At 72.1% G+C, this 115,343-nt stretch carries 97 protein-coding genes and 2 pseudogenes (2 of these 99 running past the window's edge); 53 read left to right on the forward strand and 46 right to left on the reverse strand.

Annotation, left to right across the window (positions count from 1 at the left end; translation table 11 throughout):
- Window positions 1–829: the 3' end of a serine/threonine-protein kinase gene (locus IE274_RS04320; RefSeq protein ID WP_190114231.1), read on the forward strand. It extends 1,784 nt beyond the left edge of the window; 829 of the gene's 2,613 nt are visible here — the last part of the coding sequence; its start codon lies beyond the left edge, outside the window; the stop codon is at window positions 827–829.
- 84 nt (window positions 830–913) lie between these two features.
- Complete coding sequence (locus IE274_RS04325) at window positions 914–3,226, forward strand: serine/threonine-protein kinase (RefSeq protein WP_190114232.1); 2,313 nt, start codon at window positions 914–916, stop codon at window positions 3,224–3,226.
- Window positions 3,227–3,236: 10 nt separating this feature from the next.
- On the opposite strand, the gene IE274_RS04330 is transcribed toward IE274_RS04325, so the two are convergent.
- A complete protein-coding gene (locus tag IE274_RS04330; protein WP_190114719.1) occupies window positions 3,237–3,617 on the reverse strand; it encodes a VOC family protein in 381 nt (126 codons plus the stop codon).
- A gap of 102 nt (window positions 3,618–3,719) precedes the next feature.
- Window positions 3,720–4,187: pseudogene (locus tag IE274_RS04335) on the reverse strand (hemerythrin domain-containing protein); the annotation flags it as partial.
- Window positions 4,188–4,903: 716 nt separating this feature from the next.
- Here IE274_RS04335 and IE274_RS04340 point away from each other — a divergent pair.
- The 5 genes from IE274_RS04340 to glgB all read left to right on the forward strand — a co-directional run bounded on the left by IE274_RS04340 (window position 4,904) and on the right by glgB (window position 14,502).
- Entirely contained in the window at window positions 4,904–6,103 is a 1,200-nt protein-coding gene (locus tag IE274_RS04340; RefSeq protein ID WP_190114233.1) for a S8 family peptidase, read from the forward strand.
- A 279-nt stretch (window positions 6,104–6,382) separates the two neighbouring features.
- Entirely contained in the window at window positions 6,383–8,512 is a 2,130-nt protein-coding gene (locus tag IE274_RS04345; RefSeq protein WP_190114234.1) for an alpha-1,4-glucan--maltose-1-phosphate maltosyltransferase, read from the forward strand.
- Complete coding sequence (gene treS, locus IE274_RS04350) at window positions 8,509–10,227, forward strand: maltose alpha-D-glucosyltransferase (protein ID WP_190114235.1); 1,719 nt, start codon at window positions 8,509–8,511, stop codon at window positions 10,225–10,227. Before IE274_RS04345 ends, treS begins: the two co-directional genes overlap by 4 nt.
- Before the next feature lie 203 nt (window positions 10,228–10,430).
- Window positions 10,431–11,969 carry a maltokinase N-terminal cap-like domain-containing protein gene (locus IE274_RS04355; protein ID WP_190114236.1) on the forward strand — a complete coding sequence of 513 codons (1,539 nt, stop codon included), beginning with the start codon at window positions 10,431–10,433 and terminating at the stop codon, window positions 11,967–11,969.
- A gap of 67 nt (window positions 11,970–12,036) precedes the next feature.
- Window positions 12,037–14,502: a 1,4-alpha-glucan branching enzyme gene (gene glgB / locus IE274_RS04360; protein ID WP_229909208.1), complete on the forward strand. Its 2,466-nt coding sequence runs from the start codon at window positions 12,037–12,039 to the stop codon at window positions 14,500–14,502.
- Here the strand turns inward: glgB and IE274_RS04365 are convergent.
- Window positions 14,499–15,023: a GtrA family protein gene (locus IE274_RS04365; protein ID WP_190114237.1), complete on the reverse strand. Its 525-nt coding sequence runs from the start codon at window positions 15,021–15,023 to the stop codon at window positions 14,499–14,501. The genes glgB and IE274_RS04365 overlap by 4 nt on opposite strands.
- A 422-nt stretch (window positions 15,024–15,445) precedes the next feature.
- Here IE274_RS04365 and IE274_RS04370 point away from each other — a divergent pair, with 422 nt between their 5' ends.
- Window positions 15,446–16,618: a serine hydrolase domain-containing protein gene (locus tag IE274_RS04370; RefSeq protein WP_190114238.1), complete on the forward strand. Its 1,173-nt coding sequence runs from the start codon at window positions 15,446–15,448 to the stop codon at window positions 16,616–16,618.
- 150 nt (window positions 16,619–16,768) lie between these two features.
- Here the strand turns inward: IE274_RS04370 and IE274_RS04375 are convergent, their stop codons facing one another.
- The 11 genes from IE274_RS04375 to IE274_RS04425 all read right to left on the reverse strand — a co-directional run bounded on the left by IE274_RS04375 (window position 16,769) and on the right by IE274_RS04425 (window position 29,771).
- Window positions 16,769–19,030, reverse strand: coding sequence for a HelD family protein (locus tag IE274_RS04375; RefSeq protein WP_190114239.1), 2,262 nt, complete (start codon window positions 19,028–19,030; stop codon window positions 16,769–16,771).
- 178 nt (window positions 19,031–19,208) lie between these two features.
- Window positions 19,209–19,553, reverse strand: coding sequence for a thioredoxin (trxA, locus tag IE274_RS04380; protein ID WP_190114240.1), 345 nt, complete (start codon window positions 19,551–19,553; stop codon window positions 19,209–19,211).
- Window positions 19,554–19,558: 5 nt separating this feature from the next.
- The gene (locus IE274_RS04385) at window positions 19,559–20,005 is read right to left on the reverse strand and encodes a MerR family transcriptional regulator (protein ID WP_190114241.1); all 447 of its coding nucleotides are present in this window, start codon (window positions 20,003–20,005) and stop codon (window positions 19,559–19,561) included.
- 66 nt (window positions 20,006–20,071) lie between these two features.
- Window positions 20,072–20,983 carry an NAD(P)-dependent oxidoreductase gene (locus IE274_RS04390; protein WP_190114242.1) on the reverse strand — a complete coding sequence of 304 codons (912 nt, stop codon included), beginning with the start codon at window positions 20,981–20,983 and terminating at the stop codon, window positions 20,072–20,074.
- Between the two features lie 42 nt (window positions 20,984–21,025).
- Window positions 21,026–21,967: a carbohydrate kinase family protein gene (locus IE274_RS04395; protein WP_190114721.1), complete on the reverse strand. Its 942-nt coding sequence runs from the start codon at window positions 21,965–21,967 to the stop codon at window positions 21,026–21,028.
- Between the two features lie 127 nt (window positions 21,968–22,094).
- Window positions 22,095–23,258 (reverse strand): methionine adenosyltransferase, encoded by a 1,164-nt coding sequence (gene metK, locus IE274_RS04400; RefSeq protein ID WP_190114243.1) that lies wholly within the window; start codon window positions 23,256–23,258, stop codon window positions 22,095–22,097.
- 73 nt (window positions 23,259–23,331) lie between these two features.
- Window positions 23,332–24,075: a CPBP family intramembrane glutamic endopeptidase gene (locus IE274_RS04405; RefSeq protein ID WP_229909210.1), complete on the reverse strand. Its 744-nt coding sequence runs from the start codon at window positions 24,073–24,075 to the stop codon at window positions 23,332–23,334.
- Window positions 24,072–26,651, reverse strand: a complete 2,580-nt coding sequence (locus IE274_RS04410; protein ID WP_229909212.1) for an MMPL family transporter — start codon at window positions 26,649–26,651, stop codon at window positions 24,072–24,074. Before IE274_RS04410 ends, IE274_RS04405 begins: the two co-directional genes overlap by 4 nt.
- Window positions 26,648–27,580, reverse strand: coding sequence for a class I SAM-dependent methyltransferase (locus tag IE274_RS04415; protein WP_190114244.1), 933 nt, complete (start codon window positions 27,578–27,580; stop codon window positions 26,648–26,650). Before IE274_RS04415 ends, IE274_RS04410 begins: the two co-directional genes overlap by 4 nt.
- A gap of 197 nt (window positions 27,581–27,777) precedes the next feature.
- Complete coding sequence (locus IE274_RS04420; RefSeq protein WP_190114245.1) at window positions 27,778–28,416, reverse strand: hypothetical protein; 639 nt, start codon at window positions 28,414–28,416, stop codon at window positions 27,778–27,780.
- Window positions 28,417–28,550: 134 nt separating this feature from the next.
- Window positions 28,551–29,771 carry an aminotransferase class I/II-fold pyridoxal phosphate-dependent enzyme gene (locus tag IE274_RS04425; RefSeq protein WP_190114246.1) on the reverse strand — a complete coding sequence of 407 codons (1,221 nt, stop codon included), beginning with the start codon at window positions 29,769–29,771 and terminating at the stop codon, window positions 28,551–28,553.
- Between the two features lie 639 nt (window positions 29,772–30,410).
- On the opposite strand from IE274_RS04425, the gene IE274_RS04430 reads away from it, so the two are divergent.
- Genes IE274_RS04430 through IE274_RS04440 form a run of 3 tightly spaced genes read left to right on the forward strand, consistent with a single transcriptional unit; the run spans window position 30,411 to window position 31,746 of the window.
- Complete coding sequence (locus IE274_RS04430) at window positions 30,411–30,941, forward strand: TetR/AcrR family transcriptional regulator (protein WP_190114247.1); 531 nt, start codon at window positions 30,411–30,413, stop codon at window positions 30,939–30,941.
- Window positions 30,941–31,267, forward strand: coding sequence for a DMT family transporter (locus IE274_RS04435; RefSeq protein ID WP_190114248.1), 327 nt, complete (start codon window positions 30,941–30,943; stop codon window positions 31,265–31,267). Before IE274_RS04430 ends, IE274_RS04435 begins: the two co-directional genes overlap by 1 nt.
- Window positions 31,267–31,746, forward strand: coding sequence for a DUF5360 family protein (locus IE274_RS04440; protein ID WP_190114249.1), 480 nt, complete (start codon window positions 31,267–31,269; stop codon window positions 31,744–31,746). Before IE274_RS04435 ends, IE274_RS04440 begins: the two co-directional genes overlap by 1 nt.
- A gap of 34 nt (window positions 31,747–31,780) precedes the next feature.
- Here the strand turns inward: IE274_RS04440 and IE274_RS04445 are convergent, their stop codons facing one another.
- Window positions 31,781–33,436 (reverse strand): AAA family ATPase, encoded by a 1,656-nt coding sequence (locus IE274_RS04445; protein ID WP_190114250.1) that lies wholly within the window; start codon window positions 33,434–33,436, stop codon window positions 31,781–31,783.
- A 302-nt stretch (window positions 33,437–33,738) separates the two neighbouring features.
- On the opposite strand from IE274_RS04445, the gene IE274_RS04450 reads away from it, so the two are divergent.
- Window positions 33,739–35,187, forward strand: a complete 1,449-nt coding sequence (locus tag IE274_RS04450) for a glycoside hydrolase family 16 protein (protein WP_190114251.1) — start codon at window positions 33,739–33,741, stop codon at window positions 35,185–35,187.
- Between the two features lie 72 nt (window positions 35,188–35,259).
- Here the strand turns inward: IE274_RS04450 and IE274_RS04455 are convergent, their stop codons facing one another.
- Entirely contained in the window at window positions 35,260–35,667 is a 408-nt protein-coding gene (locus IE274_RS04455; protein ID WP_190114252.1) for a hypothetical protein, read from the reverse strand.
- Window positions 35,668–35,829: 162 nt separating this feature from the next.
- Complete coding sequence (locus tag IE274_RS04460) at window positions 35,830–37,059, reverse strand: serine hydrolase domain-containing protein (protein ID WP_190114253.1); 1,230 nt, start codon at window positions 37,057–37,059, stop codon at window positions 35,830–35,832.
- Window positions 37,060–37,335: 276 nt separating this feature from the next.
- Between IE274_RS04460 and IE274_RS04465 the strand changes: the two genes are divergently transcribed.
- Both IE274_RS04465 and IE274_RS04470 read left to right on the forward strand, forming a co-directional pair.
- Entirely contained in the window at window positions 37,336–38,076 is a 741-nt protein-coding gene (locus IE274_RS04465; RefSeq protein WP_190114254.1) for a GbsR/MarR family transcriptional regulator, read from the forward strand.
- The gene (locus tag IE274_RS04470; RefSeq protein ID WP_190114255.1) at window positions 38,073–38,222 is read left to right on the forward strand and encodes a hypothetical protein; all 150 of its coding nucleotides are present in this window, start codon (window positions 38,073–38,075) and stop codon (window positions 38,220–38,222) included. Before IE274_RS04465 ends, IE274_RS04470 begins: the two co-directional genes overlap by 4 nt.
- On the opposite strand, the gene IE274_RS04475 is transcribed toward IE274_RS04470, so the two are convergent.
- Window positions 38,219–39,922: an MFS transporter gene (locus tag IE274_RS04475; RefSeq protein ID WP_190114256.1), complete on the reverse strand. Its 1,704-nt coding sequence runs from the start codon at window positions 39,920–39,922 to the stop codon at window positions 38,219–38,221. The genes IE274_RS04470 and IE274_RS04475 overlap by 4 nt on opposite strands.
- A gap of 181 nt (window positions 39,923–40,103) precedes the next feature.
- Here IE274_RS04475 and IE274_RS04480 point away from each other — a divergent pair, with 181 nt between their 5' ends.
- A complete protein-coding gene (locus IE274_RS04480; RefSeq protein ID WP_190114257.1) occupies window positions 40,104–40,871 on the forward strand; it encodes a TetR/AcrR family transcriptional regulator in 768 nt (255 codons plus the stop codon).
- 25 nt (window positions 40,872–40,896) lie between these two features.
- On the opposite strand, the gene IE274_RS04485 is transcribed toward IE274_RS04480, so the two are convergent.
- Window positions 40,897–41,637: a helix-turn-helix transcriptional regulator gene (locus IE274_RS04485; protein WP_372446977.1), complete on the reverse strand. Its 741-nt coding sequence runs from the start codon at window positions 41,635–41,637 to the stop codon at window positions 40,897–40,899.
- Window positions 41,638–41,698: 61 nt separating this feature from the next.
- Window positions 41,699–42,070, reverse strand: a complete 372-nt coding sequence (locus IE274_RS04490; protein WP_229909215.1) for an ATP-binding protein — start codon at window positions 42,068–42,070, stop codon at window positions 41,699–41,701.
- A 242-nt stretch (window positions 42,071–42,312) separates the two neighbouring features.
- Here IE274_RS04490 and IE274_RS04495 point away from each other — a divergent pair, with 242 nt between their 5' ends.
- Both IE274_RS04495 and IE274_RS04500 read left to right on the forward strand, forming a co-directional pair.
- Window positions 42,313–43,194: a helix-turn-helix domain-containing protein gene (locus IE274_RS04495; RefSeq protein ID WP_190114260.1), complete on the forward strand. Its 882-nt coding sequence runs from the start codon at window positions 42,313–42,315 to the stop codon at window positions 43,192–43,194.
- 4 nt (window positions 43,195–43,198) lie between these two features.
- Complete coding sequence (locus tag IE274_RS04500) at window positions 43,199–43,417, forward strand: DUF397 domain-containing protein (protein WP_190114261.1); 219 nt, start codon at window positions 43,199–43,201, stop codon at window positions 43,415–43,417.
- 7 nt (window positions 43,418–43,424) lie between these two features.
- On the opposite strand, the gene IE274_RS04505 is transcribed toward IE274_RS04500, so the two are convergent.
- Window positions 43,425–45,830, reverse strand: coding sequence for an NACHT domain-containing protein (locus IE274_RS04505; RefSeq protein ID WP_190114262.1), 2,406 nt, complete (start codon window positions 45,828–45,830; stop codon window positions 43,425–43,427).
- Between the two features lie 213 nt (window positions 45,831–46,043).
- On the opposite strand from IE274_RS04505, the gene IE274_RS04510 reads away from it, so the two are divergent.
- Genes IE274_RS04510 through IE274_RS04520 form a run of 3 tightly spaced genes read left to right on the forward strand, consistent with a single transcriptional unit; the run spans window position 46,044 to window position 48,860 of the window.
- Window positions 46,044–46,487: a hypothetical protein gene (locus IE274_RS04510; protein WP_190114263.1), complete on the forward strand. Its 444-nt coding sequence runs from the start codon at window positions 46,044–46,046 to the stop codon at window positions 46,485–46,487.
- Window positions 46,488–46,496: 9 nt separating this feature from the next.
- On the forward strand, window positions 46,497–48,314 hold the full coding sequence (locus IE274_RS04515) for an alpha/beta hydrolase (RefSeq protein WP_190114264.1): 1,818 nt from the start codon (window positions 46,497–46,499) through the stop codon (window positions 48,312–48,314).
- Window positions 48,315–48,326: 12 nt separating this feature from the next.
- Window positions 48,327–48,860, forward strand: coding sequence for a hypothetical protein (locus IE274_RS04520; RefSeq protein ID WP_190114265.1), 534 nt, complete (start codon window positions 48,327–48,329; stop codon window positions 48,858–48,860).
- A 60-nt stretch (window positions 48,861–48,920) separates the two neighbouring features.
- Here the strand turns inward: IE274_RS04520 and IE274_RS04525 are convergent, their stop codons facing one another.
- Complete coding sequence (locus IE274_RS04525) at window positions 48,921–50,693, reverse strand: helix-turn-helix domain-containing protein (protein ID WP_190114266.1); 1,773 nt, start codon at window positions 50,691–50,693, stop codon at window positions 48,921–48,923.
- 177 nt (window positions 50,694–50,870) lie between these two features.
- Between IE274_RS04525 and IE274_RS04530 the strand changes: the two genes are divergently transcribed.
- A complete protein-coding gene (locus IE274_RS04530; RefSeq protein ID WP_190114724.1) occupies window positions 50,871–51,875 on the forward strand; it encodes an ArsR/SmtB family transcription factor in 1,005 nt (334 codons plus the stop codon).
- A 53-nt stretch (window positions 51,876–51,928) separates the two neighbouring features.
- Here IE274_RS04530 and IE274_RS04535 read toward each other — a convergent pair whose 3' ends face one another.
- Window positions 51,929–53,368: a cation:dicarboxylate symporter family transporter gene (locus IE274_RS04535; protein WP_229909217.1), complete on the reverse strand. Its 1,440-nt coding sequence runs from the start codon at window positions 53,366–53,368 to the stop codon at window positions 51,929–51,931.
- 166 nt (window positions 53,369–53,534) lie between these two features.
- Between IE274_RS04535 and IE274_RS04540 the strand changes: the two genes are divergently transcribed.
- The 9 genes from IE274_RS04540 (at window position 53,535) to IE274_RS04580 (ending at window position 63,967) form a co-directional block, all read left to right on the forward strand.
- A complete protein-coding gene (locus IE274_RS04540) occupies window positions 53,535–55,211 on the forward strand; it encodes a sensor histidine kinase (RefSeq protein ID WP_229909219.1) in 1,677 nt (558 codons plus the stop codon).
- The gene (locus IE274_RS04545) at window positions 55,208–55,897 is read left to right on the forward strand and encodes a response regulator (protein WP_190114267.1); all 690 of its coding nucleotides are present in this window, start codon (window positions 55,208–55,210) and stop codon (window positions 55,895–55,897) included. Before IE274_RS04540 ends, IE274_RS04545 begins: the two co-directional genes overlap by 4 nt.
- 213 nt (window positions 55,898–56,110) lie before the next feature.
- Window positions 56,111–57,475: an extracellular solute-binding protein gene (locus IE274_RS04550; RefSeq protein WP_190114268.1), complete on the forward strand. Its 1,365-nt coding sequence runs from the start codon at window positions 56,111–56,113 to the stop codon at window positions 57,473–57,475.
- Between the two features lie 74 nt (window positions 57,476–57,549).
- Window positions 57,550–58,356: a carbohydrate ABC transporter permease gene (locus IE274_RS04555; protein WP_190114726.1), complete on the forward strand. Its 807-nt coding sequence runs from the start codon at window positions 57,550–57,552 to the stop codon at window positions 58,354–58,356.
- The gene (locus IE274_RS04560) at window positions 58,357–59,199 is read left to right on the forward strand and encodes a carbohydrate ABC transporter permease (protein ID WP_190114269.1); all 843 of its coding nucleotides are present in this window, start codon (window positions 58,357–58,359) and stop codon (window positions 59,197–59,199) included.
- Window positions 59,200–59,392: 193 nt separating this feature from the next.
- Window positions 59,393–60,022: a helix-turn-helix domain-containing protein gene (locus tag IE274_RS04565; protein ID WP_372446986.1), complete on the forward strand. Its 630-nt coding sequence runs from the start codon at window positions 59,393–59,395 to the stop codon at window positions 60,020–60,022.
- 693 nt (window positions 60,023–60,715) lie between these two features.
- On the forward strand, window positions 60,716–61,489 hold the full coding sequence (uppS, locus tag IE274_RS04570; protein ID WP_190114271.1) for a polyprenyl diphosphate synthase: 774 nt from the start codon (window positions 60,716–60,718) through the stop codon (window positions 61,487–61,489).
- A gap of 19 nt (window positions 61,490–61,508) precedes the next feature.
- Window positions 61,509–62,603, forward strand: a complete 1,095-nt coding sequence (locus IE274_RS04575) for a terpene synthase family protein (RefSeq protein ID WP_190114272.1) — start codon at window positions 61,509–61,511, stop codon at window positions 62,601–62,603.
- Window positions 62,600–63,967 (forward strand): cytochrome P450, encoded by a 1,368-nt coding sequence (locus tag IE274_RS04580; protein WP_190114273.1) that lies wholly within the window; start codon window positions 62,600–62,602, stop codon window positions 63,965–63,967. Before IE274_RS04575 ends, IE274_RS04580 begins: the two co-directional genes overlap by 4 nt.
- Here IE274_RS04580 and IE274_RS04585 read toward each other — a convergent pair.
- Window positions 63,964–64,989, reverse strand: a complete 1,026-nt coding sequence (locus IE274_RS04585; protein ID WP_190114274.1) for an ATP-dependent 6-phosphofructokinase — start codon at window positions 64,987–64,989, stop codon at window positions 63,964–63,966. The genes IE274_RS04580 and IE274_RS04585 overlap by 4 nt on opposite strands.
- Before the next feature lie 200 nt (window positions 64,990–65,189).
- Between IE274_RS04585 and pta the strand changes: the two genes are divergently transcribed.
- The 3 genes from pta to pyk all read left to right on the forward strand — a co-directional run bounded on the left by pta (window position 65,190) and on the right by pyk (window position 70,032).
- Window positions 65,190–67,295 (forward strand): phosphate acetyltransferase, encoded by a 2,106-nt coding sequence (pta, locus tag IE274_RS04590; protein WP_190114275.1) that lies wholly within the window; start codon window positions 65,190–65,192, stop codon window positions 67,293–67,295.
- Window positions 67,292–68,527, forward strand: coding sequence for an acetate kinase (locus IE274_RS04595; RefSeq protein ID WP_190114276.1), 1,236 nt, complete (start codon window positions 67,292–67,294; stop codon window positions 68,525–68,527). The genes pta and IE274_RS04595 overlap by 4 nt, the downstream gene beginning before the upstream one ends.
- 74 nt (window positions 68,528–68,601) lie before the next feature.
- Window positions 68,602–70,032, forward strand: a complete 1,431-nt coding sequence (gene pyk / locus IE274_RS04600; RefSeq protein WP_190114277.1) for a pyruvate kinase — start codon at window positions 68,602–68,604, stop codon at window positions 70,030–70,032.
- A gap of 162 nt (window positions 70,033–70,194) precedes the next feature.
- Here pyk and IE274_RS04605 read toward each other — a convergent pair whose 3' ends face one another.
- The 4 genes from IE274_RS04605 to IE274_RS04620 form a co-directional block, all read right to left on the reverse strand.
- Window positions 70,195–71,619, reverse strand: coding sequence for a hypothetical protein (locus IE274_RS04605; protein WP_229909223.1), 1,425 nt, complete (start codon window positions 71,617–71,619; stop codon window positions 70,195–70,197).
- A 37-nt stretch (window positions 71,620–71,656) separates the two neighbouring features.
- The gene (locus IE274_RS04610; RefSeq protein WP_190114279.1) at window positions 71,657–72,235 is read right to left on the reverse strand and encodes a DUF6114 domain-containing protein; all 579 of its coding nucleotides are present in this window, start codon (window positions 72,233–72,235) and stop codon (window positions 71,657–71,659) included.
- A 212-nt stretch (window positions 72,236–72,447) separates the two neighbouring features.
- Window positions 72,448–73,065 (reverse strand): DUF6230 family protein, encoded by a 618-nt coding sequence (locus IE274_RS04615; RefSeq protein WP_190114280.1) that lies wholly within the window; start codon window positions 73,063–73,065, stop codon window positions 72,448–72,450.
- Between the two features lie 711 nt (window positions 73,066–73,776).
- The gene (locus IE274_RS04620; RefSeq protein WP_190114281.1) at window positions 73,777–74,760 is read right to left on the reverse strand and encodes a tetratricopeptide repeat protein; all 984 of its coding nucleotides are present in this window, start codon (window positions 74,758–74,760) and stop codon (window positions 73,777–73,779) included.
- 357 nt (window positions 74,761–75,117) lie between these two features.
- Between IE274_RS04620 and IE274_RS04625 the strand changes: the two genes are divergently transcribed.
- Complete coding sequence (locus tag IE274_RS04625; RefSeq protein WP_190114282.1) at window positions 75,118–75,768, forward strand: TetR/AcrR family transcriptional regulator; 651 nt, start codon at window positions 75,118–75,120, stop codon at window positions 75,766–75,768.
- A 9-nt stretch (window positions 75,769–75,777) separates the two neighbouring features.
- Here the strand turns inward: IE274_RS04625 and IE274_RS04630 are convergent, their stop codons facing one another.
- A complete protein-coding gene (locus tag IE274_RS04630) occupies window positions 75,778–76,815 on the reverse strand; it encodes a GDP-mannose 4,6-dehydratase (protein ID WP_190114283.1) in 1,038 nt (345 codons plus the stop codon).
- Window positions 76,812–78,017, reverse strand: a complete 1,206-nt coding sequence (locus IE274_RS04635) for a UDP-N-acetylglucosamine--N-acetylmuramyl-(pentapeptide) pyrophosphoryl-undecaprenol N-acetylglucosamine transferase (protein WP_190114284.1) — start codon at window positions 78,015–78,017, stop codon at window positions 76,812–76,814. The genes IE274_RS04630 and IE274_RS04635 overlap by 4 nt, the downstream gene beginning before the upstream one ends.
- Window positions 78,018–78,149: 132 nt before the next feature.
- Here IE274_RS04635 and IE274_RS04640 point away from each other — a divergent pair, with 132 nt between their 5' ends.
- Both IE274_RS04640 and IE274_RS04645 read left to right on the forward strand, forming a co-directional pair.
- On the forward strand, window positions 78,150–78,917 hold the full coding sequence (locus IE274_RS04640) for a response regulator transcription factor (RefSeq protein WP_190114285.1): 768 nt from the start codon (window positions 78,150–78,152) through the stop codon (window positions 78,915–78,917).
- Window positions 78,914–80,347 carry a sensor histidine kinase gene (locus IE274_RS04645; protein ID WP_190114286.1) on the forward strand — a complete coding sequence of 478 codons (1,434 nt, stop codon included), beginning with the start codon at window positions 78,914–78,916 and terminating at the stop codon, window positions 80,345–80,347. Before IE274_RS04640 ends, IE274_RS04645 begins: the two co-directional genes overlap by 4 nt.
- Window positions 80,348–80,390: 43 nt before the next feature.
- Here IE274_RS04645 and icmA read toward each other — a convergent pair whose 3' ends face one another.
- The 4 genes from icmA to IE274_RS04665 all read right to left on the reverse strand — a co-directional run bounded on the left by icmA (window position 80,391) and on the right by IE274_RS04665 (window position 84,666).
- Window positions 80,391–82,091, reverse strand: a complete 1,701-nt coding sequence (icmA, locus tag IE274_RS04650) for a coenzyme B12-dependent isobutyryl-CoA mutase large subunit (protein ID WP_190114287.1) — start codon at window positions 82,089–82,091, stop codon at window positions 80,391–80,393.
- A gap of 84 nt (window positions 82,092–82,175) precedes the next feature.
- Window positions 82,176–82,508 (reverse strand): DUF3817 domain-containing protein, encoded by a 333-nt coding sequence (locus IE274_RS04655; protein WP_190114288.1) that lies wholly within the window; start codon window positions 82,506–82,508, stop codon window positions 82,176–82,178.
- Between the two features lie 135 nt (window positions 82,509–82,643).
- Entirely contained in the window at window positions 82,644–83,153 is a 510-nt protein-coding gene (locus IE274_RS04660; protein ID WP_190114289.1) for a MarR family winged helix-turn-helix transcriptional regulator, read from the reverse strand.
- Window positions 83,154–83,163: 10 nt separating this feature from the next.
- Window positions 83,164–84,666 (reverse strand): MFS transporter, encoded by a 1,503-nt coding sequence (locus IE274_RS04665; RefSeq protein WP_229909225.1) that lies wholly within the window; start codon window positions 84,664–84,666, stop codon window positions 83,164–83,166.
- A gap of 124 nt (window positions 84,667–84,790) precedes the next feature.
- Between IE274_RS04665 and IE274_RS04670 the strand changes: the two genes are divergently transcribed.
- From IE274_RS04670 to IE274_RS04680, 3 genes are all read left to right on the forward strand, one after another.
- Complete coding sequence (locus IE274_RS04670; protein WP_190114290.1) at window positions 84,791–85,771, forward strand: ArsR/SmtB family transcription factor; 981 nt, start codon at window positions 84,791–84,793, stop codon at window positions 85,769–85,771.
- 136 nt (window positions 85,772–85,907) lie between these two features.
- Window positions 85,908–86,930, forward strand: a complete 1,023-nt coding sequence (locus IE274_RS04675) for a glycoside hydrolase family 6 protein (RefSeq protein WP_190114291.1) — start codon at window positions 85,908–85,910, stop codon at window positions 86,928–86,930.
- Window positions 86,931–87,037: 107 nt separating this feature from the next.
- Window positions 87,038–87,796: a 2-phosphosulfolactate phosphatase gene (locus IE274_RS04680; protein ID WP_190114292.1), complete on the forward strand. Its 759-nt coding sequence runs from the start codon at window positions 87,038–87,040 to the stop codon at window positions 87,794–87,796.
- Between the two features lie 69 nt (window positions 87,797–87,865).
- On the opposite strand, the gene glxA is transcribed toward IE274_RS04680, so the two are convergent.
- The 5 genes from glxA to IE274_RS04705 form a co-directional block, all read right to left on the reverse strand.
- Entirely contained in the window at window positions 87,866–89,845 is a 1,980-nt protein-coding gene (gene glxA, locus IE274_RS04685; protein ID WP_190114293.1) for a radical copper oxidase GlxA, read from the reverse strand.
- A 4-nt stretch (window positions 89,846–89,849) separates the two neighbouring features.
- Window positions 89,850–91,667: a glycosyltransferase family 2 protein gene (locus tag IE274_RS04690; protein ID WP_190114728.1), complete on the reverse strand. Its 1,818-nt coding sequence runs from the start codon at window positions 91,665–91,667 to the stop codon at window positions 89,850–89,852.
- 435 nt (window positions 91,668–92,102) lie between these two features.
- Complete coding sequence (locus tag IE274_RS04695; protein WP_190114294.1) at window positions 92,103–92,747, reverse strand: TetR/AcrR family transcriptional regulator; 645 nt, start codon at window positions 92,745–92,747, stop codon at window positions 92,103–92,105.
- Entirely contained in the window at window positions 92,744–93,424 is a 681-nt protein-coding gene (locus IE274_RS04700) for a DUF4166 domain-containing protein (protein ID WP_190114295.1), read from the reverse strand. Before IE274_RS04700 ends, IE274_RS04695 begins: the two co-directional genes overlap by 4 nt.
- Entirely contained in the window at window positions 93,421–94,200 is a 780-nt protein-coding gene (locus IE274_RS04705) for a hypothetical protein (RefSeq protein WP_190114296.1), read from the reverse strand. Before IE274_RS04705 ends, IE274_RS04700 begins: the two co-directional genes overlap by 4 nt.
- Before the next feature lie 109 nt (window positions 94,201–94,309).
- Between IE274_RS04705 and IE274_RS40305 the strand changes: the two are divergent.
- Window positions 94,310–94,393, forward strand: a pseudogene (locus tag IE274_RS40305) (hypothetical protein); the annotation flags it as partial.
- Window positions 94,394–94,462: 69 nt separating this feature from the next.
- Here the strand turns inward: IE274_RS40305 and IE274_RS04715 are convergent.
- The gene (locus tag IE274_RS04715) at window positions 94,463–94,756 is read right to left on the reverse strand and encodes an MTH1187 family thiamine-binding protein (RefSeq protein ID WP_087885865.1); all 294 of its coding nucleotides are present in this window, start codon (window positions 94,754–94,756) and stop codon (window positions 94,463–94,465) included.
- A complete protein-coding gene (locus IE274_RS04720) occupies window positions 94,753–95,097 on the reverse strand; it encodes a DUF3817 domain-containing protein (protein ID WP_190114297.1) in 345 nt (114 codons plus the stop codon). Before IE274_RS04720 ends, IE274_RS04715 begins: the two co-directional genes overlap by 4 nt.
- Window positions 95,098–95,276: 179 nt before the next feature.
- Between IE274_RS04720 and IE274_RS04725 the strand changes: the two genes are divergently transcribed.
- The 4 genes from IE274_RS04725 (at window position 95,277) to IE274_RS04740 (ending at window position 97,976) form a co-directional block, all read left to right on the forward strand.
- Window positions 95,277–95,915, forward strand: a complete 639-nt coding sequence (locus IE274_RS04725; RefSeq protein ID WP_190114298.1) for an AIM24 family protein — start codon at window positions 95,277–95,279, stop codon at window positions 95,913–95,915.
- A 1-nt stretch (window position 95,916) separates the two neighbouring features.
- Window positions 95,917–96,567: an AIM24 family protein gene (locus IE274_RS04730; protein WP_190114299.1), complete on the forward strand. Its 651-nt coding sequence runs from the start codon at window positions 95,917–95,919 to the stop codon at window positions 96,565–96,567.
- On the forward strand, window positions 96,564–97,382 hold the full coding sequence (locus IE274_RS04735) for an AIM24 family protein (RefSeq protein ID WP_190114300.1): 819 nt from the start codon (window positions 96,564–96,566) through the stop codon (window positions 97,380–97,382). Before IE274_RS04730 ends, IE274_RS04735 begins: the two co-directional genes overlap by 4 nt.
- A gap of 117 nt (window positions 97,383–97,499) precedes the next feature.
- Entirely contained in the window at window positions 97,500–97,976 is a 477-nt protein-coding gene (locus tag IE274_RS04740) for a MarR family winged helix-turn-helix transcriptional regulator (protein WP_190114301.1), read from the forward strand.
- 60 nt (window positions 97,977–98,036) lie between these two features.
- On the opposite strand, the gene IE274_RS04745 is transcribed toward IE274_RS04740, so the two are convergent.
- Together IE274_RS04745 and IE274_RS04750 are read right to left on the reverse strand one after the other, a co-directional pair.
- Window positions 98,037–99,668, reverse strand: a complete 1,632-nt coding sequence (locus tag IE274_RS04745; RefSeq protein WP_190114302.1) for a sensor histidine kinase — start codon at window positions 99,666–99,668, stop codon at window positions 98,037–98,039.
- On the reverse strand, window positions 99,665–100,345 hold the full coding sequence (locus tag IE274_RS04750; protein ID WP_190114303.1) for a response regulator transcription factor: 681 nt from the start codon (window positions 100,343–100,345) through the stop codon (window positions 99,665–99,667). The genes IE274_RS04745 and IE274_RS04750 overlap by 4 nt, the downstream gene beginning before the upstream one ends.
- A gap of 134 nt (window positions 100,346–100,479) precedes the next feature.
- Here IE274_RS04750 and IE274_RS04755 point away from each other — a divergent pair, with 134 nt between their 5' ends.
- Window positions 100,480–101,286: a PepSY domain-containing protein gene (locus tag IE274_RS04755; protein ID WP_190114304.1), complete on the forward strand. Its 807-nt coding sequence runs from the start codon at window positions 100,480–100,482 to the stop codon at window positions 101,284–101,286.
- Window positions 101,287–101,869: 583 nt separating this feature from the next.
- On the opposite strand, the gene meaB is transcribed toward IE274_RS04755, so the two are convergent.
- Together meaB and IE274_RS04765 are read right to left on the reverse strand one after the other, a co-directional pair.
- Window positions 101,870–102,826, reverse strand: coding sequence for a methylmalonyl Co-A mutase-associated GTPase MeaB (meaB, locus tag IE274_RS04760; protein WP_190114305.1), 957 nt, complete (start codon window positions 102,824–102,826; stop codon window positions 101,870–101,872).
- A 119-nt stretch (window positions 102,827–102,945) separates the two neighbouring features.
- Window positions 102,946–104,148: an acetyl-CoA C-acetyltransferase gene (locus IE274_RS04765; RefSeq protein WP_190114306.1), complete on the reverse strand. Its 1,203-nt coding sequence runs from the start codon at window positions 104,146–104,148 to the stop codon at window positions 102,946–102,948.
- A 147-nt stretch (window positions 104,149–104,295) separates the two neighbouring features.
- Here IE274_RS04765 and mce point away from each other — a divergent pair, with 147 nt between their 5' ends.
- From mce to IE274_RS04800, 7 genes are all read left to right on the forward strand, one after another.
- Window positions 104,296–104,736 (forward strand): methylmalonyl-CoA epimerase, encoded by a 441-nt coding sequence (gene mce, locus IE274_RS04770; RefSeq protein ID WP_190114307.1) that lies wholly within the window; start codon window positions 104,296–104,298, stop codon window positions 104,734–104,736.
- Between the two features lie 248 nt (window positions 104,737–104,984).
- Window positions 104,985–108,869: a polarized growth protein Scy gene (scy, locus tag IE274_RS04775; RefSeq protein ID WP_190114308.1), complete on the forward strand. Its 3,885-nt coding sequence runs from the start codon at window positions 104,985–104,987 to the stop codon at window positions 108,867–108,869.
- 183 nt (window positions 108,870–109,052) lie between these two features.
- Window positions 109,053–109,988, forward strand: coding sequence for a coiled-coil domain-containing protein (locus tag IE274_RS04780; RefSeq protein WP_030361235.1), 936 nt, complete (start codon window positions 109,053–109,055; stop codon window positions 109,986–109,988).
- 88 nt (window positions 109,989–110,076) lie between these two features.
- A complete protein-coding gene (locus IE274_RS04785) occupies window positions 110,077–111,096 on the forward strand; it encodes an ABC transporter ATP-binding protein (RefSeq protein ID WP_190114309.1) in 1,020 nt (339 codons plus the stop codon).
- 3 nt (window positions 111,097–111,099) lie between these two features.
- A complete protein-coding gene (locus tag IE274_RS04790; RefSeq protein WP_190114310.1) occupies window positions 111,100–111,870 on the forward strand; it encodes an ABC transporter permease in 771 nt (256 codons plus the stop codon).
- A 114-nt stretch (window positions 111,871–111,984) separates the two neighbouring features.
- Window positions 111,985–113,160 (forward strand): ABC transporter ATP-binding protein, encoded by a 1,176-nt coding sequence (locus tag IE274_RS04795; protein ID WP_190114311.1) that lies wholly within the window; start codon window positions 111,985–111,987, stop codon window positions 113,158–113,160.
- 161 nt (window positions 113,161–113,321) lie between these two features.
- Window positions 113,322–114,170 (forward strand): ABC-2 transporter permease family protein, encoded by an 849-nt coding sequence (locus tag IE274_RS04800; protein ID WP_372446985.1) that lies wholly within the window; start codon window positions 113,322–113,324, stop codon window positions 114,168–114,170.
- 24 nt (window positions 114,171–114,194) lie between these two features.
- Here IE274_RS04800 and IE274_RS04805 read toward each other — a convergent pair whose 3' ends face one another.
- Window positions 114,195–114,536 carry an Rv1322 family protein gene (locus IE274_RS04805; protein ID WP_190114312.1) on the reverse strand — a complete coding sequence of 114 codons (342 nt, stop codon included), beginning with the start codon at window positions 114,534–114,536 and terminating at the stop codon, window positions 114,195–114,197.
- 258 nt (window positions 114,537–114,794) lie between these two features.
- Between IE274_RS04805 and IE274_RS04810 the strand changes: the two genes are divergently transcribed.
- Window positions 114,795–115,343: the 5' portion of an LLM class flavin-dependent oxidoreductase gene (locus IE274_RS04810; RefSeq protein ID WP_190114313.1), read on the forward strand. Its footprint extends 540 nt past the window's final position; the window shows 549 of its 1,089 coding nt (coding positions 1–549); it begins with the start codon at window positions 114,795–114,797; the stop codon falls past the right edge of the window.

Raw genomic sequence — 115,343 nt, forward strand, 5'->3', positions numbered from 1 at the left:
CCCGGCGCCCTTCCTCGACGACCACGTCGTGCTTGTCGTCGCCCAGGTGCCGTACGTCCAGGAGGACGACCCGGCGCCGTCCCTGTACGCGTACGACGCCGCCACCGGCCGCCGCCTCTGGGAGAAGCCGCTCGGCGAGGCCCCGCGAGCCAAGGTGGACCTCAATCTCTACGGGGTACGGGCCCTGCGCGACGGCGTCGTCTACGCCGACCAGAAGCAGGGCCTGGCCGCGTACGACGCCAGGACCGGTGACCTCCTCGGCCAGTCCGCCGACACCTGCGACGCGGTCCTCGCGACCGAGAAGGCGGTGCTGTGCGCGGCCTCCGACGAGGGCGGCGCCTCGGCGGCGCGCCCGCCGATGCTGCGGCTGACGCCACGCACCCTCAAGCGGATGGACGGCCCGCTGCCGTACCCGTCGTCGCGGGGCAGCGGCCCGGCGCCCGCGGTGGCCGCCGTGGACGACGCCGTGGCGGTGGCCACGGACGGCCGCGCGGGCCGGGTCCTCGTGCACGACGTGCGCACGGGGAAGCCCCTGTACGCCGAGCGGCGGCCCAAGGACAACGTCCCGCCCTCGGCGCCGCTCATCCTCGGCAACCGCGTCGTCTACGCCAGCAACGCGGCGCTGTACACGCTTCCGCTCGGCCCCGGCCACGGCAGGGCCACCCGCCGTCCGGTGCCGGGTGCGCCCGGCGACCGCCCCGAGCCGCCGCCGAACGCGGCCGCCACGGTCATCTCCGAGACGCTGCGCCCGCCGACCGTCCTGGCCCTCGGGGGCGTCGCGCACATCGTCTACGACGAGGGCAGGATCTCGTCGGTGGCCATCCCCTAGCAGGCCGCCTCCCCGGCGGCCCACCCCTTGGCGGGGCCCGTCCCCGCTGCCCTCAACCGCCCCCGAACCGACCCGAGGAGTCCCATGCTCGTCCCCCTCCCCCCGGGCGCCCCCCGCCGCATCGGCCCGCACACCCTGCTCGCCAGGATCGGTGCGGGCGGCATGGGCGAGGTGTTCCTGGCGCGCCGGGACGGGCAGGGCGCGGCCGCGCTGGTCGCGGTGAAGGTGGTGCGGCAGGACCTGGACCTCGACGACGCGTTCCGGACCCGGTTCCGGCGGGAGATCGCGGCGGCGCGCGCCGTCACGGGCCCGTTCACCGCCGCCCTGGTGGCCGCCGACGCGGACGCCGAACGCCCCTGGCTGGCCACGGAGTACATACCGGGCCCGTCCCTGGCCGACGTGGTGGAGCGCTGCGGCCCGCTGCCCGTGCCCGCGGTGCGCGCGCTGGGTGGAGCGCTCGCCCGCGCGCTCACGGCCGTGCACGGGGCGCGGGTGCTGCACCGGGACCTGAAGCCGGGCAACGTGCTGCTGGCGCCGGACGGGCCGCGCCTGATCGACTTCGGCATCGCCCAGGCCTTCGAGGCGACGGCCCTGACCATGACGGGTGTCCTGGTGGGCACGCCGGGCTTCCTCGCCCCGGAGCAGATCGAGGGCTCGCACGCGGTCGTGCCCGCGTCGGACGTGTTCTCGCTCGGCGCGGTCCTGTGCCACGCGGCGACCGGCCACGGCCCGTTCGACGACCCGGAGGCGGCCGCCGTCGTCTTCCGCATCGTGCGGGGCGACGCGGACCTGTCCGGCGTACCGCCCGAACTGCGCGACACCCTCGCCGCCTGCCTGCACCCGGCCCCCGGAAGCCGCCCCACCCCGACGGAACTCGCGGCCACCCTGTCCGGCCCGGCCGGTGCCGCCCCCGCCTTCCCCTGGCCCGCCGACGTCCTGTCGCTCCTCGCCGCGTACCGGGAGGCCGCCGCGACCGCCGAACACGCCCACGACCAGGGCGGGTTCGCCGACGCCGCGACCACGGCGGGCAGTTCGGGGCCCCGGCTGCGGGCCGAACCGTCCCCGACGCTGGGCGTGGCTCCGGCGCCACGGCCGGTCCCGCCGCCCACCGCCGCCGCGCCCCTGCGCGGCCGCCGTCGGCTGTGGGTCCTGGCGGCGGCGCTCACCACGGCCGGACTCGCGGTGGCCGCCGTGACGCTGCCGGACGCGCTGCGGGACCGCCCGGGCGACGGCCCGTCGAAGAAGGCGCCGAGCGCCCCCCGGGTCGCGGCCGACCGCGTGGTCACCCCGTACGGGAACCAGGACCACTCCGGCGAGTTCGGCCCGTCGGCGGCCGACCGTGCCGAGCGCCCCGGCGACTGGCGGTTCTGGTCCCGCGAGCGATCCGACGGCATGGACGGCATGGGGAAGGGCTGCGTCCTGACCGGGGACACCCTCGTGTGCCGGGACGGGCGCGGTGCCGCGCGGGCCCTGGACGCGGCCACGGGTGCCGACCGCTGGTCGACGCCCGGCTTCTCCGGCGCGCCGAGCGGCTTCCAGGAGGTGCCTCCCGAGGCCGACGCCGAGCGGGTCTTCGTCCCGGGCGAACGGGGCGTCAGCGCGCTCGGGGTGAAGCGGGGCGAGGTGGTCTGGCGGCACCGGACGCCCCGATACGCGGGTCTGATCTCGATGACGTACGCCCAAGGGGTGGTGTACACCGCCGAGTTCCACCTCGACGGCGCCCCCGACGCGTACACCACCACCGTGCGCGCCAGGAACGCCGTGACGGGCGGCCAGCTCTGGCGGACCACGATCAAGGGCAAGCCCCAGGGCACCCCGCTCGTCCGGGACGGTGTGCTGTACACCGCCCTGGAGAACGGCGGCGTGGTCGCGCTGTCCGCCAAGGACGGCGACCGGACCGCCCGCGTCGCGCAGCCGCGGTGCGACAGCCTCCTCGGCCACCGCGACGCGGTGGTGTGCTGGTCCCGGACGGAGGACGGGGTGCGGGTCCTCGACGGGGAGACCCTCGCCGTGCGCCGGACCATCGGGCGGGGCAAGCCGCTCGCCCCGCCGGTCGTGGGGACCGCCGACGTCCTGGTCATCGCCCGTTCCCCCGGCCCCCGGACCCCCAACCGCCTGACGGGCTACGCCTGGCGGTCGGGGAAGAGGCTGTGGGACCTGCCCTCGGGCGGCGACGCCACGGCGCTCGCGCTGTCCGAGGACCGGGTGTTCGTCGTGAACTCGCACGACGTCCGTGGCGTTCCGCTCGACGGTGCCGCGGAGCGGGTCACCACCTGGTCCATCCCCTACTCCGCCACGGGCCCGGAGCCCAAGACGCTGTACACGCCCCTCTTCCTGGGCGGCGCGGTGTTCGCCGAGTCCGGCAAGGGGCCGATCGTCTCGGGCCGGATCCTGTGAGCCCCCGCGCTCACCGGTCCTGCGGATACCAGCGCAGCTCCACGGAGTTCCCGTCCGGATCCTGTACGTAGACCGACTCCGCGCTCCCTCTCGCGCCGAACCGGCCGACCGGGCCCTCCAGGACGGTGAAGCGGCCGGAGTCGATGACCTGCTGCCAGTCCAGCGGCTCCACGACCAGGCAGATGTGGTCGACGTTGGACTCGCCGCGCTCCCCCACGACCAGGTCGATGATGGTCACCGCGCTGACCCGCGCGGAGGGGAACGGGACCTTCCCGGCGCGCCACTCCTCGACCCGGACCGGTTCGAGGCCGAGGGTGCCGCAGTAGAAGTCCAGGGCGCGCTCGACGTCCTGGACGTTCAGGACGAGGTGGTCGAAGTCCTTGACGCGCACGATGCTTCGCTCAGTGGTCACGGGTGTTCCTTCCGCAGAGGCGTGCGGTACCGGAGAGGCCCCCGGTACCGGCGGGAACGGTACCTCGGCGAGGACCGGGACCAGCCAGGTCTCCTCGTACACCAGGTGCTCCGTCAGGTCCGCGGCGAGCCGGTCGAAGTCCGTCAGGAACGCGTCGGGGTCGGCCGTGGCGAGGTCGGCGAGCAGCCCGACCAGGTTCTCCTTGAGCCGGGCGATGGCGCGGTGCTCCTCGCTCAGCCGGTCCAGGGTGGGCCGCAGGTGCGGGTGGAATGCGGCGATGCCCGGGAAGACGTGGTCGTCCTCGCTGGTGTGGTGGAAGGTCAGCGCGTCACAGAACTCCAGGCAGCGCTGCCGGATCTGCAGGCCGAGGCCGGGCGCGGGCGGCTGTCCGGGGCCCTGGTGGGCGGCGCGTTCGGCGAAGTGCGCGGCGGCCTCGGCGCGCAGCGCGACCAGCTGGTCGCGCAGCCAGTCGTGCACTTCGAGGAGCTTGTCGGCGAGGGTGTGGATCTCCCGGGGGGCGGGCCTGGGCGTACTGGTGGGCGTGGGCATGCGGGAGGGGTTCTCCAGACAGGTGTATGCGGCACGGAGTCCGCGAAAGGAAGAAAAAGGAAGAAAGCAGAGAGGGGTTGCCTGGGGGCGCGGGCGCGCTCAGGCCCGAGGGGTCCGGCGCGCGGGCACGGTCACGTCGAAGACGACGTGCCGACGCGCGGCGAGGTGAAGTGATCGGTACACAAGGTCATGTCCCTTGGTGCGGGTGCTCACCCGGTCACCGGCCTGCCCACTGCTCTGTGGCCGGTGCCACGCGGCACCCGCCCATTACAAACGCCGTTCCGGCGCCCTGTCAACGCGGAGCGGCGCACCCTGCCGACGCGGCAGGCGCCCCTGTTCGACGCGCGGCCCCGGCTCGCGGCCGCGCCGGACCAGGCCGGGGTCGGGTCGGCACCCGCCCGCTCCCCCGCCGGAGTCCGGACTGCGGCGGGGGTCCGGGACGGGTTGCCGCCCAGGGCCCTGCCGCGATCTTCCGACACCCCCAAACCCCAAGTCAATCCTCGCAATTGCTCGTACGAACCCAAGTCAAGGCTTGGATGCACAGCTCTTTGATCATGCTTCGTGGCGATACGAAACGTTCCACCCGCTGATGCGGCCTTGTCGCACTTCTCCCCGCACGAGACGCTGCGGGGGACGACGCCGCCGAGCACCGTGCCCGCGGACGCGCGCGCACGTCGGCGGAGGCTGCCGTCGGTCCCAGGGGAGGGAATCCAGTCATGGCTGAACCACGAGCAAGACACCTACGCCTCACAGGAGTTCTGGCGGCGGCCGTCACCGCCGCCGCGCTCTCGATCGTCCCGACCGCCGCACACGGCGCACCCGCCGCGGACGGCACGTCCGCCGGGCCCGGGGAGGCCCGCCGCGGCTACATCGTGACGCTCGCACCGGGCACGCACGCCGCGTCGGTCGCGGGCCGCGACCTCGCCGAGCGGTACGGGGCGAGCATCGACCGCACGTACAGCGCGGCGCTCAACGGCTTCGCCGTGCGGGCGGACGCCGCCGGGGCGGCCCGTCTGGCCGCCGACCCGGCGGTCGCCGCCGTCACCCCGGACACCCGCGTGCGCACCGGCGCACGGCAGCGGAACCCGCCGTCGTGGGGCCTCGACCGCATCGACCAGAAGAAGTTGCCGCTCGACAAGTCGTACACGGCGCCGACGCGGGCGGGCGCGGGTGTCACGGTGTACGTCATCGACACCGGCGTCCGCACCTCGCACCGCGACTTCGGCGGGCGCGCCCGCTCCGGCCGGGACTTCGTGCAGAACGACGGGGTCGCGCAGGACGGCAACGGCCACGGCACGCACGTGGCCGCGACCGTCGCGGGCACCAAGTACGGCGTCGCGAAGAAGGCGAAGATCGTGGCCGTGCGGGTGCTCGACGACGAGGGCTCCGGCACCCTCGCCCAGGTCCTCGCGGGCATCGACTGGGTGACCCGGCACGCCCACAAGCCCGCCGTCGCCAACCTGAGCCTCGGCGGCCCGCCCAACGCCCAGCTCGACGCGGCCGTCCGCGCGTCCCTCGCGAAGGGCGTGACGTACGCGGTGGCGGCGGGCAACAAGAACGAGCCCGTGAGCCGTTCCTCGCCCGCTCGCGTCAAGCAGGCCCTGACGGTCGGCGCCACCGACCGCCGGGACGCCCGCGCCGCGTTCTCCAACCGGGGCGCGGGCCTGGACCTGTTCGCGCCCGGCGTGGCCATCCGGTCCGCGTCGATCAGGAACGACACCGCGACCACCCTCTCGTCGGGTACGTCGATGGCGGCGCCGCACGTCGCGGGCGCGGCCGCGCTGTATCTGTCCGGCCATCCGTCGGCGCGGCCCGCCGACGTCGCCAAGGCGCTGCTCGCACGCTCCGTCAAGGGCCGGGTCACCGGTCCCGGGGCCGGCTCACCGAACAGGTTATTGCAGGTGAGCGGGTTGTAGGCGGTGGTCAGCGCCGGTGGCGCGCTGTGGTCGGGACCGGCTCCGTCCCTCCGGGCGGGGCCGGTCCCGTGCCTGCCGGACCGCGTTCGGGGAGCAGTTGGTCTTGTGCGTGCCGTTACGCGCGAGTAGTTAACAAGGCGCCGGATTGCCCACCCGAGAAGCGTGGGAAGGCTCCTCCGGTACGCACACGCACGCGCCTGAAGCGGGCCTCGTACGTGTGCGCAGCGGAACCCCTCCACGACTCATCTCCGCCCACTCGCACGCGGAACAGGAGCGGTCATGCCTCAACCCCGTAAGGCCCCCAGGGAGTTCGTCATCCGACCCCGCACCGGACGGGTCCCCGTCCTGGACGTGGCCCCGGTCGTGCACGGCGGGCGCGCCCCCGCCAAAGCCGTCGTCGGCGAGACGTTCCAGGTCACCGCCACCCTCTTCCGCGAAGGGCACGACGCGGTCGGCGGCAATGTCGTGCTGCGGGACCCAGCGGGGCATCCGGGTCCCTGGACGCCGATGCGGGAGCTGGCGCCGGGCACCGACCGGTGGGGCGCGCGGGTCACGCCCGACCGGGCGGGCGAGTGGACCTTCGCCGTAGAGGCGTGGGGCGACCCGGTGACGACCTGGCGGCAGCACGCGGGGATCAAGATACCCGCGGGCATCGACACCGAACTGGTCCTGGAGGAGGGCGCCCGGCTGTACGAACGGGCGGCGGCGGAGATCCCCGTACCTCCGGCCGCCGCACCCGTGCCCGCGACCCCCGCGGCCGTGGACGCGTCCCACACCCCCGCCCCCGCCACGGCCCGCGCCCCGTCCCCCGCCGCCGTCCTGCTCGCCGCGGCCGAGGCCTTGCGCGACCGCACCCGCCAGCCCGCCGCGAGACTCGCCGCCGCCTTCACCCCCGAGGTCGACGCGGTCCTGGCCCGCCATCCGCTGCGCGAACTCCTCACCGCCAGCGCGGAGTTCCCGCTGCGGGTGGACCGCGAGCGGGCGCTCTTCGGGGCCTGGTACGAGTTCTTCCCGCGCTCGGAGGGTGCCGTGGTGCGCGAGGGCGCCCCGCCGGTCACCGGCACCTTCCGCACGGCCGCCGGACGCCTGCCCGCCATCGCGGACATGGGCTTCGACATCGTGTACCTGCCGCCGATCCACCCCATCGGCTCCACCTTCCGCAAGGGCCCGGGCAACTCCCTGTCGGCCGGCCCCCACGACGTCGGCGTGCCCTGGGCCATCGGCTCGCCGGAGGGCGGCCACGACGCCGTCCACCCGGACCTCGGCACCCTGGACGACTTCGACGCGTTCGTGCGCGAGGCGGGACGGCTCGGCCTGGAGGTGGCCCTGGACTTCGCGCTGCAGTGCTCGCCGGACCACCCCTGGGTGGACAAGCACCCGGACTGGTTCGCCCACCGCGCCGACGGCACCATCGCGTACGCGGAGAACCCGCCGAAGAAGTACCAGGACATCTACCCGCTGGCCTTCGACCGGGACCTGCCGGGCCTGGTGGCCGAGACGGTCCGGCTGCTGCGGTTCTGGATCGGCCACGGCGTGCGGGTCTTCCGCGTCGACAACCCGCACACCAAACCCGTCGTGTTCTGGGAGGAGGTGCTCGCCGAGATCCATCACACCGACCCAGACGTGCTGTTCCTCGCGGAGGCCTTCACCCGCCCCGCGATGCTGCGCACCCTGGCGGCGATCGGCTTCCACCAGTCGTACACGTACTTCACCTGGCGCAACACGAAGGACGAACTCACCGACTATCTGCGGGAGTTGTCCGGTGAGACCGCGCACTATCTGCGGCCCAACTTCTTCGTGAACACCCCGGACATCCTGCACGCCTACCTGCAGGACGGCGGGCGGCCCGCGTTCGAGGCGCGCGCGGTGCTGGCCGCGACGCTCTCGCCCACCTGGGGCGTGTACAGCGGCTTCGAGCTGTGCGAGAACACCCCCGCGCGCCCCGGCAGCGAGGAGTACCTGGACTCGGAGAAGTACCAACTGCGCCCGCGCGACTGGGCGGCCGCCGAGCGCGCGGGCACCACCATCGCGCCCCTGATCGCCACGCTGAACCGGGTCCGGCGCGCCAACCGGGCCCTCGCCACCCTCCGCGACCTGCACTTCCACGACACCGACAACGACTCGGTGCTCGCCTACTCCAAGTCGGCGGCGGTCCCCGGCGGTTCGAACACGGTTCTGGTGGTCGTCAACCTCGACCCCCACCACACCCAGGAAGCTACCGTCTCGTTGAACATGCCGCAGCTCGGGCTCCCATGGCACGAGTCCGTGCCGGTGCGCGACGAGCTCACCGGCGAGACCTACCACTGGGGCAGGAACAACTACGTGCGCCTCGACCCGGGCCGGGCGCCCGCGCACGTACTCGTCCTGCGACCGTCCTCACCGCTGATCGGAGGGTCACCCACACCATGATCTTCAACGAGCCCGTCCAGGACACCTTCGAGGACACGCCCACCAAGGACCGCGACCCCGACTGGTTCAAACGCGCCGTCTTCTACGAGGTCCTGGTCCGCTCCTTCCAGGACAGCAACGGCGACGGCATCGGGGACCTCAAGGGCCTCACCGCCAAGCTGGACTACCTGCAGTGGCTGGGCGTGGACTGCCTGTGGCTGCCGCCGTTCTTCAAGTCGCCGCTGCGCGACGGCGGTTACGACGTCTCCGACTACACGGCGGTGCTTCCCGAGTTCGGGGACCTCGCGGACTTCGTGGAGTTCGTGGACTGCGCGCACCAGCGCGGCATGCGCGTGATCATCGACTTCGTGATGAACCACACCAGCGACCAGCACCCGTGGTTCCAGGCCTCGCGCTCCGACCCCGAGGGCCCCTACGGCGACTACTACGTCTGGGCGGACGACGACAAGCAGTACCAGGACGCCCGCATCATCTTCGTCGACACCGAGGCCTCCAACTGGACCTTCGACCCGGTCCGCAAGCAGTACTACTGGCACCGCTTCTTCTCCCACCAGCCGGACCTCAACTTCGAGAACCCGGCCGTCCAGGAGGAGATCGTCTCGGCCCTGCGCTTCTGGCTCGACCTCGGCATCGACGGCTTCCGCCTGGACGCCGTGCCCTACCTGTACGCGGAGGAGGGCACCAACTGCGAGAACCTGCCGCGCACCCACCACCTGCTCAAGCGGGTCCGCGCGGAGATCGACGCGCACTACCCCGACACAGTGCTGCTCGCCGAGGCCAACCAGTGGCCCGAGGACGTCGTCGACTACTTCGGTGACTTCGCGCACGGCGGCGACGAGTGCCACATGGCGTTCCACTTCCCGGTGATGCCCCGGATCTTCATGGCGGTGCGGCGCGAGTCCCGCTATCCGGTCTCGGAGATCCTCGCCAAGACCCCGGCCATCCCGTCCGGCTGCCAGTGGGGCATCTTCCTGCGCAACCACGACGAGCTGACCCTGGAAATGGTCACGGACGAAGAGCGCGACTACATGTACGCGGAGTACGCCAAGGACCCGCGCATGCGCGCCAATATCGGCATCCGCCGCCGCCTGGCCCCGCTCCTCGACAACGACCGCAACCAGATCGAGCTGTTCACCGCCCTGCTCCTGTCGCTGCCTGGATCACCGATCCTGTACTACGGCGACGAGATCGGCATGGGCGACAACATCTGGCTCGGCGACCGCGACGCGGTGCGCACCCCCATGCAGTGGACGCCCGACCGCAACGCGGGCTTCTCCTCCTGCGATCCGGGCCGCCTCTATCTGCCCACGATCATGGATCCGGTGTACGGCTACCAGGTCACCAACGTCGAGGCGTCCATGTCGTCCCCGGCGTCGCTCCTGCACTGGACCCGCCGGATGATCGAGATCCGCAAGCAGAACCCGGCCTTCGGCCTCGGCTCGTACACCGAACTCCCCTCGTCCAACCCGGCGGTGCTCGCCTTCCTGCGCGAGGCGCCCTCCACCGGTGAGGACGGCGACGACCTGGTGCTGTGCGTGCACAACTTCTCCCGCTTCGCCCAGCCCACCGAGCTCGACCTGCAGGCCTTCAACGGCCGCCACCCCGTCGAACTCATCGGCGGAGTGCGCTTTCCGGCCATCGGTGAACTGCCGTACCTGCTGACACTCGCGGGGCACGGGTTCTACTGGTTCCGGCTGCGCGACGACTCGGCGTAAGGTCGCCGTTACGGGCGGCGTGAGTCGGCCTCTCCCGGCGTGACCCACCCCGCACGGGGCACTCGTCCACGGCACGTTCCACCGCACGGCACGCTCCTCCGCACGGCCTGTTCCCGGTTCGGCATCTCCCCCGCACGGCACGTTCCTGCTCGGCACCTCCCTCGGTACCTGACTTGTCCGCGGCGCGGAAAGGACGGGACATCATGTCGGAAGCCGCCACCCGCCCCAGTGCCGACCCCGGCGCGCTCCTCGCGTCCCTCGATCCGCTGCTGCGCGGCTGGCTGCCGCGCCAGCGGTGGTTCGCGGGCAAGGGCCGCCCCGTCGCGGGCTTCGACCTGGTGGCGGCGACCGAACTCCTGCCGCCGGGCGCCGAGCAGGGACTGCTGCACCTGCTGATCCGCGTACGCCAGCCCCTGCCGGGGTCCGCTCCGACGGCCGACCACGAACTCCCCGCCGACTGCTACCAGTTGCTGCTCGGCATCCGCACCGAACTCCCGCCCCGGCTCGCCCCCGCCCTCATCGGCCACGTGACCGGCGGCGCGCTCGCCGGGCGTACGGTCTACGAGGCGCTGTACGACCCGCGTCTCGCGGCGCTGCTCCTGGAACGGCTGCGGCTGCCGGGGCGGCTCGGGGTGCTGCGGTTCCTGCGGGCCCGGGGGGCCGGGGGCGGCCAGGACTCCCCCGGCTCCCCCGACGGCCCCGGCTCGCTGGATTCGCGGGGCTCCGCGGGAGCGCCCGCCGCCGGGAACGCGCACGGCATCGACATACCGCCCGGCCTCGTGCCCCGCGCGCTCGGCGTGGAGCAGTCCAACTCCTCACTCGTCTACGGAGATACGTTCATCCTGAAGCTGTTCCGGCGGGTGGTGCCCGGCGTCAACCCCGACCTGGAACTGCCGCTCGCCCTCGCCGCGCAGGGCTGCCGCCGGGTGCCGCCGCCCGCCGCGTGGCTGACGGCCGACGGCGCCGACGAACCGCTGGTCCTCGGGGTCCTCCAGCCGTACGTGGCCGGGGCGAAGGACGGCTGGGAGCTGGCCCTCCAAAGCCTCGCCAAGGGCACGGACTTCAGCGCCGAGGCCCGCGCGCTCGGCCGCGCCACCGCCGAGGTGCACGCCGCCCTCGCCGCGGCCCTGCCCACGGTGACGCTCGGCCGCGCGCAGGTCGAGCTGCTCGCGCGGGGCATGACGGAGCGCCTGCGGGCCGCGGTCCGGGCCGTGCCCGCGCTGCGCCCCTACGCGCCCGCGCTGCGCACCGCCTACGACGCCCTCGCCGACCTCGCCGCCGAGGGCGAGACGCAGCTCATGGCCCAGCGCGTGCACGGCGATCTGCACCTGGGCCAGTGCCTGCGGGCGCCGTCCGGCACCTGGTCCCTCATCGACTTCGAGGGCGAGCCCGCGCGCCCGCTCGCCGAGCGTCGCATGCCCCAGCCGCCCGCCCGCGACGTCGCGGGCATGCTCCGCTCCTTCGACTACGCCGCCCGCAGCAACCACCCCTGGACCCCCGAGTGGGCCGACACCTGCCGCGCCGCGTACTGCTCCGGCTACGCCGACGTCTCCGGCCGCGACCCCCGCACCTCCCCCGTGCTCCTGCGCGCCCACGAGACGGACAAGGCCGTCTACGAAGCCGTGTACGAAGCCCGCCACCGCCCGGACTGGCTTCCGGTACCCCTGGCCGCCCTGGACCGCCTGGCCACGGGCTCGACCCGCGAGGAAGCCACCGACCCCGGCACCGACGCACCCCTCTGACCACGCCGAACCTCCCTCCGCCCCGCCCCGCCGCGCACCCCTCGCCCGCCGACAGGAGGCCACCCCCGTGACCCGCCGCCCCACCTCCCGCACCCCGTCGGACCAGCCCGAACGCGAGCCCGAGAGCACCGCCCCGCAGCCGGATCCGGCGCGGCCGACGAGGACCCCGGAGGCGGCCACGTCAGCCGGCACGGCCGGGACGGGCAAGACGACGGGCAAGGCGAAGACCAGGAAGACGGCCCGAACGGCCGCCAAGAAGACGGCGCGGAAGTCCGCCAGGACGGCCGGGGCGGCCGTGCCCGCGAACAGCGGCAAGGCCACGCGGACGGCCGCGTCCGCTCCCGTCCCCGACGCCGACCGCACCCAGCTGCTCGCCGGAACCCACCACGACCCGCACGCCGTGCTCGGCGCGCACCTCACCGCCGACGGGGTGGCGTTCCGCGCGCTGCGGCCGTACGCCCGTGCCGTGGCCGTCGTCGTCGGGGACCTGCGGGCCGAACTGCTCGACGACGGGGACGGGTTCTTCTCGGCCGTGGTGCCGCTGCGGGCCGTACCCGAGGCGTATCGGCTGCACGTGGCGTACGACGAGGCGGAGTGGGAGATCCCGGACGCGTACGGGTTCCTGCCCGCGCTCGGTGAGTTCGATCTGCATCTGCTCGGTGAGGGGCGGCACGAGCGGCTGTGGGACGCGCTCGGGGCGCGGCCGATGACGCACCAGGGCGTGCGCGGCACCCGCTTCACGGTGTGGGCCCCGAACGCCCGGGGCGTGCGGGTGGTGGGGAACTTCAACTTCTGGGACGGCGTGGGCTTCCCGATGCGGTCGCTCGGCGGCAGCGGGGTGTGGGAGCTGTTCGTGCCGGGCCTCGACGTGGGTGAGCTGTACAAGTTCCAGATCACGCGGCCGGACGGCGGCATGACGTTCCGCGCGGACCCGCTGGCGCGCCGCACGGAGGTGCCGCCCGCGAACTCCTCCGTGGTCGACGAGTCGGCGTACGTGTGGGGGGACGAGGAGTGGCTGCGGCGGCGCGGTGCGACACCCGTGCACGAGGCGCCGCTCTCGGTGTACGAGGTGCACCTGCCGTCGTGGCGGCCCGGCCTCACGTACCGCCAGCTGGCCGATCAACTCCCCGCCTACATAGCCGACCTGGGCTTCACGCACGTGGAGCTGATGCCGGTCGCCGAGCACCCCTTCGGCGGCTCCTGGGGCTACCAGGTCACCGGCTTCTACGCGCCGACCGCGCGCCTCGGCACGCCCGACGACTTCAAGCACCTCGTCGACGCGCTGCACCGGGCCGGGATCGGCGTGCTCATGGACTGGGTGCCCGCGCACTTCCCGCGCGACGACTGGGCGCTCGCCGAGTTCGACGGGCGGCCGCTGTACGAGCACGAGGATCCGGCGCGGGCGGCGCACCCCGACTGGGGGACGCTCGAGTTCGACTACGGCCGCAAGGAGGTGCGCAACTTCCTGGTCGCCAACGCCACGTACTGGTGCGAGGAGTTCCACATCGACGGCCTGCGCGTGGACGCGGTCGCCTCGATGCTCTACCTCGACTACTCGCGCGAGCACGGCGAGTGGTCGCCGAACGAGCACGGCGGCCGGGAGAACCTGGACGCCGTGGCGTTCCTCCAGGAGATGAACGCGACCGTCTACCGGCGCTGCCCCGGCGTCGTCACCATCGCCGAGGAGTCCACGGCCTGGGACGGCGTGACCCGGGCGACGCACCACACCGGCCCCGGCGGCTTCGGGGGCCTCGGCTTCGGCCTGAAGTGGAACATGGGCTGGATGCACGACTCGCTCGGCTACATGTCCAAGGACCCGGTGCACCGCAAGCACCACCACCACGAGATGACGTTCTCGATGGTGTACGCCTACAGCGAGAACTACGTCCTGCCGATCTCGCACGACGAGGTGGTGCACGGCAAGCGGGCGCTGGTGTCGAAGATGCCGGGCGACTGGTGGCGGCAGCGGGCCGACCACCGCGCGTACCTGGGCTTCATGTGGGCCCACCCCGGCAAGCAACTCCTGTTCATGGGGCAGGAGTTCGCGCAGGGCGCGGAGTGGTCGGAGGGGCACGGCCCGGACTGGTGGCTGCTCGATCCGGCGTACGGGGCGGAGGCCGACCACCGGGGCGTCCGCGACCTGGTCCGCGACCTGAACGCCCGCTACCGCGCGGTGCCCGCCCTCTGGCAGCGGGACACCGACCCCGGCGGGTTCGCGTGGGTCGACGGGGACGCGGCCGAGGACAACGTGTTCGCGTTCCTCCGCTTCGACGCGCAGGGTGCGCCGCTGCTGGCCGTGTCCCACTTCTCGCCGGTGGTCCGGCGGGACTACCGCCTCGGCGTCCCGGAGGAGTACGCGGCCTGGCAGGAGGTCCTCAACACGGACGCCGCCCGCTACGGCGGCAGCGACACCCTCAACGCCCACACCCTCAAGCCGGACACGACCCCGTCCCACGGCCACCCCACGTCCCTGCGGCTGACCCTGCCCCCGCTCGCGACGCTCTGGCTGCGACCGGCTCAGGGCCTGTCCTAGGCGGCGGTGCAGAGCACGGCGGGGCCGGCCGGGGCCGAGGTGCGGGCCACGGTGGCGGGCACGGGCAGGGCGGCGCGGGTGGTGGCCGGGGCCTGCGCGCGGTTCCGGGCGAAGACGACGAGGCGCAGCACCACGAACCGGGCGACACCGGCGAGCGCGGAGGCGGACAGGTAGACGGCCTGCTCCAGGATCGCGCCGGGCGACGCCACCAGCTGCTGCAGCACGAGCACCGCCACGCTGGTCACCACGTACGCGGCCGCCGCGGACCCGGCCGACTGCGTGTGCTGGCGCCAGGTCGCGCGCCCGCCCTTGCCGAAGGTGAAGCGGGCGTGCAGCTCGGTGGCGAGCAGCGTGGAGATCACGGTGATCAGGGCGTTGGCCAGGACCCAGGGAATCCAGGAGGCGAGGGCCGCCACGGCGAAGCTGGAGGCGACCCCCACCCCGCCGCCGCAGAGCACGAAGCGGGCGAAGGCGGTGAAGGCGCCGGGTGCCGTCTGCTCCTGGCTCTGCGCTGTCTCCATGATCCGACCCCTTCGGCTCTCTCCGCGAAACGCGCGCCCCCGACCGTGTGGCCGAGGGGTGCGCTGCTCATGTCGCCATCATGGCACATCCATGGCGCCATGGCGAGCCACTTATGGCACCACTGATGCCATCGTCGGCGTCACACTCTGGATGAAGTAGCGAACTCGCAGGTCAGCGACGTGGCGTGACTTTGGCACGCTGGCGCCACGCGGGCCGACCGCAGCACTTCGGCGGCACCATCCTCCGCCGAGCGCACCGTCCGGCGACATGGGGTTAGCCCCCCTTGCGGGCGGCGGGGTGGCCGGATCGCCCGGAGGTGCCAGACCCGGACATGCTGATCACGGCGGCAAACACACCGCCGGTTCCCACAAGTTAGTCCCTCTTTCCCCCCTTTACCTCCCCCTTTTTTTGGAGTTGGCACGTGCGTGAGCAGGCAAGGCAGAACGTTCAGTCGTCCGGACGGCGCAGTGGTCGGCGCGGGGTCGTGACGGCGGCGATCGGGGTGGCCCTGGGCGCCCTCACGGTGGGCGCCCTGGCACCGTCCGCGGCGACGGCCGCCACCGGGCCGGACCCCGTACAGGAGGGCCTCAACAAGCTGGTGCGCGACGACGGCATGCCCGCCGCCCTCGCGAGCGTCAAGGACCGCGCGGGCCACACCCGGACGTACACGGCGGGGGTCGGCGACGTGGCCACCGGCGCGCAGGTGCCCCGGGACGGCCAGGTGCGGGTCGGCAGCAACACCAAGGCGTTCACGGCGGTGGTGGTCCTGCAGCTGGTCGCCGAGGGGAAGCTCCGCCTCGACGACCCGGTCGACAAGCATCTGCCGGGTCTCGTACGCGGCGACGGCATCGACGGCGGCGCCATCAAGGTCCGCCACCTCCTGCAGCAGACCAGCGGCCTGCCCAACTACACCGAGTACGACCTGCCGCTCAAGCACTACAAGCCCAAGGACCTCGTCGACATCGCACTGAAGCACAAGGCGAACTTCGCCCCCGGCGACAAGTGGCAGTACAGCAACACCAATTACGTCCTGGCCGGGATGATCATCGAGAAGGTCACCAAGCACACGTACGCGCAGGAGCTGCAGCGGCGCGTCATCAAGCGCATCGGGCTGCGCCACACCTACTTCCCCACCCCCCGGGACGCGACGATCCGGGAGGCCCACCCCAAGGGCTACCTGCAGGAGAAGCCGGGCGCGCCGCTGCAGGACGTCACGGAGATGGACCCCTCCTGGACCTGGTCGGCGGGCCAGCTCGTCTCCACCAACTCCGACCTCAACCGCTTCTACTCCCAGCTCCTCGGCGGCCACCTCCTCAAGCAGCCCCAACTCGACCAGATGCGCACCACGGTCGGCGGCGCCGACAAGACCTTCGGCCCCGGCGCCCGCTACGGCCTGGGCCTGGTGAGCAGGCCCCTCCCCTGCCGCCCCGGCGAGCTCTACTGGGGCCACGGCGGCAGCTTCCCCGGCTACGAGACCCGCGGCGGCGCCACCGACGACGGCCGCGCGGCCAACGTGGCGGTGACGATCCAGCCGACCGACAAGAACGCGATGGCCCACGTGGACAAGGTCGTGGAAAAGGCCCTGTGCCGCTGACCCACCCACCCCGAAGCCCGGCCACAGGCACAACGGGCACTCGGCCTCTCCCACCCACCGCACCCCGCCGAACCGGCTGCTGACGCCACCCCCTCCAGGGCGCGACCGGTCCGACAGGAACAGGTGGGCGGGTGGGAGAGGCCCGCCGCGTCAGCGGCGGGGCTGGAGCAGCGACGCCAAGGCGTCCGGCAGCGCCCCCGACGTGAGGATGCCGAGCCGCTGCGTAGCCCGGGTCAGGGCGACGTACAGATCGCTGGTCCCGTACCAGGCAGGCTCGACGACCACCACCGAGTCGAATTCGAGCCCCTTGGCCTGACGCGGGTCGATGAGCACGACGGCCCGCGTCAGATCCGGCTCCGCGCCGGCGGTGACGTCGGGGAGCTTCCCGGCCAGCTCCTCGTGCAGCGCGCGCGGGGCGATGACGGCGAGCCGCCCGCCCTCCGGCGCCTCCGCGGCCACCACGTCGCCGACGGCCGAGGCGAGGTCGTCCACCCGCCGCGCCCACGGCCGCACGCCGGTGGCCCGCACGGACGACGGCGGCTCGAACCCGACCACCCCCGCGGCCCGCGGCACCTCCGCCGCGAGGTCCATGATCTCGGCGGGCGTCCGGTAGTTGACGCCGAGCCGCGCATACTCCCAGCGGTCCTCGACGTAGGGCGCGAGGATGTCCTGCCAGGAGCCGACGCCCCCGGACTCGGCGGTCTGCGCCGGATCCCCCACGAGCGTCATCGACCGCGTGGGGCTGCGCCGCATCAGCAGCCGCCAGGCCATCGCGGACAGCTCCTGCGCCTCGTCGACGATGATGTGCCCGAACGCCCAGGTCCGGTCGGCCGCGGCCCGCTCGGCGGCGCTGCGGTGGTCGGCCTCCTCCTGGCGCTCGGCCATCCGCTCGGCGTCCATGATGTCGTGCGCGAGCAGCACCTCGGCGCCCTCGGGGTCGGTCTCCTCCTTGTCCTCGAACTCGTAGGTGCGGGAGGCGTACGACACGTCGAGCACCCCCTGCGCGTACGCGACCTCGCGCTGCCACCGGGCCTCCGCGCGGGCGCGCTCGGCACTGTCGTCGACGCCGAGGAGCTCCGCGGCCTCGTCGAGGAGCGGTACGTCGGCGGACGTCCACGCGGCGCCGGGCGCCCGCCGGACGGCGTCGGCGTCCGCGTCGGCGAGGTGCACGGGCTCGGCGAGGAACTCCGTGACGAACCGCTCCGGCGTCAGCGTGGGCCACAGCTGCTCGATGGCGGCGTGCACCTCGGCGCTGACGGCGACGGCCTTGCCGAGCTGGGCGATGTCGTCGGGGCCGAGGAAGTTGGGCCCGCCGTACGGGTCGTGGCCGATGCGCTCGGCGAGCTGCCGGGTGAGCGCGTCGATGACGTGGAAGGCGAACGTGGGCCGCGCGAGGTTGTGCGGCAGGTCCGCCGCGCGGGCGGCGTCCCGCGCCTCGTAGGCGATCTCCCAGTCCAGGATCAGCTCGCCGTCGTCGTGCTCGACGATCAACGGCGCCCCGGGTTCGGGCAGTTGCTGCCGGTCCCGGAGCGCCCGCGCGAGCACGTCGGCCATCTCGACCCGGCCCTTGACCCGCGCCGCCGCGGGCGTCTCCGCGCCGGTCGCGGTGACCCCGGGGAACAGTTCGCCGATGGTGGCGAGCAGCACCCCCGTCTCGCCGAGCGCGGGCAGCACCTCGCCGATGTAGCCGAGGAACGCCGGGTTCGGCCCGACGACGAGGACGGCCCGCTTGGCGAGCAGCTCCCGGTGCGCGTACAGGAGGAACGCCGCGCGGTGCAGCGCGACGACGGTCTTGCCGGTGCCGGGCCCGCCTTCGACGACGAGCACCCCCTGGTGCGGGGCGCGGATCACCCGGTCCTGCTCGGCCTGGATGGTCTGCACGATGTCGTGCATGCGGCCGGTGCGCGCGGAGTCGAGCGCGGCGAGCAGCACCTCGTCGGCGTCGGCGGCCTCGTGCCCGGTGCGGGTGGTGTCGGTGAGGTCGAGGATCTCGTCGTGCAGGGCCGTGACCCGACGGCCCTCGCTGGTGATGTGACGGCGCCGCCGCAGGCCCATCGGGGTGTGCCCGGTGGCGAGGTAGAAGGGCCGCGCCACCTCCGCACGCCAGTCGATGACCAAAGGGGTGCGCTCGATGTCGGACGCGCGGATTCCGATGCGCCCGATGTGATGATCACGGCCGTCCCGGAATTCGAGGCGCCCGAAGCAGAGCCCGTTCTCGCCCGTGTCGAAGGCGGCGAGCAGCCCGGACTGCTCGGCCACCATGACATCGCGCTCCAGACGCGCCTGCGACCCGTTGCCCACCTGCGCCAATGACGCCTGTACGGCGGACTCGGCCTCCTCGCGCAGCGCGTCGAGGCGCGCGTACAGCCCGGAGACGAATTGCTGCTCTTCCCGCAATTCCTCGGTTGACAATTCAGCCCCTCGCCAGTTACAGTGCTCTTATACAGATTCCCGCGTTGCCCCCGCATGCAGAGCTGCAGGCAAATAGGCAGGGCTTCGCGAAAGAATCCAATATACGCAGAGAAAAGCCCCGGACGTCAATTCCTCCGGGGCTTTTCTCATGCACCGCACCGCACTGACCGCGGGGCGGCTACAGGACGCCCGCGGCCGCCAGCTCCCCCACCAGCTTCCGCTTCGCCCGCGCCCCCACCACCTGCCACACCGGCTCGCCGCCCCGGAACACCATCAGCGTCGGCATGGACAGGACGCCGTACGCCACCGTCGTCTCCGGATTGCGGTCCACGTCGAGCTGCACCACCTTCAGTCGGTCCGCCTCCTCCCGGGCGATCTCGCTCAGCACCGGCGCGAGCTGCCGACACGGCCCGCACCACTCCGCCGTGAACTCCACCAGGACCGGCCGGTCCCCGGACAGCACCTCGAACCCGAAGTCCGCGTCGGACACCTCGGCGACACCCTCGGCCATCACACCGCTCATCCCGCTCATCCCCTCGCCTCGCTCACGTCACTTGCCTCACCCAGCTCGCACCGGGGAGCCGGAGCCCCCGCTGCGTCCGCGTCGGCGGCGAGCCCCGCCATCGCCTCCTCGGCCCGCGCCAACTGCGCGCCGACCTGCGCCCGCACGGCAGTCAACTCGCCGATCAGCGCGTCGAGTTCACCGACCTTGCGGCGGTAGACGGCGACGGACGCCGGGCACGAGTCCCCGGCCGGATGCCCGGAGCGCAGACACTCCACGAACGGCCGCGTCTCTTCAAGATCGAACCCGAAGTCCTGCAGGGTCCGGATCTGCTGGAGGAGGCGCACGTCGTCCTCGCCGTACGTGCGATAGCCGTTGCCGTCGCGCCGCGCGGGCAGCAGCCCGCGCGACTCGTAGTAACGCAGCGTCCGGGTGGTCGTCCCCACCCGGTCCGCGAGCTCGCCGATTCGCATGCTCCGACGGTAAGCGTTGACGTCGGGGTCAAGGCCAGCGCTCCGGCACCGGAGCCGGGGCGCGGCTCACGCGCCGGGCTTGCGGATCCCCTCGACCGTCGCCGTCCAACTGTCGGCGCCGTGTCCCAGGTCCACCGCCCGCTTGGCCACGTCCCGCACCCCGCGCAGCACGGACACGTCCAGGCCGCGGCGCTCGGCGGCGTGCAGGATGTGCTCGACGCCCTCCAGCTCCATGGCGAGGTTCCCCTCCTCGCCCGGGTACACGCCCCGGTCCACGTCCTTGGCCGTCTCGCCGATCAGCATCGCGAGGAGCGAGAAGTGGGACTGCAGGAAAGGGGCGATCGACGAGGCCGGGACGCCGTCCTTGGCGGCGAGGGCGTACCCGTGCACCAGACCGGCCATCGACGTCCAGAAGAAGTCGAGCATCGACAGGTCGTACACGGCAGCGAGGCCGTGGTCGGCGCCGACGTACGCGGACTGACCGCCGAGGGACTTCAACAGCTCCTCGTGCTTCCGGTACGCGGCCTCGTCACCGGAGTAGAAAAGCAGCGCCTCCGGGGTGCCGACCATCACGGTCGGGATCATGACGGCGCCGTCCAGATAGGCGATTTCGTGCGCGGCCGCCCACTCGGCGGCCGCGCGGGCCCGCTCCGGGGAGTCCGAGGTGACGTTGACGAGGACGCGGCCGGAGAGGTCGGCGGCGAGCGGCTCCAGGATCGCCTGGGAGGCGTCGTAGTCGACGACGCACACGAGGACGACCTCGCCCGCGCGCACCGCCGCCGCGGCGCTCGCGGCGCGGGTGGCGCCCCGGGCGACCAGGTCGTCGCCCTTGCCCGCCGAACGGTTCCAGATGGTCGTCGGGTGCCCGGACTTGAGCAAGGCCCCCGCGAGGGCCTGGCCCATGGCGCCGAGGCCGAGGACGGTGACAGGAGTGGTCTTGGGGTCGGTGGAGTACGGGGAATTCGTCGCGTTCGGCATGCCCCCATCGTTGATCCGCGCACACCACCCCACAAGTACCTACTATTTAGTCAGGTACTCACCAAAAGGTAAGTAAGCGGTGTCGCGCACGCGCGAGGGCTCGTACTCCTGCGTGCCCACCGATTCGAGCGCCAGCGCGGCGAGCGCGCAGCCGAGCCGCGCCGACCGGTCGGCCGGCCAGCCCCGCGCGACCCCCGCGAGATACCCGGCGCGGAAGGCGTCGCCCGCGCCCGTCGGGTCGGCGATCCGGCGTGCGGGCACGGCGGCGAGACGCAGCGGCGCCCGGCCCGCGCGGGCGATGGTCACGCCGTCCGCGCCGAGCGTCGTGATCCACGCGCCGACGCGGGTGAGCACCTCCTCCTCGGTCCAGCCGGTGCGCTTGCACAGCAGCCCCGCCTCGTACGCGTTGGTGAACAACAGGCTCGCCCCGAAGACGAGTTGGCGGGTCTGGGTCTCGTCGAGCCGGGCGAGCTGCTGGGCGGGGTCCGCCGCGAACGGGATGCCCAGCGACCGGCAGGTCGCCGTGTGGCGGAGCATCGCCGCGGGGTCGTCGGCGCCGATGTGGACGAGCAGGAGGCCGTCGGGGCGCGGGACGAGGGCGGCGAGGTCGATGGCACGGGCCTCGGCCATCGCCCCGGCGTAGAAGGTGGCGATCTGGTTCTGGTCGCGGTCGGTGGTGCAGACGAAGCGCGCGGTGTGCCGCTCGGCGCTGACGCGCACGCCGGAGGTGTCGACTCCGGCGGCGCGCAGCCGGGCGGCGTACTCGGCGAAGTCCCGCCCGGCCGCGCCCACGAGCAGCGGCCTGAGGCCGAGGCCGCCGAGCCCGAAGGCGATGTTGGCGGCCACGCCCCCGTGCCGTACCTCCAGGTCGTCGGCCAGGAAGGACAGCGAGACGCGGTCGAGCCGGTCGGCGATGAGCTGCTCGGCGAACCGGCCCGGATAGGTGAGGAGGTGGTCGGTGGCGATGGATCCGGTGACGGCGATCCGCGCGCCGGGACCGCTCGGGCCCGTCGCTCCCAGGGGCGTGCCGGGCAGCGCGTCGCCCGCCGTGTCGCTCAGCGGCTCGATCGCGGTGTCGCGCGCGGTGTCCCGCGTCGGGGCGGACACCGGCTCAGGCCCCGGCCGCGGCGCGCAGCGCGTCCGCGCGGTCGACGCGTTCCCAGGTGAAGTCCGGGAGTTCGCGCCCGAAGTGCCCGTACGCGGAGGTCTGCGCGTAGATCGGGCGCAGCAGGTCGAGGTCGCGGATGAGGGCGGCCGGACGCAGGTCGAAGACGTCGGCGATGGCCTGCTCGATGCGCGCCTGCGACACGGTCGCGGTGCCGAAGGTCTCCACGAACAGGCCGACCGGCTCCGCGCGGCCGATGGCGTACGCGACCTGCGCCTCGCAGCGCCGCGCGAGCCCGGCGGCGACCACGTTCTTGGCGACCCAGCGCATCGCGTACGCCGCCGAACGGTCCACCTTGGAGGGGTCCTTGCCGGAGAACGCGCCGCCGCCGTGGCGGGCCATCCCGCCGTACGTGTCGATGATGATCTTCCGCCCGGTCAGGCCCGCGTCGCCCATCGGGCCGCCGATCTCGAACCGGCCCGTGGGGTTCACCAGGAGCCGGTAGCCCTCGGTGCCCAACTGCGTTCCCTCGTCGCGCAGTTCCTCCAGGACCTGGTCCACGACGAACTTGCGTATGTCGGGCAGCAGCAGCGCGTCCAGGTCGATGTGGGCGGCGTGCTGGGAGGAGACGACGACGGTGTCGAGGCGCACCGGGCGGCTGCCCTCGTACTCGATGGTGACCTGGGTCTTGCCGTCCGGGCGCAGATACGGCACGGAGCCGTTCTTGCGGACCTCGGTGAGGCGGCGGGCGAGCCGATGCGCGAGCTGGATCGGCAGCGGCATGTACGTCGGCGTCTCGTCGGTGGCGTAGCCGAACATCATGCCCTGGTCGCCCGCGCCGCCGGTGTCCACGCCCTGCGCGATGTCGGGCGACTGCGCGCCGATGGACAGCGAGACCCCGCAGGAGGCGCCGTCGAAGCCCTTCGTCGAGGAGTCGTAGCCGATGTCGATGACGGCGTCGCGGACGAGCTGCGCCATGGGGGCGTACGCGGTGCTGGTGACCTCGCCCGCGAGGTGCACCAGGCCCGTGGTGACCAGGGTCTCCACGGCCACGCGGGACGTGGGGTCGGCGCGCAGGAGGGCGTCGAGGACCGTATCGCTGATCCGGTCGGCGATCTTGTCGGGGTGGCCCTCGGTGACGGATTCGGAGGTGAACAGGCGTCGCGGCATGAACTTCCCTTTCGTACAGCGGTGTTGGTGTTGTCGGAGCGGTCGGTCGGGGGCGGCGGTCGCAGCCGGGCCGTCACAGCCAGGCGGCCGCCGCCCCGAGGAGCAGCAGGTTGCAGACGCCCTGGGCGGCGGCGCAGGCGAGCGCGGAGCCGGTGACGGCGCGCAGCACGCCTAGGGCGAGACCCATCAGGAACACCGAGGGCAACAGCCCGCAGAGCACCTTCAGGTTGAACGGATTGAGGCCGTAGTCGCCGACGTGGACGGCCGCCCACCCGGCGGCCGTGGTGACGACGGCCGCGTAGCCGCCCCAGCGCACCTCGACGGCCCGGTACAGGACGCCCCGGTAGCAGACCTCCTCGACCAGCGGGACGAGCACGCCGAGGGCGAGGACCATCGCGACGACGTCCGCCCAGGGCACGCCCGGCACCGTGCCCTCGAAGAGCTTGGGCATCCAGGTGGTCCAGTTGTCCTCGCCGTCGCCGAAGGCGTCGCGGGTGGCCAGGAACGTCTGGCCGTAGACGACGGCCACCAGGGCGGTGCCGAGGACGGCGGGCACGAGCGCGAACCGGCGCAGCCCGGCGGCGGCCCAGTCCGTGCGCGGCAGGACCAGGAGCACGGCCGCGCTCAGCGCCACGGACAGGACCATCACCACGAAGGTGAAGGCCCCGGCCACGCGCACCGCCGCGAGCACCGCGAACAGCGCGGCGGCCGAGGTCACCGGGTACGCGGCGTGGTGCAGCCGGAGCCGGTCGAGCCTGCCGGGCCGGGGCGCGCCGGGCTCGGCCTCGTCGTGGATCTCCAGCGTCACGCGCGTCACCCCGCCGTCGCCTTGTCGAGTCGGCGCCTGCGGATGCCGAGGCTGGGCAGCCACCAGTTGTACTTGCGCAGGAGCAGCAGGGTGGCCGGGACGAAGAGCATCCGGATGACGGTCGCGTCGAGCAGGACGGCCAGGCCGAGCCCGGCCCCGTACTCCTGGAGCATCAGCGTGGACGAGAGCGCCATCGTGCCGAGGCTCCCCGCCATGACCAGGCCCGCCGCGTTGATGACGCGGCCGGTGTCGACGACGGCCCGCATGGTGGCCTCCTCCTGGGAGAGGCCGCTGCGCAGCAGGTCGCGGACGCGGGTGACGAGGAAGATCTCGTAGTCCATGCCGAGCCCCATCATCAGCACGGTGAGGAAGATCGGCAGATCGTCGATGATCGCCTCGCCGCGCCAGTGGTGGAAGATCAGCACGGTGAGCCCGACGGCCCAGACGTTGCTGAGCATGATGGTGGCGATCAGGCGCAGCGGTACGAGCAGCGAGCGCAGCGTGATCATCAGCATCACGAAGACGCCGACGCTGACGAGCGCGACCATCTGCCAGAAGCTGGAGTTGAGCGCGGACCCGTACTGCCGGTCGACCTGCGTGGTGCCGCCGACCTCCAACTCCCCCACGCCGCCGTCCGCTTCGGCGACGACGCGTTCGACGCGGTCGACCGTGGCGGCCGCCTGCTCGGCGTACGGATCGTCGTCGAGGGCGATCACGAAGCGCAGGGTGCCGTCGCGGGAGACGTAGTCGTCGAGGAGCGGGCGGCCCGCGTCCGCGAGCTGCCGGTCGGACCAGCGGGTGCCGAACGGGTGGGTCGCCGAGTCCACGGAGGCGACGCCGGGAACGGCGCCGAGGCGGTCGGTGAGCCGGGCCACCGTGGTGCGCCCGTCGGGCGTGAGCTGCCCGTCGCGGACGACGCCGGGCGCGGCGCGGCCGACGGCGATGGTCGGCATGACGGCCGCGTCGCCCCACTCCCGGGCCACGGTCTCGAAGCCGTCGCGGGAGTCGGTCGCCGGGCTGAGCGCGACCGGGTCGGACGTGGAGCGGTTCCCGGCGACGAGCAGCGCGAAGGGGATGGTCGCGGCGAGGAACGCCACCACGATCCACCCCTTGCGGCGGCGTGCGAACTCCGCCGTGCGGCGCAGGTGTCTGCCCATCGCCCCCTGGTGTTCCAGGTCGGACAGCGGGTCGCGGCCCACCGCGAAGAACCGGTCGCCGAGCAGCACGAGCAGACAGGGCGTGAGGGTGAGCGCGGCGGCGAGCACGATGGGGATGCCGATGAGACCGCCGTAGCCGAGCGGCGGGATCCAGTCCACCGGCGAGAGCAGCGTCGCGCCGAAGGCGAGGGCCACCGCGACGGCGGCGAGCAGCATGCTCTCGCCCGCGTGCACGGTGGCGTGGATCGCCGCTTCGCGCGGGTCGCGCCCGGCGAGGCGTTCCTGCCGGTAGCGGGACGACAGCAGCATGCTGTAGTCGACGCCCGCGCCCAGCATCACGAACGTCATGATGGTGACGGTGAACTGAGTGAGCGTCACCTGTTCGCCGAGCAGATGCAGTCCCGCCTGGCTGACGTTCATGGACAGGCCGATGACGGCCAGCGTGAGGACCGCGGGGACCAGGGCGCGGAAGAAGACCAGCAGGATGACGAAGATGATGACGTACGCCACCGACTCCATCAGCGAGTTGTCGGCCTCCGCCTGCTCGTACGTGTCGTGGATGAGGGCGAGTTCCCCGGTGACGTGCACCTGGGCGGTCTTGCCCAGGCCGCTGTCGGCGAGCAGTTCGCGGGCGGTGTCGCGCAGCCACTCCACGTCCGGGTCGGCGCCCGCCTTGTCCGTGTAACTCACCGACGCGAGCGCGGACTTGCCGTCCTCGGAGACCAGCCGCGCGACGGCGTCACCCGGCACCGGCAGCGGGTAGCCGCGCCAGTCGGTGGCCGCCGCGAACTTCCCGGCGATGCGGGGCACGGCGGCCGCCTCGGGCGCCTCGGCCGCCGCGCGGGCGGGCGCGACGAGCGCGGCGGGGACCCGCCCCCGGTCCGCCTCGCGGTCCACGAACGCGCGCCGCCCCTTCGGGTCGTCGGCCGCCGCGCGGGCACCGTCACGCACTTCGGCGAGGAACGCGGCGGTCGCGTCCCGGTACAGCGTGTACGCGGACGACGTGCGCTCGACCTCGCCGGTGCCGCGCAGCTTCGCGATCCTGCCGTCCAACTGGGCGAACAGGGACCGCACCGCACCGCCGCGCACGTCGGGCGCCTCGACGACGACGGTCACCTCCCGCTCCGAGCGGTGCGGGAAGGCCTTCTTCGTCAGCTCGTCGGCGCGGGCGCTGCTGGTGCCGGGGACGACCTTGGAGGCACCCTGGTCGGTGAGCACATCGTCGAGCCCGAGGGCGTACGGCGTGCACACCGCGATCAGCACCGCCCACACCGCGATCACGGTCTTGGGCCGGGCGGCCAGTCTCTCGGCGAAGCGGTGCAGGGCCCGTTGGACGGCGCCGCGCGCCGGTCCGGGCCGCGCCCGCTCGCCGTCCCCCGGCGGCGGCGTCGGCGCGGGCGCTCCCGCGGCCCTGGTCGGGTTCGTCATGCGACGCCGGCCTCCTCGCCGGTGCGGGCCCCGTGCCGGGCGCGGGGGGCGGTGGGCTTGGCGCCGGTGACCACGACGAAGGTGTGCTGGATGTCCAACGCGCCCTGGCGGGCGAGGAGTTCGGCGAGGGCCGCCTCGACGCGGTCGAGGACGAGCTGCTGGCGTTCGTTGTCCACGGCGGTCTTGAAGCCCGCGGCGGCGCCGGAGCGCTGCACCCACTCCAGGACGGCCGCCGGGGTGTGCGCCGGGATGATCTGGGCGCCGTCGCGCTGCCCGGTGACGGTCAGGCCCGCCTTGCCGAACCAGCCGGCCACCGCCGCCGCGTTCTTCGGCAGCGACACCCGGATGAGGCTGGTGAGCAGCGAGGGGTCGTCGGCGAAAACCTGCTCCAGGCCCTCGGTGAGCGCCTGGTGGGCATCCGCCCGGGTCTCGATGACCATGACCCGGCCGCCCGGCTTGAGCACCCGGCCGATCTCCGCGAGCAGCCGCGTCGGCTTCGTGTAGCAGATGGCCCAGCCCACCACGACCAGATCGGCGCTGCGGTCGGGCTGGGTCCGTATGAACGCGTCCATGTCGTCCACGAAGAGCCGGACGTCCAGACCGGGCCTGCCCTCGGTGAGCGCGTCCACCTTCCGCCGGGCGACCTCCAGCATCCCGGGCGACTTGTCGATGGCCCGCACGGAGCCCCGGCCGTCCAGGCGCCGGATGATCTCGGCGGTCAAGTGCCCGGTGCCGCAGGCGAGTTCGACGACCCGGTCACCGGGCGCGATGGGCACCTCGGCCAGGGCGGCGGTGGAGTGCCCGCCCATGACGGGGCTGAAGAACGTGTCGTAGTCGGAACTGGCCGCGTCGTAGTCCGCGGTCGGATCGGCGTGCGCCCGGTTCAGCGCGAGACGCAGGGCACGGGCGGCTAGACGGATACGGGACATGTGCGGCTCCCTGGGTGAGGTTGTGTGGGTGTTCCGTGGGTCGGTGCTCGGTGCTCGGTGCTCGAGGGGGCGGGTCGGTGGGTTGGCAGGTCGGTGGATCGGTGCTCGTGCCGTCGAGCCGGGCGTACGTGGACGGGTCGGCGTCCGCCCCGGTGGTGGGCCGTGCGCCGGTGGCCCGTACCTCGGTGGGCCGTGCGTCAGCGGGGCGACGTCCACGCAGGGGCCGTGCGGGCGAGGTACAGGAGTCCGGCCGCGCAGGCGAAGGTGCCCGCCGCGCCCTGCGCCTGCGGCAGCCACCAGGCGGCGGTGAGGGCGCCCGCGGCGAGGGCGACGGCGGACAGGGCGGCGTACCGGGCTCTCGCCCCGGGCGCCCCGGGCGATACGGACGCCCCCAACGCCCCCGACGCCGCAGCCGCCCCGGACACCGCCACCACCCCCACGAACCCGGCCCCCGCCGCGCACACGCACAGCGCCACCACCGCCGCGGCGGCCGCGCCCCCGCCGCCCGCGCACAGCAGCGCCGTGCCGAGGACGAGGAGCGCGGCGGCGACCACGGGGCGGAGGTCGCCGCCACGCGGATCCGAGGTGCCGCGCGGCCCGGAGGCGGCGCCCCACCCGGGGCGGCCCCGGTGCGCGAACAGCGCGCCCGCGACGAGCGCGAGGCCCCAGCCGAGCAGGGCGAGCCTCGGCACGCCGACCCCGCCCTCCGGGTCGAAGCAGGCCGCGGCGGACACCCCGGCCACACCCGCGGCGGCCACGAGGGCGAGCCCCGCACCGGAGGAGCCCGGGGCGCCCGGGGTCTCCGGGGTGCCGGAGAAGCCCAGGGACCCAGACAAGCCAGACGCGCCAGACGAGCCCGCCGAGCCGGATGAGCCCACCGAGCCCGCCGAGCCGGAGGAGTCGGCGCCCCCCGGCCCCACGAGCCCGGCCCGCCGCGCCTCGCCCGCACGGCCGCCCTCGGCCGAGTGGCTCACGCCACGCTCACCGACGAGGCGACCCGGTCCCCGGCGCGCCGCAACTCCGGCTCCGCGCCGAGGACTTCGACGACCCGGTCGAGCTGGGCGAGGGTGTGGGTGGCCATGTAGCTGGTCCGCAGCCGGGGCGTGGCGGCGGGCGGCAGGACCGGGTTGACGTAGACGCCCGCGCGGACCAGGCGTTCCCAGATGGCGAGGGTCCCGGCGGCGTCGGGCACCGGGACGGGGATGATCGGCGTGGTGCTGTCGCCGGTGCCGACCCCGGCGGCGGTGAGCCCGCGCCGTACGTGGTCGGCCTTGGCGCGCACGTCGGTGGTGAGGTGCGGTTCGGCGCGCAGTATCCGCAGCGCGGTGAGCGCGGCGGCGGTACTCGTGGGCGTCATGGAGGCGCTGAACATCAGGCTGCGCGCCTTGTGCTTCAGGTAGTGGATGGCTTCCTCGCTGCCGACGACGGCGCCGCCGAGGGAGGCGAGGGCCTTGCTGAAGGTGACGGTGATCAGGTCGACCTGGTCGGTGAGGTCGAAGTGGGCGGCGGTGCCGCGGCCGCCCGCGAGGACGCCGAGGCCGTGCGCGTCGTCGACCAGGAGCCGGGCGCCGTACTGGGCGCAGACCGCGGTGAGGGCGGGCAGGTCGCAGATGTCTCCTTCCATGGAGTAGACGCCGTCGACGATGACGAGCCGGGCGGCGTCGTCGGGCAGTTGCTCCAGGGTGCGGCGCAGTCCCTCGGCGTCGTTGTGCGGGAACCTGCGCACCTTGGCGCCGCTGAGGCGGCAGCCGTCGACGAGGGAGGCGTGCGCGTCCCGGTCGACGACGGCGTAGTCGCGCGGGGTGAGCAGTCCGGCGAGGGCGCCGAGGTTGGCCTGGTAGCCGGTGGACAGGACCAGGGCGGCGGGCTTGCCGAGGTAGTCGGCGAGTTCGGCCTCCAGTTCCTCGTGCAGGTCGGTGTTGCCGTTGAGGAAGCGGGATCCGGTACTGGAACTGCCGTACCGGTCGAGGGCGGCGCGGGCGGCGGCGTGGACGCGCGGGTCGGCGGTGAGGCCCAGGTAGTTGTTCGAGCCGCACATGATCAGTTCCCGTCCGCTCCTGCGGACGGTCGCCCCCTCCTGTCCGGCAAGCGGCAGGAAGTAGGGGTAGAGACCGGCCTTCATCAGGTCGTACGCCTCGGTAAAACTCGCGCAGCGGGCGAATAGGTCGGGCGGTTCCGATGCATTGAACATTTATTTCCCTCTGTGAATTCAGGCGCTTCCCGGAAAGCAAAGTGGCGCGGCAGAACCGCACGGGATTCAGGGATGCGCGCAGGACTTTGCATGCCACTGGATTCCCCTGGGCACGGGCAGGCGCAGGCGCCGCCGGCGGGAACATCCGCAGCATGAGAGCGAACCGGTGCCAGGTCCGTGGCCCCCGCCACGGACTCGAAAGGTCGCCATTGACCTGGGCAGATACCGGCCCCGGCGGGCGGCGTGAAGCCCGCGGGCAACGGGCACCAGGAGCCCGTTCACCGGCTGACACAGAGAGTTAATACGCAGATGACTCGAACATGCAGCCCCCGATTGATGATCAATTCTGGCTGGGATTCGTCGACCGAATCAGCCAGGCAGCGACTTTAGACAACCTTCGACGAAAGCGTCAACCAATCTTTTGACCAACCCGGTGCGGTGAAATGCAGAATTAATCGTTCCGCTTCTCCCGCGCCCCCCGCGGAATGTCCTCACACCCCGCTCGGAGGCCATGCTAGCCTGCATTCGACCGTCCAGACGGTCGGAAACTCGGAACGTGACCACGGAAAACAAGATCAGCGATCTTTTGAAAGTGATCAGGGGAGAAGAATGACCGACGACCGAAAGACGGTGTGAGGCGTGCGCAACCGGCTCCTGAACGCGGCAGAGAGACTCCTGGTCAAGCAGGGTGTGGACGCCATCCGCCTGGACGCGGTGGCGGCGGAGGCAGGCGTCAGCAAGGGCGGTCTGCTCTACCACTTCCCGACGAAACTGGCCCTCGTCCAGGGCGTGGTGGAACGGCTCGCGGACCGCTTCGAAGAAGTACTGCCGGGACCGGACGCACCACCGGGCGCGTTCGCGCGCGCCTGGCTCGACGCTTCGATCCCGGCCGAGGCCCCCGAGGGCGAGGCCGCCCCCTCGGACTCGGTCCCCGTGGCGCTGCTCGCGGCGGCCAACGGCCCGGAGGTGCTCGGCATCCTCCAGCAGCGGTACGAGGCCTGGCAGGAGCGCCTGGAGCAGGACGGCCTGCCCCCGGGTGTCGCCACCCTCGTCCGCATGGCCGTCGACGGCTGGTGGACCGCCCGCCTCCTGGGCCTCGCCACCCCCACGGGCGCAGACCACCGCCAACTCCGGCGACTGCTCCTGGACTTGACCGGGGAGGCCGGATAGTGGGCATCCTCCTCGTCGCGGGCGCCATCGTCTCCGAGATCGCCGCCACCCTCTCCCTGCGCGCGTCCCACGGCCTCACCCGCCTCGGCCCCAGCATCCTCGTGGCCATCGGCTACGCCGCCGCGTTCGTGCTCCTCGCCCAGGCCCTGAAGACCCTCGACGTCGGCCCCGTGTACGCGGTGTGGTCCGGCCTCGGCACCATCGGCGCCCTGGTCGGCGGCGTGCTCCTGTTCGACGAGAACGTCCGCCTGGCCACGGTCGCGGGCGCCGTCCTCATCGCCCTCGGGGTGGCGGTCATGTACGTGGGCGGAGGCCTGGAGCACTGATGGTCCAGGCACCGCCACGGCAGCCCGGCACCGACCGGCCGGTCCGCCCCGGGCTCACCACCGTCAAGATCGCCATGCTGATCACCGACATCGGCTTTCTCGCGTACTGGAGCGCCGCGCTCCTCGGCCTGATCCCCGCCGAGTACGCGTACAAGGACTACGACGACCCGGTGATGAGCGACTGGAACTACTCGTTCCTGCCGCTGGACGTCGCGGCCAGCGCGACGGGCCTCGCCTCGCTGCACCTGTGCCGCCGCGAACGCCGCGACGGCCCTTCGCGGCGCATCGCCTGGCGTCCCCTGATGCTGGTCTCCCTCACCCTCACCAGCACGGCCGGGCTCCAGGCCGTCGTGTTCTGGGCGCTGCGCGGCGACTGGTCCCCGACGTGGTGGATCCCGAACCTGGCGCTGCTCCTGTTCCCCGTCCCCGCGATCGCGCGGCTGCTGCGGCACGAGGGCCCGGAGGCGCCGGTGCGGTGACCCGAAGATCCCGCCAGCTCCCGTCCCCCGGCCGTCACGGCAGGCGCCGCGGCAGCGGGCGGTACGACGCCGCCGTGAAGAACCCGCCGCCGTTCTCACCCAGGCGCCCGGGGCCCGGCCGACGGGGGCGCGGACGGCCACCGGAGCCGCCGCCACCCCCGTCGTCGTCATCACCGTCATCACCGTCGTCGCCGTCGTCGTCGAAGGCGACGTCGTCCTCCGGGTCGTCGGGGTCCTCGTCCACCGGCACCCCGAGCAGCCGACGCGTCAACTGGTCCTGGTCCGAGAGGAGTTCACCGACGGCCGCGCGGACGTCCTGGGCCTCGGTGTCCGCGTCCCGCTCGGCGGCGATGAGCACGGCCCGCCGCACCAGCTCCTTCGCGAACGACGCCGTCGTACCGTCCGTACGCTCGACGGTCTCTTCCAGGACCTCCTCGTCGAGGCCGAGGCCGCCCCCGTACAGGTCGAGCAGGCGGCGCCGCCCCGTGGCGTCGGGCAGCGGGATCTCGACGGCGAGGTCGACGCGGCCAGGGCGCTGGGCGAGGGCGGGCTCCAGGAGGTCGGCGCGGTTGGTGGTGAGCAGGAACGCCACGTCGGCGTCGTCTCCGAGGCCGTCCATCTCGTTCAACACCTGGAAGAGCAGGGGCTGTTCGCCGCCGCCGAAGTCGCGGGACTCGGCGATGAGGTCGCAGTCCTCCAGGACGACGAGGGCGGGCTGCAGCATCCGGGCGAGGGCGCAGGCCGGGCCGATGGCGCCGATGGTGGTGCCGGACAGCAGGACGACGGTGAAGTCCGGCAGGCCGGAGAGGAGGTAGCGGATCGTGTGGGTCTTGCCGGTGCCGGGCGGACCGTACAGGAGCAGGCCGCGGCGCAGGTGCTGGCCCGCCGCCCGCAGTCGCTCGCGCTGCCGGGCCACGCCCACGACCTGCCGCTCCACCCGGTCGAGCAGGCCGTCGGGGAGCACGATGTGGTCGCGGGTCAGGCCCGGGCGGCGGTGGAAGCGGAACGGGCCGAGGCCCTCGCCGAAGGCGTCGCCCTGGAAGGACAGGACCTGGCCGCGGAAGATGTTGTGCTCGCTCAGGTACGCGTCGACGCGGGCGAGCAGCCGCCGGGCGGTGTCGCGGGACGCGGCGAGCACCTCCAGCTGGACCTTCTCGCGGCCGTAGTCCTCGTTCGGGCCGCGCAGCAGGGCGACGCAGCGCTCCTCGCCGCCGTCGGGGGTGCGCTCCGTGCCGAGGTAGATCCCGAAGGACACGCAGGCGAGTTCGTCGTCCGGCGAGATCGGCAGGTGGGTGTAGTCGACGGCGCCGATCACGAACTTGTCGAAGCGGTCGGCGGATTCGATGATCTCCGAGAGGGAGTAGTGATTGCGGTGGTCGGAGCCCGTCATGCCCAGGAGTTCGTACGAGCGGGAGTCGGCCGTGAACCAGCGCTCCAGGGCGAGGTGGACGTTCGGGTGGTCGTACGGCGCGTAGGTGGCCTTGACCACGGGGGCGTCGCCGGGCTCGATGCCGAGGTGGTCGCGCAGGCGGGCGGTGAGGTCGCGGTCCGGGCTGTCGCTGCGGGGCGGGCGCGCGACCGCCTCCAGGAACTCCTCGAAGAGCTGGCCCACGCGCTCGTGCCCGACGCCCCCGTCGTCGGACGGGCGCCCCGCCACGATCTTCGTCACCCTGTCTTCCCCCTGGTCCATGGCTGTCCACTCCCTGTGCGTCCGCGTGCGGCTGCCGCTGGTCGGGCGGCACCGGCAGTTCCGGTGTCTCAGCGTGCGTGGCGGCGGGGGTGCGGTGCAACCGGATTGCGGCCCGCCCGGACTCCGGCGGCGAACCCGGCCGCCCCTTCGGGAAGTTGACGGCGTACAGCCATTGACGGCACCGCCGCCCACAACTACAAAACCCTGAGAGCGCTCTCAGCGAACAGCGACACCACGCAAGGCGCACCCCGCGCCACGCAACCGCGCCACCGCCTCGCCCCCACTCCCTACGGAGGTGCCCCATGGGCACGAGCCGCACGAGCCGCTACTTCCGTACGAGACGCGCCACCCCTCTCCTCGCCGGGCTCGCCGCGGCGGGCCTGTGCGCCGCGCTCCTGAGCCCGTCCGAGGCCAGGGGCGACGTCCCCCCGGCACCCGGCTGGACCCTGCAGTGGAGCGACGACTTCAACGGACCCGCCCGCTCCCTGCCGTCCGCCGCGAACTGGCAGATCGACACCGGCCACAACTACCCCGGCGGCCCCGCGAACTGGGGCACGGGCGAGATCCAGAGCTACACCTCGTCCCCCGACAACCTGAGCCTGGACGGCAACGGCAATCTGCGCATCACGCCGCTGCGGGACGGCGCGGGCAACTGGACCTCGGGCCGGATCGAGACCAAGCGCGCCGACTTCAAGGCTCCGGCGGGCGGCACCCTCGCCATCGAGGGCCGGATCCAGATGCCGAACGTCACCGGCGAGCAGGCGCTCGGCTACTGGCCCGCGTTCTGGGCGCTGGGCGCGCCGTACCGGGGCGACTACTGGAACTGGCCGGGCATCGGCGAGTTCGACGTGATGGAGAACGTCAACGGCATCAACTCGGTGTGGGGCGTGCTGCACTGCGGGGTGAACCCGGGCGGGCCGTGCAACGAGACGAACGGGATCGGCGCGAGCCGCGCCTGCCCGGGCGCCTCGTGCCAGTCGGCCTTCCACACGTACCGCTTCGAATGGGACCGGGCGGCGAGCCCCAATGTGCTGCGCTGGTACGTCGACGGGCAGCTCTACCACAGCGTCGACCAGAACCGGGTGGGCGCCGAGGCGTGGAACAACATGACGAACCACGCGGGCTACTTCATCCTCCTGAACGTGGCGATGGGCGGCGCGTTCCCGGACGGCGTCGCGGGCCGGGCGACGCCGGTGGCGGCCACCGTGCCCGGCCGGGCGATGGCCGTCGACTACGTGGCGGTGTGGACGCGCGGCGGCGGTGGCGGCGACCCCGGCACCCCCGCCACCCTGCATCTGCGCCCGGGCGGCACCCTCGGCCCGGCGACGGGCTCCGCGGCGGCCACGACCCTCGCCCCGGCGGGCGGCGCCAACCACGACGGGACCCCGCACGATCCGCAGACGTTCACGGCGACCGGCGTGAACGGCACCTACAGCGGCGGGTCCACGGAGTTCGACCTGCTCGTCGACGCGGGCTCGGCGGTCGCCAACGGGCAACAGGTACGGGTGAGTTACGACCGTACGGGCGACGGCTCCTGGGAGCGCGCCGAGACGTATCAGTATTTCGCCACCGACCCGGTGCCGGGATATGAGCACTACACCCAGTCCAAGGGTCTCAAATCGGCCACCGGCACCCACGGCACGATGACGAACGGCACGGTGCGGGTGGAGGTGTGGAACGCGATCGGCAACGGCGCCAGCACGGTGGGGACGGGCAACCAGTCCCTCGTACGGATCCCGTTCACGCCGTAGCCGGGGCAGGCCCGTGGGGGCCGGGCCGCACCGGCCCGGCCCCCTCACGACTCTCGTCCCGCCCTGTTCCCGTCAGGCGGCGTCGAGCGCCTCGGTGATCTTGCGGTCCATGTCGACGAGGACCGGGCTCGGCTCGCCCTTGTCGGCACGGGCGGCGGTTTCGACGGCTACGAGGACGGTGGTGCGGAAGTTGTCGGCCTCGGCCTGGTCCTGCTTCCTGAGCAGGGTCATGGCCTCGGTCAGCTTCGGCAGCACGAGGTCGGCGAGTTCGGCCACGGACTTGCCGCTGAGGTCGCTGCCCTTGGGGTAATCGGCGAGCACGTGCCCGACCAGGCCGGTCGCCGCGGTCAGGGCGAGGGAGCCCTGGGCGGCGATCTTGCCGGGCTTGCCGGAGGCACCCGCGGCGGCCATCAGCATGACGGCGCCGTACGCGGCGGTGCGGAGGGTGAACTTGTCCTGGTCGGAAAGGGTGGTGGACATGGTGGTGTGCTCCTCTGAAGCAGTGATGGTGACGGCTGATGAAGCAGTGATGGTGGCGGCTGAAGCCGTGGTGGTGGCTGTTGCAGCCGTGGTGGCGGCTGTGCCGGAAGTCGGTCGAGCTGTGCCGAGAGGTGGCTGAACCGCCTTGCGAGCAGGCCGGGTTCAGGCGTCGATCGTCTGGTAGAGCGTGGTCCAGAAGTCGTGGATGAGCTGCGCCGGGGCCGGGACGGAGAGGCCGACCTGGGTGAGCAGGATGCCGGTGAGCCCGGTGTGCGGGTCGGCGTACGTCGAGGTGCCGGTGCCGCCGTCCCAGCCGAACTGGCCGATGGGCGCGTAGTCGCCGCGGTAGGTGCGCACGGCCATCCCGAAGCCCCAACCGCCCTGCTGCCCCTGCCCGAACGACACGTGCACGCTGTTGCGGGCGAGCGCCGTGCGGGCGGCCTCCTGCTCGGGCGTGAGGCAGTTGGTGGTCATGAGCCGGACGGCGGGCCGGGACAGGATCCGCTCGGTCCCGTGCGTGCCGCCGTTGAGCAGCATCCGGAAGTACGCGTGGTAGTCGTCGGCGGTGGAGACGAGGCCGCCGCCGCCCCCTTGGAACGCCGGGGCCGCGCTGTACTGTCCGCCGACCGCCTCGTCCCACACGTGGAACTTCCCGGACTCCGGGTCGGGGGCGTAGCTCGGCGGCAGCCGGTCGATCTTGTCGGCGGGCACGTGGAAGCCGGTGTCCTTCATCCCCAGCGGATCGAGGATCCGCTCCCGCAGGAACGTCTCGAACGGCCGGCCCGTGACCCGCGAGACGAGCACGCCGAGCACGTCGTGGCTGAGGTGGTACTGCCACTGCTCGCCGGGCTGCCGCATCAGGGGCAGCTCACCGAGGGCGCGCAGCCACGCGTCCTGCTCGGGCAGCGGCGTCGCGCCCTGGCTGAAGACGCCGCTGGTGAAGACCTCGTTCATGACCGGGGAGCCGAGGGCCGTCAGGTCGATGCCGAGCCCGAACGTGGAGGTGACGAGGTCCCGTACGGTGATCGGCCGCCGCGCGGGCACGGTCTCGTCGAGCGGGCCGTCGATGCGCTTCAGCACCCGGCGGTCGGCGAGTTCGGGCAACCACTGGTCGACCGGGTCGTCCAGGCGCAGCCTGCACTCGTCGAGCAGCGCCATCGTCGCCGCCATCGTGACCGGCTTGGACGTGGACGCCATCCGGAAGATCGTGTCCCGGCGCATCGGCGCGCCGCCTTCGTGGCGCATCGTGCCGATGGTCTCGACGTGCGTCTGGTCGCCTCGGCCGACGAGGGCGACGACGCCGGGGATCTTCCCGGAGTCGACGTGCCGGTTCAGTACGTCGCGCACCTTGCGCAGCCCTGCTTCGGAGAAGCCGCCGTTGCCCTTGCTCATCACGAACCCCCATGCGTACCTTCGCGTTCGTTCAGCAATCGCTGAACAACTGAGAAGGTACATTGCATTCACTGATCCGTCAAAGGTCGGCGGGCGCCTAAATAGCCAGCTAGACAAGGACTACAAGACAGACATTGCAATGAGCCTGGCACTGAATGCAATGGATGATCTCTTGCGTGATTGCAATGGGCTGTGAATGAACGCATACTTCGCAGGTGCGGGCGCCGAGCCCCGTGCGGGGCGGCAGAGCAAGACCGGAACAAGAGGGGAACACCGATGCCCGGAGGCAGACTCACCAACGAGGAGCGCCGGCACATCGCCGCGGGACTGGCGGCGGGGCTCGGATACACGGAGATCGGCCGCCGCCTGGAGCGGCCCGCCTCGACGATCATGCGGGAGGTCACCCGGAACGGCGGCCCCGACGACTACGGGGCGGACCGGGCGGAGCAGGCCACCCGGCACCGGGCGCGCCGCCAGAAGCAGGATCCGCCACCGGCGCCGCCGCTCCCCGACAGCGGCCACGGGCGCGACCCGCAGGCGGTGCGGGACTTCACGGAGTCGTTCACCGATCTCCTCGTGCAGCAGGGCCTGCCCCGGATGATGGCCCGGGTCCTCGCCTGTCTGCTGGTCACCGACTCCGGCGCGCTGACCGCCGCCGAGCTGGTCCAGCGCCTGCGCGTCAGCCCCGCGTCCGTCTCGCACGCGGTCACGTTCCTGGAGGAGCAGGGCATGCTCACGCGGGAACGGCCGCCGGGCGGGCGCCGCGAACGCTATGTCATCGACGACGAGGTCTGGCTGCGGTCCACGCTCGCGGCGCGGCAGATGAACGACGTCCTGGCGGCCGCGTCGCGGCGCGCGACCGAGGTGCTCGGGGCGGCGACACCGGCGGGGGCGCGCTTCCACTCCTCCGGCGAGTTCCTGCTCCTCGTGAACGAGGCGCTGCAGAACGCGATGGACCAGTGGCGGCGGAACCAGGCCGCGCGGAACGCGGAACGGAGCGCGGACCCGGGTCCATGACGGACGCTCAGGAGCCGCGCTCCGACGGGGAGAACGTGGCGGGTCGGCCGTGCGCCACCGGCTCGGCGGACCAGGACCGACCCGTGCGCCACCAGCTCGCGGACCGGGACCAGCCCGTGCGCCACCGGCTCGCGGACCGGGACTAGCCGTGCGCCACCGGCTCCTTGGCCGCCTCCCGGCTGGACACGGGGGCCTCGGGGCCGACCTCGGCGGGCTGCCGCTTCTCCTGCCCCTTCCTGGGCAGCAGGAACGCCACGATCACCGTCCCCGCGCCGAGGACCACCGCGGCGACCAGGCTCGTGTGGGCGACCGAGTCCGAGAACGCCGAGCCCACCGCGTGCTTCATCTGCTCGGCGCCCTGGGCGAGTTCGCCCGCCTGTGCCTTCAGCTCGGCGGCCTTCTGGGGGGTGGTGCCGGGCGCCGCGGCCTGCTCGGCGAGCTTGCGGGCCTGGCCGCCGATGGCCTGGGCGACGCCGCCGCCCGCGCCCACGGAGTCCTGCGCCTGCTCCAGGGCGGACGCGGGAAGCTTGCTGCCCTTGGTCTCGTCGGCGAGGCCGTCGGCGTACGAACTGGCGAGCACCGAGCCGAGGACGGCGATGCCGAGGGAGCCGCCCAGCTCCAGGGAGGTGTCGTTGACGGCGCCGCCGACGCCGAGTTCCGACTCCGGGAAGGCGCCCATGATGGCGTCCGTGCACGGCGACACGGCGAAGCCGAGGGACACGCCGAGGATGATCAGGGACGGTACGAAGTCGCCGTACGACGAGGTGGCGTCCGTGGCCGTGAGCAGGGCCAGGGCCGTCGTGCCGCCGACCATGCCCGCCGTGACCATGACCTTCGTGCCGAGGCGCGGGGTGAGGAAGCCGGTGAGCGCCGAGCCGACGAACACCGCTCCGGCCAGCGGCAGCATCCGCACGCCGGTCTCCAGCGGGTCGTACTGGAGGACGAACTGGAGGTGCTGGGTGAGGAAGTAGAAGGCGCCGAACACGGCCACGAAGAACAGGGCCACGGCGAGGTTCGCGCCGGAGAAGCCGCGCTCGGCGAACTTCCGCACGTCCAGGACGGGCCGCGGGTGCCGCAGCTCCCAGACGACGAACAGGACGAGGCCCACGGCGGCGATCACCGCGGCGACCACCGCGCTCGCACCCCAGCCGAAGCCGGGCCCTTCGATGATCATGTAGATGAGCGCGCCGATCCAGACGACGGACAGCAGCCCGCCGACGTAGTCGATACGTCCCGTGGTCGCGGCCTTGGACGGCGGTACGAGGACGAAGGCGCCGACGATCGCGACCGCCGCCACCGGGATGTCGATGAGGAACGTCGACGCCCAGCCGTTGTCCTCCAGGAGCGCGCCCGCGATCAGCGGTCCGGCGGCGATCGCGATGCCGGACGTCGCCGCCCACAGCGTGATCGCCTTGGCCCGGTCCGCGCGCGGGAACGTCGAGGCGAGCAGCGAGAGCGTCGCGGGCATGATCATCGCCGCGCCCACGCCCATCACCGCGCGGGCGGCGATCACGGCGGTCGAGCTGTCCGAGAGCGCCCCGGCAGCGGCGCCGGCGCTGAGGACGACGAGCCCGAGCACGAGGGCGCCGCGACGGCTGTACTTGTCGCCGATCGCGCCGAACAGCAGCATCAGGGCGGCGTACGGGACGGTGTACGCGTCGATGACCCACTGCAGGTCGGAGCTGGAGAGGTCCAGGTCGCGGGTCATGTCCGGGGCCGCGACCGTGAGCGCCGTGTTCGCCATCACGGCGATCAGCAGGCTCAGGCACAGCACGAGCAGGGCCCACCAGCGGCGGGCGTACGGCCCGTCCATCCGCTCGACCGGCTCCTTGATCAGCAAAGGCATCGGGTCCACCCCTCGCAACGTTCCGCCATCGCCCGCAGGGCGCGTACGGCACTCATCGGATTCCCGCACAGCACAGATCTTGCACAGCACTGTGCAATTGCACGTCTCTGTGCAATGTACGCGATGGGCAGCCATGTTGCACATCGGTGTGCAACTGTCCGGCTGGCGGCAGAATGAGCCCATGAGCCGTACGCAGCCGACGACGCCGCCCGTGCCCCCCGCAGGCCCCTCGGCGGGGGCTGCCTCCGGGCCGACCTCGGGGGCCGCCGCCGCGCCCTCCGCCGAAGCCGCCTCCGCACCCGTCGCCGTATCCGCCGCGCAGGCCCGCGCCGACGCCAATCGCCGCCGCATCCTGGACGTCGCCTTCGCCGAGCTGACCCGGGACCCGGACGCGTCCATGGACCAGATCGCGCGCGCCGCCGGTGTCGTACGCCGCACCGTGTACGGCCACTTCCCGAGCCGCGACGCCCTCGTCACCGCGATCCTCGACGAGGCCGTCGCGGCCGTCAGCGCCGCGCACGCCGCCGGGTACGAGGGCGTCGACGACCCGCCGCGCGCCGTCGCCAGCGCGATGCTCGCCGTCTGGCACGTCACCGACCGCTACCGGCTGCTGATCTCCCTGGCCCAGCGCGCCATCGCCATGGAAGGCATCCGCGAACGCCTCGCCCCCGTGCACGAGCGCGGCACCGCGATGCTGCAACGGGGCCTGGACGAGGGCCGGTTCGTCTCACCGATGCCCGCGAGCGCCCTCGCCTACGTCGTCGAGAACATCATGTTCGCCCTCATGGAGGCGGTGAACGACGGCCTCATGGAGCCGGAAGCGGCCGGTCGGGCAGCGGCGGTCACGTTCCTGTGCGCGGGAGGAGTTCCCTCGACGGAGGCGGAGGCGCTGGTGGCCGAGGTGGCCGCCGAGCGGGCGTCGACCTCGACGTCGGAGCAGGGCTCCTGACTTCCCCACCCACCCCTCGCCGAAGTTAGACCTCCTTACCGGGGACAGTCTCGGTGGGCGGGTTGGACCCGGCGCCGAAGGAACGGGAGACCAGGAGCGCCGGGTCGGGCGCGTCGACGACTTCCACCGGATGCCCCAAGGGCCGCAGACCGCCGACCGCGTCAGCCCGGAACGCTCGCCATCGCCCCTCCGTCACGTCCCGGGCGACGAAGTACCACCGGCGTTCGGCGTGGACGAGGCGGTACGGGTCGACGTCCCGGACCGTGCCCCTCCCCTCCCAGTCGACGTACGAGAGGCGGACGCGCACGCCCTCGCGGCACGCGGCGGCCAGCTCAAGGAGCAGGCCCGGCATGGCATGCGGCTCTTCGGCCCGGGCGGCGGCTACGAAGGCGGCGTCCCGTTCGTCCAGCCGGTCGATGATCCGGCGCGGCAGCACCTGCCGCAGTTTCAGCAGCGCGGACAACGCGGCCCGCTCACCGCCGAGGGCGCCTCCGAGCGCGGCTTCGCACAGGCCGACAGCCACGGCGAACGCTTCTTCGTCATCGAGTATCAGCGGTGGCACCGTGGATCCGGCGCGGAGGCGGTAGCCGCCCCATGGCCCCGGGTCCGACTCGATGGCGTACCCGAGGTCCCGGAGCTTGGCGATGTCCCGCCGCACGGTGCGCTCAGTGACGTCGATGCGGTCGGCAAGTTCGGCGTTGGTCCACGATGGCTGGGCGGCCAGCAAGGAGACCAGTCGCAGGAGACGTGCGGATGTGCTGATCACGTTGCGAGTTTTCCCCATGACCCGGACGGAAGGTGTCCTGGTCTTGGCGTGGGGGCGTTGTTCATGTTGACGTGGGGCGGGGGAGCTTGGCGCGGACGGTCTTGCCGTGGCCCGCGCGCAGGAACCAGCCGAATTCGTCGGTGAGTTGGCGTACGACGAGGAGGCCACGGCCGCCCTCGCCGGGGGCGACGGCCCCGCCCTCGAACCCGGGGAACGTGCGGCCCGGGTCCGATACGTCGACGATCAGCTCGTCCTCGTCGGTGAGGGCGAGCCGCAGCCACAGGTGGCGGCCGGTCGCCTTGCCGTGCCGGGCGGCGTTGGCGACGAGCTCGGAGACGACGAGGACGGCGTCGTCGAGGTCCCCGGCCCAGTGCCAGGCGGTCAGCCGACACCGCGAGTGCTGCCGGGCGAGACGGGCGGAGGCGGGGGTCATGGGGTAACTGGAGAACCAGTTCCGGGTGGGGAGGGGAGTGTGGGGCGGAGCCACGGGATTGGTCATGTGATGACGGTTGCGGGCTTGCCCGTTCGGTCGCAATCGAAAGTCCGCTGAATATCCAGCAGGGGAACATTGGACTATGCCCGGATATGCGCAAGCCGCTGCGGAGGTGCAGCAGCGACTGCCACACTCGACGCACGGCAACCGCCGTTGCACACAGCGCGACGAAGGCGAGTGGCATGGCAGCGAAGCGTGGGCGCACCAGTCAGCGCCTGGAACTGGGCCTACAGCTGAGGCAGTTGCGTGAATCCTGCGGGCAGAGCGAGAGCGGTGGCGGCCTCACCCGGAAGCAGGCGGTCCAAGGGCTGAAGATCTCCGAGACCTCGCTGCAACGGATCGAGACCGGCGCCCTCAACTTCCGGAACGTCGGTGACTTGCGCAGGCTGCTGACCAAGTACGGCGTCACGGACGAGGAGATCGTCAGCTCCTTCCTCAACCTCAACCGGGAGTCGTCGACGCAGGATTGGCTCACGCAGTACCGTGGACCCTTGCCGCCCGAGCTGCCCAGCTTCGTCGGGCTGGAACCCGAGGCGCGCAGCATGATGGCGTACCACCCGACACTGGTGTACGGCCTCCTCCAGACGGCGCCCTACACGAAGGCGCTGCACGAGGTCCAGAAGCCGGTTGAGGAAACGACGTCGGAAAGCATCCGCAGCAGCGTGGAACTACGCATGCGGCGACAGGAAGTCCTCACCCGGGAGAACCCGGTCAAGCTGCACGTCATCCTCGGCGAGGCCGCCCTGCGGTACCCCGTCGGAGGCCCGGACGTGATGCGCGAACAGTACGCACGGCTCCTGGAACGCTCGGAGTTGGAGCACGTGACGCTCCAAGTGCTGCCCTTCCGCTGGGGATACCGTGCCACCAACGACTTCGCGATCCTCGACCTGGGTGACCGGTTCCCACCGCGAGTCCAGATCGACAGCGCCTGGAACGCTGTGTCCACCTCGGACCGGCCCCGCGAAGTCGCCCGCTTCACACGCCGGTTCAACGCTCTGGTGGCCTCAGCCCTGCCACCCGAGGACACCCCCAAGTTCCTGCACCAACTAGAGCGAAAGCTGTGACCCCATGAACGCACGTTTCAACGCACCCGACCTCGCCCCCGCAGCGGCCTGGTTCAAGTCGTCGTACAGCGATGGCGTCCCCAGCAACTGCCTTGAGGTCGCCGACCTCACCCCCCACCCCGCCGGAGGCAACCGCGTAGGCATACGCGACTCCAAGAACCCCGACGGCCCCGCCCTCCTCCTCGGACTCCCCGCCTGGCAGGCGTTCCTGACCGGGCTCTGAGGCCACCTCACCGGGGATTCCGCGCCAGCCACTCCCGCAGCTCCCGGTGCCGGAACTCGTACTCGCCGCCTACCACGCGGAGCAGCCCCGCGTGGTAGGCCCAGGCCAGAAACGCGCCGGGACGGGGCGGCACCCGGCCAAGAACCGCACCGCCTAGGGCCGACGCACCGCGCGCCATGCTGCTGCCGAGTTCGGCGGCACTGAAGGCGACGACAAGGAAAACGGCTCCGGCGAAACCGATCATCGCTTCGTATCCCCTGCCGAGAAGGAGCGCGATGCAGAGCACGGGCAGGTTCGACGTCTGTGCGGCCTGTCGCCAGAGGCGACCGACGACGTCCGCGCGGGGCTCGCTGCCCGGGCCGAGGAAGACGCAGCCGAGGATGTAGAAGAGCAGGACGCCCACGGTGGCGCCGCTCTTGAAACCGTCGTCCGGTGCCGGGATGTCGTGCGCCATACCGATCACGGTGGCCACGCCCCCGCCGACCAGGGCGAAGCCGGGTAGGGCGCGGGCGCGCCACAGCAGGAGGGCGACGAGGGCGAGCGCGCCCGCGCAGGCGAGGGCGAGCACGGGGTCGTACGCCATGGCGACCCAGGCGACGGGCCCGGCGACGAGGGGCACCGCCACGCAGGCGACGAGCCCGCGCCGGTCGCGGTGGGTGACGAAGGGGGTGCCCACGAGGTAGGCCAGGCCCACGCACTGGGCGATGAGGACCCCCACCGCGTACCAGACTTCCTGCGGCACGGCGGCGTACGCGTCGCTGAAGGGGGCCATGGCGCCAAGAGCGAAAGCTGCCAGGGCCAGGGCCACCGAACCCGCGCTGGAGACGGCGGACCACAGGGCGCGGCGCGACCGTTCCGGCCACCGGGACCGCGACTGGCGCACGCGCTCCGACGACCCCACGGGGGTGCGCTCGCACAACGTGGCCGACTGCGTGTGGGCGGCGCCCAACGCGACGAGCCCCGCGAACAGCAGGGACTGCGCAAGCCCTTCGCGGTGGACCCACCACGCCTCGGGTACGAGCCCGCGCACCAGGTCGGGCACGACGTACAGCGCGACGGCGGTGACGGCACCGACCGTCAGCATCGACGCGGCACGGGTCACGTAGGGCCCCACGACCCGCCCGTGCGTGGCGCCCCCGCGCTCCTCGGCCTCGGCCATGCGCCTCAGCCACCGGTGGACCCGCCGGGGCGCGTACTCGCGCTGCCGCGCCCACACGGTCCGGTCCCCGGTCAGGCTCCCCCGCGCCCACCGCACCGCCGCGTTGGCGGAGCGGGTGGCGGCCGGGACGTACCGGGCGAGCAGCTGCTCACGGATCTGGTCGGCCGAAGCACCGTCGACGGGCGGCGCCACATCGGCGGACTCCCCGTACACGGCGAGCGCGAGCCCCAAATAGAACGGCGAACTGAGGGCCTCGGCGACGGCCCCGCCCGCGCCTCCGTCCCGCATGGCGTCGACGACGGCGTCCATCGGAGAGGGCCGCCCGTCGGACCGGAGAGCGACATACCGCCGCGCCTGCTCGGCGTCGACGCCGCCGACGCGCAGCAGCGTGGCCTCACGGAGCCATGTGTGCAGGCCGGACAGCTCCGCGTACCGCTGCTCGCGGCAGGTCAGGACGAGGGGCGCGCTGCCGCCGGCGGCCTGGTAGGCGTTGAGTTCGCCGAGGGCCTGGCAGGCCCGCTCCGGCTCCTCGCCCTCGGGATCCATCTCGTCGAGCCCGTCCAGTACGGGAACGACGAGCCGCCGCGCGACGAGATCCCCGGCGACAGCCACCGGCACCTCGTACGCCTTGACGAGACTGTCCTTGAGCCAGTGCTCGAACCCGCCGACGGTGCGACGCCCGCCCCACCACCGGCGCCGGGTCCGCGCCGGAGGCAGATCCCGGACGGCGAGCCGCACGGGCACCGCGTCCTCGGCTCCGCGCACGCCGAGCAACCGCACCACGAGGTGCACGGCGAACACGGTCTTCCCGGCCCCCGGCTCCCCGATCACGACAAGCCGCCCGGGCTCCGCGCAGTACCACCCGGCCACATCGGACAACCGCTGCCGCCCGGACGGCTCGGCACCGCCCTGACGTGGGGTCACGTCCACCGGCAGGTCGATGAGGTGCGCGCCGGTGCCGAGCATGTGAGTGCGCTCGGCGACCTCCACGTCCTGGACGGCGTGGGCGAGTTGGGCGAGCGCGGCCGCGCGGGCGTCGGTCGCCTGCTGGAGGCGGAGCGCGCGGAGACTGACGGCGGCGCCGACGAGAATGCCGAGGACGCCGAGCGGCAGTCCAAGCACCCCGGCCATGTCCTGCGGTTCGAGCGCGTTGTGCCGCAGGGTCACGGCCGCCCAGCCGCACCCCGCGAGCAACAGCGCGGCCCCGCCCCCGAACAACCACCGCAGGCCGCTGTCCCGCCTCCCCGCATTCATGGCTCAAAGCATGCCGAGCACCCGCTCGCGAAACCACCTCGCCGCGTCGAGCAGCCACCAACGGCCGCCGAACGCGCGTGCGCGGAAACCGTAAGTGACCGAAACCCAGCAGCCGTTCACACGGACGCCGTACCGTACGCGTTGATCACCGATACGTTGCGGTGGCACATGCACACCGCTTGTCGGCGCGACACAGGAACGGGGAGGACACGCGTGGCGTGGGAGGAGTGGGAGCAGCTCAAAGCCGAGGCCGCCGAGCAGCACACCGCACGAATGCAACTGAACCAGACGGAGCCCGGCTCCGGGGTCGACACCGGAAGCCTGGTGTCGGACAAGAAGGCCTGGGCCAAGGCGGGCCACGACATCGGCTCGTTGCGCGAGGGCATCGGCAAGGCGCTCGATCAGCTCTCCGACGGCCAGAACGGCCTGGGAGCGGACAGCGGCTGCCGGACGGCGGGCGCCCAGAAGGAGGTCCACGCCTCCTGGGAGCGCTACGTGAAGGCCGTGAACCGCCGTTGCGGAGCGCTCGCGGGGCTCCTTGAGAAGGCCGGCAACGAGCAGTTGAGGACCGACGATTCGGTCAGGGCCGCGATCGGCAACCTGAAGATCGCGTACGGGGACACGCCCGCGATCGGCGGACAGGGCAAGGGACGGTAGTCGGGCGTCATGGATCTTGCGACACTCAAGGCCCTGAAACCGAACGAGTACGCGGAGGCGGCCAACGGATACCGCCGCACGTCGGACATGGCGCGCGCGGCTCACGACCGCGTCGGGACGCAGATCGCCGCGGCCATGCGGAAGTCGTTGAAGGGCGAGGCCGCGTCGGCGGCGATCAAGCAACTGGCGGAGCTGGGGAAGAACTTCCACTACGTCCAGACCGAGTGCGGTCTCGTCGGTTCGGCCCTCGACGCGTTCTCGTACGAGATGGAAGCGGCCAAGAAGAAGCTCGACGCGGCCCTCGCCGACGCCAAGGCCGCCGGGCTCACCGTGCACGCCGACGGCTCGGTCGGCTATCCGCCGGGCGGCGAGAAGGGCAAGGACGGCAGGACCCCGGACGGCGGCACGGCCACCGGCCTGACCGACGACACCGCCTCCGCCGTCGGCCGCCAGGCGGCCGGGTTCGACCCCAACCCCAAGGCCCGCCTCGCCCAGGACTGCGCGGACCGGATCGCCGCGGCCCTCAAGGAAGCGACGGAGGCCGACACGAAGTGGGCCCCGAAGCTGCGTGCGCTGAAGGCCGACGACGACTTGACGGTCAGCGACCGTGACTGGGCTGACGTCTCCTCGGACACCAAGGGGGTGAACGCGGCGGGCAAGGAGTACCTCGACTCACTGCCGCAACCGCCCAAGAACGGCGACCCGAAGGCCAACGCGGAGTGGTGGAAGGGCCTCGACGCCGACGAACGATCGGCGTGGACCGCCATGCGCCCGGACTCCGTCGGCAGCCTGGACGGCCTGCCCTCCACCGTCCGTGACGAGGCGAACCGGATGGTCCTCGCCGAGGCCCGCGGGACCGCGCAGGTCGAGTACGACACCTGGCTGAAGAAGCATCCGGAGCCCGCGCGCTACACGGAATTCACCAACCCCCAGACCGGGGAGGTGAACAGAAAGGTCGAGAACCCGGAGTGGTGGAAGTGGGAAAAGGCACGCAGGGACGCCCACAAGTCCATCGACGGGATGGAGCTGATTCAGAAGCGCTTCGACTCAGCCGGTACAACGAGGACTCCCCCGGCGTACTTGCTGGGATTCAGCACCGAGGGTGACGGCCGCGCGATCATCGCCAACGGAAACCCGGACACGGCGGATCACCAGTCTGTCTACGTGCCGGGGACGAAAGCATCACTCCCGAACATCGAGGGTGACATCAACCGCGCGGTCAAGGTATGGAACGCGGCCGACGGCCTGGCCGGCGAGAAGTCCGTTTCCACCATCACCTGGCTCGGATACGACGCTCCTGACACCGTCGGAAAGGACGCGCCCTTCGAGCACTACGCGTACGACGGAGCCCCGGCGTTCAACCAGTTCCTGGACGGCCTCGAGGCAGCCCACACGGGCGATTCGGAACCCCACCGCAGCGTGATCGGCCATTCCTACGGATCAACCCTTATCGGCGCGGCGGCCGAGACCGGGGATCTCAACGCCGACGATGTCGTCTTCGCGGGCAGCCCCGGCGTCAAGGTGTCGGGCGCCGACGAGCTGGACGTCCCCAAGGGGCACGTGTGGAACGAGGAAGCAAAGGGGGATGTGGTCCCCGACCTAGGCCGCTATGGACACGGCGGGGACATGTTCATCATTCCGAGCGACCCGGGATTCGGTGCCAACCAAATGGCCACGGATACCGAAGGCCACAGCGGTTACTGGGACGAGGAATCAGTAAGTCTGCTGAATCAGGCCCGAGTGGTCGCGGGGAGAGACGACGAGGTCAAATTGGAGCCACCGCCGTCCAATCCATTGACGAGCGAAGAAGTTGAGCGTTCGAAGTAGGAGAACCCAGGCATGAGAATCACCATGCGAGCCTCCGTGCTCGCCGCGCCCCTTGCACTTGCGACCCTGACCGGATGTGGCATGAGCGACGACAAATCCGATGGCGTCCCGTCGGCGGGCACCAGCACCTCTCACGACGCCGTCGAAACGATGAAGAAGACGTCCAGCGGCATATACGACCTGATCGGCGTGAAGGGGAAGGCGTCCGACAACGACCCCGGAGTCACGGAATGCTCGGGGAAAGACTCGAAGAAGTACTTCCGCATCTACCATCCGTGGAGCTTCTCCCCCGCCTCGGCGAGCGACCTCGCCGAAGCGATGGCGCGACTCAAGCGGGAACTGCCGAAGCACGGATGGAAGATCGTCGCATACGGGCCGAACACCAGTAAGAACAAGAGCGTCGAAATGACCGCCGACCACGACAAGAAGAAGGTCAGCGTCACCGTCGTCAATATGTCGAAGAGCGATCCGCCGATCCTGAGCCTCAACCTCGTGTCAGGCTGCTACCAAGTCCCGGACGGCCAGAAGGTCGACCTCTACCCCTGATTCCCCGGCTGCCCGCAGGCCCCTCCGCCCTCCGCCGATGAGAGCCGGGCACCCGGGCCCTCACGCCCGGTACTCCACCAGCACCGGCGACTCCCCGTACACCACCCGCTCCCCCGCCCGCACCCGCTCCACCCCGCCGTCCATCCGCCGCAGCCGATGGGCTCCCTTGTCCAACTCGGCCACAGCACGGCCCCGTTGGGTCCAGCGGATCGCGAGGCGGGGACCCGTCGGCCCGGACTCGCGGGATTCGCCGGGCAGGAAGACGCACTCGTAGACGCCGGGCGGGAGGCCGACTCCGGTGCCCTTGCCGCAGGAGGTGATCCGCTGGCCGGCGAGCCAGCCGTGCAGGCGGCCGATGCGGCGGCCCGGCTCCGTGGGCGGGCCGCCGACGGGCTGGACGACCAGGGGGATGTTCCTGCCGCCCCAGGCGTAGAAGTACATCCGCTCGACGAACGACCTACGGGCGTAGAGGCCGACCAGGTAGAAGCGCACGGCATAGTCGTTGGCGCGCCGGGCGGAGAGGCGGGCGCCGTCGTCGACCTCCGCGCCCGGTCCGGTGCCCCACACGCGGCGGCCCTCGTCGTTCCTGCGGAAGATGGCCTCGGCCTTCGCCGCGAGTTCGATGATCTCCTCGGGCGGGCCGTCGGCCCGGCGCGGGTGCAGTTTGAGCGCCGCGGTGTCGCAGAACCCGTACGCCCCGGTGTGGGCGAACTTCGCGAGCAGCGCCCTGCCTTCGGCCGTCCACAGTTTGCCGAAGGAGGGACACGCCACCTTCGCGTCCGGGTCGACGCGCCGGATGATGCGCGCGGCCCGGCGCACCATCTCGGCCAGGGTGGCCATGCTCCCGTCGTAGTGCGTGGTGGCGCCCACGCTGTCCCAGAGTTCGTACGCCCCGATCCGGGAGCGGTAGCGGATGGCGACCTTCTCGACGAAGTGCTCCCAGTCGGCCAGATCGTCCGGGGGCGCGGCACGCGAGTCGTCCGGGTACGGCGTCATCGGGCCGCCGGGGGCCGCCCAGCCCGGAGTGCCGCCGAACACGAACAGCACGGGCAGGTGCTTGCGTTCGGCGCCTCGTACCGTGCGCTCCAGGATCTCCCAGTCGAACTTCCCCCGCTCCGGCTCGACTTGGGCCCACCGGGTCTCGGTCTCCCAGAGGCGGACCCCGCTGACGGCGAAGTCCGGCATGAGGCCGGTGTCGCTGTTCATCGTGACGCCGAAGAACTCGCGGTCGAGCGGCTTGGGCGCCAGGGCCCAGTACGGCCCTTCGGCCTGCTGGCCGGACGGCCGGTCCACGGTGCCGCCGCTGGCCGTACCGGTGCTGCCCGTGCCGCCCGAGTCCGGCCGCCGGTCGAAGGTCACGGCGCTCACCACGGTGACGGCGACGACGACGGCGAGCAGGAGCGTACGCAGGCGCTGCCGGGGGCTTGATCCGGCGATCCAGGCCGCCCCGCGCGGGCGCGGGGACGTCCCCCGGGTTCCCGGGACGTCGCCCTGTGCGGCGGGCCGTTCGACGCCCGCCGCCGCGGCTTCCTCGTCCGCCGCCGCGGCTTCCTCGTCCGCCGCCTCCCGCCCGGCGTCCCGCTCCGCCTCCCGCGCCCGCGCCTCCGCCCGCGCCCACGCCCCGTACAGCCGGTCGAGCTCCCGCTGCCCCGCCCCGCACACCCGCGCGATCCGCTCGACCGTGCCGAAGCTCGCGGGCACGGTCAGGCCCTGGCAGTAGCGGTGCACCGAGGAGCGGCTCAGGCCGGTGCGGCTCGCGAGAGCCGTGTAGCTGCGGCCGCTGCGCTCCTTCAACTCCTGCAGAAGATCGGCCAGTTCGTGAGTCTCACTCATGGGCTTGCCCCTGTGTCCGTCCCACAGCGGCAGAACATAGCAGGCAGGGCGCATGCGGGCGTCCCACCGTCCCAGCGGGACGTGTCCTGCTTGCCGACGGCACGTCTCATCGAGATCGTCGTCCTTGTCGCCGTTCGGGGGATCGGCGACCGCTCGACACCATCGGGGGAACACATCGTGCTGCGTGTCCACTTCACCGCCACCGATCTCGTCCGCACCCGGGTCTCCGACGGGGCCGACCCGCTCTGGGAGACCGTCCTCAGCCTGCACCGGCTCCAGGACCGGCGTCCCGATCCGGCCCTTGCCGCCGGTCGCCGTTCAGGGCACGGCGACCGGCGGGGGCCGCTCGGGATGCTCCTGCCGCTCGTACCGCGGCGCGGGTACTTCCCGGACTTCCTCACCCCGCCCGCCGCGGCGGCCGGACTGGAGCACGGCCTGGAGGCGCTGATGTGCACGCCGCGCACCCGGCTGCGCGCCGAGCTCGCCGTCCTCGGCGACCGCAACCCGCTGCCGTCCTGGACCCGCTCCCTGGCCGACGGCGAACCAGCGGCGCTGCGGCGGCTCGCCCGCGCCCTGCGCACGTACCACCAGGGGACGCTCGGCCCGGACTGGTCCCGCGTCACCCGGCGGGCGCACACCGACCGCGCCCTGCGCCTGCACGCACTGTGGCACGGCGGCGCGGAGGCGATGCTGCGGACGTACGGCCCGTCGATGCGGTGGCGGTCGCCGGTGCTCGAAGTCGCGTACCCGGTCGACCGGGACCTGCGGCTGGACGGGCGGGGGCTGCTCCTGGTGCCGTCCTGCTTCGCCCGCAGCCCGGTCGCCCTCGCGGACACGGCGCTGCCGCCGACGCTCGTGTATCCGGTCCGGCCGCGTCCGGCCGACGCCGCCCGGCCCGCGTACGAGGGTCTCGCTCCGCTGCTCGGCCACACCCGGGCGGCCGTGCTCCAGGCACTCGGCGGCGATCCCACCACCACGGAACTGGCGCGCCGGGCCGGGGTCTCCCTCTCCTCGGCGAGCGAACACGCCGCCGTCCTGCGCGAGGCGGGCCTGGTCTCCAGCGTCCGCCAGAGCAACGCGGTACACCACGTGCTGACGCCCCTGGGTTCGGCGCTGCTGAGGGGGAACCAACAGCCCGTCGTGGGGGTCCCCCCTGCTCCATCGGAGCTCGGGAGAACTTGAGGACGGGGCCGAGAGCCGTTTCGGCCCCGGCCCCGTCCAGGGGCACGCGAGGGTCAGACCTTGACGGCGGCCGCCTCATCCGCGGCGGCCCGTCCCGCGGGGACCTCGTCCTCGGCCTCGGACGCGGGCTTCTTCTCCAGGGAAGGCCCCACGTCCCCGTGGTCGTCATCGAGAAGCGTCCGCTCGTCGAACGGAATCCTGCCGTCGAGGACGGCGGCCACCCGCTCCCGGTCGACCTCCTTCGTCCACGTACCGATCAACAACGTGGCCACCGCGTTGCCGGCGAAGTTCGTCAGCGCCCGAGCCTCGCTCATGAAGCGGTCGACACCGATGATCAGGCCGACGCCGTCGACGAGGGCGGGCTTGTGCGACTGCAGGCCGCTGGCGAGGACAGCGATGCCCGAGCCGGACACCCCCGCCGCGCCCTTGGACGCGATCATCATGAACAGCAGCAGCGAGATCTGCTCGCCGATGCCCAGCGGCTGGTCCATCGCGTCGGCGATGAACAGCGACGCCATCGTCAGGTAGATCATCGTGCCGTCGAGGTTGAAGGAGTAGCCGGTCGGCACGGTGATGCCGACGACGGGACGGCTGACGCCCAGGTGCTCCATCTTCGCGATGAGCCGCGGCAGCGCCGACTCCGACGAGGACGTGGACAGGATGAGCAGGAACTCCCGGCCCAGGTACTTGAGCAGCTTGAACAGGTTCACGCCGGTGGCAAGGCGCAGCAGCGTGCCGAGCACCACCAGGACGAACAGCGCACAGGTGATGTAGAAGCCGATCATGATGGTGGCGAGCGCCTTCAAGGCGTCCGTACCGGTCTCGCCGATCACGGCGGCCATCGCGCCGAACGCGCCGATGGGCGCGGCCCACATGATCATGCCCAGGATGCGGAAGACCAGCTTCTGGATGTGCTGCACCCCGCGCAGCACCGGCTCGCCCGTCTTGCCCATGGCCTGCAGGGCGAAGCCGACGAGGAGGGCCACCAGGAGGGTCTGGAGGACCTCGCCCTCGGTGAAGGCGGAGACCATCGTCTTGGGGATGATGCCGAGCGCGAAGTCGACCAGGCCCTTGTCCGCCTCGTCGGCGGCGGTGTGGCCCGCCTCCTTGTCCGACGAGGTCAGGTCCATGCCGTCGCCGGGGTGCAGGATGTTGCCGACGATCAGGCCGATGGCGAGGGCGACCACGGACATCGCCATGAAGTAGGCGAGAGCGAGCCCGCCGACCTTGCCGACCTTCGCCGCCTGCCGGACGGAGCCCACGCCGAGAACGATCGTGCAGAAGATGATCGGCGAGATCATCATCTTGATCAGGTTCACGAAGCCGGTGCCGATCGGCTTGAGCTCCTTGGCGAAGTCCGGCGCGATGAAGCCGACGGCGATACCGATCAGTACGGCGACGATGACGGCGATGTACAGGTAGTGGGTCCGGTCCCGTTTGGCGGGCGGTGCGCCCGTACCGGCGGTGTCGACCGCCGTCTGTCCCTCTGCCACGGGGTGCCTCCTTGGGCTACGTACGCTGCGTACGACTGGCGTCTGGCTCCTCGCCCGTCGTGCGGCTCACGTCCTGGCGATTCCGGGTGACTATCTCCCGGCCTGTGACGGCGGTCACCCTTACGTTCATTTAGTTCGCACATACACGTCACGGCAGACTGGGAACATGCCCCAGGTCCCCCGACCGCCCCATCCGCCCCGCCGACCCCGCGGGCCGCGCAGCCTCGCCGGTCAGCTCTTCGCGATGCAGGTGGTCCTGGTGGCGGTCGTGGTCGCGGGCTGCGCCCTGTTCACGTACCTGAGCGACCGGAACCAGGCCGAGGAGGCCGCGCTCCGCCAGGCCACGGCCGCCGCCCGCGCGGTGGCCGACTCGCCGTCGGTGCGCGAGGCGATCCGCGGCGAGGACCCGTCCCGCAGGCTGCAGCCGTACGCCACCGACGTGCAGCTGCACACCGGCGTCGACTTCGTGACGATCATGGATCCGCGCGGCATCCGCTGGACCCACCCCGACCCCGACCGCATCGGCGAGCGCTTCCTCGGCCACACCGCGGAGGCCCTGCGCGGCCAGACCTTCACCGAGATCTACACCGGCACCCTCGGCCCCTCCGCGCGCGTGGTCACGCCCGTCTTCGACGGCGGGGACGACCGGCGCGGCGAGCACGGCCGGATCGTCGGCCTGGTCAGCGCGGGCATCACCATCGACGCCATCAGCGAGAAGGCCCGCGGCCAGCTCCTCGCGCTGCTCGGCGTCGCCGTCGCCGCGCTCGCCCTCGGCGCCGTCGGCACCTACGTGATCAACGCCCGCCTGCGCCGCAGCACCCACGGCATGAACGCCGGCGAGCTGAGCCGCATGCACGACTACCACGAGGCCGCGCTGCACGCCGTCCGCGAAGGGCTGCTCATGCTCGACGGGCGGCGCCGCGTCGCCCTCATCAACGACGGCGCCCGCGAGCTGCTCGGCGCGCCCGAGGGTGTCGTCGGCCGGTACGTCACCGACCTCGGCCTGCCCGCGCCGCTCACCGGCGCGCTGCTCGACACCCGGCCGCGGGTGGACGAGGTGCATCTGACGGCCGACCGGGTGCTCGTCGTGAACACCTCGCCGGTGTCCGGCGGCGACCGCAAGGGCACCGTCGTGACCCTGCGCGACCACACCGAACTCCAGGCCCTCGCGGGCGAGCTGAGCTCCGAACGCGGCTTCACCCGGGCGCTGCGCTCGCAGGCCCACGAGGCCGCGAACCGGCTGCACACCGTGGTCTCCCTCATCGAGCTGGGCCGCGCCGACGAGGCCGTGGAGTTCGCCACCGCCGAGCTGGAGCTGGCCCAGGCCCTCACCGACCAGGTCGTCGCCGCCGTCAACGAACCCGTCCTCGCCGCCCTGCTCCTCGGCAAGGCCGCCCAGGCCAACGAGCACGGCGTCGAGCTCGTCGTCTCCGCCGACACCAGCGTCGACGACGGCATGCTCCCCACCGGCCTGCCGCCCCGCGACCTGGTCACCATCCTCGGCAACCTCATCGACAACGCCGTCGACGCGGCCCAGGGCTCCCCCGCGGCCCGCGTCACGGTCACGGTCCGCGCGGAGTCCGGCGGCCTCCTCCTCCGCGTCACGGACACCGGCCCCGGCGTCGACCCCTCCCAACGCGAATCGGTCTTCCAACACGGCTGGAGCACCAAGGCCCCCTCCGGCCGCGGCCTCGGCCTCTCCCTGGTCCACCAGACGGTGACCCGCCACGCCGGCACCTTGACCTTGACGGAACCGGAGGAGGGCGGGGCAGAGTTCACGGCGAGCCTGCCCTTGGAACCCGCACGGGTCGGCGTACGTACCGACGGAAAGGCCGCCAGATGACCGACCCTCAGCCCATCCGGGTCCTGGTCGTCGAGGACGACCCCGTCGCGGCCGACGCCCACGTCCTCTACGTGAACCGGGTCCCCGGCTTCGAGGCCACCGCGACGGCCCACACGGCCGCCGAAGCCCGCAGAGCCCTGGACCGGGCCCCGGTCGACCTGATCCTCCTCGACCTGAACCTCCCCGACGGCCACGGCCTGGCCCTGGCCCGCACCCTCCGCGCGGCGGGCCACCGCGCGGACGTCATCGCGGTGACCTCGGCCCGCGACCTGGCGGTGGTCCGCGAGGGCGTCTCCCTGGGCGTCGTCCAGTACGTACTGAAACCCTTCACCTTCGCAACGCTCCGCGACCGCCTCACCCGCTACGCGGAATTCCGCAACGCCGCAGGCGAGGCGACGGGCCAGGACGAGGTGGACCGCGCCCTCGCGGCCCTGCGGGCCCCGGCCCCCGCCGCCCTGCCGAAGGGCCTCAGCGGCCCCACCCTGGAGAAAGTGACCCGCACGCTCCAGGACGCGGCCCCGGACGGCCTCACCGCCGCGGCGACCGCGGACACCACCGGCCTCTCCCGCATCACGGCCCGCCGCTACCTGGAGCACCTGGTGACCACCGGCCGCGCCGCCCGCAGCCCCCAGTACGGCCACGTGGGCCGCCCGGAACTGATCTACCGCTGGCTGCCCCCGGCCTGACCGCCCCCGGGGCCCGAGGCCTGATCCACAACCCCCAAACCCCCACCCCATAACAACGTTGTCACGTTACTGACAAGCGTCAACGCACTGCTGCAGCAACCCCGTTGCAAGGGCATTGACCTTGCTCCGAGCCCGCGCTTACGTTCACCGGCAGCAGCCCCGCGCGGCAGCACCCCCGCGCCGCGGCGCGGCCGCGTCGGACCGTAGGAGGTCGTGCCCGTGCGCCCCACCGCCCCCGCCCCTCTGCTCCTGGCAGCCGTGCTCGCCGCCTCCACCCTGACCGCCTGCGGCGGCGGCTCCGGCGACGACCCGGACACCGTGAAGGTCTCGTACAAACAGTCGATGGACAACAAGATCCGGGTGATGGACGACTACCTGGAGTCGATGAAGAAGCAGTTCGAGAAGGCCAACCCGGGCAAGAAGGTGAAACTGGTGCCGATCAAGGCGCCGGACGCCGAGTACTACACGAAGGTGCAGCAGATGCTGCGCTCGCCGAAGACCGCCCCGGACCTGGTCTACGAGGACACCTTCCTCATCAACTCCGACATCACCAGCGGGTACTTGAAGCCGCTCGACCCGTATCTGGACAAGTGGAAGGAGTGGCCGAAGTTCATCGACACGGCCAAGGCGGCGGCGAAGGCCGAGGACGGCAAGACGTACGGCGTGCCGGACGGCACGGACACGCGCGGGCTCTGGTTCGACAAGGACATCTTCAAGAAGGCGGGCCTGCCCGCGAACTGGCAGCCGAAGAACTGGGACGAGATCCTGGACGCGGCCCGCACCATCAAGGAGAAGGTCCCCGACGTCGTCCCGCTGAACGTCTACACCGGCAAACCCGGCGGTGAGACCTCGTCCATGCAGGGCATGGAAATGCTGCTCTACGGCACGGGCGAGAACCCGCTGTACGACCCGAAGGCGAAGAAGTGGGTGGTGGGCGGCCAGGGCTTCAAGGACTCCCTGAAGTTCGTGGAGACGGTCTACAAGGAGAAGCTCGGCCCCGACGTCGAGGACGCCCTCGACCCGAACATGGCCACGCGGGTGCGCGGCGAGTTCCTGCCCGAGGGCAAGCTCGGCATCAACCTCGACGGCTCCTGGCTGCCACAGGACTGGCTGCCGGGCTCCGGGCACGAATGGCCTCAGTGGTCCAAGGAGCTGGGGCTCGCGGCGATGCCCACGCAGCACGGCCAGGCGCCCGGCAAGGTGAGCATGTCCGGCGGCTGGACCTGGGCGATCCCGTCCAAGGCGGACAACGCCGACCTGGCGTTCAAGTTCATCGAGACCATGCAGACCAAGGAGAACGCGAAGAAGTGGTACATCGCCAACTCCGGCATCTCGGTCCGCGAGGACGTCGCCAAGGACCCGGCGTACGTGCAGGCGCAGCCCGGCATCAAGTTCTTCACCGACCTGGTCGCGTCCACGCACTACCGCCCGGCGTTCCCCGCGTATCCGAAGGTCTCCACGGCGATGCAGGAGGCCATGGAGCAGGTCACGACGGGCGACGGCTCGGTGGACAAGGCGGCGAGCGGCTATGACGACGAGGTCGGGTCGGCCACCGACGGCAAGGTGATCGAGAAGTGACGGCTCCCCCGGGCCACCGGCGGCTCGCCCGCTCCCTGGCCCGGGCCCTGCCGGTGTCGCCCGCGGTCGTCCTGATGGCCCTGTTCCTCGCGGGCCCGATCGGCTACTGCGCGTACATCGCCTTCACGGACCTCCAGCTCACGGGCCAGGCCCACGAGTCGTTCGTCGGCCTCGAGAACTTCCGGACGGCGTTCGACGACGAGGACTTCATCAACGCGGTCTGGCTGACGCTGGTCTTCACGTTCCTGTCGTCGATCGTCGGCCAGAACACCCTGGGCCTGGCCCTCGCGGCGCTGATGCAGCGGGCGTCCAAGACGGTCCGCACGATCACCGGGGCGGTCGTCGTCACGGCGTGGGTGCTGCCGGAGGTGGTCGCGGGCTTCCTCCTCTACGCCTTCTTCCGCCGCGACGGCACCCTCAACGCGGTCCTGGACTTCCTCCACCTGCCGTCCCAGAACTGGCTCTACACCCTGCCGATCCTGGCGGTGTCGTTCGCCAACGTCTGGCGCGGCACGGCCTTCTCGATGCTCGTGTACTCCGCCGCCCTGAACGAGATCCCCAAGGAGATCACCGAGGCCGCGGAGGTGGACGGCGCGAGCGGCTGGCGCCGCATGTGGCACATCACCCTGCCGATGATCCGCCGCTCCATCGGCACCAACCTGATGCTCAACACCCTGCAGACCCTGTCGGTCTTCGGCCTGATCTGGGTGATGACGCGCGGCGGCCCCGGAAACCGCAGCCAGACCCTCCCGCTGTTCATGTACGAACAGGCCTTCCAGAAGAGCATGATCGGCTACGGCACGGCCGTGGCGCTGCTCCTCCTCCTGGTCGGATCCCTGTTCTCACTCATCTACATGCGCCTGCTGCGCACGGAGGTCTGAGTGTCGTCCACACCGTCCGCACGCCGTACGAGAAGCCGCAAACTGGCCGCGGACATCGGCCTGTTGGCCGTCGCCGCGACCTTCGCGGTACCGCTCGCCTGGGTGCTCCTGTCCGCGCTCGACCCCAAGGCCGACGTGGGCATGAAGGCCCCCGACGGCATCACGCTCGACAACTTCGACGCGGTCCTCACCGACGAGATCACGTTCACGCCGATGCTGAACAGCCTCCTGCTGTGCGGCGGGGGCACTCTCCTGACCGTGATCAGCGCGGCCCTCGCCGCGTACCCGCTGTCCCGCTACAGGTCCCGCCTGAACCGCCCCTTCATGCTCACGATCCTCTTCGCCACCAGCCTGCCCATCACCGCGATCATGGTTCCGGTGTACGCGCTGTTCGTCCGCGTCGACCTCATCGACACCATGCAGGGCACGATCTTCTTCTTCGCCGCGTCCCAGCTCCCGTTCGCGATCTGGCTGATGAAGAACTTCATGGACGGCGTCCCCAAGGAACTGGAGGAGGCCGCCTGGACGGACGGCGCATCGCCCTTCCAGTCCCTGATCCGGATCGTCCTGCCCCTGATGGGCCCCGGTGTGGCCGTCGTGACGGTCTTCTCGTTCGTCATGATGTGGGGCAACTTCTTCGTCCCCTTCATGCTGCTCCTGTCCCCCGACCAGATGCCGGCGGCGGTCAGCATCAACGACTTCTTCGGCTCCAAGGGCGCCATCGTCTACGGCCAGCTCGCGGCGTTCTCCCTCATCTACTCCACGCCGGTGATCCTGCTGTACGTCCTGGTGGCGCGGAAGCTGGGCGGGGGGTTCGCCCTGGGGGGTGCGGTCAAGGGCTGATTCCCGCACAAAGGGGGGCGCGTGGAGCACATGGAGGGCGCCCGCCAGCCGTACTTTCATATGAGCCGCAACCCTGTGTGAACAGACCGTAGTCGCCACCCCCATACGGCCATACCGTGTGCCCGTGCAACCGAGCCAGCCCACGCCGCCCTTCAACTTCCCCGCCGCGCGCCGCCTCCGGGAGGCGCTGGGCATGGCTCCGGGCCACGTCGCGTACGGCATACGGGCCAGCTACGGCCTCGCCCATGTCACGCCGGACACCGTCATGGCGTGGGAGCGCGGGCTCGCCGCGCCGAACGCCGCCGAGCTGGCCGCGCTCGCGGCGACGCTGTGGTGTTCGCCGGGCGAGCTGATGGGCGCGGCCACGACGCTGCGGGAGCACCGCCTCGCCCGCGGCCTCGCCCCGGAGGACGTGGCGCGCGGGGCGGGCGTGGAGATCCAGGCGTATCTGCGCATGGAGGAGACCGACCACTGGCGCGGCACGGACCGCCAGTCCGCGGCCCTCGCGCGCACGCTGCGGCTCTCCCTGCCCGACTTCGTCACGGTGACGGGCCGCGCCGACGACCTCGCCGGGCTGCTGCGCAGCGCGGTGACGACCCGCTGGCAGGGCTACATACGCCCGGTCAGCAAGCTGCTCGCCGTGGAGAAACGGGACGTCGAGGGCCCGCTGCGCAAGCTGCACGACGATTACCAGTCCCGGATGGTGCGCACGCTCAGCTGGGGCGGCGGCGCGAGCGCGGACGCGTCGGGGCACGCGGGCCGCGACTTCCTGGACCGCATCCTCGACCACTTCTGGCCGCTGGTGCCCGACCTCACGGACTGAGGCCTGGGGGCGCGGGCCCGCCCGCCCGGCACCGGCGCCCCGGACGGCACCCCGGGCATCTCCGAGCGCACGCGCCCCTCCTCCTGGAGAGGGCGCGTGCCCTCGCCCCGGGGACCTGGCCCGCGTCGCGCCGTACGTGACCGGGCTCATCCGCCGCTTCAGCGAGTGCTCGACCCATGAACCCGGTCCTGCGCCTGCGCCCGGACCGGATGACCCGCACCCGGCGTCGGCCCGGCCCACTCCGCTCCCACGCGCCCCGCAGTCGGAGCGCGTGCGACCGGCGGCCCGGCGCGCGGGCCGTGCGGTGCGGACGCAGCGCTGCGAGGGGCGTCTCGAACGCCCTCCCCAGGAGCCGTGGAGGGCCTTCCATTGGTGGGTGCGCACGTCAGGCGCTGCTGGACGCGCCTTTCCAAACCCGGTAGAGCGGAGAAGGATTCCCGGGGAGGACACCGCCGGGGAAACCGCCGCCGGCACTGCGACCACTGTGGAGGCGCTCTCCGCGGGCATTCCGTTTCACCACCGGAATCCTGCGTGATCATCGGTAACTTCCGCACCGGCGGGGTGGCTTCGACCCCCGCCCAGGCATTTCCCCCGCGGCCCATCCACCGCCCTTTCCCCTTGCCTTGCTCATAGCGCCCGCTGCATTCGTATTGGCTGTGCATGCCCTGGTCCCAGGCGATAAGGAAGTGCCCGATGAGTCCGCTCCCACGCGACTACCCCGACACCACAGGTCTACCGGATCCATCCGGCCCCACCGCGACGCGGGAAGGATTCCCCCAGGTCGCGAACAACCCCCCACGTCACGTCGCCTTCATTGTGGACGGAAACCGCCGTTGGGCACGCGCCCATGGCCATCCCGTCGAGCAGGGCCACCAGGAGGGCGCGGACAACGTCTGCCGGGCCGTTCACTGGTGTGAGGCCGTGGGCATAGAGACCACCACCTGGTGGCTGCTCTCGACGGACAACCTCAACCGCACGACGGCCGAGCTCCACAAACTCCTGGACATCATCTCCGAACTGACCCGCCGGCTGGCGGCAACCGGGCACTGGCGCATGCGTCACCTCGGGGATCCCCGGCTGCTCCCCCGTTCCCTGGCGGCCGCGCTGAGCGAGGCGGAGACCACCACCCGCCACAACCGTGGCCCACAGATCAACTTCGCGGTCGGCTACAGCGGCCGGGAGGACATCCTCGCCGCGGCGCGCCTCATCGCCCACCAGGCGGTCACGTCCGCCGGCTTCTCCGTGTCCGAGAGGTCGTTCGCGCAGGCCCTGTCCACCAGCGGGTTACCCGATCCGGACCTGGTGATCCGCAGCTCCGGCGAACAACGGCTGTCCGGGTTCATGCTCTGGCAGGCGGCTCTCGCCGAACTCTATTTCTGCCCCGTCCTGTGGCCCGACTTCACCCAGTCGGATCTCCACCGCGCCCTGGCCTTCTACGCCAACCGTCAGCGCCGTTTCGGAAAGTAGCGCCGGAAGGAAGTACGCCATGTCCCAAGGGCCTCTCCTGTTCCCCCACCCCAAGACGACGGACGACATCGCCGGCTCCTACCACTCCCTCAAACCCTGGCTGCTCGCCCATCTGGTCAAGGGACGTGCAACGTACCCCGAGCATCCGCAGACCAGCCGTCTTGAGTCCGCCGTTCTCGCCTGGGCGACCGACCTCGGACTGAGCGAAGACCACATCAAGATAACGAGCGAAGCCACCCCCGGGCACCTGGTGGGGCTTTTCGCCCCGCAGGCCCCCTGGGATGTGCTGCTCCCGCTGGCCAAGCTGCAAATGATCCTGTTCTGGCTGAACTCCGTGGACCTCGGCAGCGATCAGCCGGTCGGTCAGCTGGTGGAACCCGTCCGAGCGACCCTGGAGAAGGGACGTTCCCCGTCCGACGGACCAGACATCCTCAGGCCGTTGGCCAGCCTCCGCGACGACATCGTCGCGGCGGGAGGGGCCGGGCTGATACCCGGCTTCACGCAACTCCTGCTGGGATTCCTGCACGAGTACACGGCTCGGCAAGCATGGGAGAACGGGGCACCTCTCCCGAGCCTGGACCGGTACTTGAGGCATCGGACGCGCACGGCGGGGATCGTTCTCGGCATGTGGGTCCAACGACTTCAGCCGGGCCTCGTCGGGCCGGGTGAGAAGCTTCCTGAACCACTGCTGCAGCTCATGAAACAGGGCAGCCTCCTCGTCGGTCTGGACAACGACCTGCACAGTTGCCACGTGGCCGCCGAGTCGGGGGAACAGCTCAGCCTCGTCGGCGTCATCTGCCAGGAGTACGGGATTCCCCTGGACATGGCCTTCTCCTGCGCGCTCACTCTCAACGCCGCCATGCGCTACGAGAACGCGAACACCGCTGCCGCGATCCACGCGGACACCTCCCTGCCCGACACGGCCAGGAAGCACGCCCAGGCCATCTTCCACTGGGTCGACTCCGTCTACACCTGGTCGCTGGAGACGCCCCGCTACGGGTTGCGCAGCCCCGATGCCCCAGAGGTCCCGGCGTCCTCCCACCTGAACGGAGAAGCGTCCTCCCACCTGAGCGGAGAAGCGTGTTCCCACCTCAACGGAGAGCAGCAGCCATGACGAACTCGCGCCCGGTCCCCCTTGCCCCCAAGGCACGGCCCCTCGTCGGTCATCTGGTTCCGCTGCTCCGCAACCCGCTGGAGTTCCTCAACTCGCTGCCTGCCCACGGTGACCTCGTCCGCATCCGGCTGGGCCCCTTCACGCTGGTGGCGATCTGTGATCCGGAACTGACCCGACGTGCCCTGGTCGACGACCGCGTCTTCGACAAGGGCGGCCCGATCTTCGACCGGGTGCGGGAAGTCGTGGGCGACGACGGGCTCGCCAGCTGTCCGTACAGCGCGCACCGGCGGCTGCGCCGGCTGGCCCAGCCCGCCTTCCACCCGGCGCGGTTCCCCGACTACGCGAAGGCCATGAGCCCCTGCATCGAGGACGTGGCCGATTCGTGGCGTGCCGGGCAGGTCCTGGACGTGCCCACCGAGATGATGACCATCACGTCCAAGGTCACGGCCGCCACCCTGTTCTCCGGTGCGCTGCCCGCAGGCGAACTCGGCCCGGTCCTCAAGGACGTGAAGACCTTCTTCGACGGCTTCTACCAGCGCATGTTCATGGTCCCCCCGCTGGACCGGCTCCCCACCCCGGGCAACCGCTCCCACGTGCGCGCGTGCGCCCGGCTACGCGACGCCTTCGACCAGATCATCGCCCAGCGCCGCGCCGAGGGCGTCGACCACGACGACCTGCTCTCGGCTCTGATCATGGCCCACGACGCCGAAGGCGACGGGCACGGCATGACCGACGCGGAGATCAGCGACACGATCGTCACCTTCTTCCTCGCCGGTACGGAGACCACTGCCGCCCTCCTGGCCTGGGCCCTCGACCTGCTGGCCCGGCACCCCCGGATCGAGCGGCGGCTGCACGCCGAGGTCGACACCGTCCTGAACGGAGCCAGGGCGACCCACGCCGACCTGCCCCGCCTGGAACTGACGCACCGCGTCATCACCGAGACCCTCCGGCTGCGCCCGCCGGGCTGGATCTTCACGCGCACCGTCACCGCCGACACCCACCTGGGCGGGTACCGGCTGCCCGCCGGGAGCAGCGTCGTCTACAGCCCGTACCTCATCCACCACCGGCCGGACCTCTACGACGACCCCGAAACCTTCGACCCCGACCGCTGGGATCCCGAGCGCCCCCAGCCGCCCCGGCACGCTCTCCTCCCCTTCGCCGTCGGCGCCCGCAAATGCATCGGCGACACCTTCGGCATGACGGAGGCCGTCCTCGCCCTCGCGACCATCGCCGCCCGCTGGCGCCTGGAACGCCTGCCCGGCCAGCAGGTCCGCCCCGCGCTGGGGCTGGCGTTGCGGCCCCGCAGGCTCCTCATGCGGGCAACGCCCCGCACCGACGCACGCGACTTCGCGGCAGCTCCTTAGAAGACCGACTCCGCCTCGTCCATCCGGTCCTTCGGCACCGTCTTCAGCTCGGTGACCGCCTCGGCGAGCGGCGCCATCACGATGTCCGTGCCCCGCAGCGCCGTCATGTGGCCGAAGTCGCCGCGGTGCACGGCCTCGACGGCATGCCAGCCGAAGCGGGTGGCGAGGACGCGGTCGTACGCGGTGGGGGTGCCGCCGCGCTGGACGTGGCCGAGGATGACCGGCTTGGCCTCCTTGCCGAGGCGGCTCTCCAGCTCGAAGGCGAGGGCCGTGCCGATGCCCTGGAAGCGCTCGTGGCCGAACTGGTCGATGGCGCCCTTGCCGTAGTTCATGGTGCCGTCGGCGGGGTGCGCGCCCTCGGCGACGCAGATCACGGCGAACTTCTTGCCGCGCGCGAACCGCTCCTCGACCATCTTGACCAGGTCGGCCGGGTCGAAGGGCCGCTCCGGCAGACAGATGCCGTGGGCGCCGCCGGCCATGCCGGACTCCAGGGCGATCCAGCCGGCGTGGCGGCCCATGACCTCGACGACCATGACGCGCTGGTGGGACTCGGCGGTGGTCTTCAGGCGGTCCATGGCCTCGGTGGCGACGCCGACGGCGGTGTCGAAGCCGAAGGTGCGGTCCGTGGAGGAGATGTCGTTGTCGATGGTCTTGGGGACGCCGACCACCGGCACTCCGGCGTCGGACAGCATCTTCGCGGCCGTCAGGGTGCCCTCGCCGCCGATCGGGATGAGCGCGTCGAAGCCGCTCTTCTCGATGAGTTCCTTGGCGTTGTCGCAGGCGGCGCGGAAGCGGGCGCGCTCCAGGCGGGAGGAGCCGAGGATGGTGCCGCCGCGGGAGAGGATGCCGCTGACCGCGTTCAGGTCGAGGGTGCGGTAGCGGCCGTCCAGCAGGCCCGCGTATCCGTCCTCGAAGCCGATGACCTCGTCGCCGTAGTTGGTGACGGCGCGGTGCACGACCGACCGGATCACTGCGTTGAGGCCCGGGCAGTCGCCGCCCGCGGTGAGAATTCCGATACGCATCGCGCTGTGTCTCCTGCTCGCTGCTGATACTTGTGAGCCGATCCGATTGTTCCACGGCCCCGGCGGGGCCGCCGCCCGCCGTCCGGCCTGCGGCCTAGCCAGCCGCAGAGGTATTGTCAAGAGGGCACGGCCAACAATATCGGGTGTATTTCCGGCGCTGCCGGGCTGCTCACCAGCGAAGACAGAGAAGGAGAGCACGCGTGACGCGCAGCGTGTACGTGACCGGGATCGACCGGGGCGACGGCCGCCAGGTCGTCGAGCTGGGAGTGATGGAACTCCTGACCCGTCAGGTCGACCGCGTGGGCGTCTTCCGCCCGCTCGTCCACGACGGACCCGACCGCCTCTTCGAACTGCTCCGCGCCCGCTACCGGCTCGCGCAGGACCCCGCGTCCGTGTACGGCATGGACTACCACGAGGCGTCCGCGCTGCAGGCCGAGAAGGGCACCGACGAGCTGGTCTCCCAGCTCGTCGACCGTTTTCACGCCGTCGCCCGCGCCTACGACGTGGTCCTGGTCCTCGGCACCGACTTCGCCGCCACCCAGCTCCCCGACGAGCTGGCCCTGAACGCGCGGCTCGCGAACGAGTTCGGCGCCTCGGTACTGCCCGTGGTCGGCGGCAAGGACCAGACCGCCGAGTCGGTCCGCGCCGAGACCCGCAACGCCTACCGCGCCTACGACAGCCTCGGCTGCGACGTCCTCGCGATGGTCACCAACCGGGTCGCCCCGGCCGACCGCGACGGCATCCACGAGCGCCTGGCCGCCCGCCTCCCGGTGCCCTGCTACGTCCTGCCGGACGAGCCCGCCCTGGCCGCGCCGACCGTCGCGCAGATCACCCACGCCCTCGGCGGCAAGGTGCTCCTCGGCGACGACTCGGGCCTGGCCCGCGACGCCCTCGACTTCGTCTTCGGCGGCGCCATGCTGCCGAACTTCCTGAACGCCCTGACCCCGGGCTGCCTGGTCGTGACCCCCGGCGACCGCGCCGACCTGGTCGTCGGCGCGCTGGCCGCGCACAGCGCGGGGACGCCGCCGATAGCGGGCGTCCTGCTGACCCTGAACGAGCAGCCGGGCCCGGAGATCCTGCGCCTGGCCGACCGGCTCGCGCCGGGCACGCCCGTGGTCGCCGTCGAGGGCGGCTCCTTCCCGACGGCACAGGAGCTGTTCGCCCTGGAGGGCAAGCTGAACGCGGCGACGCCCCGCAAGGCGGAGACCGCGCTCGGCCTCTTCGAGCGGTACACCGACACCACCGACCTGCTGCGGCGCCTGTCCGTGTTCGGCAGCGACCGCCTCACGCCGATGATGTTCGAGCACAAGCTCCTGGAGCGGGCCCGCGCCGACCGCCGCCGCGTCGTGCTGCCCGAGGGCACCGAGGAGCGCGTGCTGCGCGCCGCCGACGTGCTGCTGCGCCGGGGCGTCTGCGACCTGACCCTGCTCGGCCCGGTGGAGGCCATCCGCAAGAAGGCCGCCGACCTGGGCATCGACCTCAAGGACGCGCAGCTCATCGACCCGGCCACGTCGGACCTGCGGCAGGGCTTCGCCGAGGAGTACGCGCGGCTGCGCGCCCACAAGGGCGTGACGGTGGAGCTGGCGTACGACGTCGTGGCGGACGTGAACTACTTCGGCACGCTGATGGTCCAGGGCGGCCTGGCCGACGGAATGGTGTCCGGCTCCGTGCACTCGACGGCGGCGACGATCCGCCCGGCCTTCGAGATCATCAAGACGAAGCCGGAAGCCTCGATCGTGTCGTCCGTCTTCTTCATGTGCCTGGCCGACAAGGTCCTCGTGTACGGCGACTGCGCGGTCAACCCGGACCCGAACGCCGTCCAGCTCGCCGACATCGCCGTGCAGTCGGCCGCCACCGCCGACCAGTTCGGCGTCGAGCCGCGCATCGCGATGCTGTCGTACTCCACCGGCACCTCCGGCTCGGGCGCCGACGTCGACAAGGTCCGCGAGGCCACCGAGCTGGTGCGCGACCAGCGCCCGGACCTGAAGATCGAGGGCCCGATCCAGTACGACGCGGCCGTCGAGCCGTCGGTCGCGGCCACCAAGCTGCCGGGCTCCGACGTCGCGGGCCAGGCCAGCGTGCTGATCTTCCCGGACCTGAACACCGGCAACAACACCTACAAGGCCGTGCAGCGCTCGGCCGGCGCGATCGCCGTCGGCCCGGTCCTGCAGGGCCTGCGCAAGCCCGTGAACGACCTGTCCCGCGGCGCGCTCGTCCAGGACATCGTCAACACCGTCGCCATCACGGCGATCCAGTCCCAGTCCCCCGCGTCCCAGCCCCCCACCGAGAAGGCAATCCCCCAGTGAGCTCGACCCGCGTCCTCGTCCTCAACTCCGGCTCGTCGTCGCTGAAGTACCAGTTGCTCGACATGGCCGACAGCGCCCGCCTGGCCGTGGGCCTCGTCGAGCGCATCGGCGAGGAGACCTCCCGGCTCAAGCACACCCCGCTGACGGGCGACGGCGCCGAGCGCGAGCGCACCGGCCCGATCGCCGACCACGAGGCCGCCCTGAAGGCCGTCGCGGCGGAGCTGGCCGCCGACGGGCTCGGCCTGGACTCGCCTGAGCTGGCCGCGATCGGCCACCGGGTGGTGCACGGCGGCCTGAAGTTCACCGAGCCCACGGTCATCGACGACGCGGTGCTCGCCGAGATCGAGCGCCTGGTGCCGGTGGCCCCGCTGCACAACCCCGCCAACATCACCGGCATCCGCACGGCCCGGGCGCTGCGCCCCGACCTGCCCCAGGTCGCCGTCTTCGACACCGCCTTCCACACGACGATGCCGGAGGCCGCGGCCCGCTACGCCATCGACGTGGCGACCGCCGACCAGCACCGCGTGCGGCGCTACGGCTTCCACGGCACCTCGCACGCGTACGTCTCGCGGACGACCGCGGAGCTGCTCGGCAAGGCCCCCGAGGACGTGAACGTCATCGTCCTGCACCTCGGCAACGGCGCGTCCGCGTCCGCCGTGCGCGGCGGCCGGTGCGTGGACACCTCGATGGGCCTGACGCCGCTCGAAGGGCTCGTGATGGGCACGCGCTCGGGAGATCTGGACCCGGCCGTCATCTTCCATTTGGCGCGCGTCGGCGGACTGTCCATCGACGAGATCGACACTCTTCTCAACAAGAAGAGCGGCCTTATCGGTCTGTGCGGCGACAACGACATGCGCGAGATCCGCCGCCGCGTCGACGAGGGCGACGAACAGGCCCGGCTCGCCTTCGACATCTACATTCACCGACTGAAGAAGTACATCGGCGCCTATTACGCGGTTCTCGGCCGGGTGGACGCGATCGCGTTCACGGCGGGCGTCGGGGAGAACGCGGCGCCGGTGCGCGCGGCCGCCGTCGCGGGCCTGGAGGAGCTGGGTCTCGCGGTGGACGGCGAGCTGAACGCCGTACGCGGTGACGAGCCGCGGCTGATCTCGCCCGGGTACGCCCGGGTGAAGGTCGCGGTCGTACCGACCGACGAGGAACTGGAAATCGCCTCGCAGACTTATGCACTCGTCGGGCGGCATGAAGAGCGGCTCCGCCGCATGGGCAACTGAGCGCCGACCCGCCCATTTGTATCTTCCGCCAGATGGAATATTCCGAAGCGAAACAAACCGATAGGATCGCCCCCATGCGCCGTTCCAAAATCGTTTGCACGCTGGGCCCCGCCGTCGACTCCGAAGATCAGCTCGTTTCGCTGATCGAAGCCGGAATGAACGTGGCCCGCTTCAACTTCAGCCACGGCACGCACGCCGAGCACCAGGGCCGGTACGACCGCGTCCGGGCCGCGGCGGAGCGGACGGGCCGCGCGATCGGCGTCCTCGCCGACCTGCAGGGCCCGAAGATCCGTCTGGAGACCTTCGCCGAGGGCCCCGTCGAGCTGGTGCGCGGTGACGAGTTCACCATCACCACCGAGGACGTGCCCGGCGACAAGTCGATCTGCGGCACGACCTACAAGGGTCTGCCCGGCGACGTCTCCAAGGGCGACCAGGTCCTCATCAACGACGGCAACGTCGAGCTGCGCGTCGTCGAGGTCGCCGGGCCGCAGGTGAAGACGATCGTGGTCGAGGGCGGCGTCATCTCCGACCACAAGGGCATCAACCTGCCCGGCGCGGCCGTGAACGTCCCCGCCCTGTCCGAGAAGGACATCGAGGACCTGCGGTTCGCGCTGAAGATGGGCTGCGACATGGTCGCGCTGTCCTTCGTGCGCGACGCGGACGACGTCAAGGACGTCCACAAGGTGATGGACGAGGAGGGCCGCCGGGTCCCCGTCATCGCCAAGGTGGAGAAGCCGCAGGCGGTGGCGAACATGGAGGGCGTCGTCGCGGCCTTCGACGCCGTCATGGTGGCGCGCGGCGACCTGGCCGTGGAGTACCCGCTGGAGAAGGTCCCGATGGTGCAGAAGCGCCTCGTGGAGATGTGCCGCCGCAACGCCAAGCCGGTGATCGTCGCGACCCAGATGATGGAGTCGATGATCACCAACTCCCGCCCCACGCGCGCCGAGGCGTCCGACGTCGCCAACGCGATCCTGGACGGCGCGGACGCGGTGATGCTGTCGGCCGAGTCCAGCGTGGGCGCGTACCCGATCGAGACCGTCAAGACGATGTCGAAGATCGTCACGGCGGCCGAGGAGGAGCTGCTCGCCAAGGGCCTGCAGCCGCTCGTCCCGGGCAAGAAGCCGCGTACGCAGGGCGGTTCGGTGGCCCGTGCCGCCTGCGAGATCGCCGACTTCCTCGACGGCAAGGCCCTGGTCGCCTTCACCAAGTCCGGTGACACGGCACGCCGCCTGTCCCGCTACCGCGCGGCCCAGCCGATCCTGGCCTTCACCACGGACACCAGCACCCGCAACCAGCTCGCGCTGAGCTGGGGCGTCGAGGCGTACGTCGTGCCGCACGTGGACAACACGGACGCCATGGTCGAGCTGGTCGACGCCGAGGTCCTGAAGCTGCAGCGCTACAACGACGGCGACACCATGGTCATCACGGCCGGTTCGCCCCCCGGCATCCCCGGCACCACCAACATGGTCCGCGTCCACCACCTGGGTGGCGGCGACCGCGACTGAGCCACGGGTCTCCGGTCCGGATCCCCGACCAGAACCGGACCGGGACCCGTTGTCTCCCGGGAGTGCCCCGGCACTCCCGTGAGTACGTGAAAGGCATCGAGGGCGCCCCCTGCGCAAGGGGGCGCCCTCGATGTGTCGCGGCTCCCGGACCGGGACCGGGCCTCAGTCGGTGATCGACTGGTGCAGGCCGGGGATGGTGAGTTCGCCACCGAACTGGCCCGCCTGCTGCACCTTCACGTTGGTGAAGTAGATCAGCGGCAGGTTGAGCGGCGGCGGGTGCTCCGGGTCGAACGTGATCGGGATCAGACCGAAGAGGTTGCCGGAGATCCGCTCGGTGTACATCGTCGTGTCGCCCTTGCGGATCGTGGACGTGGACCCCTTGGCGGCCTGGACGTGGTACTTCTTGCCGTTCGGGCTCTCGACGATCTGGTGCAGGTCGCCGATGTCCGTGCCGCCGCTGATGATGTACTTCAGCGCCTGCTTGGTCTGCCCGTTGGGCATCTTCAGGTTCACGACGCCCTTGTAGTCCGCGCCCTTCAGGAGCAGCGAACTGGCCTCCAGGTGCCACGGCTGGTTCGGGATCGGCGCGGGCGACTGCTCGTCGTCACCGTCGACCTTCTTCTCCACCACGCACGGGAACGGCTTCTTGCCGTCCTCGTCCGCCGCCATCGGGTCCTTGGCCTCGTCGTCGTCCTCGGCCTTCCCCTCGGCCTTGTCCTTCGCCTTGTCCGCGGCCTTCTCGGCCTTGTCGGCGAGGTCGTCGGCCTTGTCGGCGGCGTCCCGCAGCCGGTCCTCGGCCTTGCCCGCGGTGTCCTTCAGGCCGTCCTTCGCCTTGTCGAGGGTGTCCTCGACGGGCTTGGTGTCCTTGTCGGTACCGTCGGAGTCCTTGGCGTCGCCGTCCGTACCCTCGGCGTCCCGGTCCGAGGAGTCCGAGGACTTCTCGTCGGCCGACTCCCGCTCCGCCTCCTTCTTCTCCTCGGCCCGCTTCTCCTCGGGCGTGAGGATGTCCTTGAGGGCGTCGCCGAGGCCCAGCGGGTCCAGCGGGTTCTTGGGCTCGGCGGGGTCGGGCTCGGCGGCCGCGTCCTCGTCGTCCTTGCCGCCGTCCCCGGAACCCTTGCCGGAGTCGGCGTCGGCGTCACCGGACGGCGTGGACCCGGACTTGCCGTCGTCCCCGTCGCCGCCCGAGGGCTTCGACGAACCGGACGACCCGTTCGCGGACACGTCCCCGTCCTTGTCGGCGCCCTTCCCGGCCTGCCCGTCCTCGCCGTCGGCCTTGTCCTCGGCCTCGTCCGCCTTCTTGCGCGCGGCCTCGGCCTTGTCCTCGGCCTTCTTGGCGGCCTTGGCCCTGGCGTCCTGCTCGTCCTTCTCGGCTTCCTTGGACTGCTCGTCCGGCGCCGTGACACAGGGGCCGTCGCGGAAGGGGTTCTTGGGCACGCCCGGCTTCGCCTGCGCGAGCTGGGGCGTCAGGCCCATGCCCATCAGCACGGCGGTGGGCATGGCGGCGAGGGCTATCGCCTTCCCGGCGGGCACGTGCAGCCGGGTCAGCAGCGGCTTCTTCGGGGCCGCGTGCCGCGGCCCCGTTCTCACACGGGACGTGTCCGCATCAGTCCCGCGGCGCGCCTCGTCAGCCGGCACGGTTCCTCCCGTTCGTCCCGTTGTCCGGGCTCGTTCCTGAGAAGTCATCGGTCGCACCGCCCGCCTCCGGCACGGCTCCGCGCGCGGCCCCCGCGGCCGCGGGCTCCGGAGCCCCGTCGTCGAATCCCCCGGCGTCGGGCGCCTGGGCGCGCCGCCTGGAGCGCTTCTCGGGCTTGGACGGCATCCAGGAGACGCCGAGCGCGCCGCCGATGAGGGCGAGCAGGAAGCCCATGACGAAGCCCCCGAAGTTGGACACCACCAGGGAGACCAGGGCGAGCAGAATCGCCGCGACGCCCGCGAACACGCGGGACATCGGCTGGAACCACATGGTCAGGCCGAGCACGACCAACAGCACACCGATGATCAGCGATCCGGCACCGGCGGTGGTCGCCATCCGGATGGTCATCGTGCCCAGGGTGAGGTTCGCATAGGGGAAGTACATGATCGGGATGCCGCCGAGCAGTGTCAGCAGTCCACCCCAGAACGGGCGCTGACCGCGCCACCCTCGGAACGATTGGCGCATTCGGCCAAGCCTGTTGCCAAGGCCCACTTGCGCTTCGGCGCTCATGTCGTACAGCTCCTCGGGTATGGCGTGTGGTTCTGTGTGTGCGGATTCGGGCACGGGGACGGCTCGTTGGAGAGCATGACGGCGCCCCCGCGCCCGGCCGTTTCAGCGCAACAAGTGCGGCTCAGGGCAGCAATGGCCTCAACGACGGCCTCAACGACGGCCTCGGTCAAGACGAAGCGGATGAGACAGCGGTGACCGAGGCCGTTACCGCCTCAGTAGCACTCGTGCTTGCCCTTCTTGACCGACATGCCGAGGCCAGAGAGCTTGAAGGTGCCGGCGGTGGTCGCCCACGCGCGCTGCTTCACGTCGGTGAAGCGGACCTTGTCGGCCTGCTGCGCGAACGAGTCCGGGACGTACTTGTCGCCCTTGGCCGGACCCGGGCCCTTCGTCGTGCGGTCGACCGAGACGCCGATGTCGACGTTGGTGAACGTCGCGTTGGCGCGCAGGTCGTCGGCGTCGATGTAGAGCTTCTTCGCCTCTACCCTCGGGCTGCCCTTGCCACCGGCCTTGAGCACCATCGAGATGTCGCCGAAGACCGGGACCGGAACGACCACGGACTGGCACAGGTTGGTGATCTTCGCCGATTCCATGCCGACCACGGCCACCGGGTGGTTACCCGACTTGCCGCTGTCCATCGCCCCGTACTGGACGAATCCCGTACCGTCGAGCTGATCCGCGGTCACCTTGAACTGCTGACCGGACACACTGAACGATGCCGCGAGCGCACCCTGCGAGAGGGCCACGCCGATCGCGGCCGTCGCCGCGACGCTCGGCACCATGACCACGGCGAACCGCTTCCATCTGGTTCCGCCACGAGCCACGGACTCCATGACTTTCCTCCTTCTCGGACGTACATCTCCGGCCCTGACTGGTCCCGTTCGGGCGGCTCAGCCGGGCAGGGATGGGAGAAGTGCTACGTCCTCGGTAAGGAGAGCGCCCGCGTAACAGGGGCGCGCTGCGCGCCTCGATCACCGGCGATCACCCCCGAGCGACAACCACTGGTCGCGCCTGACGCATCACGCACAACCTTGCTGGACAGGCCCTGCCGAGGAGCGGCAGAGACCCCCCTGTCCCAGACCGGCGACGGTGCCGCCGGCCTGCCCGGTGGGGACCCAGAAATCCCGTCTCCCGACCGGCTGTCGGGCTGCGGGCAATGGACCGAGCGTGGCCGATCGTGGTGCATTCTCGGCGTCCGCACAAGGGGGTTCGTTACTCGCTGGTAACGGCCGGATAACCGACCCGGCACCGCCCGGCATCGGTCAACGACAGACGGTGGCCTCAACAGGCGGTCAAGATAGGGCGATTGATGAACAGAAACGGGCAGAACGCCGCTCTGCCCTTACTCCAAGTAACAGTGGCCGCGTTTACCAAGATTCGGTAAAACGCGGCCACTATGACGCTGCCTCGACAGGCTTTTCACTTGCGTACCACGGCCATTGAGGCGTAACCACAGGTCAGCGAATGGGCCGGGGCAAATCCGACAGATTGCCGGAGGGCTGGAGGCTAAGGTTCCGCCGACTACTCAACCGGACCGCGACCGATCAGAAAAGCACCCTCGCGAGCGCCGTGCGGTACGCCGTCACCCGCGGGTCGTCGGCGCCGACGACCTCGAAGAGCTCCAACAGCCGCAGCCGCGCGGCCTCCCGGTCGTCACCCGCGGTGCGCCGGACCGTCTCGACCAGGCGCCCGAAGGCGTCCTCGACATGGCCGCCGACCAGGTCCAGGTCGGCCGCGGCGATCTGCGCGGCGGCGTCGCCGGGCTTCTCCGCGGCGTCCTTGCGGACGACGGCGGGGTCCAAGTCCTGCACCCGCCGCAGCAGTTCGGCCTGGGCGAGGCCGAGCTTGGCCTCCGTGTTGCCGGGGTCGTCGCTCAGCACGTTCTGGTACGCCTGGACGGCGCCGCCGAGGTCGCCCGCGTCCAGGGCCTGGACGGCCGCTTCGAGCAGGGCGTCGTAGGGTCCGGCCGGGACGGCGGGGGCGACCCCCGGCTCGTCGCCGGTGGCGCCCGGGTCGACGACCAGGCCCGTGAGGCCGAAGCGCTCCTCGCCGACCTGGATGAGCTGGTCCAGGGTCTGGCGGATCTGCGCCTCGGGCGCCGCGCCCTGGAAGAGCGGCAGGGCCTGGCCCGCCACCACCGCGAAGACCGCCGGGATGCCCTGCACCCCGAACTGCTGCATCAGCATCTGGTTCGCGTCGACGTCGATCTTGGCGAGCAGGAAACGGCCGTTGTACTCCAGCGTCAGGCGCTCCAGGAGCGGGCTGAGCTGCTTGCACGGCTCGCACCACTCGGCCCAGAAGTCGATGACGACCGGCACTTCGGTGGAGCGCTGCAGGACGTCCCGCTCGAAACCCGCCTCGTCGACGTCGATGACGAGACTCGCGGGCGAGACCCCGGCGCCGGCACCCGGGCCGCCCTGCCGGGCCGCTTCGGCGCGCGCCTGCTCCGCCTTCGACTTGGCCTCCTGGGCCGCCTTCACCGCGGCGAGGTCGACGACTCCGCTCATGGACATGTTCCGTGGCTGCATGAGTACATCCTCCCCCAAGCCGCGCGGGAACCGTGCCCGTCCGCAGCTCCCCGCCGGATTGCGGTGCCGCCGGACGAACCGGTTCGCCAGTTCCTGCACGTCCCCAGGAGGGCCGTGGTCTCGCACGGGGTCCCCACCCCGCGCCGTGGTTGCCGCCCGCTGGGCGGTGAGGCTCGTTCGCAGCGGTCCCCGGCCGTACGCGCCTTCGGGGGCGATGGGCCACCCTCGGCGTCCGCACGCGCTTTCGCTACGGCTCGTAGCGTAACTGCAGGACACCGGGCGCGGCAGCGGGCAGCACGTGATCTGCCTCACTCGGCGCTGGCCACGACGCTCATACTGGCCGGTATGGTCGCGGGCATGCAGAGCCGCAACACACCGCCGACGCGCGCCGGGGGCCGCCCCCGCAGCGCCGAGGCGGACACCGCCATCCTCGAAGCGACCAGGCAGGCCCTGGTCGACCTCGGCTGGACCAAGCTGACCCTGGGCGACGTGGCCACCCGGGCGGGGGTCGCCAAGACCACCCTCTACCGGCGCTGGCCGGGCAAGAGCGAGCTGGTGGTGGACGCCGTGGCCGAGCTCTTCGACGAACTGGAGCTCCCCGACAGCGGCAGCCTGGCCACGGACATCGAGGGGGTGGTGCTGCAGTTCGCCGCGTTGCTCGGGCGCCCCGAGACGAAGACCGCGCTCATGGCCGTCGTCGCCGAGTCCACCACCGACGAACCGCTGCGCGCACGCATCCGCGCGTCCATCGTCGACCGCCAGAAGCGCCTCGTCCTCGCCGGCCGCGCCCGCGCCCAGGACCGCGGCGAACTCCCCCTCGAACCCGACCCCGCCACCGCCGCCCGCACCGCCGACCTCATCTTCGACGTCATCGCCGGAGCGGTGGTCCACCGGGCCCTGGTCAGCGCCGAACCCGTCGACGAGGAGTGGGCCCGACGCTTCACCTGGCTGGTCCTCGGCGGCCTCTCGGCGGTCGCCGGCCAGGGGCCCGGACCGGGGTCGCCGTAGGCAGGTTCCTCACACCTGGTAGGTGTGGGCCGCGAACAGGCCGAGGTTCTCGGCGACCCAGGCCGAGGTGCGGGCCAGGCCCTCGCGGAGGGGGACGATCGGCTCCCAGCCGGACAACTCCCGGGCGCGGGAGTTGTCCGAGACGAGGCGTTCGACCTCGCTGCCCGCGGGCCGCATGCGCGCCGGGTCGGACACGACGACCGCGTCCCGCCCGCTCGCGGCGATGAGTTCCTCGGCCAGGTCCCCGATGGAGATCTCCCGGCCGACGCCGAGGTTCACGACCTGCCCGACGGCGGCGTCCCGCTCGGCCACGGCGAGGAAACCGCGCGCGGTGTCGGTCACATAGGTGAAGTCCCGGGTGGGCGTCAGCGACCCCAGCTTGATCTCCCGGGCCCCTGCGTGCAGTTGGGCGAGGATCGTGGGGATGACGGCACGGGCGGACTGCCGCGGGCCGTACGTGTTGAAGGGCCGCACGACGGCGACGGGCAGCTCGAAGGCGTGCCAGTGGGACAGCACGGTCATGTCGGCGCCGATCTTCGACGCGGAGTACGGCGACTGCGGCTGGAGCGGGTGGCTCTCGCTGATGGGAACGGTCAGCGCGGTCCCGTACACCTCGCTGGTCGAGGTGTGGACGAGTCGGCGTACGGAGTGCCGACGGCAGGCCTCGGCGACGTTCTCCGTACCGACGACGTTGGTCTGCACGTACGCGCCCGGAGAGTCGTAGGAGTACGGGATCCCGATGAGCGCGGCGAGGTGGAAGACGGTGTCGCAGCCGTCGACGGCGTCCATGACCCGCCCGGCGTCGCGCACGTCACCGGCGACGAACTCGACGCGCGGGTCCCCGGCGAGATGCGCCAGGTGCCCCTTGTCGCCGTACGGCTTGTAGTGCACGAAGGCGCGGACCTTCGCGCCTCGGTCGAGGAGCAGGTCGACGAGCGTGGAGCCGATGAAGCCCTCGGCGCCGGTGACGAGGACGGTGCGGTCGTGCCAAGAAAAGGGGCCGGAGGGAGCGAAAGAGGCGGAGTCGTTCGGGGCGAGGGCGTTCATGCGGCGTACTCCAGGTGATCGGTGCGGTGGGTGAGGTGCAGGACCCGCTCGGCGAGCAGATCCGCGGCGCGGGCGTGCGGCCCGGGATCCGCGGCGCCGCTCATGGCGGCGAGCCGCGCGGGCTCGGCGAGGAGCGGTTCGAGGAGCCCGGCGAGCCGGTCGGCGGTGGTCTCGGCGTCGGGCAGGAGCAGCCCCGCGCCCGCGTCGGAGAGGACCCGCGCGTTGTGGGTCTGGTGGTCGCCGGGGGCGTGCGGGTAGGGCACGAGGACGGCGGGCACGCCGGTGGCGGCGAGTTCGGCGACGGTGGCGGAGCCCGCGCGGCAGACGACGAGGTCGGCGGCGGCGTAGGCGAGGTCCATCCGGTCGAGGTAGGGCACGGCGCGGGCGACCGCGCCTGCTCCCTCGTGCCCTTCGCGGGCGAGCCGCCGCCGCGTCTCGTCTAGGGCCGCGGGACCGGTCTTGATGAGCAGGGACACGTCACCGCGCCACCGCCAGCGCGCGGCGAGCCCGAGGGCGGCCTCGGTGAGGCGGGCGGCGCCGAGGCTGCCGCCGTTGAAGAGGACGAGGCGGGCCCCGTCGGGCACCCCGAGGGCGCGCCGGGCCTCGGCGCGCAGCGCGGACCGGTCGAGGGCGGCGAGGGCGGCGGCGATGGGCATGCCGGTGGTGACGGCGCGCTCGCCGCCGGGCAGATGGGCGCGGCTGCGGTCGAAGGCGACGGCGATGTGCGGGGTGAGGCGGGCGGCGAAGCGGTTGGCGCGGCCGGGGACGGCGTTGGACTCGTGGATGAGGCTGGGCAGGCCCGCCATGCGGGCGCCGACGATGACGGGGGCGCTGGGGTAGCCGCCCATGCCGACGGCGACCTGCGCGCCCTGGTCGCGCAGGATGGCCCGGCACTGGGCGCCGGACTTCACCAGGGCGGCGGGCAGCAGATAGCGGCGGGCGCCGAGGGACGGGTCGAAGGGGATCATGTCGACGGTGTGCAGCCGGTACCCGGCGTCGGGGATGAGCCGGGTCTCCAGGCCGCGCTCGGTGCCCACGAAGGAGATCACCGCGTCCGGCACGGCGCGGCGCAGGGCGTCGGCGAGGGCGAGGCCCGGGTAGATGTGGCCGCCGGTGCCGCCCGCGCCGATCACGACGGACAGCGGCCTGTTCGTGTGGGTCGCCGCGGCGCGGGCCGTGGCGGAGGTGACGGGATTTCTCATGACGCCGGAGCTTCGCGACCCGTCCTAAGAGGGTTTTAAGAGCCGGGTTTGGCACCTTTGGTGCATGAGTTCGTTCCTGTGCCGCACGAGGTGCGGTCTTCCCGGCACCCGGCCCGCCCCGGGCGTCGCCGTATGACACCGCCGCCCGCGCCGCCGACACGGCCCCCGCACGCCGCCCAGGCCACCCAGGCTGCCCCTGCCTCCAGGGTCCTCGTCGTCGACGACGACCCCGAGGTGCGTGCCGCCGTCGAGGACGCGCTGAGCGTCGAGGGCCATCTGGTGCGCGGCGCCGCCGACGGCCACCATGCGCTGACCGCGGTGGCCAGGTGGGAGCCGGACCTCCTGGTCCTGGACGTGAAGATGCCCGTGCTCGACGGTCTGGCCGTGTGCCGCAGGCTGCGCGCGGCGGGCGACCGCACCCCGGTGCTCGTCCTGACGGCCCTGGACTCGGTGAGCGACCGCGTGGACGGCCTGGACGCGGGCGCCGACGACTACCTGGTCAAGCCGTTCGCCCTGGACGAGCTGGTGGCGCGGGTCCGGGCGCTCCTGCGCCGCGCCGCCCCCGACCCGGCGGGACCGGGCGGCCGGGAGACCGACGGCGACGCCCTGTCGTACGGCGATCTGACGCTCGACACCCGGACCCGCACCGGTGCGCGCGGCGGGCGCCGCATCGAGTTCAGCCGCACCGAGTCCACGCTGCTGGAACTGCTGCTCCGCAACTCCGGGCAGGTACTGCCGCGCGAGCTGATCCACGAGGCGGTGTGGGGCCGGGACTTCGGGCCCGACTCCAACTCCCTGGCGGTGTACGTCGGCTATCTGCGCCGCAAGCTGGAGGCCGAGGGCGAGGCGCGGCTCGTGCACACGGTGCACGGCGTCGGCTACCGGCTCGGGTCGCCGTGAGCGCCCGCCGCGCGCCCCACGCCTCCCGCGGCGGCCGTGGCCGCCGCGCCCTCGGGGCCCGCTGGCGCCGACGCCGTCCGCTGCGCACCCGCCTCGCGGTGGCGGCGTCCGCCGCGGTGGCGCTGGTCGCGATCTGCGTCTGCACGGCGTCGTTCTTCGTGCTCCGCTACAAGCTCTACCAACAGCTGGACCAGAACCTCGCCCAGTCCGCGACCCTGGCCGCCCAACAGCACCGCTCCGAGGAGCAGGACTACGGCGTGCTCGCGGGCGAGTGCCGCTACCTGGGCGCTCCGGCCTGCGCTCAGGTCGTCCCCGCCGCCCCGGCCGACGACCCGAAGAAGCCGTACCTGCTGCCCGTGAACCGCTCCACGCGCCAGGTCGCGGCGGGTGAACTCACCCCCTACTACACGAACTTCACCCTCCCCGGCGGCAAGCCGGGGCGCATGCTCACCACCACCTACGGCAAGGGCGCGGCCGTCCAGGTCGCGCTGCGCGCCGACATCGCCGAGCGCGGGGTGCGGCAGACGGCCGCGATCCTGTCGGTGGTGGGCGGCGCGGGCGTGCTCCTGTCCGCGCTCGGCGGCTACTGGGTCTCCCGCACGGGACTCGCACCCGTCGCGCGGCTCACGGCGACGGCGGAGCGCATCGCCGCGACCCGGGACGCGCGGCACCGCATCGAGCTGCCGCCCGGGCCGCCCGGCGGCCGCGGCGAGGACGAGGTGACGCGGCTCGCCACGGCCTTCAACACCATGCTCGGCGAATTGGAGGACTCGGTCGCGGCGCGCCGCCGACTCGTCGCCGACGCCTCGCACGAACTGCGTACGCCCCTGACGTCATTGCGTACGAACGCGGAACTCCTCGGCCGTGCCGATCGCCTGACGACGGAGCAGCGCGACCGCGCGTCGGCCGCGCTCAGCCGTCAGCTGCGTGAAGTCACCGGCCTGGTCAACGACCTGATCGAGCTGGCCCGCGACGAGGAGCCGCAGCCGCTCCTGGAGGAGGTGCGGGTCGCTCCGCTGGTCGAGCACGTCGTGAACGCGGCGCGCGAGCACTGGCCCGCGATCGTCTTCACGTACGACATCGCTCCCGACGCGGCCGGGACGACCCTGCCCGGTGTGCCCGCCCGCCTCGCCCGGCTCGTCACCAACCTGCTGGACAACGCGGCGAAGTTCAGCCCGCCCGGGGCGGCCGTCGAGGTCTCCCTGACCACCACCGGGCTGGCCGTCCGCGACCACGGCCCCGGCATCGCCCCGCAGGACCTGCCGCACGTCTTCGACCGCTTCTACCGCGCCGAGCGGGCCCGGGCGCTGCCCGGCTCCGGCCTGGGGCTGGCCATGGCACGCCAGATCGCCCGGGCCCACGGCGCGGAGCTGACGGCGGAACACGCCCCCGGCGGGGGCGCGCTGTTCCGTCTGACGTGGCCGTCCTAGGGCGGCGCCGGGGCAGCCGCCCCGCACGCCTCCGGCCGGCGGACTAGAACCCAGCCGGCTCCGTGTAGACGCCCCACTCGTCCCGCAGCACGCCGCAGATCTCCCCGAGCGTCGCCTCGGCCCGGACCGCGTCCAGCATCGGCGCGATCATGTTGGACCGGTCCCGGGCGGCGGTGAGCATCGCGTCCAGCGTGGTCCGGACCCGGGCCTCGTCCCGCTCGCCCTTGCGGGCGGCGAGCACCTTGACCTGCTCCCGCTCGACCTCGTGGCTGACGCGCAGGATCTCCAGGTCACCGGTCACGGAGCCGTGGGCGACGTTGACGCCGACGACCCGCTTGTCGCCCTTCTCCAGGGACCGCTGGTACTGGAAGGCGGACTCGGCGATCTCACCGGTGAACCACCCGTCCTCGATGCCGCGCAGGATGCCGGAGGTGATGGGCCCGATGGGGTGCTGCCCGTCGGGCCGCGCCCGGCGCCCGCGTTCCTTGATCTGCTCGAAGATCTTCTCGGCGTCGGCCTCGATGCGGTCGGTGAGCTGCTCGACGAACCAGGACCCGCCGAGGGGGTCGGCGACGTTGGCGACGCCGGTCTCCTCCATGAGGACCTGCTGGGTGCGCAGGGCGATCTCGGCGGCCTGCTCGCTGGGCAGGGCGAGGGTCTCGTCGAGGGCGTTGGTGTGCAGGGAGTTGGTGCCGCCGAGGACGGCGGCGAGGGCCTCCACGGCGGTCCGCACCACGTTGTTGTACGGCTGCTGCGCGGTCAGCGAGACCCCGGCGGTCTGGGTGTGGAACCGCAGCCACTGGGCCTTGTCGGTCCTGGCGCCGTACTCCTCGCGCATCCACCGGGCCCAGATCCGCCGGGCGGCCCGGAACTTGGCGATCTCCTCGAAGAAGTCGACGTGGGCGTCGAAGAAGAAGGACAGGCCGGGGGCGAAGACGTCGACGTCGAGCCCGCGGCTCAGCCCCAGTTCCACGTACCCGAAGCCGTCCGCGAGGGTGTACGCCAGCTCCTGCGCGGCCGTCGCCCCGGCCTCGCGGATGTGGTAGCCGGAGACGGAGAGGGGCTTGTAGGCGGGGATGTCGCGCGCGCAGTGCTCCATCAGGTCGCCGATGAGGCGCAGGTGGGGCTCGGGCTCGAAGAGCCACTCCTTCTGCGCGATGTACTCCTTGAAGATGTCGGTCTGGAGCGTGCCGTTGAGCACGCCCGGGTCGACGCCCTGCCGCTCGGCGGCGACGAGGTACATGCAGAAGACGGGGACGGCGGGCCCGCTGATCGTCATGGACGTGGTCACGTCGCCGAGGGGGATGTCCTTGAACAGGACCTCCATGTCGGCGGCGGAGTCGATGGCGACACCGCAGTGGCCGACCTCGCCGAGGGCGCGCGGGTCGTCGGAGTCGCGGCCCATGAGCGTCGGCATGTCGAAGGCGACGCTCAGGCCGCCGCCGCCGGCGGCCAGGATCATCTTGTACCGCTCGTTCGTCTGCTCGGCGTTGCCGAAGCCCGCGAACTGGCGGATCGTCCACGTACGTCCTCGGTATCCCGTGGGGTACAGGCCGCGCGTGTACGGATACTCGCCAGGCCATCCGATGCGCTCGAAGCCCTCGTAGGTGTCCCCGGGCCGGGGCCCGTAGGCAGGCTCGACCGGGTCACCGGAGAGCGTCGTGAAATCGGCGTCGCGCTTCTTCGCGGCGTCGTACCGGGCCTGCCAGCGACGGCGGCCCTCTGCGATGGCGTCAGCGTCCATGCCACCAATTTACTTGGACGTCCTAGTAAATGTCGATGGCCAACCGCCACGGACAGCCCGTGGCGGGGGTGCGGCGCGGGTGGCTCAGGCCTTGGCGAGCGGGGTCGCGGGGTCCGTGAGCAGCGGCTCGACCTCGCGGACGACCTTGCGCTCGACGAAGAAGGCGGCCGTGGGAATGGTGCCGGACACCAGCACCCAGAGCAGCTTGCCGAACGGCCACTTCGCCTTGGAGCCGAGGTCGAAGGCGAAGACCAGGTAGATGATGAAGAGGACGCCGTGGATCTGGGAGACCGCGAGCGTCAGGCCCTCACCCTTGTCGAAGCCGTACTTGACCACCATGCAGACGCAGAGGATCAACAACATGACGGCGGTGACGTAGGCCATCACCCGGTAGCGGGTCAGCACGCTGCGTTTCATGGCTACGAGCGTAGCCGTCCCATTTGCGCGATCTTCGGGCGCCCCTTGGGGAGAGCCCGTCCGGCGATCGAGGACGAGGCCGCAGGCCGATCGGGGGCCGCCCAGTCGGCGGCACCCCCCGACGACAAGGGCGCCCTACCGCTCCTCGAAGTCCTGCGCGGCGACCCGCAGGGGCCGCAACAGCGCGAAAATGTCCCCGCACTCCTCCGCGTCGTAGACGCCGAGCCCGAAGTCCATCGCCATCAGCTCCCGCGTCGCCTCCTCGACGACCTCGCGCCCCTTCTCCGTGATGGAGGCCAGCGTGCCGCGCCCGTCGTTCGGGTTCGGCCGCTTGTCCACGAGCCCGGACCGGACGAGCCGGTCCACCGTGTTCGTGACGGACGTCGGATGCACCATCAACCGCTCGCCGATCTTGGACATCGGCAGCTCCCCCGCCTTGGAGAAGGAGAGCAGCACCAGCGCCTCGTAGCGCGCGAAGGTCAGTCCGTACGGCTTGACGACCGCGTCGACCTCGGCGAGCAGGATCTGGTGCGCGCGCATGATGGAGGTGATGGCACCCATCGCGGGCACGGATCCCCAGCGCTGCTTCCAGAGTTCGTCGGCACGGGCGATGGGATCGAAGGGGAGACTGAGCGGCTTCGGCACAGCGTCGACCTTAGCCGCCGGTCACATACCGGTCAGCCCCAGTCTCAGGATTCGGGAGCACGTTCGCCTCCTGCCGCCCCGTCAACTGAACCTCACGGGCCAGGAGCAGACAGCACACCGTGCCGAGCACCCCGGCACCCGCGACCACCGTGCTGACGGCGAAGACCTCGGCGGCGAGCCCGGCGAGCGCCATGCCGACGCCCTGGAGGGTCATGAGGCCCGCCGTGTGCACGGTCATGGCGCGGCCGCGCAGCTCCGCCGGTACGGCGTCCACGAACCAGCGGTCGAGTCCGAGGGTGTACGCCGATCCGAGCCCGGCGAGCACCAGTGCGGGCAGCGCCCAGACCAGGCCGGGGACGAAGGCGTACGCGAGCAGCGGGAGCAGGGTGGTCGCGGCCAGCGGGAGCACGATGCGGGAGCGGGCGGCCGCGGTGAGCGCGGAGCCCGCGTACACCTCGCCCGCGATGGTGCCGACGGGCATCGCGCACATCAGCAGGCCGACCCCTGCGGTGCCGACACCGATCTGCTCCGCGTACGGGGCGGCGAGGGCCTCCGGCGCGACGACGAACATCGGGGGCGCCCAGAGCAGCAACAGCAGCGCGCGGATCCGCCGGTGCCCGAGGACCTCACGGGCACCCGCGAGCGAGTACCGCATGAGCGCGGCATCCCCGCCCCCGCTCCCCCGCTCCCCGCTGCCCCTGCCGCCGCCCCGCGCGGGCCGCCGCTTCGTACCGACGCGCAGCAGCAGCGCCGACGCGAGGAACGTCACCAGCGTGATCCCGAGCGCCCCGCGCGGCGGGACCACGGTGAGCAGCACGCCGCCGAGCCCGAAGCCGACGAGGACGGCGCTCTGCGACACCATCCGCAGCAGCGAACGCCCGAGCACGAACAGGTCGCCGTCGCCGAGGACGTCGGTGAGCGTCGCCATCCGGGTGCCGTTGAACACCGGCGAGACGGCGGCGATCAGGCAGCGCAGCGCCAGCAGCCCGGCCACCGGTGTCACGGGCAGCGCCATCAGCGCGGCACATCCGGCGCACACGAGGTCGCACACCACGAGCACCCGCCGCGGCGGATACCGGTCGGCGACCCCGGCGAACAGCGTCCCGCCCACGAGGTACGGCAGCAGCCCCAACGCGAACGCCAGCGCACTGAGCAACGGCGACCCGGTCAGGTCGTACACGAGCACCGTCAGCGCGATCTCGCTGACGACCACCCCGAGCAACGACATCGCGTGCGCGACGAAGACGGCCCGGAACTCGGCGACGGCGAAGACGCGGCGGTAGCCGTCGCGCTCCTGAGGGGTGCCCGAGGCCGGGCCCGATTCCGGGGGCGAGGGCGGAATGCCGGACGCGGGCCCGGGCGTCGGCCCGGCCGCGGGGCGAGCGCCGGACGCGGGGCCCACCCCGCCCGCACCCGGCTCCACCGCCGGGCCCCCCTCGCCCCCGGCCCCCGTCCCACCCGTCTGCCCCGTGCCCGCGCCCACGCCCGCCCCGATCTTCGGTCCGTCTCCCATGCGCTCACCCTGGCGGCGCCCCGCACCGGCCCCTAAAGTTTCGGCTCCAGCCGAATCACCGAGGCGGCCGAGCCGGAAGCAGCCGCCTACCCGCAGGCGGGCGAGGTGGCAGGGAGGACGGGCCGTGCCCTTTCAGTTGCGGTTCGGGGAGGACGACCTGCTGCGGTGCCGGTTCGCCGTGTCGCCGCTGTGGGAGACGCAGGAGGCGGTGCGGACACTGAAGCGGCGGGAGCGGCACGCGTATCACCCGGGGTGGCTGCGGCGGATCAAGGAGGCGGGGGCGGGGCTCGACCTGGCGGCCGTGTGGCTGTTGATGCCGCCGCGCGGGCACAGCCCGGACTTCCTGGGGCCGCCGCCGCTGGGGCCCGCCGCGGGGTTCGACGAGGAGATCGCCGCGGTGCGCGCGGTGGATCCGGAGGTGGCGCGGGACGACATGGCGCGGGCGCTCGCGGAGACGCCGGGGGCGGCGGGCAGCCCCCTCGGGCGGCATCTGCTCGACGATCCGGCGCGGGCGGTGCGGGAGTTGGCGGACGCCATGGAGGGCGCCTGGCACGCGCTGGTCGAGCCGTACTGGCCCCGCCTGCGCGCCCTCCTCGAAGCCGACGTGGCGTACCACTCGCGGCGCCTCGCCGAGGTCGGCCTCGGCGCCCTGCTGCCCGAGCTGGACCGCCGCCTGGCCTGGGACTCCGGGACGCTGACGGCGCAGTGGCGGGGGCGGCACGTGCGGGACCTGGACGGGCGCGGCCTGGTCCTGATGCCCAGCGTCTTCAGCTGGCCGGACGTGATCAGCGGCTACGACCCGCCCTGGCAGCCGACCCTCGTCTACCCGGCCCGGGGCCTCGCGGGCCTGTGGAGCGCCCCGGCCGACCATGTCCCGGACGCCCTGGCCCGCCTCCTCGGCCGCAACCGCGCCGCCGTCCTCACCGCCCTGGCCGAGCCCGCCACCACCTCGGCCCTCGCCCACCGCCTGGCCCTGGCCCCGTCGTCGGTCTCGGCGCACCTGACGGCGCTGCGCGACGCGGGCCTGCTCACCTCGCGCCGGTACGGGCACCAGGTCCTGTACGAGCGGACCCCGCTCGGCATCGCGTTGGCGGCGGGCGGCTGACGGCGGCGGCGCGCGGTGTCCTACGACGGCGGTGGCACGCGCGGTGTCGTACAGCGAGGCGAATGATCCCTTATGTCACGATTGCCGGACGACTCGCCTGCCCGTCACCGTCGACACCGTCGCTCAAGGGGTCTGGATGCACCGGCTGCTCCGTACGTTCACGGCACTCACGGCCGTCGCGGCCCTAGGGCTCGCGGCGGGGTGCTCGTCCGGGTCAGGACCGGGCAAGGGGAAGGACGAGGGGGAGCCCGCCGTCCGGGAGGAGGCGGCACGGTCGGCGCAGCACCGCTTCTGGGTCGACCCGCAGAGCGCGGCGGCGCGGCAGGTCAGGGAGTGGCGGCAGGAGGGCCGCACCCAGGACGCCGAGGCGCTGCGCCGGATCGCCGAGCAGCCGATGGCGGTGTGGCCGGCCGGGGACGATCCGGCGCCGGACATCGAGAAGGCCACCGCGGGCGCGGCGGACGAGGGCCGCACGGCGGTGCTCGTCGCGTACAACATCCCGCACCGCGACTGCGGCCAGCACTCGGCGGGCGGCGCGCACGACGCCGGGTACTACCGCCAGTGGCTGGGCGCGTTCGCCGACGCGATCGGGCAGAACAAGGCCCTGGTGGTGCTCGAACCGGACGCCGTCGCGCACATCGTGGACGGCTGCACGCCCGCCGAGTACCACGAGGAGCGCTACCAGCTCCTGTCCGAGGCGATCCAGCGCCTCAAGCGGCAGCCGAACGTCAAGGTCTACCTGGACGCGGGCAACCCCGGCTGGATCAACGACGCGCGCAAGCTCACCGAGCCGCTGCGGCGCGCGGGCATCGACCAGGCGGACGGCTTCTCGCTGAACGTCTCCAACTTCCAGAGCGACCGCACCACCAGCACCTACGGCCGCACCCTCGCCGCCACGGTCGGCGGCAAGCACTTCGTGATGGACACCAGCCGCAACGGCAAGGGCCCGCTCGCGGGCGACCGCCAGGACGCCTGGTGCAACCCGCCGGGACGCGGCCTCGGCACCCCGCCCACCGACCGCACCGGCGACCCGCTCCTGGACGCCTACCTGTGGATCAAGCGGCCCGGCGACTCCGACGGCCCCTGCCGCGGCGGCCCGGCCGCGGGGCAGTGGTGGCCGGACTACGCGCTCGGGCTCGTGCGCAACGCGAAGGCGTAGCCGATCTGATGATCGAGTGGACGGTCTGTGGAGGTCAACTCGCGGACCGACAAAGGCCCTTGGTCCCGCTGGCCAAAGCCCCCGCCCGGCTGGCAGCCTGAGGGCGCATGGGGCGTGAAGACTTCTCGCAGGCGGGCTACGGCGTACGTTTCGAGTGGGGCACGTCCGGCGCGAAACGGCTCGCGCCCGCCGTCTCCTGCCTGGTGATCGTCGACGTCCTGTCGTTCACCACGTCGGTGTCGGTCGCCGTCGAGTCCGGCTCGCGGGTCTTCCCGTACCCGTGGCGCGACGAGAGCGCGACGGCGTTCGCCCGGCAGATGGACGCCCGGCTCGCGGTGGGGCGGCGGGCCGTCACCGAGGCCAGCCCCTGGTCGCTGTCCCCGGCCGCGCTGCGGCGCGCCCCGCTCGCCCCGCGCCTGGTCCTGCCCTCGCCCAACGGCTCCGCGATCGCCGCGTCGGCGAGCGGCGTGGACGTCGCCGCCGGTTCGCTGCGCAACGCGACCGCCGTGGCCCGGTGGCTCGCGGACCGGGGCCACGGCACCCCCGAGCACCCCGTCGGTGTGATCGCGTCGGGCGAGCGCTGGCCGGACGGCACGCTGCGGCCCGCCCTGGAGGACCTGCTCGGCGCGGGCGCGGTGATCTCCGCGCTGCGGGAGCACGGCGGCTCGGCACTCTCCCCGGAGGCCGCGACGGCCGCGTCGGCGTTCGTCGCGGCCGTGGACGTGGGGGACGCGGTCGCGTCCTGTTCGTCCGGCCGGGAGCTGGCCGACGGCGGCTACGCGGAGGACGTGGCGATCGCGACGGAGCTGGACGCGTCGGCGGTGGTGCCGGTGCTCACGCACGGGGCGTTCGTCGCGGCCGAGTAAGGGCCCGTCGCGGCCGGGTGCGGGCCGGGTGAAGGCCATCCGGCACCCACCCGGCCCCACCTCGCCTCCTCACTTCACGTGCACCCACTTCGCCTCCGACGAGGCCCCCGACGCGTCCGTCACGAACAGCATGTACCAGCCGGGCGGCACCAGCGCCGCGTCCCCGCGGGGCACGTCCACGGTCACCGAGCCCGGCCCCTTGGTGAGCCCGAGCGCGATCGACCGCTGCTCCACGTCGGTGGTGTGCGTGACCGCGCTCGGCCGCATCAGACGGGCCGAGACCAGCTTCTCCGGGTGCGCGGTACGGAAGGTCGCGCGGCCGTCGGCGGGCAGGACGTCGGGCCCGGTGCCGAGCACGGGCCGGTTCTTGCCGGACTTGTGCAGGGACGGCGGCGTGAAGATCTCCATGCGCTGCTCGAAGTGGCCGAGCTTGGTGTTCTGCTCGTTGTCGAAGAGCGGGTCGGAGCCGAAGGTGGCGACGCGCCCGTCGGGCAGGAGCAGCGCCTCGGAGTGGTAGTTGCGGCCGACCTTGGGATCGGCGGCGGCGCGGAAGGCACCCCGGCCCGCGTCGCCCTTCGGGTCGTAGAACTGGGCCTTGAGGATGTTGCTGGCGCTGCGGCCGCGGTAGTCGGACGAGCCGTTGGTGGTGAACACCGAGTCGTCCGGCATCAGGACGCTGTTCAGGTAGCGGGTGCCCTGCGGCAGTTCGGGCCCGGTCCTGAAGGCGGGGTTGTCCTGCTTCAGGTCGATGACGGCGGTGCGCTTGGTGGCCTTCTTGGACTCGCCGACCCCGCCGCCGCCGAGGATCATCACCTTCTGGTCCTGCGCGGGCGGCAGCAGCACGGACCCGGACGTCTCGGTCTGGTCGAGGTCGGTGAGGCCGGGCACCTTCTCGAACTTGTTGGTCTTCAGGTCCCACAGGCCGGGCGCGCGGCCCTTGTTGGCGGGGCCGTAACCGGCGTTGGAGGCGGGGTAGAAGAGCTTGCCGCCCTTGGTGAGGAACAGCGCCGGGTAGGTGGGGAAGTACCGCTTGGGTCCTTCGGTCCACTTCTTCGTCTTCGGGTCGTAGATCTCGTTGTCGCCGGGGTCGATGACGCCGACGTCGTCGAGCCCGGACACGGCGAGCACCCGGCCGTCCTCCAGGCCGACCAGCGTGGGGTACCAGCGGGCCTTGTCCATCGGCTCCACGGCGACGTACTTCTCCGCGACCGGGTCGAACTCGTAGGCCGCCCTGATGCCCTGGAAGTCCTGCTTGTCCATGGTGAGCTTCTCGGCGATGCCGTACGTGTTGTCGGCCTCCTTGCCGGTCAGGCCCTCGATCTCGTACTGCGCGGACTTCTCCGTGACCATCGGGGCGCCCTCGCGGACGGCCTCCACGAAGACCCGCGCCTCGCTCGCGACGACCTTCGTCTTCCAGGGCCGCATCACACCGGCCTTGGAGTACGTGATCTCGAAGTCGCGTTCGGCCTTGGGAACCGTCACGTCGAAGCGGCTGACGTACTCGACGCCCGACGGCGAGCGGAACTTGGTGCCCTTCTTCAGGACGACGGGCTTGTCCGGGTTCTCGTTCTTGACCCGCATGCCGCCGCCCGCGCGCTCCACCTCGCCGTCGAGGAGTTCGTAGCGCGCGGTGCCGCCCGCGACCAGGAGGCGGCCGTCGGGGAGCTGGGCGTGGCCGGAGCAGAAGAAGTCCACGGGGGTCTTGATCTTCTTGAAGCTGTTGTTCTCGGGGTCCCAGAGCACGGTGTCGAAGGACCCGGCGTCGAACTTCTTCTGCTCGTTCCCGGACCCGGCGACGATCAGTACCTTCCCGGTGTGCAGCAGGGCGGCGTGGATGGCGTTGGTGCGGAACTCCTCCGGAATGCCGACCTGCTTCCACGACCCGTACTTCTTCATGTAGCCGGGCCGGGAGATCTTGTACTCGTGGTACTTCTCCTCGGCGAAGGAGACGGCGGCGGGGGCGTTGAGGCCGATGAGCACGGCGCCCGCGCCCACGCCGAAGACGATCTTCTTGGTGCGCTGGGAGAACTCGGGGGGCCGAAGGGGCATGGCGTCAGTTACCTCCAGTCGTCGTGCCGGTGGCGAAGGCGGGCTCCGGCTCGCCGTCGGCGCCCGCGCCGCTGTCCTTGAGCCGCTGCCGGGCCACGGCGTCCTTGCGGGCCCGCTGGTCGCGGACGGCGGTGAAGGTCCACACCGCGACCGGCGCCAGCGAGATGACCATGGCGAGCACCGCCCAGGTCCGCATCGCCACATGGGTGTGGTCGAGCACGAACGACGCGACCAGCGAACTGGCGAGGACCGCCGCCCAGAACAGATGGACCCGGAAGGTCAGCAGCCGGTCCGGGGTGGCCCCGCCGCCCTTGGGGGTGACGACGAAGCGGCACGGGCGGCGCAGCGCGGCGGCGCCGAGGGACTTGGCGTAGATGGGCGCGGACAGCGCCGACATCCCCATCCCGGCGAGGCCGCCGGAGCCCGCGGGTTCGTGCGGGGAGACGTTGTGGCGCCGGTTCCACAGGTAGAGGCCGATCTGCAGGGCGGCGGCGTCGCTGTAGAGCATCAGCCACACGGAGGCGGCGACCTGCGTTCCGGAGGCCCCGAACCACAGGAACAGCACGCAGCTGAGGATGCCGAGGAGCCAGTTGACGGCCGTCATCGGGTAGTAGACGAGCATCAGCGTGTACGAGAAGAGGCGCCCGGGCGGCATGGTGAACGGCGCCTTCCAGTACTGCTTGATCAGCGTCTCGTACGTGCCGCGCGACCAGCGCAGCTGCTGGGTGAAGAAGTCCGTCCAGGAGGCGGGCCCCTCCCCCACGGCCAGCACGTCCGGGGTGTACACCGACCGCCAGTGCCGTCCGGTGCCCGGGTTCTTGTGCCGGTGCAGCTCGAAGCCGGTGGCCATGTCCTCGGTGATCGAGTCGTACAGGCCGCCGACCTGGCGCAGGGCGGCGATGCGGACGACGTTGTTGGTGCCGACGAACATGGGCGCCCGGTAGCGGTTGCCGGCCCGCTGGATCAGGGCGTGGAAGAGGAACTGCTGGGACTCGGCGGCCTTGGTGACCGGTGAGACGTAGTTGCCGTACACCTGCGGGCCCACGACGAACGCCACGTCCGGGTCGCGGAAGAAGCCCATCATCCGCTCCAGGAAGTTCGGCAGCGGTACGTGGTCGGTGTCCACGGAGGCGAAGAAGTCGTAGTCGCCGCCGTGCATGGCGAGCCAGGCGTTGTAGTTGCCGTGCTTGGTGCGGGTCTTGTGCGGGCCCTTCTTGCGGTTCCACTCCGGGACGCCGAGGCGGGTGAAGTGGCGTACGCCCAGTTCCTCGCAGAGCGCCTTGGCCTGGTCGTCGTCGCCCTCGTCCAGCAGCCAGACGTCCAGGGGGCCGGTGTGGTGTATCCGCACGGCGCCTTCGAGCGTGGCGCGGACCATCGAGATCGGCTCCTTGCCCGGTACGTACGTCGTGAGGAAGGCGACGCGGGTGCCCGCCTCGGGCACGACCGGGACCGGGTCGCGGGCGACCATCGTGGCGTGCGCGATCGACACCACGTTGACCAGCATGAACAGCTCGATCAGGCCGATCGCGACGAGCATCGTCACGTCCAGGCCGACCAGCCAGCGGTCGCCGCCCTCGCGCTCCGTCCAGTGCGTGGGCCAGACGAGGTACACCAGCAGGGCGCCGGTCAGGAGGGGGGCCAGGGTCATCAGCAGGAGGGCGCGTATTCGGTGCGGCTCGCGGGCGAGGAGCGGGCGGTACTGCACCCGGTAGCCGGAGTGCCCGGTGCCCTCGCCGGTGCCGCTCCCGGCCCCGCCGTCCGGCTCGGTGAGCGGTCCGGCGAGCCGGCTGTGGGTGTCGTAGTCGTAGCCCTCCGGCCGCACAGCGCCCTCCAGGTGATCGAACAAGCCGATACCCACACAAAAGTGGAGATTCACCGGCGTGTCGAACCGGACGCGTCCGTGCGAGCGGTTTTATCCTGCGGCGGCTCCGGAACGAGGGGTCACCCCGCGCCCCGCGATGCCCCCTGGGCGGGTGGGCTCACCCCGGCCCGCAGGCTGGCCTGGGGTGCGTGCTTCACCCCCGCCCGCCCACCCGTTTCCGCTGGTCCACAGGCCTCGGGCCGCCCGTGCCACTCCCCCTGTCCGGCGCCCGCAGCCGCACCGTGCCCGGCGCCGGCAGCACGGCCGGTGCCCGCTGCGGCCAACAGGGCGCAGCCGCTCCGCGCGCCGCCCTGGAGCCTGCTTGGCGGAGGGGCACGGCCCCGGGCCGACGGAGCCCGTGATGTGAGGGGAAGGGCACCCCGGCCCCCAGAGGCGTCAGCCCCGCGTCGCCCGGCGCAGGCGGTGGCGTACCGCCCGCTGGGCCACGGGGCCCAGGTCGTCGAGGGCCGCGACCACGGCGCCCAGCTGCTCCAGGGCGTCCAGCGCTCGCAGCGCCCCGTCCTGGTCCACCCCTTCGTAGAGTTCGATGCCGACGAACGACGCCGCGACGGCCCGGGCGAGGCCGACCGGGTCGGCGAACTCGCCGAGGGGGGTGGAGGCGAGGACCCGGACGAGGACCTTCTCGACCTCGGCGACCCAGAGGGACAGCCCCGCGGCGGTCGCGGCGGCGAGCCGAGGCTGCGTCTGCGCCCCGGCGAGCAACTGCCCGAGCACCGCGACATGCCCGGCCTCCCGCTCCACCTCGTGCATCTCCCGCCCGAAGGCGAGCAGTTCGGAGAGGGAGGAGATCGCGGCGAGCCGCTCCCGGTAGCGGCCGACCCGCTGCTCCGTCGCGTACCGGCACGCCTCGGAGAGCAGTTCGTCGACCGACCCGAAGTGGTAGAAGACGAGCGCCTGATTGACCCCGGCGGCCGCCGCGACGGTACGCGCCGACGTCTTGGCGATCCCGTGCTCGGTGAGCGTACGGACGGCCCCGTCGAGCAGCTTCTCCCGCGTCCCCGCTCCCGCCTGCGGACTCACGCCCGCACCTCCTCACGCACGGGCCGCAGCCCCGCCCGCACCCCGCACTCCCGCACCGCGCGGTACCCCGCCACGAACGACCCCTCGTACCCGAACAGCGGCCCGAAGTACCGGTTCAAGACCCGCACTTGGATCCGGAACCGCCCGGAGCGCTCGTCGTACGACTCACGGACCTCCGCGTCGCCCCCGATGACATCGGGAACGGGCACGTCCACCGGCCCCTCCCGGAACCGGTGCGCCCCGGACCGGATGACCAGCGACCCGTCCGGCCGGGCCGCGAAGTGCAGGTCGCTCGCGAGGTGCTGATGGGTGCCCAGATAGTCGAGCACGCGGTCGCCCCGGGGCCCGAGGACCATCTGGGCGTCGAAGCGCCGGGCCCGCCCGGGCAGCTGGAAGGTACGCACGAAGGTCACCGTCTCACGGCCGAACGAGTCGGCGTACGGCACGTTCTCGATGGTGAAGGGGACGTTGCGGCCCGCGCGCGGGACGAGGATGTTGCGGGTCGCGCCGACCGCGAGGAACGGCTTCACGAAGCTGCGCCCGTGCCAGATCCGGTCCATCACGCCCCGCCCGAAGCACGCCTCGCCGCTGTCGAGCCCTACGGAGAAGCGCCGTTGGAGGGCGGGGTGCAGCCGTTCGAAGTCGGCGCCCATGGCGGTGCGGAAGATCGAGGTCATGCGGGCAGCTCCGTACGGTGCGCGGGGGCGGTGGAGGTGGCGGGCCCCTCGGGAGGGGTGGGGACGTCCAGCGCGTCCAGGAGGCGCGGCGCACGCGCCCGCTCCGGGGGCGTGCGCAGGCAGCGCCGCGCCGCCGGAGTCGTCGGCAGCGGCGGCACGACGAGGACGAGCGCGGCGACGACCAGGGCGGCCACCGGCCCGGCGAACACCCCCGCCGCGGCCACGCACAGGGCGCGCGCCACGACCTCACCGACGCCGTGGACGAGCCCCCGCTCGGGGGTGATCCCGCGCTCCAGCCACAGCCGAAGCCGGTCGAAGGACCACGCCGTCGCCCACCCCATCAGCGGCCGCAGGACGGCCCGGTCGGCGAGCGCCCCGAGGCGCCCCCAGCGCGGCCGGTAGTCGTACCCGGTGAGGAAGCGGACTCCGTCGCCCGTCGGTACGTAGCGCCAGTAGCCGCTGCCCTCGGCGAGGAGCGACAGAGGGTGCGGCGAGGCGAACCGGAGCGCCGAGGTCCGGGTGCCGTCCGGTCGGCGCTTCTCGCCCGCGCTGACGCCGGTCCCGGCGATGGTGAGGAAGGGCAGGACGCGCGTGGCGTACCGGAAGCGCCGCGGTGCGCCGGGGGCGCCGGGGGTGCCGGGCAGATAGTCGATCTCCGTGAAGCGCAGGTCCCAGCGCTGGTGGAGCCCGGGCTCCTGCGTGCGCTCCCACAGCTCGTCGAGGTCGGCGCGGATCAGCGCCTCGACGTACAGACTCGGCGGACTTCCGTGAGCCATGACAAACCCCCACGTCGGCAGGTGTTTGAGCGACTGCTCAAACTTCCTGCCCCGGAACCTACCGCCTGTTTGAGCAGTCGCTCAAGTCCAGGCACGCGGGCACGCGAACAGCGGGCACGCGAACAGCGGGCACGCGAACAGCGGGCACGCGAACAGCGGGCACGCGAACAGCGGGCACGCGAACAGCGGGCACGCGAACAGCGGGCACGCGAAAGCCCCCGCCGGGTTTCCCCGGCGGGGGCTTGAGCAGTGCGGGCAGCGGCTACGCCGACAGGTGCCGCTCCACCGTCTCGACCTTGGACGTCATCCCGTCCGTCACGCCCGGCCGGATGTCGGCCTTGAGGACGACGGAGACGCGCGGCGCACGCGCCTCGACGGCGGCGACGGCGCGCTTGACGACGTCCATCACCTCGTCCCACTCACCCTCGATCGAGGTGAACATCGCGTCGGTCCGGTTGGGCAGGCCCGACTCTCGGACGACGCGGACGGCGTCGGCCACGTACTCGCCGACGTCCTCGCCGACGCCAAGCGGCGTCACGGAGAAGGCGACGATCATGCGTTCACGACCCCTTCGCGGCGGGCGCGCGAGGCCATGACCGCCGCCTCGGCCTCCCGCTTCAGCTTGCGGTCGGCGAAGAAGCCGCCGGCCGGGAGCACGGAGAGGACGAAGTAGAGGATGCCCGTCTTGGCGTCCCACCTGGTGCGGATCCAGGCGTCGAGCCAGAACAGCACGTACAGGAGGAACAGCAGGCCGTGGATCATGCCCATCGCCGGGACGGCGTTGAAGTCCGTGGTCCGCTTCAGCACCGAGCAGACGATCAGGAGCAGGAAGGACACGGCCTCGGGAATCGAGACCAGGCGGAGGCGGCGGAGTGCGGAGGCGGTCTTGATGTCCACGGGTCACCTTCGGGGCAGGGTCGGCGTCGATCTTGTGAACGGATGCACAAGCGGTCCCCCATTGTGGCATCAGGGACTGCTCGGGGACCTTCCGGGGTGCGCTCTCCGGGACTTTCCAGGGTGCGGTCAGGGTCGGTGACTCTGTCGCCGGGCACCGCGCTGCGGATACCTTCGCCTTCGTGGCTACGTTCCGATTGCAGGGCAGCAGAGTGCTCGCCGTCGACATGACCGGCGACGCCGTCAAGGCAAAGAACGGCTCGATGGTCGCCTACGACGGCACGATGATCTTCAAGAAACTGACGGGGGGCGGTGAGGGCATCCGCGGCATGGTGACGCGGCGTCTCACCAATGAGCAGATGACGGTGATGGAGGTGAAGGGGCACGGCACGTGCTGGTTCGCCGACCACGCCACGGAGATCAGCCTGGTGGGACTCCAGAGCGACAAGCTCTATGTGGAGTCCAGCAATCTCCTGTGCACGGACGCGGGCCTGCGCACGGGCACCACCTTCACGGGCCTGCGCGGCGCGACGCAGGGCAACGGCGTCTTCACCACCACCGTCGAGGGCACGGGCCAGGCGGCCCTGATCTCGGACGGCCCGGCGGTGATCCTGCGCGTCACGAAGCAGTACCCCCTCCATGTGGACCCGGGCGCGTACGTCGCGCACCAGGGCAATCTCAAGCAGAGCTTCCAGTCGGGCGTCACCTTCCGCACGTTCATGGGCGAGGGCGGCGGCGAGGCCTTCCAGATGCGCTTCGAGGGCGACGGCCTCGTCTATGTCCAGGCCAGCGAGCGCAACACGATCGCGGGAGACGTGTGACATGCCGTTCCGTGAGGTCAACGCGAAGATGGTCGAGGCGACCGTCCAGCCCGGCGCCAAGATGTTCAGCCAGCGCGGCGCCATGCTCGCCTACAAGGGCGACGTCTCCTTCACACCCAACGTCGGCGGCGGCCAGGGCGGCCTGGTGTCCATGATCGGGCGCAGGCTCGCCAACGAGTCGGTCCCGCTGATGACGGTCGAGGGCAACGGCACGGTGATGTTCGGGCACGGCGGCCACCACGTGCACGTGATCAGCCTGACCGGCGACACGCTGTGCGTGGAGGCGGACCGGCTGCTCGCCTTCGACGGCAGCCTGCAGCAGGGCACGATGTTCCTCGGCTCGCAGGGCGGAGTGCTGGGCATGGTGCGCGGCCAGGTGTCGGGCCAGGGCCTGTTCACGACGACCCTGAAGGGTCATGGCGCGGTGGCGGTGATGGCGCACGGCGGCGTCATCGAGCTGCCGATCACGCCCCAGCGCCCGGTGCACGTCGACCCCCAGTCGTACGTGGCGCACCACGGCGACGTGCGCAACAAGCTGTCCACGGCGCTCAGCTGGCGCGACATGGTGGGCCGCGGCTCGGGCGAGGGCTTCCAGCTGGAGCTCAGCGGCAATGGCGCAGTGTACGTCCAGGCATCGGAGGAGAAGCTGTGAGCACGCCCGTGATCTTCGACCCGATGACGCTGCCGAGCGACGACAACGTCAACGCCTACACCTTCTGCGTGGAGCTGACGGGCAGCCAGTGGTTCCTGCAGAAGGGCAAGATGATCGCCTACTACGGGCGCATCGACTTCAACGGCATCGGCCACGGCCGCCTCGACCGCCTCGTGCGGACGTCCTTCCACTCGCCGCTGCACGCCAGCGACTGGGTGGTGGCCGAGGGCGAGGGCAAGATGCTGCTCGCCGACCGGGCCTTCGATGTGAACTCGTACGACCTGGAGGACGGGAACCTCACGATCCGCGCGGGCAACCTCCTCGCTTTTCAGCCAACTCTCGCGCTGAAGCAGTCCATTGTCCCCGGTTTCCTGACCCTGATCGGGACCGGCAAGTTCGTGGCGGTGTCCAGCGGTCCGGTGGTGTTCATGGAGCCGCCGATCCGGGTGGACCCGCAGGCCCTGGTCGGCTGGGCGGACTGCCCCTCGCCCTGCCATCACTACGACCACCAGTACATGACCGGCGTGATCGGCGGCCTGCGGGCCCTCACCGGGATCGGCGGCGCCTCCGGGGAGGAGCACCAGTTCGAGTTCGTGGGCGCGGGCACGGTGCTGCTGCAGTCCTCGGAGGCGCTGATGGCGGAGACGGCGACGGGCGCCGTGCCGCACCAGGACGGGGTGCCGGGAGGAGGGGGCGGTCAGGGCTCTCAGGGCTCATCGGGGCAGCGCGGGCAACATGGCCAACGTGGACAGCAGCCGCAGGGACCGCGCCTTCCCGGACAACTAGGAGACCTCCAGCGTCGCTTCGGCCTGTGAGCGGTAGTCTGCGGAGTGTGACGGCGAACGTCTGTGCCCCTCGAAATCCGGGGGGTGCGAGGCGTGTCACACCCCGACACTCGTTCACCATTCAACTTCTTAGGTAGAATCGATTCCATGGAGACCGAGACGGCCCCGCAGTGGCTGACCGACGAGGAACAGTGCGCCTGGCGCACCCACGTGGAGGTCAACAGGATGCTGACGTACCAGCTGGAGAAGGATCTCCAGCCGTTCAACCTCACCATGAACGACTACGACATCCTCGTACATCTCTCCGAGTCCGAAGACCACCGGATGCGTATGAGCGACCTCGCGGCCGCCACCCTGCAGTCCAAGAGCCGGCTCTCCCACCAGATCACCCGCATGGAGAACGCGGGCCTGGTCCGCCGGGAGAACTGCGAGTCCGACCGGCGCGGCCTCTTCACCGTGCTCACCGACGAGGGCATGGACACCATGAAGCGCGTCGCACCGCACCATGTCGCCTCCGTGCGGCAGCACTTCGTCGACCTGATCTCACCCGAGGCGCTCAGCGACCTCCACAAGGCGCTGACGCCGATCGCGGAACACCTGCGCGGACTGCGCGGCAAGCCCTGACGCGGTGCCGCAGCCGGGCCCCGGGGCACCCGTCGATCACGGGCCGCCGGATCCACGGGCTCAGGCCTCCGGCGCGGACTCCGCGTCGGCGACCGGCAGGCGCAGCACGAAGACGGCCCCGCCGCCCGGCGCGTCGTCTACCGTGAGCGTCCCGCCGTGGCGCGCGGCCACGTCGCGGGCGATGGCGAGACCCAGACCCGCGCCTCCCTCATCACGGGTGCGCGCGTCATCGAGCCGTACGAACCGCTCAAAGATCCGTTCCCGCTCCCCCTGCGGCACTCCGCCGCCGTCGTCCGCCACCTCAAGCACGGCCCAGACCCCGTCGGCCCGGGTGGTGACCGTGACCCGGGAGCGGGTGTGCCGCTGCGCGTTGGTCACGAGGTTGCCGAGCACCCGCGCCAACTGACCGCGGGAACCAGCCACTTCGACACTGTTCAGTTCCGTCGTGACAGCCACCCGGTCCCCCGTGCGCTGCGACAGCTCCTCACGGGCCAGGGCCGCGAGATCCACCCGGCCCCGGCCCGGCTTCTCCCCGGCGTCAAGGCGGGCCAGCAGCAGCAGGTCGGCGGCCAGCTCCTGGAGGCGCACGGTGTCCTCGACGGCGCCGGGCACGTCGAGGAGGTCCGGGTGGGCGGCGCCCACCTCCAGTTGGGTCCGCAGGGACGCGATGGGGCTGCGCAGCTCATGGGAGGCGTCGGCGACGAACCGGCGCTGGCGCTCCACCGATGACTGCAGGGCCGCCAGGGTCTCGTTGGTGGTCCGGGCCAGGCGCGCGATCTCGTCGTGCGTGTCCGGCTCGGGCACCCGGCGCGCCAGGTCCTCGGACGCGGTGATGGCGGCCATCTCGGCGCGGATCGCGTCGACGGGCCGCAGCGCGCGGCGCGTGACCAGCCAGGTCACGCCCGCGATCACGGCGAGCAGCACCGGGAAGCCGATCAGCATCGCGGTCAACGCCGTGGTGACGGCGCTCTGTTCGGCGGTCAGCGAGGCGCCCGCGTGGACGGTGGGCTCACCCTTCGCCCCGGTGTTCACGCGCACCGCGGCGAAGCGGTAGTCCTGGGTCTCGTCGTCGACGGTGGCCGAGCCCTCGCTCACGCGGGTCGCGTCGGAGATCTCGCCGGGCTTGAGCGAGTCCGCGTCGTCGTCGCCGCTGTCCTCGGCTGCGTCCTCGGCGGCTTCGCGGGCGTCCTCCCTGCGGTCCTCGGCGGCTTCGCTCGCGTCGGCGGAGTCGGCCGAATCGTCTGCGTCGTCTGCGTCGTCGTCGGAGTCGGTCTCCGGGTCCGACGGCGTGGGCTTCGGCGACTGCGGCTTCGACGGCTTGGGGGACTTCGGGGACTTCGAGGTGCCGGGCTTCGGGGCCCGGGCGTCGGGATCGACGCGTACGGCGGTGACGCCGGAGCCGGTCACCCGCTTCAGGTCGTCGCTGACCGCGACCAGGCGGCCCTTGTCGTCCACCACCTGGACGGGGTTGTCCTCCTCGTCGGGGAACTCCAGGTCGTCGTACGGGACGTGGGCGGCGAGCTGCGCCGCCACCTTGCGGGCGGCCGACTCGGCCTGCGCGTCGGCCTGGTCGACGAGGCTCGCGCGCAGCGAAAGGAGCACGGCGGCACCCGCGGCGACCAGGGCGAGCGCCACGACGAGCGTCGCGCCCACGGTCGCGCGGGCGCGCACGGAGCCGAACAGCCGCCTCATCGGGGGGCCTCCAAGCGGTATCCGGCGCCGCGCACGGTCTTGATGAGGGGTGCGCCGAGCTTGCGGCGCAGCGTGCTCACGTACACCTCGACGATGTTGGGGTCGCCCTCGTACGCGAAGTCCCAGACGTGCTCCAGGATGTCGGCCTTGGACACCACCTGGCCGACGCGCACGACCAGTTGCTCCAGGACCGCGAACTCCTTCGCGGTGAGCGTGATCTCGGTGCCCGCCCCGCCCTCCGTGGCACCGCGCACGACACGCCGGGCGGCGGTGTCGATCCGCAGGTCGCCCAGGGTGTGGACGGGCGAGGGGGACGCGGCGCGGCGGCGCAGCAGGGCCTTCACGCGGGCGACGAGGACGACGTACGAGAACGGCTTCGTCAGGTAGTCGTCGGCGCCCGTGTCCAGGCCCTCGGCCTCGTCGTACTCGCCGTCCTTCGCGGTCAGCATCAGGATCGGCACGTCGTGTCCCGCGGCGCGCAGGGTCGAGCAGACGCGGTAGCCGTTCATGCCCGGGAGCATGATGTCCAGGATCAGCAGGTCGTACGTGCCCTCGGTGGCACGGTGCAGTCCGTCCAGGCCGTCGTGGACGACGTCGACCGCGTAGCCCTCGGCCATGAGGCCCCTGGCCAGGGACAGGGCGAGACGCTTTTCGTCTTCCACGATCAACAGGCGCATGCGTTCAGGATGCCTGAGCGAACCTGAAGAGTTCTTCAGGCTCCTTCAGGAGGGCTTCAGGAACGTTCAGGCACCTTGGTTCTCGTCGGAACGGACGGCCCCGCAACGGGGCCAACCACTCGGGAGGAACCCTCATGAAGCGCAACATCGTCATCGCCACCATCGCCGCCGCCACGCTCGTCGGAGGCGGGACGGCGACGGCCTTCGCGCTGGGCGGCGACGACGAGTCGTCCGCGGCCGGCAAGTCCAGCGTCCAGCTCAAGAACGACGACAGCCGGGTGTACGACGACCGGGACGATGACGACGCCGACGACGACGCCGAGGACCGTGCGGACGACGCCCGCGACCGGCAGGACGACGCTCGGGACGACGACCGCGACGACCGGGACGACGCCCGTGAGGACGCCCGCGACGACCGCGACGACGCCCGGGAGGACGCCCGGGAGGCGCGGGGCGACAAGGCCGAGAACGCCGCCGAGGCCAAGGGCGCGAAGGTCAGCGCCGCCGAGGCCGTCGCCGCCGCGCTGAAGGCCACGCCCGGCACCGCCGTCTCCGCCGACCTCGACGACGAGAACGGCGGCCTGATCTGGGACGTCGACGTCCTCGACAAGGACGCGCGGACCTGGCACAGCGTCCAGGTCGACCCGGGCACGGGCAAGGTCCTCGGCTCGCACGTCGAGCGGGACGACGACGGGGGCGCCGGGGACGACGCCGCGGAGGCCGCGCGGATCGCCGCCGCCCTCAAGGGCTCCTCGGTCACCGCGGGCGAGGCCGCGAAGGCTGCCGCCGCCAAGGGCACGGTGACCTCCGTGGACGTCGAGGACGACGCGGCCCGGATCGGCGCCTGGGACGTGGAGACCACGTCGGCCAACGGCACCGAGTCCCACTGGAACGTCGACATCACCACCGGCAAGGTCACCGTCGACCGTTTCGACGACTGACCCCTCGCACCCGAAGCCACGGCGCCCCTCCCCCGGGGGCGCCCTGCCCCGCCACTCCGTGGCGGACCCCCCGCCCACCCACCCGGCACCGTCGGCCCCATGGCCCGGCCCGGGTGGGTGGGCTCACTGCATGCCGCAGGCGCACCCAGGTGCAGGCGCACCCAGGTGCGTGCGAGCATCCCCCCGACGCCCACCTCACCCTCGCCCGGCACGCCCTACCCCGCCGCTCCCACCCGGCACCCGGCACCCGTCACCCGGCACCGAACGGTGCGGCGGGGGTGGTCCGGGCGGACCCCGGCCGCAATCCACAGCCAAGCCCTCACCACCCTCGGTGGCGGGGGCATCCTGGCGTCTGCAGCCAGCGGACAAGGCGTCTGCAGCCAGCGGACAATCGGTCCGCCCTCAGCGGGCAGCCTGTTCCAGGCCCTGCCAGGCAGCTGCTCCCCCGTGCGCGGCTGGGCTGCCCAGAGGGCGACAGGGACAGCCCTCACTCAAGGGAAGCCGTCAGCTTGGGGAAAGGCGGGCGCAGCCCGAGCCGACGGTGCCGTCACCTCAGCGGCAACCACCCCGGCCCCCGGCCCTGCTACCTGGACGTCAGCCCCTCCACCAAGGAGTCCGCCGCCGCGTAGGGATCCAGCTCCCCCGCCACGATCCGCTCCGCCAACGCCCCCAACCGCACGTCCCCGTGCAGGTCAGCGATCCGCTCCCGCAGGGCGGTGACGGCGATCGCCTCGACCTCCCCCGCCGCGCGGGAGGCCCGGCGCGAGGCGAGGACCCCGTGCTCCTCCATCCACGCCCGGTGCTTCTCCAGCGCCTCGACGAGCTCGTCGGTGCCCTCACCGCGGGCGGCGACGGTCTTGACGATGGGGGGCCGCCAGTCGCCGGGGGAACGGGACTCCCCGAGCCCCAGCATGTGGTTCAGCTCGCGGGCGGTCGCGTCCGCGCCGTCGCGGTCGGCCTTGTTGACGACGTACACGTCGCCGATCTCCAGGATTCCGGCCTTGGCGGCCTGGATGCCGTCGCCCATGCCGGGCGCGAGCAGGACCACCGAGGTGTCGGCCTGCGCGGCGATCTCCACCTCGGACTGGCCGACGCCGACGGTCTCCACGAGGATCACGTCGCAGCCGGCCGCGTCGAGGACGCGGATGGCCTGGGGGGCGGCCCAGGCGAGCCCGCCGAGGTGGCCGCGGGTGGCCATGGAGCGGATGTAGACGCCGGGGTCGGACGCGTGCTCGGACATCCGGACGCGGTCGCCGAGCAGCGCGCCGCCGGAGAACGGCGAGGACGGGTCGACGGCGAGGACACCGACCCGCTTCCCGGCCCGCCGGTACGCGCTGACCAGTGCCGACGTGGAGGTGGACTTGCCGACGCCCGGTGATCCGGTGAGCCCGACGACGTACGCGTGCCCGGCCAGCGGGGCCAGCGCCGCCATCACCTCCCGCAGCTGCGGCGACGCCCCCTCGACCAGCGAGATGAGCCGGGCCACGGCCCGCGGCCGGCCCTCGCGGGCCTGCGCGACGAGGGAGGGGACGTCCTGCATTGCGGCTCCGTTCGTACGTACGTAGAGACGAATCAAGCGTCGGCGGCGAGGCGGCGGGAGGGAAAGCGAGATGCCCGGAGAGGCGGCGAGAGGCCGGGAGAGGCACCCCGCCGGACGCCTCAGGCCTTCGCCACCTTCAGGATGAGCGCGTCGCCCTGTCCACCGCCGCCGCACAGCGCCGCCGCGCCGACGCCGCCGCCGCGCCGCTTCAGTTCCAGGGCCAGGTGCAGGACGAGGCGGGCGCCGGACATGCCGATGGGGTGGCCGAGGGCAATGGCGCCGCCGTTGACGTTCACCTTTTCCGTGGACACCCCGAGGTCCTTCATTGACTGGACCGCGACGGCGGCGAAGGCCTCGTTGATCTCGATGAGGTCGAGGTCGTCGACGGTCAGGCCCTCCTTCGTGAGGGCGTGCCGGATGGCGTTGGACGGCTGCGACTGGAGGGAGTTGTCGGGTCCTGCGACGTTGCCGTGCGCGCCGATCTCCGCGATCCAGGCGAGGCCGAGCTCCTCGGCCTTGGCCTTGCTCATCACGACGACGGCGGCGGCGCCGTCGGAGATCTGCGAGGCCGTGCCCGCGGTGATGGTGCCGTCCTTGGCGAAGGCGGGGCGCAGCTTGCCGAGGGACTCCGCGGTGGTCTCGGCGCGGATGCCCTCGTCGCGGGCGAAGAGGACCGGGTCGCCCTTGCGCTGCGGGACCTCGACGGGGGTGATCTCGGCGTCGAAGAGGCCGTTCTTCTGGGCGGCGGCGGCGCGCTGGTGGGAGAGGGCGCCGATCTCGTCCTGCGCGGGGCGGGCGATGCCGAGGCGGGTGTTGTGCTTCTCCGTGGACTCGCCCATGGCGATGTTCTCGAAGGGGTCGGTGAGGCCGTCGTGGGCCATCGCGTCGAGCATCTCGATCGCACCGTACTTGTAGCCCTCGCGGGACTTGGGGAGCAGGTGCGGGGCGTTGGTCATGGACTCCTGGCCGCCCGCGACCACGATGTCGAACTCACCGGCGCGGATGAGCTGGTCGGCGAGCGCGATGGCGTCGAGGCCGGAGAGGCACACCTTGTTGACGGTGAGCGCGGGGACGTTCATGGGGATGCCCGCCTTGACGGCGGCCTGGCGTGCCGGGATCTGCCCCGCCCCGGCCTGCAGCACCTGCCCCATGATCACGTACTGCACCTGGTCGCCGCCGATGCCCGCCCGGTCGAGCGCCGCCTTGATCGCGAAGCCACCGAGGTCCGCGCCGGAGAAGGACTTGAGCGAGCCGAGCAGACGCCCCATGGGCGTGCGCGCGCCCGCGACGATCACTGAGGTGGTTCCGGTCGTTCCAGACATGTGGCACGGCCCCTTCCAGCTGGCGAGCTGAGGAGAGTGAACGAGGGTTTACTCGAATGTACTGAGCGGTACGGCGCACGTCACCGGGCAGCCGGTGTGATCGCGCGCACGTTGCGTAATCACGGTCGGGGACGCTGCACTTGACGCATGCTGACGCGAATCGACCACATCGGGATCGCCTGCCGGAACCTCGACGAGACTGTCGAGTTCTATCGTGCTACGTACGGTTTCGAGGTGTTCCACACCGAGGTCAACGAAGAGCAGGGCGTGCGCGAGGCCATGCTGAAGATCAACGAGACCTCGGACGGCGGCGCCTCCTACCTCCAGCTCCTCGAACCCACCCGGGAGGACTCCGCGGTCGGCAAATGGCTGGCCAAGAACGGCGAGGGCGTGCACCACATCGCCTTCGGCACGGCCGACGTCGACGGCGACGCCGCGGCCATCAAGGACAAGGGCGTACGCGTCCTCTACGACCAGCCGCGCATCGGTTCCATGGGCTCGCGGATCACCTTCCTGCACCCCAAGGACTGCCACGGAGTCCTCACCGAACTCGTCACTTCCGCACCCGCCGAACAGACGGAGCACTGAACACCGCATATCCGGGCCGGTAGGGTTGGGGGCGGCCGTCCGAACCTTGGGCGGTCGCTTGCCGGGGTCCGGGTTTCGGGGGACGAGCATCGGGGCAGCAGCCCGAGCTCCACTGTTGATCTGACACCATTCTCCGGGGGCCCCGTTCGTCGGCTGGACGGGGCTCGTACGTCAGGGACATGAGACCAGGAGTGGGGTCTCCCCTGCTCGAGCGAAGCCGAGAGTTTGGGGAAGGATGGGACCGCGCAGTGCGGGGCTACGAGAGCCAGGACAGCCGACGACCGGCTGAGGCCGACCATCTCTCACGGTTCGAAGCCGAGATGGAGCGGCTGAAGACCGAGCGGGAGAAGGCCGTTCAGCACGCCGAGGACCTCGGCTACCAGGTCGAGGTGTTGCGCGCCAAGCTGCACGAGGCGCGCCGCAACCTCGCGTCCCGGCCTGCCTACGACAGCGCCGACATCGGCTATCAGGCCGAGCAGCTGCTGCGGAACGCGCAGATCCAGGCCGAGCAGCTGCGTGCCGACGCCGAGCGCGAGCTGCGCGACGCCCGCGCCCAGACCCAGCGGATCCTCCAGGAGCACGCCGAGCAGCAGGCCCGCCTGCAGTCCGAGCTGCACTCCGAGGCGGTGTCCCGGCGCCAGCAGCTCGACCAGGAGCTGAACGAGCGCCGCCAGACCGTCGAGTCGCACGTCAACGAGAACGTGGCCTGGGCGGAGCAGCTCCGCGCCCGCACCGAGCAGCAGGCCCGCCGCCTCCTCGACGAGTCGCGCGCCGAGGCCGACCAGGCCCTCGCCGCCGCCCGCACCGAGGCCGAGCGCGTCGCCGAGCAGGCCCGCCAGCGGCTCACCGCCGACGCCGAGAGCGCCCGCGCGGAAGCCGAAGCGATCCTGCGCCGGGCCCGCACCGACGCCGAGCGCCTGCTCAACGCCGCCTCCACGCAGGCCCAGGAGGCCACCGAGCACGCCGAGGCGCTGCGCTCGTCCACGGCCACCGAGTCCGACCAGGCGCGTCGCAAGGCCGCCGAGCTGAGCCGGGGCGCCGAGCAGCGCATGGCGGAGGCCGAGACGGCGCTGCGCGAGGCGCGTACGGCGGCCGACAAGGTCGTCGCCGAGGCCAAGGAGGCGGCGGCCAAGCAGCTGGCGTCCGCCGAGGCCGCGGGCGAGCAGCGCACGCGTACGGCCAAGGAGCAGGTCGCCCGGCTCGTCGGCGAGGCCACCAAGGAGGCCGAGGCCGCGAAGGAGGCCGCCGAGCAGAAGCTCCAGGACGCCCGCGCCGAGGCCGAGAAGCTGATCGCGGACGCCGCGGAGAAGGCCCGTTCGATCACCGCCGAGGAGACGGCGTCGGAGATCGCGAAGGCCGCGCGGACCGCCGAGGAGGTCCTGGACAAGGCGTCCGAGGAGGCGAAGGCGACCACGCGCGCCGCCGCCGAGGAGGCCGAGCGGGTCCGCGCCGAGGCGGAGGCGGAGGCCGACCGGCTGCGCGGCGAGGCGCACGACATCGCCGAGCAGCTCAAGGGCGCGGCCAAGGACGACACCAAGGAGTACCGCGCCAAGACGGTCGAGCTGCAGGAGGAGGCGCGGCGGCTGCGCGGCGAGGCCGAGCAGCTGCGGGCCGACGCGGTCGCCGAGGGCGAGAAGATCCGCGGTGAGGCGCGGCGCGAGGCCGTCCAGCAGATCGAGGAGTCGGCGCGCTCCGCGGAGGAGCTGCTGTCCAAGGCGAAGGCCGACGCGGAGGAGGCCCGGCAGTCCGCGACCACGGAGGCCGAGCGGGTCCGTACGGAGGCCATCGAGCGGGCCACGTCCCTGCGCAAGCAGGCCGAGGAGACCCTGGAGCGCACCCGCGCGGAGGCCGAGCGGCACCGCACGGAGGCCGCCGAGCAGGCCGAGAGCGTCAAGTCGGAGGCGCAGACCGCCGCGGAGGCGCTGCGTACGGAGACCGAGCAGGCGATCGCGGCCCGCAAGGCCGAGGCCGACACCGAGTTGGCCCGGCTGCACGCGGAGGCCGAGGAGCGCCTGGCCGCCGCCGAGCAGTCGCTGAGCGACGCCCGCGCCGAGGCCGAGCGGCTCCGGCGCGAGGCCGCCGAGGAGACGGAGCGGCTGCGCACGGAGGCCGCCGAACGCATCCGGACGCTGCAGTCGCAGGCGGAGACGGAGGCCGAGCGGCTGCGCACGGAGGCCGTGGCGGACGCCTCGCAGGCGCGCGCCGAGGGCGAGACGGTCGCGGTGCGGCTGCGCTCGGACGCGGCCGCCGAGGCGGAGCGGCTGAAGACCGAGGCGCAGGAGTCCGCGGACCGGGTGCGCGCGGAGGCCGCGGCGGCCGCCGAGCGCGTCGCCGCGGAGGCCGCCGAGGCCCTGTCGGCCGCGCAGGACGAGGCGGTCCGGCGCCGCCGCGAGGCCGAGGAGACCCTCGGCTCGGCGCGCACGGAGGCCGACCAGGAGCGGGAGCGGGCCCGCGAGCAGAGCGAGGAGCTGCTCGCGTCGGCGCGCAAGCGCGTGGAAGAGGCCCAGGCCGAGGCGGTCCGCCTGGTCGAGGAGGCCGAGGCGCGCGCCACCGAGCTGGTGTCGGCGGCCGAGCAGAAGGCCCAGTCGGTCCGGGACTCGGTGGCGGGTCTGCAGGAGCAGGCGCAGGAGGAGATCGCGGGCCTGCGGTCGGCGGCCGAGCACGCCGCGGAGCGCACCCGCGGCGAGGCGCAGGAGGAGGCGGACCGCGTCCGCGCCGACGCCTACGCGGAGCGGGAGCGGGCGAACGAGGACGCGAGCCGTACGCGCACCGAGGCCACGACGGCGGCGGAGGCCGCCAAGGCGCTGGCGGAGCGCACGGTCGCGGACGCGATCGCGGAGTCCGAGCAGCTGCGTTCGGACGCGTCCGAGCACGCCCAGCGGGTGCGCACGGAGGCGTCGGACACCATCGCGACGGCCGAGCAGGACGCCGCCCGCACCCGCGCCGACGCCCGCGACGACGCGAACCGCATCCGCAACGACGCGGCGAGCCAGGCCGACACCCTGATCGGCGAGGCCCGCAGCGAGGCCGAGCGGCTCACCGCGGAGACGATCTCCGAGACCGACCGGCTGAAGGCCGACACGGCCGCCGAGGCCGAGCGGGTGCGGGCCGAGTCCGTCGCGAAGGCCGAGCGGCTCATCTCGGACGCCTCGGGCGACGCCGAGCGGCTGCGCGCGGAGGCCGCGGAGAACGTCGGCTCGGCGCAGCAGCAGGCCGAGCGCATCCGCACCGACTCCGCGCGCGTCAAGGAGGAGGCCGACGCCGAGGCCGAGCGGGTCACGGCGCGGGCCCGCGAGGAGGCCGAGCGGACCCTCGACGAGGCGCGCAAGGAGGCCAACAAGCGTCGTACGGAGGCCGCGGAGCAGGTCGACACGCTCATCGCGGAGGCCGCGTCCGAGGCGGAGAAGCTGACCACGGAAGCCCAGGAGAAGGCGCTCAAGTCGGCGACGGACGCGGAGGCGCAGGCCGACACGATGGTGGGCGCGGCCCGCAAGGAGGCCGAGCGGCTGGTCGGCGAGGCCACCGTCGAGGGCAACTCGCTGGTGGAGAAGGCGCGTACGGACGCCGATGAACTGCTCGTCGGCGCCCGCCGGGACGCGACCGCGATAAGGGAGCGCTCCGAGGAGCACCGCGACCGCATCACGACGGAGATCGAGGAGCTGCACGAGCGCGCCCGGCGCGAGTCGGCGGAGGCGATGAAGACGGCGGGCGAGCGCTGCGACGCGCTGGTCAAGGCCGCGGAGGAGCAGTTGGCGGAGGCCGAGGCGAAGGCCAAGGAGCTGGTCGCGGACGCCAATTCGGAGGCCAGCTCGGTGCGGATCGCCGCCGTGAAGAAGGCCGAGGGCCTGCTCAAGGAGGCCGGGACGAAGAAGGCCGAGCTGGTGCGCGAGGCCGAGCGGCTGCGTGACGAGGCGCGGGCCGAGGCCGAGCAGATGGTTGACGAGGGCAAGCGGGAACTGGAGGTGCTCGTGCGGCGCCGCGCGGACATCAATGCGGAGATTTCCCGTGTCCAGGACGTGCTCGAGGCGTTGGAATCCTTTGAGGCCCCGCAGACCGGGGGCAAGGACGGTGGCGTCAAGGCGGGGGCCGCGGCCGGTGCGACTCGTTCGGGTGGCAAGCCGTCAGAAGGCTAGCCACCGGACCTGTTCCGTGCTCGGCGAGGACCTTCGGCACTGTCGCTGGCAAGCAGTCTGCCGGTTAGCCACTCAAAAGGGGTGTCATTCTCCAGATCAAACGGGCATACGCTCGATGACACGCCGCAACGCCCCCTAGGATTCCCTCTATCACCTCACCCGGTCTCATTCGACAGGAACCCCATGAGCGACACTTCCCCCTACGGCTTCGAGCTTGTGCGGCGTGGGTACGACCGCGCTCAGGTGGACGAACGTATCTCCAAGCTCGTCTCCGACCGAGACTCCGCTCTCACCCGAATCACTGCTCTGGAAAAGCGCATCGAGGAACTCCACCTCGAGACGCAGAACGCCCAGGCCCAGGTCGCCGACGCCGAGCCGTCGTACGCCGGTCTGGGTGCCCGCGTCGAGAAGATCCTCCGCCTCGCCGAGGAGGAGGCGAAGGACCTGCGCGAGGAGGCCCGCCGCGCCGCCGAGCAGCACCGTGAGCTCGCGGAGTCGGCGGCCCAGCAGGTGCGCAACGACGCCGAGTCGTTCGCCGCCGAGCGCAAGTCCAAGGCCGAGGACGAGGGCGTCCGCATCGTCGAGAAGGCCAAGGGCGAGGCGAGCGCGCTGCGCGCCGAGGCGCAGAAGGACGCGCAGTCCAAGCGCGAGGAGGCGGACGCCCTCTTCGAGGAGACCCGCGCCAAGGCCGCCCAGGCCGCCGCGGACTTCGAGACGAACCTCGCCAAGCGGCGGGAGCAGTCCGAGCGCGACCTGGCATCGCGTCAGGCCAAGGCCGAGAAGCGCCTCGCGGAGATCGAGCACCGCGCGGAGCAGCTGCGCCTGGAGGCGGAGAAGCTGCGCACGGACGCCGAGCGCCGCGCCCGCCAGACGGTGGAGACGGCACAGCGTCAGGCCGAGGACATCGTCGCGGACGCGAACGCCAAGGCGGACCGGATCCGCAGCGAGTCGGAGCGGGAGCTGGCTGCCCTCACCAACCGCCGCGACTCCATCAACGCCCAGCTGACGAACGTCCGCGAGATGCTCGCGACGCTCACCGGCGCGGCGGTCGCCGCCGCGGGCACGCCCGCGGAGGACGAGCCGATCTCGCGGGGGGTCCCGGCCCAGCAGAGCCGCTGACGCGGAGAGCGCCATCACGGGGTGAACGACGACGAAGCCCCCTGCCACACGAGTGGCAGGGGGCTTCGTCCCGTTTTAGCGTGTGCGCATGATCGAGCTCGAGGGGCTGACCAAGCGGTACGGCGAGAAGGTCGCCGTCAACAACCTCACCTTCACCGTCCACCCGGGCACCGTCACGGGCTTCCTCGGGCCGAACGGCGCGGGCAAGTCGACGACGATGCGGATGATGCTGGGGCTCGACAACCCGACCGCGGGCGACGTGCGCATCGACGGCAAGCACTACGCCCAGCTGAAGGACCCGCTGAAGTACATCGGCGCGCTCCTGGACGCCAAGGCCATGCACGGCGGCCGCAGCGCCTTCAACCACCTGCTGTGCCTCGCGCAGTCCAACGGCATCCCGCGGGCCCGGGTCCACGAGGTCCTGGACACCGTCGGCCTGACCGCGGTCGCCAGGAAGAAGGCCAAGGGCTTCTCGCTCGGCATGGGCCAGCGCCTGGGCATCGCGGGCGCGCTGCTCGGCGACCCCGAGATCCTGATGTTCGACGAGCCGGTCAACGGGCTCGACCCCGAGGGCATCCACTGGATCCGCAACCTGATGAAGTCCCTCGCCGCCCAGGGCCGCACGGTCTTCGTCTCCTCGCACCTGATGAGCGAGATGGCGCTCACCGCCGAGCACCTCGTCGTCATCGGCCAGGGCCGCCTGCTCGCCGACACCTCCATGTCGGACTTCATCCAGCAGAACTCACGGTCCTACGTCCGGCTGCGCTCCCCGCAGCGCGAGCGGCTGCTCGACGTCCTGCACCAGGCCGGGATCACCGCCGTCGAGGCGGGCAACGGCACCCTCGAAGTGGACGGCACCGGTCCCGAGCAGCTCGGTGAGCTGGCCGCGCAGCACCAGCTCGTGCTGCATGAACTCAGCCCGCAGCAGGCCTCGTTGGAGGAAGCGTTCATGCAGCTCACGGCCGAGTCGGTGGAGTACCACGCGCACGCCGACCACCAGGGTCCCGGCGCCGCGGCCCCCGGCCCGACGTCACCTCCCGGCGGGACGCCCCCGGACCCGGGTGCTGGCTGGGGCTCCGGCTGGCAGCAGCCGGGGAAGGGGAACTGAGCCATGGCCGCCACGCAGGTACTCAGGTCGGAGTGGACCAAGATCCGCTCGGTCGCCTCCACCCTCTGGACGCTCGGCCTCGCCGTTGTCGTCACCATCGCCCTCGGCATGCTGATCAGCATCCTGTCCAAGAACGACTACGACAGCCTCAGCCGCGAGGACAAGATCACCTTCGACCCGACGTACACCAGCTTCGCCGGGATGTCGCTCGGCCAGCTCGCGATGATCGTCTTCGGCGTCCTGGTCGTCTCCAACGAGTACAACACCGGCATGATCCGCACCTCGCTCGCGGCGGTCCCGCAGCGCGGCACGTTCCTGTTCAGCAAGGTCACCGTCGCGGCGCTGCTCGCGTTCGCGGTCGGCATCGCCACCAGCTTCCTCGCCTTCTTCCTCGGCCAGGCCATGCTCGGCGAGTACAAGGCCCAGATCGGCGACCCGGGCGTCCTGCGGGCGGTCATCGGCGGCGGGCTCTACATGACCCTCATCGCGATGTTCTCGATGGGCGTCGCCGCGATGCTGCGCAGCCCCATGCTCTCCCTCGGCATCCTGATGCCGTTCTTCTTCCTGATCTCCAGCATCCTCGGCAACGTGAGCGCCACCAAGAAGATCGGCCGCTTCCTCCCCGACCAGGCCGGCAGCAAAATCATGCAGGTCAAGACCCCCTTCGACGACGACACCCCGTACGGCCCCTGGGGCGGCCTCGGCATCATGGTGGCGTGGACGGCGGCGGCACTGCTCGGCGGCTACGTACTACTTAAGAAGCGGGACGCTTAGACGAAGGGCGAGGTTTTACCCGCTCTTGGCTGGAACCGTCAGTTCACAGATATCCTCCTAACCCTTACGGGGGCGTGTGCCCCGACGTCCTGAACCATTCGATGGGTGCGGAGAATGATCGAGGCAGTCGGCCTGACGAAGCGCTACGGCGCCAAGACAGCCGTGTACAACCTTTCCTTCCAGGTGCGGCCCGGCACCGTGACCGGCTTCCTCGGCCCCAACGGGTCCGGCAAGTCGACGACGATGCGCATGATCCTCGGGCTCGACGCGCCCTCGCAGGGGCAGGTGACGATCGGCGGCTACCCCTACCGCAAGCTGCCGAACGCACCCCGCCAGGTCGGCGCGCTGCTCGACGCCAAGGCGGTGCACGGTGGCCGGCACGCCCGCAACCACCTGCTGTGCCTGGCGCAGCTCTCCGGCATCCCCGCGCGGCGCGTGGACGAGGTGCTCGGGGTCGTCGGCCTCCAGGAGGTGGCGCGAAAGCGCTCCAAGGGCTTCTCGCTGGGCATGGGGCAGCGCCTCGGCATCGCCGCCGCGCTGCTCGGCGACCCGCAGGTGCTGCTCTTCGACGAGCCGGTCAACGGCCTCGACCCCGAGGGCATCCTGTGGGTGCGCAACCTGATGAAGTCGCTCGCGGCGGAGGGACGTACCGTCTTCGTCTCCTCGCACCTGATGAGCGAGATGGCGCTCACCGCCGAGCACCTGATCGTCATCGGCCGCGGCCAGCTCCTCGCGGACATGAGCGTCACGGACTTCATCTCGACGAACTCCGCCGACTTCGCCCGGGTGCGCACCCCGGACACCGACCCGCAGCAGCGCGAGAAGCTCACCGCCGCGCTCACCGAGGCCGGCGGCCAGGTGATGCCCGAGCAGGACGGCGGCCTCCGCGTCACCGGCCTGCCGCTCCCCCGCATCAGCGACCTCGCGCACGGTGCGGACGTCCGCCTGTGGGAGCTCTCGCCGCACCAGGCCTCGCTGGAAGAGGCGTACATGCGCATGACGCAGGGCGCCGTCGACTACCGCTCCACCGCCGACCAGCGCGCGGGCCTGCAGCAGCAGCTCCCGCCCGGCGCCATGCCGCAGCCCCAGCTCCCGGTGCCCGGCCAGGGCCAGCCCGGCTGGTACGCCCCGCCGCCGCCCCAGCAGGGCGGCCAGCCCTTCGCGATGCCGCAGGGCACGCCCGCCGACGCGAACCCGTACGCCGCGGCCCCCCAGCCCCCGGCCGCGGCCCCCTCCGCCGCCCCCGAGATGACCAAGAGCGCCACCGACAACGAGGATGCAGCCCGATGACCACGCCTCCGACTCCGCAGCAGCCGCAGGCGCAGCCCCAGCAGGCACCGCAGGCCCCGCAGGCCCCTAACCAGGCGGCCCCGCAGCCCCAGGCCCCCGCGCAGCAGCCCCAACAGGCCTACGCGCACGCCGGTGCCCCCGTGCCGCCCGGCGCCCCGGCCATGGCCGCCGCACCGGCGCCCGCCGCCCCGGCCCCGCCGTCGGCCTGGCAGCAGGCCATGAGCAACGCCTACACCTCGCCGATCCCGATCAAGCGGACCAACCTCGGCCACGCCCTGGCCTCCGAGTGGACGAAGATCAAGTCGGTGCGCTCCACGGTGTGGACGCTGAGCATCTTCCTGATCCTGGTCATCGGCATCGGCCTGCTCGCCGTCGCGAACACGCAGTCCGACGACTACCAGGACGTGCCGTTCACGGTCCCGGCGTTCTTCGGCCTGATGCTCGGCCAGATCTGCCTGATCACCCTGGGCGTCCTGGTGACCTCGTCCGAGTACGGCACCGGCATGATCCGCACCACCTTCACCGCGTCGCCGCAGCGCCACCGCGTCCTGGCGGCGAAGGCCCTGATCTTCTTCGCGATCGCCTTCGTGGCGTCCGCGGGATCGATCCTCCTCGTGGGCCTGATGGCGTCGGGCGCGCACAGCGGCCCGGAGGCGGGCGACATCGCGTGGGGCGGCACGGTCGTCAAGGGCGGCCTGTACGTCTCCCTGCTCGGCGTGCTCGCGCTCGCCGTCGGCTCCATGCTGCGCCACTCCGCCGGTGCGATCACGACGATGCTCGGCGTCGTCCTCGTACCCGCGATCCTGCCGGGCTTCCTCGGCATCTGGGAGAGCACCCAGAAGCTCGGCGAGAAGATGGGCGACTACAACGCCATCAACTCGCTCGCCGCGATCTTCCAGATCGACGGCCCCGACAGCAGCACCGGCAGCTCGCAGCTGGTGCTGCTCATCGTGATCACGGCCGCCGCCGTCGTCGGCGCCTTCGCCCTCCTGGAGAAGCGCGACGTGTGACCGCGCCGCCCCATCGGACGGGCCCTAGTACCTCGGCGCGTTACGGGACCGCTGCACCCGCGTGGTGCGGCGGTCCTTCGCGTTCCAGCACGCCGTGTGCCAGTGCCTGCGCTCGTCCACGCCCGAGTGCTCGGGCCAGGCGACGACGTGCGCGAGGCCGGAGCGGATCTCCTGGTCGCAGCCGGGGCAGCGGTAGGTCTTGCCGGCCGCACCGGCGCCCGCGACATGGCGCACGCTCCAGTCCTCGCCCTGCCAGCTCTCGGCGCGCTGGAAGCCGCCGTAGCGGCCGGAGGGCTCCGTGGGCTCGGCGGCCTGGCCCGAACTGGGCTCTCCGGCGCCCTTGGGGCGGTTGCGACGCGGCGACACGGGACACCTCACGAGGGGGACGAGGGCTGGGCTGGGCTGTGCTGGGCTTGGCCGGGCCGGAGACCGACAGCGGACGGGCCTGTGTCCAGCCTACGCACCGTACAGAGGGGTAGACGTCCGCCACCAACCCCCACAGATCCCCCCTGCGCCGCACAGAAAATCTGCCAATCCGCCCGCGAAGCCGTGCCTTTGGCACTTGTCACGCGTTGTTGCCGGTAGGGGAGTGCCTGCGTCGGTGCCAAGGAGGCAGGAAGTTCGATGCGTTTAGGAAGTTTTGTGCTGGCCGCCCAGTTCCCGGGCCAGGGCCACGGGGAAGCACTGCACCGTGCCGTGCGGTCCGTCGAAGTCGCCGAGGAAGCGGGCCTGGAATCGGCCTGGCTCGCCGAACACCACTTCGTGCCGTACGGCACCTGTCCCTCCGCGATCACGCTCGCGGCCCTGCTGCTCGGACGCACCCGACGCATCCGCGTCGGCACCGCGGTGAGTGTGCTGCCCACCGTCCACCCCGTGGCCCTGGGCGAACAGGCCGCGCTGCTGCACATCACCTCCGGCGGGCGCTTCTCGCTGGGCGTGGGGCGCGGCGGCCCCTGGGTGGACCTGGAGGTCTTCGGCTCGGGCATCGAGGCGTACGAGAAGGGGTTCCCGGAATCCCTCGACCTGCTCCTGAGCTGGCTCAGCGGGGCGGGCCGGGTGGCGGGCCCCGGCGGCCGCTTCGCCTTCCGTGACGTCGCGGTCGTGCCGCGCCCGACGGAGTCCTTCGGCGCCTCCTCGGCCCCGTTCCCCGACCTTCCCGCGCCCGCGGAGCCG

It is taken from the genome of Streptomyces flavofungini (assembly GCF_014650815.1).
GTDB classification, from domain to species: Bacteria; Actinomycetota; Actinomycetes; order Streptomycetales; family Streptomycetaceae; genus Streptomyces; species Streptomyces flavofungini.

Coding starts and splice junctions, on each gene's coding strand:
- IE274_RS04425 (WP_190114246.1), bottom strand. CDS start 29,771: ATGTTCAATGCATCGGAACCGCCCGACCTATTCGCCCGCTGCGCGAGT.
- IE274_RS04480 (WP_190114257.1), top strand. CDS start 40,104: ATGAGCCGTACGCAGCCGACGACGCCGCCCGTGCCCCCCGCAGGCCCC.
- IE274_RS04490 (WP_229909215.1), bottom strand. CDS start 42,070: ATGACCCCCGCCTCCGCCCGTCTCGCCCGGCAGCACTCGCGGTGTCGG.
- IE274_RS04340 (WP_190114233.1), top strand. CDS start 4,904: ATGGCTGAACCACGAGCAAGACACCTACGCCTCACAGGAGTTCTGGCG.
- IE274_RS04470 (WP_190114255.1), top strand. CDS start 38,073: ATGACGGACGCTCAGGAGCCGCGCTCCGACGGGGAGAACGTGGCGGGT.
- treS (WP_190114235.1), top strand. CDS start 8,509: ATGATCTTCAACGAGCCCGTCCAGGACACCTTCGAGGACACGCCCACC.
- IE274_RS04390 (WP_190114242.1), bottom strand. CDS start 20,983: ATGCCGAACGCGACGAATTCCCCGTACTCCACCGACCCCAAGACCACT.
- IE274_RS04790 (WP_190114310.1), top strand. CDS start 111,100: ATGGCCGCCACGCAGGTACTCAGGTCGGAGTGGACCAAGATCCGCTCG.
- IE274_RS04640 (WP_190114285.1), top strand. CDS start 78,150: ATGACACCGCCGCCCGCGCCGCCGACACGGCCCCCGCACGCCGCCCAG.
- uppS (WP_190114271.1), top strand. CDS start 60,716: ATGAGTCCGCTCCCACGCGACTACCCCGACACCACAGGTCTACCGGAT.
- IE274_RS04665 (WP_229909225.1), bottom strand. CDS start 84,666: ATGGGAGACGGACCGAAGATCGGGGCGGGCGTGGGCGCGGGCACGGGG.
- IE274_RS04585 (WP_190114274.1), bottom strand. CDS start 64,989: ATGCGTATCGGAATTCTCACCGCGGGCGGCGACTGCCCGGGCCTCAAC.
- IE274_RS04455 (WP_190114252.1), bottom strand. CDS start 35,667: ATGTCCACCACCCTTTCCGACCAGGACAAGTTCACCCTCCGCACCGCC.
- IE274_RS04795 (WP_190114311.1), top strand. CDS start 111,985: ATGATCGAGGCAGTCGGCCTGACGAAGCGCTACGGCGCCAAGACAGCC.
- IE274_RS04730 (WP_190114299.1), top strand. CDS start 95,917: ATGCCGTTCCGTGAGGTCAACGCGAAGATGGTCGAGGCGACCGTCCAG.
- IE274_RS04615 (WP_190114280.1), bottom strand. CDS start 73,065: ATGGAGTCCGTGGCTCGTGGCGGAACCAGATGGAAGCGGTTCGCCGTG.
- IE274_RS04655 (WP_190114288.1), bottom strand. CDS start 82,508: ATGAAACGCAGCGTGCTGACCCGCTACCGGGTGATGGCCTACGTCACC.
- metK (WP_190114243.1), bottom strand. CDS start 23,258: ATGCCGCGACGCCTGTTCACCTCCGAATCCGTCACCGAGGGCCACCCC.
- IE274_RS04630 (WP_190114283.1), bottom strand. CDS start 76,815: ATGAACGCCCTCGCCCCGAACGACTCCGCCTCTTTCGCTCCCTCCGGC.
- IE274_RS04785 (WP_190114309.1), top strand. CDS start 110,077: ATGATCGAGCTCGAGGGGCTGACCAAGCGGTACGGCGAGAAGGTCGCC.
- IE274_RS04780 (WP_030361235.1), top strand. CDS start 109,053: ATGAGCGACACTTCCCCCTACGGCTTCGAGCTTGTGCGGCGTGGGTAC.
- IE274_RS04540 (WP_229909219.1), top strand. CDS start 53,535: ATGCCCCAGGTCCCCCGACCGCCCCATCCGCCCCGCCGACCCCGCGGG.
- IE274_RS04680 (WP_190114292.1), top strand. CDS start 87,038: ATGGGGCGTGAAGACTTCTCGCAGGCGGGCTACGGCGTACGTTTCGAG.
- IE274_RS04385 (WP_190114241.1), bottom strand. CDS start 20,005: ATGCGAATCGGCGAGCTCGCGGACCGGGTGGGGACGACCACCCGGACG.
- IE274_RS04575 (WP_190114272.1), top strand. CDS start 61,509: ATGTCCCAAGGGCCTCTCCTGTTCCCCCACCCCAAGACGACGGACGAC.
- IE274_RS04410 (WP_229909212.1), bottom strand. CDS start 26,651: ATGACGAACCCGACCAGGGCCGCGGGAGCGCCCGCGCCGACGCCGCCG.
- IE274_RS04440 (WP_190114249.1), top strand. CDS start 31,267: ATGGTCCAGGCACCGCCACGGCAGCCCGGCACCGACCGGCCGGTCCGC.
- IE274_RS04415 (WP_190114244.1), bottom strand. CDS start 27,580: ATGTCCCGTATCCGTCTAGCCGCCCGTGCCCTGCGTCTCGCGCTGAAC.
- IE274_RS04755 (WP_190114304.1), top strand. CDS start 100,480: ATGAAGCGCAACATCGTCATCGCCACCATCGCCGCCGCCACGCTCGTC.
- IE274_RS04745 (WP_190114302.1), bottom strand. CDS start 99,668: ATGAGGCGGCTGTTCGGCTCCGTGCGCGCCCGCGCGACCGTGGGCGCG.
- IE274_RS04750 (WP_190114303.1), bottom strand. CDS start 100,345: ATGCGCCTGTTGATCGTGGAAGACGAAAAGCGTCTCGCCCTGTCCCTG.
- IE274_RS04675 (WP_190114291.1), top strand. CDS start 85,908: ATGCACCGGCTGCTCCGTACGTTCACGGCACTCACGGCCGTCGCGGCC.
- IE274_RS04565 (WP_372446986.1), top strand. CDS start 59,393: ATGGCTCCGGGCCACGTCGCGTACGGCATACGGGCCAGCTACGGCCTC.
- IE274_RS04580 (WP_190114273.1), top strand. CDS start 62,600: ATGACGAACTCGCGCCCGGTCCCCCTTGCCCCCAAGGCACGGCCCCTC.
- IE274_RS04610 (WP_190114279.1), bottom strand. CDS start 72,235: ATGAGCGCCGAAGCGCAAGTGGGCCTTGGCAACAGGCTTGGCCGAATG.
- IE274_RS04765 (WP_190114306.1), bottom strand. CDS start 104,148: ATGTCTGGAACGACCGGAACCACCTCAGTGATCGTCGCGGGCGCGCGC.
- IE274_RS04625 (WP_190114282.1), top strand. CDS start 75,118: ATGCAGAGCCGCAACACACCGCCGACGCGCGCCGGGGGCCGCCCCCGC.
- IE274_RS04355 (WP_190114236.1), top strand. CDS start 10,431: ATGTCGGAAGCCGCCACCCGCCCCAGTGCCGACCCCGGCGCGCTCCTC.
- IE274_RS04450 (WP_190114251.1), top strand. CDS start 33,739: ATGGGCACGAGCCGCACGAGCCGCTACTTCCGTACGAGACGCGCCACC.
- IE274_RS04345 (WP_190114234.1), top strand. CDS start 6,383: ATGCCTCAACCCCGTAAGGCCCCCAGGGAGTTCGTCATCCGACCCCGC.
- IE274_RS04460 (WP_190114253.1), bottom strand. CDS start 37,059: ATGAGCAAGGGCAACGGCGGCTTCTCCGAAGCAGGGCTGCGCAAGGTG.
- IE274_RS04525 (WP_190114266.1), bottom strand. CDS start 50,693: ATGAGTGAGACTCACGAACTGGCCGATCTTCTGCAGGAGTTGAAGGAG.
- IE274_RS04715 (WP_087885865.1), bottom strand. CDS start 94,756: ATGATCGTCGCCTTCTCCGTGACGCCGCTTGGCGTCGGCGAGGACGTC.
- IE274_RS04620 (WP_190114281.1), bottom strand. CDS start 74,760: ATGCAGCCACGGAACATGTCCATGAGCGGAGTCGTCGACCTCGCCGCG.
- pyk (WP_190114277.1), top strand. CDS start 68,602: ATGCGCCGTTCCAAAATCGTTTGCACGCTGGGCCCCGCCGTCGACTCC.
- IE274_RS04635 (WP_190114284.1), bottom strand. CDS start 78,017: ATGAGAAATCCCGTCACCTCCGCCACGGCCCGCGCCGCGGCGACCCAC.
- IE274_RS04500 (WP_190114261.1), top strand. CDS start 43,199: ATGAACGCACGTTTCAACGCACCCGACCTCGCCCCCGCAGCGGCCTGG.
- trxA (WP_190114240.1), bottom strand. CDS start 19,553: ATGAGCGGTGTGATGGCCGAGGGTGTCGCCGAGGTGTCCGACGCGGAC.
- IE274_RS04445 (WP_190114250.1), bottom strand. CDS start 33,436: ATGGACCAGGGGGAAGACAGGGTGACGAAGATCGTGGCGGGGCGCCCG.
- meaB (WP_190114305.1), bottom strand. CDS start 102,826: ATGCAGGACGTCCCCTCCCTCGTCGCGCAGGCCCGCGAGGGCCGGCCG.
- IE274_RS04515 (WP_190114264.1), top strand. CDS start 46,497: ATGGATCTTGCGACACTCAAGGCCCTGAAACCGAACGAGTACGCGGAG.
- IE274_RS04325 (WP_190114232.1), top strand. CDS start 914: ATGCTCGTCCCCCTCCCCCCGGGCGCCCCCCGCCGCATCGGCCCGCAC.
- IE274_RS04545 (WP_190114267.1), top strand. CDS start 55,208: ATGACCGACCCTCAGCCCATCCGGGTCCTGGTCGTCGAGGACGACCCC.
- IE274_RS04365 (WP_190114237.1), bottom strand. CDS start 15,023: ATGGAGACAGCGCAGAGCCAGGAGCAGACGGCACCCGGCGCCTTCACC.
- icmA (WP_190114287.1), bottom strand. CDS start 82,091: ATGGACGCTGACGCCATCGCAGAGGGCCGCCGTCGCTGGCAGGCCCGG.
- IE274_RS04555 (WP_190114726.1), top strand. CDS start 57,550: ATGGCCCTGTTCCTCGCGGGCCCGATCGGCTACTGCGCGTACATCGCC.
- IE274_RS04475 (WP_190114256.1), bottom strand. CDS start 39,922: ATGCCTTTGCTGATCAAGGAGCCGGTCGAGCGGATGGACGGGCCGTAC.
- IE274_RS04465 (WP_190114254.1), top strand. CDS start 37,336: ATGCCCGGAGGCAGACTCACCAACGAGGAGCGCCGGCACATCGCCGCG.
- mce (WP_190114307.1), top strand. CDS start 104,296: ATGCTGACGCGAATCGACCACATCGGGATCGCCTGCCGGAACCTCGAC.
- IE274_RS04495 (WP_190114260.1), top strand. CDS start 42,313: ATGGCAGCGAAGCGTGGGCGCACCAGTCAGCGCCTGGAACTGGGCCTA.
- IE274_RS04505 (WP_190114262.1), bottom strand. CDS start 45,830: ATGAATGCGGGGAGGCGGGACAGCGGCCTGCGGTGGTTGTTCGGGGGC.
- IE274_RS04705 (WP_190114296.1), bottom strand. CDS start 94,200: ATGGCTCACGGAAGTCCGCCGAGTCTGTACGTCGAGGCGCTGATCCGC.
- IE274_RS04520 (WP_190114265.1), top strand. CDS start 48,327: ATGAGAATCACCATGCGAGCCTCCGTGCTCGCCGCGCCCCTTGCACTT.
- IE274_RS04740 (WP_190114301.1), top strand. CDS start 97,500: ATGGAGACCGAGACGGCCCCGCAGTGGCTGACCGACGAGGAACAGTGC.
- IE274_RS04800 (WP_372446985.1), top strand. CDS start 113,322: ATGGCCGCCGCACCGGCGCCCGCCGCCCCGGCCCCGCCGTCGGCCTGG.
- glxA (WP_190114293.1), bottom strand. CDS start 89,845: ATGCCCCTTCGGCCCCCCGAGTTCTCCCAGCGCACCAAGAAGATCGTC.
- IE274_RS04700 (WP_190114295.1), bottom strand. CDS start 93,424: ATGACCTCGATCTTCCGCACCGCCATGGGCGCCGACTTCGAACGGCTG.